General features: G+C 71.9%; 103 protein-coding genes (2 of these 103 cut by a window edge). 54 read left to right on the plus strand and 49 right to left on the minus strand.

What is annotated here, in order from left to right; all coding sequences use genetic code 11:
- Both JK364_RS31745 and JK364_RS31750 read right to left on the minus strand, forming a co-directional pair.
- Window positions 1-153 carry the 5' portion of a GAF domain-containing protein gene (locus JK364_RS31745; protein ID WP_201854791.1) on the minus strand. 1,149 nt of this gene lie to the left of the window's left edge, so only the first 153 of its 1,302 coding nucleotides appear in the window; its start codon is at window positions 151-153; its stop codon lies beyond the left edge, outside the window.
- A 137-nt stretch (window positions 154-290) separates the two neighbouring features.
- A complete protein-coding gene (locus JK364_RS31750) occupies window positions 291-2,759 on the minus strand; it encodes a SpoIIE family protein phosphatase (RefSeq protein ID WP_201854792.1) in 2,469 nt (822 codons plus the stop codon).
- A 233-nt stretch (window positions 2,760-2,992) separates the two neighbouring features.
- On the opposite strand from JK364_RS31750, the gene JK364_RS31755 reads away from it, so the two are divergent.
- Window positions 2,993-3,895 (plus strand): SCO4651 family lipoprotein, encoded by a 903-nt coding sequence (locus JK364_RS31755; RefSeq protein ID WP_201854793.1) that lies wholly within the window; start codon window positions 2,993-2,995, stop codon window positions 3,893-3,895.
- A gap of 94 nt (window positions 3,896-3,989) precedes the next feature.
- Here JK364_RS31755 and JK364_RS31760 read toward each other — a convergent pair whose 3' ends face one another.
- The 3 genes from JK364_RS31760 to JK364_RS31770 all read right to left on the minus strand — a co-directional run bounded on the left by JK364_RS31760 (window position 3,990) and on the right by JK364_RS31770 (window position 7,049).
- Window positions 3,990-4,130, minus strand: a complete 141-nt coding sequence (locus JK364_RS31760; RefSeq protein WP_201854794.1) for a hypothetical protein — start codon at window positions 4,128-4,130, stop codon at window positions 3,990-3,992.
- A gap of 36 nt (window positions 4,131-4,166) precedes the next feature.
- Entirely contained in the window at window positions 4,167-5,483 is a 1,317-nt protein-coding gene (locus tag JK364_RS31765; RefSeq protein ID WP_201854795.1) for an ANTAR domain-containing protein, read from the minus strand.
- 111 nt (window positions 5,484-5,594) lie between these two features.
- Window positions 5,595-7,049, minus strand: coding sequence for a serine hydrolase domain-containing protein (locus JK364_RS31770; RefSeq protein WP_201854796.1), 1,455 nt, complete (start codon window positions 7,047-7,049; stop codon window positions 5,595-5,597).
- A gap of 220 nt (window positions 7,050-7,269) precedes the next feature.
- Between JK364_RS31770 and JK364_RS31775 the strand changes: the two genes are divergently transcribed.
- Window positions 7,270-8,346 (plus strand): enoyl-CoA hydratase/isomerase family protein, encoded by a 1,077-nt coding sequence (locus tag JK364_RS31775; protein ID WP_201854797.1) that lies wholly within the window; start codon window positions 7,270-7,272, stop codon window positions 8,344-8,346.
- Window positions 8,347-8,448: 102 nt separating this feature from the next.
- Here the strand turns inward: JK364_RS31775 and rpsN are convergent, their stop codons facing one another.
- Both rpsN and rpmB read right to left on the minus strand, forming a co-directional pair.
- Window positions 8,449-8,754, minus strand: coding sequence for a 30S ribosomal protein S14 (rpsN, locus tag JK364_RS31780; RefSeq protein WP_201854798.1), 306 nt, complete (start codon window positions 8,752-8,754; stop codon window positions 8,449-8,451).
- Window positions 8,754-8,990, minus strand: a complete 237-nt coding sequence (gene rpmB / locus JK364_RS31785; RefSeq protein ID WP_201854799.1) for a 50S ribosomal protein L28 — start codon at window positions 8,988-8,990, stop codon at window positions 8,754-8,756. The genes rpsN and rpmB overlap by 1 nt, the downstream gene beginning before the upstream one ends.
- An 88-nt stretch (window positions 8,991-9,078) precedes the next feature.
- Between rpmB and rpmG the strand changes: the two genes are divergently transcribed.
- From rpmG to rpsR, 4 genes are read left to right on the plus strand one after another with little or no spacing between them, the layout of a single operon-like run.
- On the plus strand, window positions 9,079-9,243 hold the full coding sequence (gene rpmG, locus JK364_RS31790; RefSeq protein ID WP_201854800.1) for a 50S ribosomal protein L33: 165 nt from the start codon (window positions 9,079-9,081) through the stop codon (window positions 9,241-9,243).
- Between the two features lie 5 nt (window positions 9,244-9,248).
- Window positions 9,249-9,506, plus strand: coding sequence for a type B 50S ribosomal protein L31 (locus JK364_RS31795; protein ID WP_201854801.1), 258 nt, complete (start codon window positions 9,249-9,251; stop codon window positions 9,504-9,506).
- A complete protein-coding gene (locus tag JK364_RS31800) occupies window positions 9,503-10,675 on the plus strand; it encodes a GTP-binding protein (RefSeq protein WP_201854802.1) in 1,173 nt (390 codons plus the stop codon). The genes JK364_RS31795 and JK364_RS31800 overlap by 4 nt, the downstream gene beginning before the upstream one ends.
- Before the next feature lie 42 nt (window positions 10,676-10,717).
- Entirely contained in the window at window positions 10,718-10,963 is a 246-nt protein-coding gene (gene rpsR, locus JK364_RS31805) for a 30S ribosomal protein S18 (protein WP_201854803.1), read from the plus strand.
- On the opposite strand, the gene JK364_RS31810 is transcribed toward rpsR, so the two are convergent.
- The 5 genes from JK364_RS31810 to JK364_RS31830 form a co-directional block, all read right to left on the minus strand.
- Window positions 10,960-12,351 (minus strand): MFS transporter, encoded by a 1,392-nt coding sequence (locus JK364_RS31810; protein WP_201854804.1) that lies wholly within the window; start codon window positions 12,349-12,351, stop codon window positions 10,960-10,962. The two genes, rpsR and JK364_RS31810, sit on opposite strands and share 4 nt — an antisense overlap.
- 115 nt (window positions 12,352-12,466) lie before the next feature.
- Window positions 12,467-13,984: a mannitol dehydrogenase family protein gene (locus JK364_RS31815; protein ID WP_201854805.1), complete on the minus strand. Its 1,518-nt coding sequence runs from the start codon at window positions 13,982-13,984 to the stop codon at window positions 12,467-12,469.
- Window positions 13,985-13,989: 5 nt separating this feature from the next.
- On the minus strand, window positions 13,990-15,195 hold the full coding sequence (gene manD, locus JK364_RS31820) for a D-mannonate dehydratase ManD (RefSeq protein ID WP_201854911.1): 1,206 nt from the start codon (window positions 15,193-15,195) through the stop codon (window positions 13,990-13,992).
- Window positions 15,196-15,209: 14 nt separating this feature from the next.
- Window positions 15,210-16,211: a 2-hydroxyacid dehydrogenase gene (locus tag JK364_RS31825; RefSeq protein ID WP_201854806.1), complete on the minus strand. Its 1,002-nt coding sequence runs from the start codon at window positions 16,209-16,211 to the stop codon at window positions 15,210-15,212.
- Window positions 16,208-17,359, minus strand: a complete 1,152-nt coding sequence (locus JK364_RS31830; protein WP_230992799.1) for a LacI family DNA-binding transcriptional regulator — start codon at window positions 17,357-17,359, stop codon at window positions 16,208-16,210. The genes JK364_RS31825 and JK364_RS31830 overlap by 4 nt, the downstream gene beginning before the upstream one ends.
- Window positions 17,360-17,571: 212 nt before the next feature.
- Here JK364_RS31830 and JK364_RS31835 point away from each other — a divergent pair, with 212 nt between their 5' ends.
- Window positions 17,572-18,585, plus strand: coding sequence for a cation diffusion facilitator family transporter (locus tag JK364_RS31835; RefSeq protein ID WP_201854807.1), 1,014 nt, complete (start codon window positions 17,572-17,574; stop codon window positions 18,583-18,585).
- Window positions 18,586-18,636: 51 nt separating this feature from the next.
- Here JK364_RS31835 and JK364_RS31840 read toward each other — a convergent pair whose 3' ends face one another.
- Entirely contained in the window at window positions 18,637-18,996 is a 360-nt protein-coding gene (locus JK364_RS31840) for an ArsR/SmtB family transcription factor (RefSeq protein WP_201854808.1), read from the minus strand.
- A 229-nt stretch (window positions 18,997-19,225) separates the two neighbouring features.
- Here JK364_RS31840 and JK364_RS31845 point away from each other — a divergent pair, with 229 nt between their 5' ends.
- A complete protein-coding gene (locus tag JK364_RS31845) occupies window positions 19,226-20,491 on the plus strand; it encodes an APC family permease (protein ID WP_201854809.1) in 1,266 nt (421 codons plus the stop codon).
- A 268-nt stretch (window positions 20,492-20,759) separates the two neighbouring features.
- Here the strand turns inward: JK364_RS31845 and JK364_RS31850 are convergent, their stop codons facing one another.
- Window positions 20,760-21,683: a glycosyltransferase family 2 protein gene (locus tag JK364_RS31850; RefSeq protein WP_307841437.1), complete on the minus strand. Its 924-nt coding sequence runs from the start codon at window positions 21,681-21,683 to the stop codon at window positions 20,760-20,762.
- A 180-nt stretch (window positions 21,684-21,863) separates the two neighbouring features.
- Between JK364_RS31850 and JK364_RS31855 the strand changes: the two genes are divergently transcribed.
- A complete protein-coding gene (locus tag JK364_RS31855; RefSeq protein WP_201854810.1) occupies window positions 21,864-22,406 on the plus strand; it encodes a hypothetical protein in 543 nt (180 codons plus the stop codon).
- Window positions 22,407-22,432: 26 nt separating this feature from the next.
- Here the strand turns inward: JK364_RS31855 and JK364_RS31860 are convergent, their stop codons facing one another.
- The 5 genes from JK364_RS31860 to JK364_RS31880 all read right to left on the minus strand — a co-directional run bounded on the left by JK364_RS31860 (window position 22,433) and on the right by JK364_RS31880 (window position 26,086).
- Window positions 22,433-22,648 (minus strand): hypothetical protein, encoded by a 216-nt coding sequence (locus JK364_RS31860; RefSeq protein WP_201854811.1) that lies wholly within the window; start codon window positions 22,646-22,648, stop codon window positions 22,433-22,435.
- A 136-nt stretch (window positions 22,649-22,784) separates the two neighbouring features.
- Entirely contained in the window at window positions 22,785-23,024 is a 240-nt protein-coding gene (locus tag JK364_RS31865; protein WP_372462018.1) for a MerR family DNA-binding protein, read from the minus strand.
- A 137-nt stretch (window positions 23,025-23,161) separates the two neighbouring features.
- Window positions 23,162-23,671 carry a DinB family protein gene (locus tag JK364_RS31870; protein WP_201854812.1) on the minus strand — a complete coding sequence of 170 codons (510 nt, stop codon included), beginning with the start codon at window positions 23,669-23,671 and terminating at the stop codon, window positions 23,162-23,164.
- A 171-nt stretch (window positions 23,672-23,842) separates the two neighbouring features.
- A complete protein-coding gene (locus tag JK364_RS31875) occupies window positions 23,843-24,898 on the minus strand; it encodes a sporulation protein (RefSeq protein WP_201854814.1) in 1,056 nt (351 codons plus the stop codon).
- A 273-nt stretch (window positions 24,899-25,171) separates the two neighbouring features.
- Window positions 25,172-26,086, minus strand: a complete 915-nt coding sequence (locus JK364_RS31880; RefSeq protein WP_201854815.1) for a LysR family transcriptional regulator — start codon at window positions 26,084-26,086, stop codon at window positions 25,172-25,174.
- Window positions 26,087-26,266: 180 nt separating this feature from the next.
- On the opposite strand from JK364_RS31880, the gene JK364_RS31885 reads away from it, so the two are divergent.
- The 21 genes from JK364_RS31885 (at window position 26,267) to JK364_RS31985 (ending at window position 58,012) form a co-directional block, all read left to right on the plus strand.
- The gene (locus tag JK364_RS31885) at window positions 26,267-26,842 is read left to right on the plus strand and encodes a DUF6817 domain-containing protein (RefSeq protein ID WP_201854816.1); all 576 of its coding nucleotides are present in this window, start codon (window positions 26,267-26,269) and stop codon (window positions 26,840-26,842) included.
- Window positions 26,843-27,331: 489 nt separating this feature from the next.
- Window positions 27,332-29,179: a phage tail sheath family protein gene (locus tag JK364_RS31890; RefSeq protein ID WP_201854817.1), complete on the plus strand. Its 1,848-nt coding sequence runs from the start codon at window positions 27,332-27,334 to the stop codon at window positions 29,177-29,179.
- Between the two features lie 7 nt (window positions 29,180-29,186).
- Window positions 29,187-29,711: a phage tail protein gene (locus tag JK364_RS31895; RefSeq protein WP_059144851.1), complete on the plus strand. Its 525-nt coding sequence runs from the start codon at window positions 29,187-29,189 to the stop codon at window positions 29,709-29,711.
- Between the two features lie 179 nt (window positions 29,712-29,890).
- Window positions 29,891-30,856 (plus strand): T4 family baseplate hub assembly chaperone, encoded by a 966-nt coding sequence (locus tag JK364_RS31900; protein WP_201854818.1) that lies wholly within the window; start codon window positions 29,891-29,893, stop codon window positions 30,854-30,856.
- Complete coding sequence (locus JK364_RS31905; RefSeq protein ID WP_201854819.1) at window positions 30,849-31,592, plus strand: hypothetical protein; 744 nt, start codon at window positions 30,849-30,851, stop codon at window positions 31,590-31,592. The genes JK364_RS31900 and JK364_RS31905 overlap by 8 nt, the downstream gene beginning before the upstream one ends.
- A gap of 5 nt (window positions 31,593-31,597) precedes the next feature.
- Complete coding sequence (locus JK364_RS31910; protein ID WP_201854820.1) at window positions 31,598-32,530, plus strand: Pvc16 family protein; 933 nt, start codon at window positions 31,598-31,600, stop codon at window positions 32,528-32,530.
- Between the two features lie 35 nt (window positions 32,531-32,565).
- Window positions 32,566-34,854 (plus strand): AAA family ATPase, encoded by a 2,289-nt coding sequence (locus tag JK364_RS31915; RefSeq protein ID WP_201854821.1) that lies wholly within the window; start codon window positions 32,566-32,568, stop codon window positions 34,852-34,854.
- On the plus strand, window positions 34,845-35,174 hold the full coding sequence (locus tag JK364_RS31920; RefSeq protein ID WP_230992800.1) for a hypothetical protein: 330 nt from the start codon (window positions 34,845-34,847) through the stop codon (window positions 35,172-35,174). The genes JK364_RS31915 and JK364_RS31920 overlap by 10 nt, the downstream gene beginning before the upstream one ends.
- On the plus strand, window positions 35,171-41,812 hold the full coding sequence (locus JK364_RS31925; RefSeq protein WP_230992801.1) for an eCIS core domain-containing protein: 6,642 nt from the start codon (window positions 35,171-35,173) through the stop codon (window positions 41,810-41,812). Before JK364_RS31920 ends, JK364_RS31925 begins: the two co-directional genes overlap by 4 nt.
- A gap of 49 nt (window positions 41,813-41,861) precedes the next feature.
- Window positions 41,862-42,395: a HEAT repeat domain-containing protein gene (locus tag JK364_RS31930; RefSeq protein ID WP_201854822.1), complete on the plus strand. Its 534-nt coding sequence runs from the start codon at window positions 41,862-41,864 to the stop codon at window positions 42,393-42,395.
- Window positions 42,396-42,428: 33 nt separating this feature from the next.
- Window positions 42,429-43,115, plus strand: a complete 687-nt coding sequence (locus JK364_RS31935) for a hypothetical protein (protein ID WP_201854823.1) — start codon at window positions 42,429-42,431, stop codon at window positions 43,113-43,115.
- A 6-nt stretch (window positions 43,116-43,121) separates the two neighbouring features.
- Entirely contained in the window at window positions 43,122-43,502 is a 381-nt protein-coding gene (locus tag JK364_RS31940; protein ID WP_201854824.1) for a LysM peptidoglycan-binding domain-containing protein, read from the plus strand.
- Window positions 43,492-44,631, plus strand: a complete 1,140-nt coding sequence (locus JK364_RS31945) for a hypothetical protein (protein WP_201854825.1) — start codon at window positions 43,492-43,494, stop codon at window positions 44,629-44,631. The genes JK364_RS31940 and JK364_RS31945 overlap by 11 nt, the downstream gene beginning before the upstream one ends.
- A 54-nt stretch (window positions 44,632-44,685) precedes the next feature.
- Entirely contained in the window at window positions 44,686-45,219 is a 534-nt protein-coding gene (locus JK364_RS31950; protein WP_201854826.1) for a phage baseplate assembly protein V, read from the plus strand.
- Window positions 45,220-45,248: 29 nt separating this feature from the next.
- The gene (locus tag JK364_RS31955) at window positions 45,249-45,593 is read left to right on the plus strand and encodes a hypothetical protein (RefSeq protein WP_201854827.1); all 345 of its coding nucleotides are present in this window, start codon (window positions 45,249-45,251) and stop codon (window positions 45,591-45,593) included.
- Window positions 45,590-45,988 carry a GPW/gp25 family protein gene (locus JK364_RS31960; protein WP_201854828.1) on the plus strand — a complete coding sequence of 133 codons (399 nt, stop codon included), beginning with the start codon at window positions 45,590-45,592 and terminating at the stop codon, window positions 45,986-45,988. The genes JK364_RS31955 and JK364_RS31960 overlap by 4 nt, the downstream gene beginning before the upstream one ends.
- Window positions 45,985-49,221, plus strand: a complete 3,237-nt coding sequence (locus JK364_RS31965) for a putative baseplate assembly protein (protein WP_201854829.1) — start codon at window positions 45,985-45,987, stop codon at window positions 49,219-49,221. The genes JK364_RS31960 and JK364_RS31965 overlap by 4 nt, the downstream gene beginning before the upstream one ends.
- Window positions 49,218-53,216, plus strand: coding sequence for a putative baseplate assembly protein (locus tag JK364_RS31970; RefSeq protein WP_201854830.1), 3,999 nt, complete (start codon window positions 49,218-49,220; stop codon window positions 53,214-53,216). The genes JK364_RS31965 and JK364_RS31970 overlap by 4 nt, the downstream gene beginning before the upstream one ends.
- The gene (locus JK364_RS31975) at window positions 53,213-55,402 is read left to right on the plus strand and encodes a hypothetical protein (RefSeq protein WP_201854831.1); all 2,190 of its coding nucleotides are present in this window, start codon (window positions 53,213-53,215) and stop codon (window positions 55,400-55,402) included. Before JK364_RS31970 ends, JK364_RS31975 begins: the two co-directional genes overlap by 4 nt.
- A 122-nt stretch (window positions 55,403-55,524) precedes the next feature.
- Window positions 55,525-57,060, plus strand: a complete 1,536-nt coding sequence (locus tag JK364_RS31980; RefSeq protein ID WP_201854832.1) for a DUF6519 domain-containing protein — start codon at window positions 55,525-55,527, stop codon at window positions 57,058-57,060.
- Between the two features lie 79 nt (window positions 57,061-57,139).
- Complete coding sequence (locus JK364_RS31985) at window positions 57,140-58,012, plus strand: peptidoglycan-binding protein (RefSeq protein WP_201854833.1); 873 nt, start codon at window positions 57,140-57,142, stop codon at window positions 58,010-58,012.
- A 67-nt stretch (window positions 58,013-58,079) separates the two neighbouring features.
- On the opposite strand, the gene JK364_RS31990 is transcribed toward JK364_RS31985, so the two are convergent.
- Complete coding sequence (locus JK364_RS31990; protein ID WP_307841438.1) at window positions 58,080-58,709, minus strand: TetR/AcrR family transcriptional regulator; 630 nt, start codon at window positions 58,707-58,709, stop codon at window positions 58,080-58,082.
- Between the two features lie 263 nt (window positions 58,710-58,972).
- Between JK364_RS31990 and JK364_RS31995 the strand changes: the two genes are divergently transcribed.
- From JK364_RS31995 to JK364_RS32005, 3 genes are all read left to right on the plus strand, one after another.
- Entirely contained in the window at window positions 58,973-60,286 is a 1,314-nt protein-coding gene (locus JK364_RS31995; RefSeq protein WP_201854835.1) for a UDP-glucose dehydrogenase family protein, read from the plus strand.
- Between the two features lie 98 nt (window positions 60,287-60,384).
- Entirely contained in the window at window positions 60,385-61,611 is a 1,227-nt protein-coding gene (locus JK364_RS32000) for a glycosyltransferase (protein WP_201854836.1), read from the plus strand.
- 114 nt (window positions 61,612-61,725) lie between these two features.
- Window positions 61,726-63,342 carry an MDR family MFS transporter gene (locus JK364_RS32005; protein ID WP_201854837.1) on the plus strand — a complete coding sequence of 539 codons (1,617 nt, stop codon included), beginning with the start codon at window positions 61,726-61,728 and terminating at the stop codon, window positions 63,340-63,342.
- A 75-nt stretch (window positions 63,343-63,417) separates the two neighbouring features.
- Here JK364_RS32005 and JK364_RS32010 read toward each other — a convergent pair whose 3' ends face one another.
- Window positions 63,418-64,134: an SDR family oxidoreductase gene (locus JK364_RS32010; protein ID WP_201854838.1), complete on the minus strand. Its 717-nt coding sequence runs from the start codon at window positions 64,132-64,134 to the stop codon at window positions 63,418-63,420.
- Between the two features lie 81 nt (window positions 64,135-64,215).
- Here JK364_RS32010 and JK364_RS32015 point away from each other — a divergent pair, with 81 nt between their 5' ends.
- Window positions 64,216-65,028, plus strand: a complete 813-nt coding sequence (locus JK364_RS32015; protein ID WP_201854839.1) for a helix-turn-helix transcriptional regulator — start codon at window positions 64,216-64,218, stop codon at window positions 65,026-65,028.
- 29 nt (window positions 65,029-65,057) lie between these two features.
- On the opposite strand, the gene JK364_RS32020 is transcribed toward JK364_RS32015, so the two are convergent.
- From JK364_RS32020 to JK364_RS32045, 6 genes are all read right to left on the minus strand, one after another.
- The gene (locus tag JK364_RS32020; protein ID WP_201854840.1) at window positions 65,058-65,324 is read right to left on the minus strand and encodes a GlsB/YeaQ/YmgE family stress response membrane protein; all 267 of its coding nucleotides are present in this window, start codon (window positions 65,322-65,324) and stop codon (window positions 65,058-65,060) included.
- Between the two features lie 149 nt (window positions 65,325-65,473).
- Window positions 65,474-66,988 (minus strand): LCP family protein, encoded by a 1,515-nt coding sequence (locus JK364_RS32025; protein WP_201854841.1) that lies wholly within the window; start codon window positions 66,986-66,988, stop codon window positions 65,474-65,476.
- Window positions 66,989-67,120: 132 nt separating this feature from the next.
- Entirely contained in the window at window positions 67,121-67,771 is a 651-nt protein-coding gene (locus JK364_RS32030) for an NADPH-dependent F420 reductase (RefSeq protein WP_201854842.1), read from the minus strand.
- Between the two features lie 57 nt (window positions 67,772-67,828).
- Window positions 67,829-68,656, minus strand: coding sequence for an inositol monophosphatase family protein (locus tag JK364_RS32035; RefSeq protein ID WP_201854843.1), 828 nt, complete (start codon window positions 68,654-68,656; stop codon window positions 67,829-67,831).
- A gap of 208 nt (window positions 68,657-68,864) precedes the next feature.
- On the minus strand, window positions 68,865-70,259 hold the full coding sequence (gene dctA / locus JK364_RS32040; protein ID WP_201854844.1) for a C4-dicarboxylate transporter DctA: 1,395 nt from the start codon (window positions 70,257-70,259) through the stop codon (window positions 68,865-68,867).
- Window positions 70,256-71,374, minus strand: coding sequence for a PrpF domain-containing protein (locus JK364_RS32045; RefSeq protein ID WP_201854845.1), 1,119 nt, complete (start codon window positions 71,372-71,374; stop codon window positions 70,256-70,258). Before JK364_RS32045 ends, dctA begins: the two co-directional genes overlap by 4 nt.
- A gap of 146 nt (window positions 71,375-71,520) precedes the next feature.
- Here JK364_RS32045 and JK364_RS32050 point away from each other — a divergent pair, with 146 nt between their 5' ends.
- Complete coding sequence (locus JK364_RS32050; RefSeq protein WP_201854846.1) at window positions 71,521-72,480, plus strand: LysR family transcriptional regulator; 960 nt, start codon at window positions 71,521-71,523, stop codon at window positions 72,478-72,480.
- Window positions 72,481-72,534: 54 nt separating this feature from the next.
- Here the strand turns inward: JK364_RS32050 and JK364_RS32055 are convergent, their stop codons facing one another.
- Window positions 72,535-73,497, minus strand: coding sequence for an alpha/beta hydrolase fold domain-containing protein (locus tag JK364_RS32055; protein WP_201854847.1), 963 nt, complete (start codon window positions 73,495-73,497; stop codon window positions 72,535-72,537).
- 316 nt (window positions 73,498-73,813) lie between these two features.
- Complete coding sequence (locus JK364_RS32060) at window positions 73,814-74,749, minus strand: D-alanyl-D-alanine carboxypeptidase family protein (protein ID WP_201854848.1); 936 nt, start codon at window positions 74,747-74,749, stop codon at window positions 73,814-73,816.
- A gap of 213 nt (window positions 74,750-74,962) precedes the next feature.
- Here JK364_RS32060 and JK364_RS32065 point away from each other — a divergent pair, with 213 nt between their 5' ends.
- Window positions 74,963-75,805 carry an SDR family oxidoreductase gene (locus JK364_RS32065; protein ID WP_307841439.1) on the plus strand — a complete coding sequence of 281 codons (843 nt, stop codon included), beginning with the start codon at window positions 74,963-74,965 and terminating at the stop codon, window positions 75,803-75,805.
- Between the two features lie 102 nt (window positions 75,806-75,907).
- Here the strand turns inward: JK364_RS32065 and JK364_RS32070 are convergent, their stop codons facing one another.
- Window positions 75,908-76,297, minus strand: coding sequence for a TraR/DksA family transcriptional regulator (locus JK364_RS32070; protein WP_201854849.1), 390 nt, complete (start codon window positions 76,295-76,297; stop codon window positions 75,908-75,910).
- A 160-nt stretch (window positions 76,298-76,457) separates the two neighbouring features.
- On the opposite strand from JK364_RS32070, the gene JK364_RS32075 reads away from it, so the two are divergent.
- The gene (locus tag JK364_RS32075; protein ID WP_201854850.1) at window positions 76,458-77,801 is read left to right on the plus strand and encodes a cellulase family glycosylhydrolase; all 1,344 of its coding nucleotides are present in this window, start codon (window positions 76,458-76,460) and stop codon (window positions 77,799-77,801) included.
- Window positions 77,802-77,944: 143 nt separating this feature from the next.
- Here JK364_RS32075 and JK364_RS32080 read toward each other — a convergent pair whose 3' ends face one another.
- Window positions 77,945-79,063: an NADH:flavin oxidoreductase gene (locus JK364_RS32080; RefSeq protein ID WP_201854851.1), complete on the minus strand. Its 1,119-nt coding sequence runs from the start codon at window positions 79,061-79,063 to the stop codon at window positions 77,945-77,947.
- A 176-nt stretch (window positions 79,064-79,239) separates the two neighbouring features.
- Between JK364_RS32080 and JK364_RS32085 the strand changes: the two genes are divergently transcribed.
- Window positions 79,240-79,689, plus strand: a complete 450-nt coding sequence (locus tag JK364_RS32085; RefSeq protein ID WP_201854852.1) for an RrF2 family transcriptional regulator — start codon at window positions 79,240-79,242, stop codon at window positions 79,687-79,689.
- Window positions 79,690-79,746: 57 nt separating this feature from the next.
- Here the strand turns inward: JK364_RS32085 and JK364_RS32090 are convergent, their stop codons facing one another.
- From JK364_RS32090 to JK364_RS32100, 3 genes are all read right to left on the minus strand, one after another.
- Window positions 79,747-80,625 carry a helix-turn-helix domain-containing protein gene (locus JK364_RS32090; RefSeq protein ID WP_230992836.1) on the minus strand — a complete coding sequence of 293 codons (879 nt, stop codon included), beginning with the start codon at window positions 80,623-80,625 and terminating at the stop codon, window positions 79,747-79,749.
- A 19-nt stretch (window positions 80,626-80,644) separates the two neighbouring features.
- Window positions 80,645-81,475, minus strand: a complete 831-nt coding sequence (locus tag JK364_RS32095; protein WP_230992802.1) for an alpha/beta fold hydrolase — start codon at window positions 81,473-81,475, stop codon at window positions 80,645-80,647.
- Between the two features lie 280 nt (window positions 81,476-81,755).
- Window positions 81,756-82,679 (minus strand): LysR family transcriptional regulator, encoded by a 924-nt coding sequence (locus tag JK364_RS32100; protein WP_201854853.1) that lies wholly within the window; start codon window positions 82,677-82,679, stop codon window positions 81,756-81,758.
- 84 nt (window positions 82,680-82,763) lie between these two features.
- On the opposite strand from JK364_RS32100, the gene JK364_RS32105 reads away from it, so the two are divergent.
- Window positions 82,764-83,525, plus strand: a complete 762-nt coding sequence (locus JK364_RS32105; RefSeq protein WP_201854854.1) for a sulfite exporter TauE/SafE family protein — start codon at window positions 82,764-82,766, stop codon at window positions 83,523-83,525.
- 17 nt (window positions 83,526-83,542) lie between these two features.
- Here the strand turns inward: JK364_RS32105 and bla are convergent, their stop codons facing one another.
- Window positions 83,543-84,499, minus strand: a complete 957-nt coding sequence (bla, locus tag JK364_RS32110) for a class A beta-lactamase (RefSeq protein ID WP_201854855.1) — start codon at window positions 84,497-84,499, stop codon at window positions 83,543-83,545.
- Window positions 84,500-84,670: 171 nt separating this feature from the next.
- On the opposite strand from bla, the gene JK364_RS32115 reads away from it, so the two are divergent.
- Window positions 84,671-85,588, plus strand: a complete 918-nt coding sequence (locus JK364_RS32115) for a LysR family transcriptional regulator (RefSeq protein WP_201854856.1) — start codon at window positions 84,671-84,673, stop codon at window positions 85,586-85,588.
- Window positions 85,585-86,487, plus strand: a complete 903-nt coding sequence (locus tag JK364_RS32120) for a serine hydrolase (protein WP_201854857.1) — start codon at window positions 85,585-85,587, stop codon at window positions 86,485-86,487. Before JK364_RS32115 ends, JK364_RS32120 begins: the two co-directional genes overlap by 4 nt.
- A 65-nt stretch (window positions 86,488-86,552) precedes the next feature.
- Here JK364_RS32120 and JK364_RS32125 read toward each other — a convergent pair whose 3' ends face one another.
- Entirely contained in the window at window positions 86,553-87,308 is a 756-nt protein-coding gene (locus tag JK364_RS32125) for a dienelactone hydrolase family protein (protein WP_201854858.1), read from the minus strand.
- 293 nt (window positions 87,309-87,601) lie between these two features.
- Window positions 87,602-88,210, minus strand: a complete 609-nt coding sequence (locus JK364_RS32130; RefSeq protein WP_201854859.1) for a 3'-5' exonuclease — start codon at window positions 88,208-88,210, stop codon at window positions 87,602-87,604.
- Between the two features lie 213 nt (window positions 88,211-88,423).
- On the opposite strand from JK364_RS32130, the gene JK364_RS32135 reads away from it, so the two are divergent.
- The gene (locus tag JK364_RS32135) at window positions 88,424-89,980 is read left to right on the plus strand and encodes an alpha-L-arabinofuranosidase B (RefSeq protein WP_201854860.1); all 1,557 of its coding nucleotides are present in this window, start codon (window positions 88,424-88,426) and stop codon (window positions 89,978-89,980) included.
- A gap of 78 nt (window positions 89,981-90,058) precedes the next feature.
- Here the strand turns inward: JK364_RS32135 and JK364_RS32140 are convergent, their stop codons facing one another.
- The 3 genes from JK364_RS32140 to JK364_RS32150 form a co-directional block, all read right to left on the minus strand.
- The gene (locus tag JK364_RS32140; protein WP_201854861.1) at window positions 90,059-90,829 is read right to left on the minus strand and encodes an SDR family NAD(P)-dependent oxidoreductase; all 771 of its coding nucleotides are present in this window, start codon (window positions 90,827-90,829) and stop codon (window positions 90,059-90,061) included.
- 128 nt (window positions 90,830-90,957) lie between these two features.
- Entirely contained in the window at window positions 90,958-91,833 is an 876-nt protein-coding gene (locus tag JK364_RS32145) for an aldo/keto reductase (protein WP_201854862.1), read from the minus strand.
- 206 nt (window positions 91,834-92,039) lie between these two features.
- A complete protein-coding gene (locus JK364_RS32150) occupies window positions 92,040-92,912 on the minus strand; it encodes a helix-turn-helix transcriptional regulator (RefSeq protein WP_201854863.1) in 873 nt (290 codons plus the stop codon).
- Window positions 92,913-93,121: 209 nt separating this feature from the next.
- Between JK364_RS32150 and JK364_RS32155 the strand changes: the two genes are divergently transcribed.
- The 3 genes from JK364_RS32155 (at window position 93,122) to JK364_RS32165 (ending at window position 95,150) form a co-directional block, all read left to right on the plus strand.
- A complete protein-coding gene (locus tag JK364_RS32155; RefSeq protein WP_201854864.1) occupies window positions 93,122-93,889 on the plus strand; it encodes an SDR family oxidoreductase in 768 nt (255 codons plus the stop codon).
- 78 nt (window positions 93,890-93,967) lie between these two features.
- Window positions 93,968-94,876 (plus strand): SDR family NAD(P)-dependent oxidoreductase, encoded by a 909-nt coding sequence (locus JK364_RS32160; protein ID WP_201854865.1) that lies wholly within the window; start codon window positions 93,968-93,970, stop codon window positions 94,874-94,876.
- 58 nt (window positions 94,877-94,934) lie between these two features.
- The gene (locus JK364_RS32165; protein WP_020873857.1) at window positions 94,935-95,150 is read left to right on the plus strand and encodes a tautomerase family protein; all 216 of its coding nucleotides are present in this window, start codon (window positions 94,935-94,937) and stop codon (window positions 95,148-95,150) included.
- Between the two features lie 95 nt (window positions 95,151-95,245).
- On the opposite strand, the gene JK364_RS32170 is transcribed toward JK364_RS32165, so the two are convergent.
- Window positions 95,246-96,568: a cytochrome P450 gene (locus JK364_RS32170; protein ID WP_201854866.1), complete on the minus strand. Its 1,323-nt coding sequence runs from the start codon at window positions 96,566-96,568 to the stop codon at window positions 95,246-95,248.
- 449 nt (window positions 96,569-97,017) lie between these two features.
- On the opposite strand from JK364_RS32170, the gene JK364_RS32175 reads away from it, so the two are divergent.
- The 6 genes from JK364_RS32175 (at window position 97,018) to JK364_RS32200 (ending at window position 103,896) form a co-directional block, all read left to right on the plus strand.
- On the plus strand, window positions 97,018-97,995 hold the full coding sequence (locus JK364_RS32175; RefSeq protein WP_201854867.1) for a trypsin-like serine peptidase: 978 nt from the start codon (window positions 97,018-97,020) through the stop codon (window positions 97,993-97,995).
- A gap of 91 nt (window positions 97,996-98,086) precedes the next feature.
- Window positions 98,087-98,329, plus strand: a complete 243-nt coding sequence (locus tag JK364_RS32180) for a hypothetical protein (RefSeq protein WP_201854868.1) — start codon at window positions 98,087-98,089, stop codon at window positions 98,327-98,329.
- A gap of 18 nt (window positions 98,330-98,347) precedes the next feature.
- The gene (locus JK364_RS57660; protein ID WP_201854869.1) at window positions 98,348-99,643 is read left to right on the plus strand and encodes a sensor histidine kinase; all 1,296 of its coding nucleotides are present in this window, start codon (window positions 98,348-98,350) and stop codon (window positions 99,641-99,643) included.
- The gene (locus JK364_RS32190) at window positions 99,640-100,290 is read left to right on the plus strand and encodes a response regulator (protein ID WP_044579604.1); all 651 of its coding nucleotides are present in this window, start codon (window positions 99,640-99,642) and stop codon (window positions 100,288-100,290) included. Before JK364_RS57660 ends, JK364_RS32190 begins: the two co-directional genes overlap by 4 nt.
- Window positions 100,291-100,446: 156 nt before the next feature.
- Window positions 100,447-101,211, plus strand: a complete 765-nt coding sequence (locus JK364_RS32195) for an ABC transporter ATP-binding protein (protein WP_201854870.1) — start codon at window positions 100,447-100,449, stop codon at window positions 101,209-101,211.
- Window positions 101,212-101,364: 153 nt separating this feature from the next.
- Window positions 101,365-103,896, plus strand: a complete 2,532-nt coding sequence (locus JK364_RS32200) for an ABC transporter permease (protein WP_201854917.1) — start codon at window positions 101,365-101,367, stop codon at window positions 103,894-103,896.
- A gap of 59 nt (window positions 103,897-103,955) precedes the next feature.
- On the opposite strand, the gene JK364_RS32205 is transcribed toward JK364_RS32200, so the two are convergent.
- The 5 genes from JK364_RS32205 to JK364_RS32225 form a co-directional block, all read right to left on the minus strand.
- The gene (locus JK364_RS32205) at window positions 103,956-105,137 is read right to left on the minus strand and encodes a serine hydrolase domain-containing protein (protein ID WP_201854871.1); all 1,182 of its coding nucleotides are present in this window, start codon (window positions 105,135-105,137) and stop codon (window positions 103,956-103,958) included.
- A 96-nt stretch (window positions 105,138-105,233) separates the two neighbouring features.
- Window positions 105,234-105,953: a response regulator gene (locus tag JK364_RS32210; protein ID WP_201854872.1), complete on the minus strand. Its 720-nt coding sequence runs from the start codon at window positions 105,951-105,953 to the stop codon at window positions 105,234-105,236.
- Window positions 105,950-107,095: a sensor histidine kinase gene (locus tag JK364_RS32215; RefSeq protein WP_201854873.1), complete on the minus strand. Its 1,146-nt coding sequence runs from the start codon at window positions 107,093-107,095 to the stop codon at window positions 105,950-105,952. Before JK364_RS32215 ends, JK364_RS32210 begins: the two co-directional genes overlap by 4 nt.
- Window positions 107,096-107,133: 38 nt before the next feature.
- Window positions 107,134-107,688, minus strand: coding sequence for a TetR/AcrR family transcriptional regulator (locus tag JK364_RS32220; protein ID WP_201854874.1), 555 nt, complete (start codon window positions 107,686-107,688; stop codon window positions 107,134-107,136).
- A gap of 34 nt (window positions 107,689-107,722) precedes the next feature.
- On the minus strand, window positions 107,723-108,196 hold the full coding sequence (locus tag JK364_RS32225; protein WP_201854875.1) for a nuclear transport factor 2 family protein: 474 nt from the start codon (window positions 108,194-108,196) through the stop codon (window positions 107,723-107,725).
- A gap of 241 nt (window positions 108,197-108,437) precedes the next feature.
- Here JK364_RS32225 and JK364_RS32230 point away from each other — a divergent pair, with 241 nt between their 5' ends.
- Together JK364_RS32230 and JK364_RS32235 are read left to right on the plus strand one after the other, a co-directional pair.
- On the plus strand, window positions 108,438-109,769 hold the full coding sequence (locus JK364_RS32230; RefSeq protein WP_230992841.1) for an FAD-binding oxidoreductase: 1,332 nt from the start codon (window positions 108,438-108,440) through the stop codon (window positions 109,767-109,769).
- An 89-nt stretch (window positions 109,770-109,858) separates the two neighbouring features.
- The gene (locus JK364_RS32235) at window positions 109,859-110,665 is read left to right on the plus strand and encodes an alpha/beta fold hydrolase (protein ID WP_201854877.1); all 807 of its coding nucleotides are present in this window, start codon (window positions 109,859-109,861) and stop codon (window positions 110,663-110,665) included.
- Here the strand turns inward: JK364_RS32235 and JK364_RS32240 are convergent.
- Together JK364_RS32240 and JK364_RS32245 are read right to left on the minus strand one after the other, a co-directional pair.
- Window positions 110,605-111,990, minus strand: coding sequence for an MFS transporter (locus JK364_RS32240; protein ID WP_307841440.1), 1,386 nt, complete (start codon window positions 111,988-111,990; stop codon window positions 110,605-110,607). The genes JK364_RS32235 and JK364_RS32240 overlap by 61 nt on opposite strands.
- Before the next feature lie 240 nt (window positions 111,991-112,230).
- Complete coding sequence (locus JK364_RS32245) at window positions 112,231-113,022, minus strand: thioesterase family protein (protein WP_201854878.1); 792 nt, start codon at window positions 113,020-113,022, stop codon at window positions 112,231-112,233.
- Between the two features lie 110 nt (window positions 113,023-113,132).
- Here JK364_RS32245 and JK364_RS32250 point away from each other — a divergent pair, with 110 nt between their 5' ends.
- Complete coding sequence (locus tag JK364_RS32250; RefSeq protein WP_201854879.1) at window positions 113,133-113,789, plus strand: YceI family protein; 657 nt, start codon at window positions 113,133-113,135, stop codon at window positions 113,787-113,789.
- A gap of 89 nt (window positions 113,790-113,878) precedes the next feature.
- On the opposite strand, the gene JK364_RS32255 is transcribed toward JK364_RS32250, so the two are convergent.
- Window positions 113,879-114,162: the 3' portion of a winged helix-turn-helix transcriptional regulator gene (locus tag JK364_RS32255; protein WP_044579634.1), read on the minus strand. Its footprint extends 91 nt past the window's final position; the window shows 284 of its 375 coding nt (coding positions 92-375); its start codon lies beyond the right edge, outside the window — the gene reads right to left on this strand; its stop codon occupies window positions 113,879-113,881.

Here is a 114,162-nt window from a genome sequence, read left to right on the forward strand (position 1 = left end):
CCGGTCCCAGGAGGCGCCGATCACCGGGCGGGCGGGCAGCGGAAGCCGTCCCCGGCTCAGCGCCGCCTCGCGGATCACCGCCATGAGACGGGCCGATTCGGCGGGGCTCAGCGCGGCCAGGGGACCGGCGTCGCGTGGGTGCTGGGTACGCATGGATGGCAGCCTTCAGCCTCTGCTGAGCGGGGCTTCGTTGCTCCGCGATTGTAGTGAAGAGGCGCGGCGGGGGCTGCGGTCGTGAAGCGGGGGAGAGGCGACCACGACGATGCGAGCGGCCCTTCGGGCCATGGCTCCTACAGGGCGGGCCCGGCCAGTTCGGCCCAGATGGTCTTGCCCGTGGCGGTCTGCCGGGTGCCCCAGCTCTCGGTCAGCTGGGCCACCAGCAGCAGTCCGCGGCCGCCCTCGTCGAAGGCGCGGGCGCGGCGCGGATGCGGTGCGGTGGCGCTGCCGTCGGAGACCTCGCAGATCAGGGCCCGGTCATGGATCAGCCGCAGCCTGATGGGCGGGGCGGCGTGCCGGATGGCGTTGGTGACCAGCTCGCCGACCACGACCTCCATGGTGAAGCCGGCCTCCTCGAAGCCCCACGCGGCCAGCCGCTCGGCGGCCTCCCGGCGGGCCCGGGCCACCACGGCCGGGTCGTCCGGCAGCTCCCAGGTGGCCACGCTGTCCGCGTCCAGCCCCCGGGTGCGGGCCAGGAGCAGGGCGATGTCGTCGGTGGGGTGGCCCGGCAGCAGCTCGGCCAGCACCGCCTGGCACAGGCCGTCCAGGGAGGCGGCGGGCCGGGCGAGGGTGAGGCGCAGAGTGTCGATCGCCTTGTCGACGTCCCTTCCGCGGGACTCGATCAGCCCGTCGGTGTAGAGGGCCAGCAGGCTGCCCTCCGGCAGTTCGAGCTCGACCGTCTCGAACGGCAGGCTCCCCAGCCCCAGCGGTGGCCCGCTGGGCAGGTCGAGAAGGGTGGCGGTGCCGTCGGGCGTCACCAGCACGGGCGGCGGATGCCCGGCCCGCGCCAGTGAGCAGCGGCGGGAGACCGGGTCGTAGACCGCGTACAGACAGGTGGCGCCGACCTGGGCGTTGGTCACCCCCACCGCCTCTGCCGCGCCCGCGCCACCGCTGTCGTTCTCCGTCTCGTCCGACAGATGGTTGATCAGATCGTCCAGATGGGTGAGCAGCTCATCGGGGGCCAGATCGACGTCGGCGAGGGTGCGCACCGCCGTCCGCAGCCGCCCCATCGCCGCCGACGCCCGTACGCCATGGCCCACCACATCGCCGACGACCAGGGCGACCCGCGCGCCCGACAGCCGGATGACGTCGAACCAGTCGCCGCCCACCCCGGACCGGGAGTCGGCCGGACGATAGCCGGAGGCGACCTCCACGGCGGCGCTCGGGGGCAGGGTGCGCGGCAGCAGACTGCGCTGCAGGGCCAGCGCGGTGTGCCGCTCGTGGGTGTACCGCCGGGCGTTGTCGACGCAGACGGCGGCCCTGGCCGTCATCTCCTCGGCGAGCAGCAGATCGTCCTGCTCGAACGGCTCGGGGCGGCGGTGCCGGGAGAAGGTGGCCACGCCGAGGGTGGTGCCGCGGGCCCGCAGCGGAACGGCCATCGTCGAATGGAGCCCGAACCGGTGGATCATGGCGGCCCGCTCCGGGGCCTCGTCGGCCCACCGGGCGACGGCGGGGTCGGTGACCCGGTTCAGCATCGCCCGCTCGGCCTTCAGACACTCGGCCGCGGGGGAGAACTCGGGGTAGGCCGCCACCTGCCCCGGCTCCAGTACGGCCTCCGGGCAGCCCGTGAAGACCGACCGGCAGGCGACCCGGCGCAGCAGCACATGGCCGCCCGGCGGGCCGGGGCGCGGTTCGCCGCCGTCGTGCACCGCGGGCAGCAGATCGACCGTGACGAAGTCGGCGAGCTCCGGGACGGCCACATCGGCCAGCTCCTGTGCGGTCCGGTCGATGTCCAGGGTGCTGCCGATCCGCACGCTGGCCTCGTTGAGCAGTGTCAGCCGCTGCCGGGCGGTCAGCTGGGCGGTGGTGTCGTGAGCGGACAGCATCACGGCCGCCGCCCGGCCCTCGTCGTCCAGCAGCGGGGCGACGACGGCGGACCAGGCGAGCGGGCGGGGGTGGCCGGGCATGGGCGCGGCCAGCTCCAGCCGCTGCCCCTCGCCCGTCTCCAGCGCCCGCCGCATCGTCCGCTCGGCCGACTCGGCTTCGGGGCCGGGCAGGATCTCCGGGATCCGCAGCCCCCGCATCTCCTGCTGCGCCAGGCCCATCACCCGCTCCAGGTCGCGGTTGGCCCAGCGCAGCCGCAGCCCGGTGTCGTAGACCGCCATCGTGCAGGGGCCATCGAGGAAGGAGCGCCGCATCAACTCCTCGTCCCGGGCGGCGTCCCCGGCGCGCGGTACGGCGGAGACGATCAGCCACTCGGGGGCCCCGGCGGACGAGGTGCGGCGGTGCGCCAGCAGCCCCAGCTCCACGGTGGAGCCATCGCGGCGCAGCAGGGTGACCCGCCCGTTCAGCCGGGCGGGCGGGGAGGGGGAGCGCAGCGCGGCCGGCACGTCCGCGCGGGCGGGCGAGGAGTCGTGGAGCAGCTCGGCCGCGGGCCTGCCCACGATCTCGGCGGGGCGGTAGCCGAGCAGCCCGCGGGCCGCCTCGTTCCACCGGGTGACGATGCCGTGCTCGTCGACCGTGGCCTTGGCGGTGGCCCCCTCGCCGAGGAGATCGCCCGACCGGACGGACCACTCGTCCCGCGGGGTGTCCGGTCGCGTCATGCCGTCATCTCACCTTTGCCCCGGTCTTCCGCCGTGGGCGAGGTGCCGGCTCCACCGTGGCGCCCTTGGCGGAGAGTGAACCAATGGTCGCGTCTTCAAGTATGCCCACGGTGAGAGGGGTCGGCACATGGGGCGTGGCCCGCGCATGATGGCCGGGAGCCGGCTGTCACTCGCTGCTGGTACTGTCCCGGATCACAGCGAAACGAACAGAAGTTCTGCAAGGGGTGGGGTTTATGGACATGGCCGTACATGGGGGACATGGCAAGGGTGTCCGTGCGGCCGGTGCCGTGCTCACCGCCGTGCTGCTGTGCGGCGGCGCGGTCGGCTGCGGATCGTCCGGCGCGGACGGGAAGTCCGAGGGCAAGGCGGGGGAGAAGTCCTCGGAGCAGGTTCGGCTCGCCCCGGCGGCGGCCGTGCGCGCGGCTGCCGAGAAGAGTGAGAAGCTCACCTCGTTCCGCTACCGGATGAGTGGCCGCACCCCCGAGGACGGGCGGATCGAGGGCGAGGCGGCGATGAGCACCGAGCCGCTCGCCGTCAGCATGAAGATGCGCGCGGTCGGCCAGGGCACGGACGCGGCGGTGGAGATCCGGATGCTGGACGGGGTGATGTACCTCGACGGGGGCAAGGAGGCCGCCGCCGGGCTGGACGGCAAGAGCTGGCTCAAGCTGGACCTCGGGGCGCTGGGCGAGAAGGCGACCGGCGCGCTGGCCGGCGGTTCGCTCTCCCGCCAGGCCGACAAGAACCCGGCCGACGAGTCGGCCTTCCTCTCCGGTGCCGACGATGTGCAGCGGCTCGGCGAGGAGACCATCGACGGGGTGCGGACGACGCACTACCGGGGCACCATCGGCCTCCGCCAGATGCGCGCGAGCCTGAAGGGCGAGGACGCGGCGACCCGCGAGCGCCGCGAGAAGAACCTCAAGGCGTACGAGGGAATGGGGGTCGACCGGCTGACCATGGACATGTGGATCGACCCGGACGGCCACACCAAGCGGTTCCGCGTCCGCGGCGAGGGGAAGAAGGGCCCGCTCGACATGACCATCACCTTCTCGGCCCTCAATGAGCCGGTCACCGTGAAGGCGCCGCCGGCGAACCGGACCATGGACCTCTCCGAGCTGGCGCGGGGAGCCGAGGGCTGATCCGGCGGGGGCGCCTTCACCTGTAGTAGGCGGCGCGGCGGGCCCAGACGCCCGGTGTGCCCGCCCCGGCCGTGCGGGCCGAGCCGGCCTCGATTCATCCGCCGGGCCGGCCTCGATTCATCCCGCGGGTCGGCCCGACCGCTGCCGTGGCGGCCACCAGATGGTCGTTGGGGTAGATCCCGAGCCACGGCGGCGCGTGGATGCCGCCGGAGCGGGTCGCGGCCGGTACAGCCATGGTCGTCCTCCCCACGCCGGGCCCCGGGCGGCGCTGTCAGGACTCCGACGGGTACCCGCCGGGAGGACTCCCGAGAGACGGCCGCCGCGGAGCCGCTCCGCGGGCCGCGGCCAGGGCGCGCCGGTGCAGGTCTTCGAGCGCGTCCAGCACGACCGTGCGCTCGTGCCACTCCAGCCACAGCCCCGCCCGGGTGGCCAGGTCGAGCAGGATCGCGGTCTCCGCGTCGGTCAGGCTGTGTCTGACCTTGGGCACATGGACCGAGAACACCCCGACGACCTCGCGGGAGGCGCCGGTCATGGGGATGCTGTGCGCGGTGCGGGAGCCGGTGGCCAGGATGACCTCGCGGGCGGTGTCGGAGAAGACGCGGTCGGTGGCGATGTGCGACACCACCGGCCGGGCGCGGGCCGCCGCCAGCGCACACGCCGTCTCGCCCTCGTCGACATGGGAGAAGAAGTCGATGAACTCCCTGCCGAGGCCGTGGTGCTGCTCCATCCGCAGCCCGGCCGGGTCCGCCAGCTGCAGATCCCCCATGTCGGAGCCCACCACCTCCATGGCCCGGTTCAGCACCCGCTTCACCACGGTGGAGCGGTGGACCTCACCGGGCCGCACATCCGGCAGGAACGGCAGCGCGGGGGCCTCCCCGCGGGTGCGCTCCGGAAACCACAGCGCGCTGCCGGGGGCGGGCCGCTCCGCGCGCAGCAGCGCGGCCGCCAGGGTCCGCAGTTTCACGTTGTGCGTCTGTGAGCCGCGCTTGAGCAGGGTGAACGCGGTCTGCTCCGTGGGCAGCCGATAGCGCTCCCACAGCACGCCCTGCGCCTGCGCGATCAGCGGGTGCGAGCGCAGTCTGGCGCGCAGATCGACGGTCTCCCGGCGCAGCCGTATCACCTCCGGCACCGCCGTCCGGTCGCCGTCGCGCGCGGAGGTGTCCGCCCCCGTCGCCGTTCCGCCGCGGGCGGCGACGGCCGACTCCACGGTGGCGTACATCCGGATCGTGCCGTCCACCAGCACCGTCCGCAGCAGCCGCGCCACGTCGTCGGCGGCCCCGGCCAGGAGCAGCGGGGCACCGGCCTCGGACAGGGAGCGCGCACAGCGCAGCAGACCCCGCACACCCTCCGCCGTGATCTCCCGGACCCGAGAGAGATCCACGATCACGGCGGCGCCGGGTCTCTCCCGGCCGGCCTGCCGCGCGCCCGTGAACACGGGGTGGTCCGGCCGGTCGAGGCCCCCTTCGGGGCGCAGCAGCCATGCCGCGCCCCCGGATGCCGGACCCGGCACCGGGTGCGGTCGCTCGTCCGGCGCGTTCCTCCGCACGCCCCGGTCGTCGTTCCCGCCCGTCGCATCGATCTCGCGCATCTCCGCCTCGTTCCGCATTCCGTCCGCAGGGGGTTCGGCCCGGGGGAGCACCCCGGACCGAGCCATACCTTGGTCAGACGGGCGGAATGAGTCAACGCGGGCCCGGCGCGGTCAACGCGGCCCCGGCGCGCGCATGGCGTGCAGCGGTCCGCGGTGCAGCGGCGTAGTGCGCCACCGCGCGGTGAAGACGCGGTCCGCGAGGGAGCAGGCGACCACCAGGTGGTGCGGGGTCTCCAGGAACGCGATGTCCACGGTCAGCGTGTCCGGGTCCGTCCAGCCCCCGCTCACCGCCGTGGGAACGGGCGCCTCCGGCCCGGTGTGCACCCGCCACCCCGCGCCGTCGAATCCCAGGTCCAGCCGGGACGCCCGCTCGGCCAGCGAGACGGCCCAGCCGCCGGAGCCGTCCTCGGCCACGGTGACCCCCGTCAGGGTCGGCTGGTCCGCGCAGACGCCGCCTTCGGGGGTGAATTCCGTGCCGGACCAGGCGCCGGGGTCCGAGAGCGGCGCGGGCTTCGCCGCCAGCGGCGGCAGGGCGAGCCGGGACAGCCGCCGCTCCAGCGCGGCGTCGTCGTCCTCGCGGCCGGTGAGCGGCGCGTCGCCGAACGCGGGCAGCAGATGCTCCCAGACCGCGTCCAGGACGGCCTGCATCCGCTCGGTGTCCGCCGTTGTGGCGATCACCACATCGTGCTCGGGCAGCACCAGGCAGAACTGCCCGAACGCCCCGTCGCCCCGGTACCCGTGCCGGGACATCCAGAACTGGAGCCCGTACCCCCGCCGCCAGTCCGGCCCCGAGCCGCCCGCCATGGGCTCCTCGGTCGGGATCCACAGCCGGGTCGCGTTCTCGACCCAGGAGGCCGGAAGCAGCCGCTCGCCCTCCCACTCACCGCCCCGCAGATACAGCAGCCCCAGTCGGGCGATCGCGTCGGTGGCCGCGAACAGCCCGCTGAAGCCGAGGTCGCGCCCGGCCGGCACCTGCAGCCAGGCCGCCTCGCCGATACCCAGCGGATCGAACAGGCGCGGCCGCAGATACTCCGTCAGCGACTGTCCGGTCACCCGCTGGACGATCGCGGCGAGCGTGTACGTGGCGGGCTGGTTGTACGCGAAGACGGTGCCCGGGGCGCGATCCGGCGGCAGCCGCAGGAAGCCGCGCACGGGCTCCTCCGGGTCCAGCCCGAACGCCCGCTCCAGCGTCTCCTCGAGGTGCCCGCTGGCCATGGACGCGACATGGCGTACGAGCATGGCGCGGCTGCCCGGGTCGGTGATCTCCGCCTCGAACTCGGGGAAGTACGAGATCACGGGAGCGTCGAGGTCCAGCAGCCCCTCGGCGGCGGCCAGCCCCGCCGCCGTGGAGGTGAAGCTCTTGCTGAGGGAGTAGAGCAGATGCGGCCGCTCGGCCGTGTACGGCGCCCACCAGCCGGAGGCGATCAGCCGGCCGTGGCGCAGGATCATCAGACTGTGCGGCTCGATCTCCGGCGCGCCCTCGACGGCGTCGAGGAAGGCGTGGACGCCCCGCGCGTCCACGCCCTCGGCGGCGGGGGTGCTGGTGGGCAGCGGATGAGCACTCATCAGACGGGTCCTCGTGGGGTCAGGGGTGGGCTGCGCCAACCCTCCCCGGCGGGGCGGCGGGTGTCCAGAGGGTTTTGTGCCGCCCGGCCGGGCGGATTTTGTGCCGCCGGCCGGGCGGAGGGCGCGGCTGTGGCGGGCCGCGGGCTCGTTGAGAGGATCGGCGGTGACGGATCGCCGGTGATCCGCGAACGCACCAGACACCGGAAGGAACGAACACCTCGTGACCGACTCCGTGACCGATCGCGTGACCGACGACGACGCCGTGCTGACGCGCGTCGAGGGCCGCGCCGGACATCTCACCCTCAATCGGCCCCGCGCCCTCAACGCCCTCACCCATCCGATGGTGACCCGGATCGCCGAGGCCCTCACCGCCTGGGAGCGGGACCCGGCCGTATCGGCGGTGGTGATCGACGGGGCGGGGGAGCGCGGGCTGTGCGCGGGCGGCGACATCCGCCTGATCCACCAGGACGTGACCTCGGGCGGCGGCGCGGCCTCGCGGGCGTTCTGGCGCGACGAGTACACGCTCAACGTCCGGATCGCCCGCTACCCCAAGCCGTATGTGGCCCTGATGGACGGCATCGTGATGGGCGGCGGCGTCGGGATCTCGGCGCACGGCGGCATACGCGTCGTGACCGAGCGCTCCCGGGTGGCCATGCCCGAGACCACGATCGGCTTCGTACCGGACGTCGGCGGCACCCATCTGCTGGCCCGCGCACCGGGCGAACTCGGGACGCACCTGGCCCTCACGGGAGCTTCGGTGGGCGCCGCCGACGCCCTGCGCTGCGGCTTGGCCGACCATGTCGTCCCCTCCGGGCAACTGCCCGCGCTGACCCGGGACCTGGCCGCGGAGCCGGTGGCGGACGTCCTGCCCCGGTACGCCGTCGAGGCCCCGGCCGGGACCCTGGACGGCCGGCGGGAGTGGATCGACCAGTGTTATGCGGCGGACACCGTCGAGGAGATCGTGGACCGGCTGATGGCCGTCGGGGAACCGGCCGCCAAGGAGACCGCCGAGACCCTCCTCGCCAAGTCCCCCACGGCATTGAAGGTGACGCTGGCCGCCGTCCGCGGGGCGCGGGCGCTCGGCTCGCTGGAGCGCGTCATGGAGCAGGAGTACCGCGTCTCCTGCGCGGCCCTCTCGCGCCCTGACCTCATCGAGGGCATCCGCGCCCAGGTGATCGACAAGGACCGCCGCCCCCGCTGGACCCCGGCGGCTCTCGCCGAGGTCACGGACGCGGAGGTGGCCGGTTTCTTCGTGCCGCCCATCGACGGTGATCTTCGCCTCGGCGACGCTCCGTAGCCGGACGCTCCGTCGGCGCCGATGGGCGGACCATCGGCGCCGACGGCTGAAATAGTGTGCCAAGCGGCACGCTTCAACGGGGTGGCCCGACCCGGCGGCCGGTCACCAACTGCTCTTGGTCACCCCGGGGAGTTCACCGGCGTGTGCCATCTCGCGCAGCCGGATGCGGGACAGTCCGAAGGCGCGCAGATGGCCGCGGGGGCGGCCGTCGATGGAGTCGCGGTTGCGTACCCGGGTGGCGCTGGCGTCGCGGGGCTGGCGGCGCAGCTCCCGCTGGGCGTCGAGCCGGTCCTCCGCCGAGGTCCGGGGGTCGGCGATGACCGCCTTCAGTTCGGCGCGGCGCTTGGCGTGGCGGGCCACGACCACCCGGCGCTTCTCGTTCTTGGCGATCTTGCTCTTCTTGGCCATCAGACCTTCCCTCCCCGGGCGCGGATACGGGCCACGGCGGCCTCGATGCCGATCGCGTCGACGGTCTTGATGGCCTTGGCGCTCAGGGCGAGCCGGATATGGCGGCCCTCGCTCGGCAGCCAGTAGCGCTTGCGCTGGACGTTGGGGTCGAACCGGCGCTTGGTGCGGCGGTGGGAGTGGGAGATGTGGTGCCCGAAGCCGGGCTGCCGGCCGGTGAGTTGGCAGTGGGCGGACATGGTTCTCCGTTCGGTCGTGTGGTGTGGATGTCGCGGCAGCGTAGCAGCTAGATGAAAATGAAAACCACTTCCGTGTATGCTGGGGCTCATGGCACGCAATGAACTACGCCCGATCATCAAGCTGAGGTCCACCGCGGGCACCGGCTACACGTATGTGACCCGCAAGAGCCGGCGGAACGACCCCGACCGGCTGACCCTGCGCAAGTACGACCCGGTCGCCGGCCGCCACGTCGACTTCCGTGAGGAGCGCTGACCGCCATGAAGCCCGGTATCCACCCCGCCTACCGGCCCGTCGTCTTCCGCGACCGGGCCGCCGACTTCGCCTTCCTCACCCGCTCCACCGCCACCAGTGACAAGACGGTCGAGTGGCAGGACGGCAACACCTACCCGGTCATCGACGTCGAGATCTCCTCGGCGAGCCACCCCTTCTACACCGGCAACCAGCGCGTCGTGGACACCGCGGGCCGCGTCGAGCGGTTCCAGCGGCGCTACGGACGCGAACGGAGGGGCCGGTGAACGCGGACGAGAACCGGCTGGCCGTGGCGGTCGTGGGCGGACTGCACGCCGACGCCCGCCGCGCCGCCGTCGAGGAGATCCTGCGCACGGTGCCCGGCTCCGTGGCGCTGCACCACGATCTGTCCGCCGCCACCACCATCGACCGCGCCGTGCGCCGTACCGTGCGCGACGCCTCCGGGCCGCTCGGCGAGGGCGAGGCGCCGCTGGTGAACGACTGCGCGTGCTGTGCGCTGCGCGAGGACATGGTCCCCGAGCTGCTGCGCCTGGCCACGGGCGGCGGGCACCGGCTCGCCGTGGTCGAGCTGTGGGACTCGGTCGAGCCCCAGGCCATGGCCGCCGTCATCGCGGCCGAGGGCGCGCCGCTGGAGCTGACCGGGGTGGCCACCGCGGTCGACCCGGCGCTGATGGTGCCGTATCTCGCCAATGGCGACGACCTCGCCGAGGCCGGTCTCGCCGCCGCGCCGACCGACCAGCGCACCATCGCGGACACCTTCGCCCGGCAGCTGGAGTACCCCACGGTGATCGCCGTCGCCGGGGACGCGACGTCCGGGGAGCCCGTGGACGACGGCGATCTGGCCCTGCTGACCCAACTCACCCCGGGCGCACGGCGGATGCGGCTCGGCGAGGGGGCCCTGGGCCCCGTCGTGCTGCGGGGCTTCGACATCGCGGCGGCGGCCGCCCGTCTCCATCCGGCGTGCGCACTGCTGCCCCAGGAGGGCGATGAGCACGGCGTGGCCACGCTCGTCTGGCGGCGTGAGCGACCCTTCCACCCGGGGCGGCTGTATGCCGCGCTGGAGGATCTGACCTGTGCCGCGGCCCGCAGCCGGGGCCGCTTCTGGCTGGCGGACCGGGGCGACACCCTGCTGTCGTGGGACGCGGCGGGCGGGGCGCTGTGTGTGGAGTCGGCCGGGCCGTGGCTGGCCGCGCTGCCGGACGCGGCCTGGGAGATGGTGCCGGCCGAGCGGCGGGTGGCCGCCGCGCTGGACTGGCACCCCGACCACGGCGACCGCTGTCAGCACCTGACCTTCACCTCGCCCGGTCTCGACCGCGATGGGCTGCTGGCCCTGCTCGACTCGTGTCTGCTGACCGACGCCGAGTACGCGGCCGGGCCGGACGCCTGGAGCCGGCTGCCGCACGCCTTTGACGAACTGCTCGACCCGGTGTCCTGACCGGAGCACGGACACCGCACGCACCCCACAGACAAGGACGAGATGGTGCCCCGACGCATCGACCCCACCCGCCGGGACGCCCGGCGCGACCGCGTGAACCCGCTGGACAAGGCCGGTATCACCTACATCGACTACAAGGACACCGAGCTGCTGCGGAAGTTCGTCTCCGACCGCGGCAAGATACGCAGCCGCCGGGTGACCCGGGTGACCGCGCGGCAGCAGCGCCAACTGGCCCGTGCCATCAAGAACGCGCGGGAGATGGCGCTGCTGCCCTACGGATCGCGCTAGCGCTTCACCGGCTCGGTGCTGTCGGCCGCGGTGTTCAGATCGCGGTCGAGGGTCTCCGGGGACATCCGGGTGGCGACGAGGCTGACCGCCGTGACCAGCGACATATAGATGGCGACCGGTATCCAGGAGCCGGAGAACGCGGTGAGGAGCGCGCTGCAGAGCAGCGGGGCGACCCCGCCGCCGATCAGCGAGGAGAACTCCCGGCCCAGCGTGACGCCCGCGTAGCGGTAGCGCTTGCCGAACAGTTCGGGGAAGTAGCTCATCTGGACGCCGACCGAGCCGTGGCAGGCCAGGATGAAGCCGATGACGATGGCCACGGTGATCGCCACGTGTGAGCCGGTGTTCAGCGCGATGAAGGTCGGGGCCGGGAGCAGCACCAGCGCGGCGACGATGGTGGAGTACACCGGGCGCCGTCCGAGGCGGTCGGAGAGCGTGCCGAAGCAGATGGCCGCGAGACCGCCGCACAGGGCCCCGATCAGCAGCACCTGGGGGACGAAGTGCTTGTCGACGCCGACGCTGGACACCAGGTAGGAGGCCATGAAGACCTGGTACGTATAGGACTGGGTGCTGATGCCGAAGTTCATGAACAGCGCCAGCAGCATGGGCTTCCGGCCGTGTTGGAAGACCTCCTTCACCGGTGAGGCGGGCCGCTCCCGTTGCTCCTTGAGCTCGGTGAAGACCGGGCTCTCGTTGAGCTTGCGGCGCAGCACCAGGGCGATCACGGTCACGAGGAGGCTGCTGCCGAAGATCAGCCGCCAGCCCCAGCTCATCAGGGCGTCGTCGGACAGGCGTTGGGCGAGGATCCAGGCCACCGCGCCCAGGGCGGTGCCCAGCGCGGCGCCGGTCATGACGAGGGAGGACAGTCTGCCGCGGCGTCCGGGGGCGGCGGTCTCGGTGAGCAGGGTGGCGCCGCCGGACTGCTCGGCCCCGGCCCCGAAGCCCTGCCCCATACGGCAGATGAGCAGCAGGATCGGGGCGAGCAGCCCCACCTCGTTGTAGGTGGGCAGCAGTCCGATGGCGAGGGTGGAGCCGCCCATCAGGAGCAGGGTCGCCACCAGCACCCACTTGCGGCCGAGACGGTCGCCGTAGCGGGAGAAGAAGAGCCCGCCGAGCGGGCGGGCGGCGAAGCCCACGGCGTAGGTGCTGAAGCTGGCCAGGATGCCCACGGACGGTGAGGCGTTGGGGAAGAACAGGTCGCTGAAGATCAGCGCCGAGGCGGTGCCGTAGATGACGAAGTCGTACTGCTCGAGCGCGGTGCCGATGAGACCGGCCAGGGCGGCGCGGCGTACCGCGCGGGGGTCGGCGGGTGGTTCGGCGGGGGTGGAAGGGTCGGAGGGGGAGGTGGCCGGCGACGGGGGACGCGCCGTGGCGGGGGTGTTGCTGTCCATGATCCATGCCTCCTTGAACGGATCGACGCAGCGGAGCGGTGGAGGGGAGGGCAGACGAAAGGGGACGGGGGAAGTGGGGAGATGGATGGGGGAGGTGGGGAGGTAGGGGACGGGGTCAGCGGTGGGCGGGGGTCCGGAGAGCCCCGGCGGCGTCGGCTGCCGCGGCGGCGGGTCCGTGGCGGACGATGAGGTCGATCAACTCGGCGACCCGGGCGGCGAAGTCGGGGTGGTCTCTCAGTCCGTCGCCGAGCAGCCCGCTGTCCAGGACGGCCTCGACGAAGGACGGCCCGGAGGCGGTGGCGCTCCGCCCGGCGATGGCGGCGAGCGTCTTCCGGGCCGGGTCCGCCATCGCGGTGGCGTGGGGGCCGGGGGAGAAGCCGGGGCGCGGTGCCACGCAGCACAGATACGCGGCGATGGTGAGCGCGAGGTGGTGGGGCATGCGTCCGGCCCGCAGGTGGAACAGGGCGGGTTCGGGGACCCGTTGGCGCAGTTTGACCGAGCCGTCGGAGCCGACCTGCCGGGTGCGGTGGCCCAGGGCGGTGTTGGCCCAGCGGTCGAAGAGCTGTCCGATGTAGTGGTCGGGGTCGATGCCGGTGGGCACGGTGAGGGTCGGCAGATAGTCGTCGTGGAGCACCGCGTGGGCGGCTTCGGCGATGAACGGCCGGGCGGTGGCGTCCGGGACGGTCGCCCGTCCGTCCAGTGCGCCGAGGTAGGCGATGAGGGAGTGGGTGCCGTTGAGCAGGCGCAGCTTCAGCAGTTCGTAGGGTTCGACGTCGTCGGTGAAGAGCGCCCCGCCGGTTTCCCAGCGGGGGCGTCCGGCGGCGAAGCGGTCCTCCATCACCCACATGCTGAAGGGTTCGGCCGGTACCGGGACGGTGTCGTGTACGCCGAGGTGGGTGGCGACGGCTTCGCGGTAGGTGTCGGTGGTGGCGGGGACGATGCGGTCGACCATGGAGTTGGGGAGGGCCACGGCGGATTCCAGCCAGGGCGTGAGGTCATCGCGTTCGGCCGTCGGCAGGGCCTGGGTGAATTCGTGGACGAGCCGTCTGGTCTGGGCTCCGTTGCCGACGAGGTTGTCGCAGCTGAGCACGGTGACGGGCCGGGCGTGGGTGCGCATGCGGCGCTGGAGGCCGCGGACGATCTGGCCGATGGTGGTCCGTGGTGGGGTATCGCCGCGCAGGTCGGCCCGGACGGCGGGGGCGTCGAGGTCGAGGCCGCCGGTGCGCGGGGAGAAGGTGTAGCCGTGTTCGGTGACGGTCAGGGTGATGACGGCCGTGGCGGGGGCCGCGAGGGCGTCGAGGAGGTCGTCGGGCTGCTCGGTGGCCACCAGGGTGCCGGTGTGCACGGCGGGGACGGTGACGCGGGTGTCGTCGGGGGAGATCTCCACGACCGCGTAGGCCATCTCCTGGTCGCGCATCGCCCGTGCCACGGTGGCCGAGTGGCTGGCCACGCCGAGGATGCCCCACGGGCCGTCGGTGTGGCGCAGGGCGGCGGCGGTGTGGACGGCCTGGTGGGCGCGGTGGAAGTTGCCGAGGCCCAGGTGGACGATGCCGGTTTCGGCGGGCGGGCGGGGGAGGGTGAGGGCGGCCGCGGGGGTGGTGGCGCGGCGGAGGCGGGGGAGGGTGTGGGGCATCGGTGTCACCAGTCCGTCATCGAGCCGTCGAGCCGTCGCGCGACCGGCAGATAGGCGGGTTCGTAGGGGTGGCGGGCGGCGAGCTCCTCGTCGATCTCGACGCCGATGCCGGGTGCGTCGCCGGGGTGGAGGTGGCCGTCGGCGTAGCACCAGGCGTGCCGGAACACCTCGTGGACCAGGGGTGCGTAGCCCATGTACTCCTGGATGGCGAAGTTGGGGGTGGCCAGGCCGAGGTGGAGTGAGGCGCCGAGGGCGACGGGGGAGATGTCCGAGGGGCCGTGCGGTCCGAGCCGCACCTGCCAGAGGTCGGCGAGGGTGGCGATGCGCCGCAGATGGCTGATGCCGCCCGCGTGGCTCACACAGGTGCGGATGAAGTCGATCAGCTGCTCGGTGATCAGCGTCTGGCACTCCCAGACGGTGTTGAACACCTCGCCGATGGCCAGCGGGACGGTGGTGTGGTGGCGGATGTGCCGCAGCACCTCCTGGTTCTCGGCGGGGGTGACGTCCTCCAGCCAGAAGAGGTCCGCCGGTTCCAGGGCACGGCCGAGCCGGGCGGCCTCGCCGGGGGTGAGCCGGTGGTGGGTGTCGTGGAGCAGTTTCAGCTCGGGGCCCACGTGTTCGCGTACCCGGGTGAGGACGCGGGGGATGTGGCGGAGGTAGGCGTCGGTGTCCCAGGTCTCCTCGACGGGGGCGGCGCCCCGGCCGGCCGGTTCGTATCCGGTGCCGGTCCTGCTGACGCCGTAGACCATCTCCAGGCCGGGGACGCCGCTCTGGGCCCGTACGGCGCGGAAGCCGCGGTCCCGCCGTGCCTCGATGGACTCCAGCAGCTGGGGGAGGTCCCAGCCGGTGGCGTGGGTGTAGGCGAGGATCCGGTCGCGGACCGCGCCGCCCAGCAGCTGGTAGACGGGCTGTCCGGTGGTCTTGCCCTTGATGTCCCACAGCGCGGTGTCCACCGCGCCGATGGCGGTCATGGTCACCGGTCCGCGCCGCCAGTAGGCCCCGCGGTAGAGGTACTGCCAGGTGTCCTCGATGCGGGCCGGGTCGCGGCCGATGAGGAGGGGTGCGAGGTGGTCGCGCAGATAGGAGGCGACGGCGAGTTCGCGGCCGTTGAGGGTGGCGTCGCCCCAGCCGGTGACGCCGTCCGCGGTGGTGATCTTGAGGAGGACGAAGTTGCGGCCCGGGCTGGTGACGAGGACGTCGACGGCGGTGATGGTGTCGGTCGTCGTCACGGGGCCACCGCCACCACGTTGTGGAGCGGTTCGCCCGCGGCGAGCCGGCGGATGTTGGCGGTGATGTCGGCGCTGCGGTGGACGAAGGTCTGGCGGGTGAGGCCGGAGGAGTGAGGGGTCATCAGCACGTTGTCCAGCGTGTCGAAGGGGTGCTTGCCGGGGGCGGCGGTGTGCCCGTCGGCCGGGTAGCGGTACCAGACGTCGATCGCGGCGGCGCCGATGGTGCGGTCGCTCAGCGCCTCGTACAGCGCGTCCTCGTCCACGACGGGGCCACGGCCGACGTTGACGAGGACCGCGTCCGGGCGCATCCGGGACAGTTCGGCCGCGCCGATCAGCCCGGTGGTGTCCTCGGTGAGCGGCACGGACACCACTACGACGTCGGAGCTCTCCAGCAGGGCGTCGAGGTCCTTGACGGTCCCGGCCCACAGCAGTCCGTGGGCGGCCGCGTCCACGTCCCCGCTCCGGGTGACGGCGATGCCCCGCGCGCCGAACGCCTGGAACAGCCGCCGGCAGCGGGCCCCGATGTGCCCGAAGCCGACGAACCCCACGGTGGCGGTGGTCAGGTCCGCCGCCCACGGGGCCCGTGGGTCGTGGGCGGGGGAGTCCCAGTGCGCTTCCCGGCGCAGCGCGGTGTGCTGGCGCAGAAAGCCACGGCGCATCAGGATCGTGGCGGACACGATGTATTCGGCGATGGCGTTCTCGTGGTGGAAGGTGTTGGCCACCTGGGTGCCCGGCGCCAGCGCGGCGATGTCGATGTTGTCCGTTCCGGCTCCGGCGGCGTGGACCAGCCGGAGCCGGGTGGCGGCCGTGGCCATGGTGGCGGTGCACCGGCCCGAGACGAGGACGTCCGCGTCCGCCATGGCGGCTTCGACCGCCTCGGTGTGCCGGGGGTCGGGCCAGTGGACGACCGTGCCGTGGGGGACGGCGGCCTCGAACTCGGCGCGCAGCGGGGCGAGATTGGGGTCGGCGACCACCACGGTCAGGGGGTCGGCGGTCATGAGGCGTCCTTGGTGGCGGGGACAGCGGGGATGACGGGGACAGCGGTCGTGCCGGGCGCCGTGGCCGTGGCGGTCGTGGCGGACGCCGTGGTCGTGGCGGTCGTGGCGGACGCCGTGGTCGTGGCGGGCGTGGCGGGCCGGTGCCGTGGCGGGTGGGTGGTGGCGGGGCCGGTGGAGTCGCGCACGATGAGCTGCGTGGGCAGCCGGTGGGTGCGCGGAATCTGCCGCTCGCCCGCGAGGACCTGCCCCAGCATCTGCAGACTGAGCGCCCCGGCGCGGGCCATCGGCACGGCGACGCTGGTCAGGGACGGCTGGGACACCTCGGCGAAGGGGATGTCGTCGAACCCGATGACACTGAGGTCCCCGGGCACGCTCAGCCCCAGCGCCCGCGCGCCGGTCAGCACGCCGAACGCCATCAGGTCGTTGTGGGCGATGACGGCGGAGGCGCCCGAGGCCATGACGCTCGCGGCGGCGGCGGTGCCGCCCGCCACCGTTTCGGACTGCCAGCCCAGCAACTCCAGCTCCAGCCCGGCGCGTTCGGTCTCGGCGCGGATGAGGTCGGCGCGGTGGGCGTTGGACCAGGAGCGCCGCATGCCCTGGACGTAGGCGATCCGCCGGTGTCCGAGGGCGGCGAGGTACTCCACGGCCTGGCGCATGCCGTGGGCGGCGTCGGCGAGTACGCAGTCGGTGCCGGATGTTTCGCGGTTGACCAGCACGGCGGGGGTACGGCCGCAGATGTCGAGCACATCGTCCGCGTCCAGCCGGGGAGAGCACACGACCAGGCCGTCCGCCCGCTCCCTCAGATGTGCGAGGACCTCGCGCTCACGGTCCGGGTCGAGGTCGGTGTCGGCGAGGACGACGGTCTGCCTGCGGTGCCGGCACTCGCCCTGTGCGGCCTTCACGAAGGCCCCGAAGACGGGGTTGGCGATATCGGGGACGACGAGCGCGACGGTGGCGGTCTCGGCTCGGGCCGCGGTGGTGCTCTCGGTGGTGCGCGCCACGGGTGGTTCGTACCCCAGTTCCTGCGCCACGGTGAGCACCTTGCGCAGGGTCTGGGGGCCGAGCCGGCCGGGGTCGCTGAACGCCCGGGACGCCGTGGACAGTGCGACATTGGCGCCCTTGGCGACATCGGTCAGGGTGGGGGCCATGGCAGCCCGCTACCGGTGTGACGAGGTGGGGTGGATGAACGGCATGTGGAATGGTCTTCACCGTTGCGCAACCTTGTCAATGCTTGCCAAAACATTGGCAAGACCGGTCGGCGCCGAGGCTTTCCGCGGTCCGGAGCGGCCTTTCGCGGTCCGGCGCAGTCTTCCCCGGCCCAACGGGTGCACGCGTGCGCGTGTATGCACATAATGGTGGTATGGAGCCCCATCACCACGGACATCGGCACCACCACCGCCGGCACCAGCTCGCGCATCTGCTGAAACCGCACTCCCACGAGTCGGCGCGGAAGGTCGACTCCGCGCTGGAGTCCTCGGCCGAGGGCATGCGCGCCCTGTGGCTCTCCCTCGCCGTCCTCGGCGCCACCGCGGTCCTCCAGGCCGTGGTCGTCGTGGTGTCCGGCTCGGTGGCGCTGCTGGGCGACACCGTCCACAACGCCGCCGACGCCCTGACCGCGCTGCCGCTCGGCGTGGCGTTCGTCCTGGGCCGCCGCGCGGCGAACCGCCGGTTCACCTACGGCTACGGCCGGGCGGAGGACCTGGCCGGGATCGTCATCGTCCTGACCATCGCCGCCTCGGCGGCCCTGGCCGCGTACGAGGCCGTGGAGCGGCTGCTGAACCCGCGCGCCATGTCCCACCCGGGCATCGTCGCGGTCGCGGCGGTCGTCGGCTTCATCGGCAACGAATGGGTGGCCCGGCACCGGATCCGGGTCGGGCGGCGGATCGGCTCGGCGGCCCTGGTCGCCGACGGGCTGCACGCCCGCACCGACGGCTTCACCTCCCTGGCCGTGCTGCTGGGCGCGGGCGGTGCGGCGCTCGGCTGGCAGCCCGCGGACCCGATCGTCGGCCTGGCCATCACCGCCGCCATCCTGCTCGTCCTCAAGGACGCGGCCCGTGAGGTGTTCCGGCGGCTGATGGACTCCGTCGACCCGGCGGTGATCGACGCGGGCGAGGCCGCCCTGCGCGAGGTCCCCGGAGTGCTCGGGGTGACCGAACTCCGGATGCGCTGGATCGGCCACCGGCTGCGCGCCGAGGTCACGGTCGAGGTGGACGGCGGCCTGGAGCTGCGCGCGGCGCACGACGTGGCGGTCGGGGCCGAACACGCCCTCCGCCACGCGGTGCCCCGGCTGACCGCCGCCATGGTGCACACCGATCCGGCCCCCGGGCCGGGCGCGGAGGACCCGCATCGCCTGCTGGCCCACCATGCCGTATGACTGGGCCACCACGCCGTGTGAGGAGATCCCGCGGGCGTCCTCCGCCGGGGCTCAGTCGTGCGGCGGGGCCCCGGTGACCATGTGGTCCGCGTGGTTGACGGCCTCGGTGACCAGTCGGCGCAGATGGCCGTCGTGAAGGGAGTACACCGAGCGGCGGCCCTCCTTGCGCACCCGGACCAGCCCGGCCAGCCGGAGCTTGGCCAGATGCTGGCTCACCGCCGGGCGGGCCGCCCCGCTGGCCTCGGTGAGGGTGTTGACATCGGCCTCGCCCCGGGCGAGGGACCACACCAGATGCAGCCGGGTCGGGTCGGACAGCAGCGAGAAGACATTGGCGGCCGTGGCGAACTGCGCCGCGCCGCTGGGATGCGTATGCGACCGGGTCGCAGTTGAGGAGGGTTCGCTGACCGGCATGCACCCATCGTAGAGCGGCGGGCGAAGGGCGGACCCCGCCCGGCCCGCCCGGTGTCGAGCGGAAGACCGGCGGCATCGTGGCCGGTGGCCGAACCCCGGCACCATACTGGAGCACATGCACCACGCCGTCTCCCGCCAACTCCGGCTGCCGCGCGCCCTCGGGCCGCTCACCGGCTCACATCCGCGCCGCCGGACCGGGTACGGCCTCGGGACGGGCCGGGGCTGAGCGATGGGGGACACGGTGAACACCCCTGCCGGGCCGGGGGAGTTGCGGCGGCGCCTGGGAGTCTTCGACGCGGTCGTGGTCGGCCTGGGGTCGATGATCGGCGCGGGCATCTTCGGGGCGCTGGGGCCCGCGGCGCGGGAGGCGGGGACGGGGCTGCTGCTCGGCCTGGTGGCCGCCGGGGTGGTCGCGTACTGCAACGCCACCTCCTCCGCGCGGCTGGCCGCCCGCTATCCGCGGTCCGGTGGCACGTATGTCTACGGACGTGAGCGGCTGGGCGACTTCTGGGGGTATCTGGCCGGCTGGGCATTCGTGGTCGGCAAGACGGCCTCCTGCGCGGCCATGGCCCTGACCGTCGGTTCCTACGTCTGGCCCGCCCAGGCGCACGCGGTGGCGGTGGCGGCCGTGGTGGCGCTGACGGCCGTCAACTACGTGGGGGTGCACAAGGCCGCCTGGCTGACCCGGGCGATCGTGGCCGTCGTGCTCGCGGTCCTGGCCGCCGTGGTCGTCGCCCTCCTCACCTCCGGGGAGGCGGCCGCCGCACGGCTGGAGATCGGCGGCGACGCCACCCTCGGCGGGGTGCTGCGCGCGGGCGGCCTGCTGTTCTTCGCCTTCGCCGGATACGCCCGTATCGCCACCCTCGGCGAGGAGGTCCGCGACCCGGCGCGCACCATCCCCCGCGCCATCCCCCTCGCGCTCGGCATCACCCTGGCCGTCTACGCGGCGGTCGCGGTCGCCACGCTGACCGTGCTGGGCAGCGGCGGACTGGGAGCGGCGGGCGCCCCGCTGGCCGACGCCGTGCGCGCCGCCGGGCTCCCGGGGCTGACGCCGGTGGTGCGGGCGGGCGCCGCGGTAGCCGCGCTGGGGTCACTGCTCGCGCTGATCCTGGGCGTCTCCCGGACCACCCTGGCCATGGCCCGCGACCGGCACCTTCCGCCCGCGCTGGCCGCGGTGCACCCCCGGTTCGCGGTGCCGCACCGCGCCGAGCCGGCCGTGGGCGCCGTGGTGGCGGTCCTGGCGGCGACGGCGGATCTGCGCGGTGCGATCGGGTTCTCCTCGTTCGGGGTGCTGGCCTACTACGCCGTCGCCAACGCCTCCGCCTGGACCCTCACCCCCGCCGAGGGCCGTCCACCGCGGGTCGTGCCGGGGCTCGGGCTGGCCGGCTGCCTGCTGCTGGCCTTCGCCCTGCCCGTCTCCTCGGTGGTCTCCGGCGCGGCGGTGCTGGCCCTGGGCGCCGCGGCCTACGGGGTGCGGCGCGCGACGGCCGCGTAGGCAGCCCGCCGCGGCGGAACGCGCCGCCGACACAAGATCATCGAACTGGCCGGTTCGCGGCGCTCCGTCGAGTTCATCGGCCGCCCCACCGACGACCCCGCCGCCCGCCGCCTGGACATCACCCTCGCCCGCGGCAGACTCCCGTGGGCACCGGTCGTCCCCGCCGACGAGGGGCCGGCCCGCATCATCGACTGGTTCCGGCGCGGGGCCGCCTGACCCCCTCTCACAACCCTCCTGGTCATGGTCATGGTCATGGTCATGGCCGCGGTCATCGGTCATGGGTGACGGCCTGCCCCTCCTCCCGTCGGGGCGCGTCGTCCGTCCGCTGCCGGTCCACCCGCCGGGCGGCCTCCTCGACCCACGGCGGCAGCGGCCGCCGCTGCCACAGCGCGGTCGGCAGCCGGGCGAGCAGACCGCCCAGCGCGGCCCGCGCCACGGGGTCCCGCCCTGCCTCGGTGAGCAGCCCGGCGGTGCGCCGCGCGGCGAGCGGCAGCGGGCGGCGCAGCCAGCAGCCGATCAGCTCGTTGCGCCGCAGCACGGCGGTGCGCTCGGCGTCGCGCGATGAGGGGCCCGGATGGTGGTGGGCGACCACCTCGGGGCAGTACGAGACGCCCCAGCCCATCGCGGCGAGGTCATACGCGAGCAGGGTCTCCTCGCCGCCGAAGAAGATCAGCGGATGGAAGCCGCCCACCTCCAGGAAGGCGCCGCGGCGCACCACGGCCCCGTGGGCGAGGAAGCCGAACACCTCGCGGCCGGGAAGGTCCTCGGCCCGGCCCACGGGGGAGGCGGCGAGTGTGGCGTTGAGCGGATCGGGCCGCTCCGCCGGGCCGACCCGCACCTGGGCCGCCAGCAGCCCCAGCCGCGGATGGCCGTTCAGCAGGGTGGCCGCCCGTGCCAGGGCGCCGGGCCGCCACCAGGAGTCGGCGTCGCTGAAGGCCACGTAGGGCGTGCCGATGGCGCGTACGCCGTCGTTGCGGGCGGGCGCGCCGCGGTTGGCCCCCAGCGCCAGGACCCGCACCCGCGGAAAGCGCTCGGCGACCATGGCCCGGGTGTGGTCCGTCGAGCCGTTGTCCACGACCACGACCGGTGGCCGCTCCGGCAGGGCGGTGAGGTGTTCCAGAGCGGTGGCGAGTCCTTCGGCGCGGTCGCGGGTGGCGAGGACCACGCCGACGGAGGGGCCTGGCGCGTTCACGGCCACCAGGTACCCGGCGCCCCGGCCGCTATGCGGTACGCCGACCCGCCGGGCCCCTATGCGATGCGCGCCCGGTCGTCCATACCGGCGCACCGCCGCTGAGAGTGATCTATGTCATGTTCGACATCGTCGTCCCACGGGTACGGTGCTGACAGCTATCGCGCAAGAGGAGCGGCTCGTTTGTCCCTGGACCTGTCATCCGTCATAGCGGCGACCACGCATTGGCTGATCAGGGCCTATCCGGCGGCCGACGGCGCGATGAACGCCGCCCTCGCAGAGGCGCAGGCGCGACAGGCAGTGACGGTCGCCGCGTGGCTGCGCTACCCGACCACCACCGACGCCGCCCTGGTGACCATGGCCGGACCGGGCGGTTCCTACCGGCTGGACTGGCTCGTGGACGCGGAGCCCTACGAGATCCGCGGCCCCGACGGCGTCTGGCGCACCTGGGTGGACGAGGTCGTGGCCAGTTGGGCGGCGGCCCTGCTCACCTGCTCCACCCTGGCGTCCGAGGCCGTGGCGGCGCTCGCCGACTGTGATCACGCCGCCGGGTCCCCCGGGGAGTTCCGCCGGCTCACCGAGCCCGACGCCCACGACTGCCAGGCCGCGCCGCTGATGCGCCATCCGGACCTGATGGCGTGCGTCGTGGATCTGCACCGTCCCCAGCTGCTGGAACGTCTGCGGCGGCTGCCCAGCGACGACCAGACGCCCACCAGCGCGGCCTGACGGCGCCGCCACACTACGGGCGGCCGTCACAGCGCCCGGAGCACCCCTTGGCCCAGCGGGCTCCCCATCACCGGTGGCAGCAGCCGCTGCCACCGGCCGAGGGAAGAGTGGCGGGAGTGGAGGGAGCGGAGGGAGTCATGTTCCGGCCACGGCCATGTTCCGGCCACCGCCTCCCGCGGCTCCGTCCGGCCGGGGCCGAACATCGTGGCGGCCGCGCCCTCGTGCAGCGCCTTGCCCTCCACTCCGATCCGCGGCGACTCCAGCTCGAGGACCGTGCCGAGCCCCGAACGGCGCCGCGGCCGGCCGTTGGGCTTCAGCCGCCCGGCCTTCTCGCCCAGCCGGCCCCTCGCGCCCCGCCGCCATCACGGCAGCGCTGCCTCAGCCCTCCGGAGCCACCCGCCGCCGGTAGTGCGGGCACCGGGTGAGGTCGTCGTGCTCACAGCCGAGGGCGCATTCGACGAGCGCCAGCGAGTCCCGCGCGGCGGCGATGCGGGAGCGGAGCGTCTCCGCCTCGCGCCGCAGGATGTCCCGGCGGGCGGCCGGCTCGGTGGCGGCGGTAAGGGCGCGGATGGTGTCCAGGCCGAGCCCGGCTTCCTTGGCGCGCAGGATGACGGCCACCCTGATGAGGTCGGCATCGCCGTAGCGGCGGCGCGAACGCGCCCGCGCCGACCGGCTCTTCCTCGCCGTGCCCCTGTTCCTGGCGGCCGGTACGGCAAGGTGAACGGGCCGATGAGCACGGGCCGGGAGCCGATCGCTCAGGCCCCCACGACCCCGTCCACGCCCTCGCGCAGGAAGTCCGCGTGCCCGTTGTGGCGGCCGTACTCCAGCAGCACATGCACCAGCACCATCCGCAGCGACACCGCCTCGCCCCACCGGGGCTGATGGCCCGCCAGGTCGAGCGACTCCGCCTCCCGCTCGATCCGGCGGGAGGTCTCGACCTCCGCCTCCCAGGCCGCGAACGCCTCGGCTCCGGTCGCCTCGCTCACGTCGTACGCCGCCTGGAAGTCGATCACCGGGGACCAGACCATCGGCGCGTCGTTGTCCTCGAACACCCGCCGGAACCAGGCCCGTTCCACCTCGGCCAGGTGCCGCACCAGGCCCAGCAGCGTCAGCGTCGAGGGTGGCATCGACCGTTGCCGCAGCTCCTCGTCCGTCAGCCCCTCGCACTTCATGGCGAGCGTCGCCCGCTGGTAGTCCAGGAAGGCGCGCAGGGTTTCGCGTTCGTCGCCGAAGTGGGGCGGTTCCGGGCGGCTGTCGGCGGTCATGGTCGTTCGTCCTCCTCGACGGCTGGGCGGGTCCCTGGGGGGCGCAGTTCGGCCTCATGGGACCACGGCCGCCGGCACCCGCCCGCACCGGGGCCATGGCCGAAACGCCGAGCAGGGCTCCCCGGCCCGGGGCTCCCCGGCCCGGGGGCCGCCCCGGGCCGGGGGAGGCGGTCAGTCCTCGTCCTCCTCGTCCTCGAAGGCGTCGCCGATCTCGTCGACGACCTCCGCGGCGACCATTCCTCCGACGACGCCGACCGCGACACCCGCCGCGACGCCTCCGACGACCGCCGCGGTGCTCGGGCCGGAGCGCCGCCCGCCGTCGTGGTGCCCGTCGTGCTCACCGTGGCCGTAAGAGCCGTGCGAGCCGTGCGAGCCGTGCGAGCCGTGCGAGCCGTGTGAGCCGTGGGCGCCATGGGCGCCGTAAGAGTCGTGCGAGCCGTAAGAGCCATAGGCGGCGCGCCGCTCGACGAGCCCGCGGATCCAGGCGTCGACCTCGGTGTTCCAGTCGCGGTGCTCGACGCCCTCATGGCCGACGGTGAAGAGCGTGAGGGCGTCCTCCCCCGAGGAGAAGAGCCCGCCGCGCTTGTCGGCCTCCAGGACGACGTCCATGCCACCCGGGGTCGCCAGGAACGTCACCTCCAGCTCGTTGATGGCGTGGGCGTACTGGGGAGCCGGGGTGAGCTCGATCTCCTGGTAGAACGGCAGCCGCTGCCCGGTGCCGCCCACATGCCCCAGCTCCAGATCGGCGGACCTGAAGCCGAAGCCGAGCTGCCCCAGCGCCTCCAAAATGGCCTCCTGGGCCGGCAGCGGGGCCACGGTCAGCTGGTCGAGGTCGCCCTTGTCCTTCGCGCCCGCGACCTCCAGCCCGGTGCGGACGCCGAGGATGATGCCCAGCGGCTGCCCGTACAGTTCGGTGATCGGCGTCTCCCAGGGGAGGTGGGCCGTGAACGGGAGGCTGCGGTGCTCGCCCTCGGCGAGCCGGAAGCCGCCGCCGACGGTGAAGCGGTCGAAGAGGACGACTCCCTCCCGTTCCTCGTCGCCGTGCTCGTCCTCCACCCGGGCCACGAGCTCCAGCGTGATCTGCTCGATCTCGAAGTCCGCCGTGCCTCCCCGGAGATGGACCTGACCGGTCAGCGGCCCGCCGGGGTGTACCGGGCCGGGGTCCAGTACCGTGTCCACGGTGGGTCCGCCGACACCGAGCGAGCCGAGCAGTCGTTTGAACACCATCGGGGCGTCCACTCCTTCAATGTGCGTACTGTCGCGTGTGCGTGGGGGTTACGGGCGCGTGCGGTGGACGGCGGTGGAGGACGGCGGTCGGGCGACAGCGGGCCGTGCGCCGCGGAACGTTCGCGGCCGTTGGCACGTTCACCGTGTGTCCTCCCGCCGTGCTCTACATGCATGTAGAGCATAGGGGTGTGCGCCGCGCCGAGACGGCCCATCCCGGCGCGTTGGCGGCGGAAGTCCGAAAATGATCACTCGCGGGGCCGTGCCGAGCGCCCTTCAGCTGAGACGTCCAGGTGGGGCGTCGCCGCGCAAGGTGCCGGCCACCGTGTCCGCGAAGGCCCGGGCCAGCGGCGGGAGCGCGTCCCAGCGGCGTGCGGCCCAGCCGACGGGCAGCGGCGGCAGCGCGGGGATCGGGACGAGCCGCAGCGGTCCGTCGTCCCCGGGCACCGGCAGCCCCGGCAGGGCGGGCACCACGGCGCGCCCCAGCCCGAGTTCGGCCAGCAGCAGGGCCGTGTCCCAGTCGGCGACGCCGGTGTCGGAACCGGCCCGTACGCCCAGCTCGGCCAGGGCCGCGTGGAGCTGCCCGCCGGAGGTGGAGTTCGGCGGCAGCCGTACGAGGGGGATCTCGGCGAGGTCGGACACCTCCACCCGCGACCTGGCCGCGAGCGGATCCCCGGCCCGCAGCGCGAGCACCCACGGCAGTTCGGCCACCGGCCGTTGCTCGACACCGCGCACCGGCCCGCCGAGGGTGATCCAGGCCAGATCCAGATTGCCGGCGATGAGGGCGCCGAGACAGCCACGGCTGGAACTCTCGGTCTGGAACTCCAGGTTCACCTTCGGATAGCGGCGGCGGAACGAGACGATCGCCTCGGCCATGAAGTGCCGTACGGTGGTGCTGCCGGTGGTGATCCGCACCGAACCGCTCTCCCCGTGTACCAGGTCCCCCAGGCGGCGCAGCGCCAGATCGAGCCCGGCGATCCCGTCCGCGGCGGCCTCGCACAGAATGCGTCCCGCCGGAGTGGGTACGACGCCGCGCGCCTGGCGCTCCAGCAGACTGACGCCGGTCTCGCGTTCCAGCCGCTTCACCCGCTGGCTCACCGCCGACTGTGTGCAGGTCAGCTCCCGGGCCACGGCGCTGAGGCTGCCGGCCCGGCACACGGCCACGAACACCCGCAGATCGTCCAGAGTCATAACCTCCAAGGTAGAGCTTGGAGTTGGCGAGCAATTCCCAGGATTGACTGGGGTGGCCGGTGGTCGCGACGATCGTCGCAGGGCTCAGGCGGCAACCCGTACGGCGCCGGCACGAGGATCCGGACCGGGTGGGGGCGCGGTGCGGGTGCCGACCTGCCAAGCACCGAAAGGACACGACCTGTGCCTGTCGCTCCCCCTCCTGCCGCCGCCGACCGGGCCGTCACCCTCCTGCGCCGCCTCGGCGCCGCGCGCATCGCCCACCCCGGCGGCAGCACTCTCCTCGCCCACCTGCAGCGCGTACGCGCCCGGCTCGCCGCCTGGGGAGCCCGCCCCGAGCTACAACTCGCCGGGCTGTGCCACGCGTTCTACGGAACCGACGGCTTCCCCGTCACCCTGCTGCCCCTCGGCCGTCGGGGCGAACTCGTGGCGGTGATCGGCGCGGAGGCCGAAGCCATCGTGTACCTCTACGCGAGCTGTGACCGGAAGGCCACCTGCCCGGCGCTCGGCGACCCCGACGCGGTCTTCCACGACCGCTTCACCGGCCGTGCGCACACCCCCGAACCCCGGCTGCTCCGGGACTTCGCCGAGCTGTCGGCCGCCAATGAGCTCGACCTCGCCCGTCTCGACCCCGCCCTGCGGGAGCGGCGCGGCCCCGAACTCCTCGCCCTGTTCACCCGCTGCCGCCCGCTGCTCAGCCGCCCGGCCTGGCTGGACGGCCATGCGACCCTCGCGCCGTCCCCGCTCGCGCGCGACTGAAGTACCTCGCGGCTGAGGCGCCTCGTGACTGGTGAAGTGCCTGCTCAGCGGGCGCGCCCCGCGGGCGCGGGTGTGATATCGCCGGAAGCGCGGGACCGCAAAACGGCGCGCCGAACCGTTCACCTTTTCGGCTCGTTCTCGCCGTCGGCGCGCACCGGCCGGGATTTTGTGATCACGAATTGCCGGAAGTGTTCGCGCACGGTAATGGCTTGGTCAACTCCATGGAGAGGACGAAACGATCTAGGAATTCCCCGTGAAGGAGATGACCGGATCAATGTCTTGACCGGAATCACGCCGAGCACGGAAACTCAAATCGCACTCACGCATCAGGAGCCGCAAGCGACGTTCCGAATCCTGCGATACCGGTTTCGCGGGGGCGTGCGACCGGGGGAAGTGCCAGGAGAAATTGTGTGCGCGGTGGAAAATCCGCGCGTATGATCTTCACTTCCCCTCCTCATCTCTTGATGCGCTGAAGAGAATGGAGGGGGAATGCCGACGCCCGCGGGCTATCCCGGTGTCTACATCGAAGAGCTTCCCAGCAGCGTCCGTACCATCGCCTCGGTCACCACCTCGGTGACCGCCTTCGTGGGCCACACCCGGCGGGGCCCGCTGAACACTCCGGTCCGCATCACCAGCTTCGCCGACTTCGAGCGCCGTTTCGGGGGCCTCACCTCGCAGAGCGCGGTCGGCTACGCGGTGCACCAGTTCTTCGGCAACGGCGGCACCGTGGCGGTCGTCGTCCGCGTGACCAAGGCCGGGACCGGCAAGGCCGCTTGCGTCACCCTCGAATCCACCGAGGGCCACAGCGAATGCCCCGTGCTGGAGGTGCACGCCAAGGAGCCCGGCCACTGGGGCTCGGGCCTGCGGCTTGCCGTCGACTACGACACCCCGTGCCCGGAGGAGACCTTCAACCTCCATGTGCTCGACGCCCGGGGCGCCTCCCGCGAGTCCTTCACCAACCTGTCCATGGACCCCGCCCACGGCCGCCACGCCGAGACCGTGGTCAACGCCGGGTCGGCGCTGATCCGGGTCAAGGCGGTCGGCGAGGGCCGGCCGGACCCCTCCGGCACGGTCTCCAAGCCGTTCGCGGAGGAACTCCCCGATCTCGAGGTCGAGCTGACGGTCAAGATCGGCGAGGTGGAGCGCGCGTTCACCCTCTACGACCCGGACTGCGACGGCGAGGCTCCGTGCGACGTCACCGAGCTGGCCCTGCTCCTGGAGCGCAAGCTGCGCGCGCTGCCCGACGCCCCCGGCAAGCACGCCTTCGCGGGCACCGAGGTCACCGCGTTCGGCCGCCGCCTCCAGGTCGTCGCCGGCTCCATCGACCCCGACGACGTGGTGCGCTTCCTGGGCGAATGCGCCAATGACCTGGGCCTGGAGGCATCGGTCAACCCGCCCGTCTTCCCGCTGTCCGGCGGCGAGGACGGCGCCCCGCCCGGCCCCCGCGACCTCATCGGCAGCGAGGCCGACAAGACCGGCCTCCAGGCGCTGCGCGACATCGAGGACGTCAACCTGCTGTCACTGCCCGAGCTCGCCGGATACGAGTCCGTGGGCGACATGGTCACCGTGCTGTCGGCGGCCGACCGGCTGTGCCGGGAGCGGCGGATCTTCCTGCTGGTCGACGCGCCCTCGGCCTGGGGCAGCGTGGACGCGGCGCGCGCCGGGATCGGTGCCTTCGAGCCGGTCCGCAGCGACCACGCCGCGCTGTACTTCCCGCAGCTGCGGCTCACCGACCCGCTCACCGGGCGGCCGCGCGCCTTCCCGCCCTCCGGGGCGCTCGCGGGCGTCATGGCCCGTACGGACGGCGAGCGCGGCGTGTGGAAGGCACCGGCCGGGACCGAGGCGCGGCTGGCCGGGGTGCACTCGCTCGCCGTCCAGCTGACCGACCGCGAGAACGGGCTGCTCAACCCGCTGGGCATCAACTGCCTGCGCACGTTCCCGGTGGTGGGCCCGCTGGTCTGGGGCGCCCGCACGCTGCGCGGCGCCGACGCGCTCGACAGCGAATGGAAGTACGTCCCGGTACGGCGGCTGGCGCTGCATATCGAGGAGAGCCTGCGCCGCGGACTGCAATGGGTCGTTTTCGAACCCAATACGGAGCAGTTGTGGCAGCAGATCCGGCTGAACGCTTCCGGCTACCTCCACACGCTGTTCGAGAAGGGCGCGTTCAAGGGCGGCACTCCGCGGCAGGCGTACTTCGTCAAGTGCGACAAGGACACCACGACGGACGAGGACATCGCCAACGGCATCGTGAATGTCGTGGTCGGTATTGCGCCGGTCAAGCCCGCGGAGTTCGTGATCGTCAAGATCCAGCAGATGGCCGGACAGTTCGAGATTTAGGAATGTGATGGCTGAGTTCCAGGTCAACGCCCATCGCTTCGACCCGTACAAGAACTTCAAGTTTCTGGTCCTCTGGGACGGTCGTACGGTCGCGGGCATCAGCAAGATCAGTCCGCTCAAGCGCACCACCGAGGTCGTCAAACACCGCAACGGCGGCGACCCCAGCTCACCCCGCAAGTCCCCGGGCCGGTCCGAGTTCGAGGGGATCACCCTGGAGCGCGGCGTCACCCACGACCCCGAGTTCGACCGCTGGGCCAACAAGGTCTGGCAGGTCGGCGCGGGGCTCGGCTCCGAGGTCTCGCTCGCCGACTTCCGCAAGGACATCGTCATCCAGGTCCTCAACGAGGCGGGCCAGGTGGCCGTCTCGCACAAGCTCTACCGGACCTGGCCGAGCGAGTACCAGGTCCTGGGCGAGCTGGACGCCAACGCCAACGCGGTCGCGATCCAGAGCCTGAAGCTGGAGTGCGAGGGCTGGGAGCGGGACTACGAGGTGCCGGAGCCGGAAGAGCCCTCGTTCACGCATCCCGCGTAGGCGGGGGACGGGGACGGGGCGCGGGACGGCGGACGGGAGCGGCTACGGCTGTGGCATGTCCAGGGCTCTGGCGCGGCTACGGCTGTGGCGCGGCGGCGGCGGTCACCGCGACGGCGACGGTCACGGGTACGGGGGAACGGCACGGCACGGCACGGTACGGGGAGCGGACGGCCTGAGAGATGGGGAACACGGGGCCCGCGGAGCTGCTGGCCATCTGGGAGCTGGGGCTGGCGCACCACGGCCCCGGCCGCGCCCTGCTGCTGCACCGGGCGGCCCGCCCGGAGACCGCGGCGGACGAACTGCTGTCGCTGCCGGTGGGCGAGCGCGAGGCGGATCTGTACGCCCTGCGCCGCGCGCTCTTCGGCGAGCGGATGCAGATCCGGGCCGAGTGCGGTGGGTGCGGCGAGGCCATGGAGTTCGACCTCGACGCACGCGACCTGGGCGTGCGCCCGGGGGAGCGGGACGGCCCGCTCCGGGTGGAGGAGGGCGAGTGGACGGTCGAGTTGCGGCTGCCCACCGTCGCCGACGTGGAGGCCGCCGCGCAGGCGGCGGCCGAAGCGGGCGGGCCCTTGGGCGCGAACGGGAACGTGGGCGTGGACGCGAACGTGGGCGTGGGCGCGAACGGGAACACGAACACGAACGGGAACGGGAACGTGGGCGCGAACGGGAACGTGGACGCGGGCACGAACGCGAACCTGGACGCGGCCTCGGACTCGTACGGCGGCGAGTCGGACTCGTACGGCGGCGAGGCCGAGCGAGAGCCCACCGCCGCCACCCGCGCCCGCCGGGCCCTGCTCGCCCGCTGCATCGTCTCCGTGCACCGTTCGGGGCGGCCCGTCGCCGCCGACCGCCTCCCCGCGGCCGAACTGCCGGAGCCGGTGCAGCGGCGCCTCGCCGAGGCCGCCGAACGCGCCGACCCGGCGGCCGATGTGACGCTCAACGTCGCCTGCCCCGAATGCGGCGAGGCCACCCGGGCCGAGCTGGATATCGCCTCCTACCTCTGGGCCGAACTCGACCACTGGGCCCGGGACCTGCTCCTCGATGTCCACCTGCTCGCCACCGCATACGGCTGGAGCGAGCCTCAGATCCTGGCGCTCAGCCCGCTGCGGCGCCGTTACTACCTGGAGCTCTGCGCAGATGGCTGACTACTTCGACCGGCTGCTCGCGCGGCACGCCCCCGTCCCCGTACCCGGGCCGGCGGCGGGCGGCGGCGCCGGCGACCGCCCGGTCCGGGTACGGCCGCGGCTGCCGGGCCCGTACGAGCGGATCGAGGCGCTACGAGGGGAGTCGCCGCTTCCGGAGGAGCCCGCGCCTGCCCGGGTGTCCCCGCCAACGGCGGCCGACCGCCACCAGGAGGTGGTCCGGCACGACCGCGAGGTCAGGACCGACCGGCACACCGTCGTACGCGCCGAGCCCACACCGTACGAGGACGTGGAGCGGCCCGCCGAACCCCTCGCCCCGGCACCGCTGTTGCTCCCCAGCACACAGATCGCCGCCAGGCCGAACCCGCTCGCTCCCGACGCCCCGGCCACCCGGCGAGGCACCACGGCGTCCCCGGCGCCCGACGCCACACCGACGGCCGCCCGGCCCTCGCCCGGCTTGCCGTCCGCGGACGTGTGGTCCGCGGTGGCCGCCGCGCCACTGCGGCCCCGCGCGGCCGACCCCGCCCTCGGCCGCGAGGCCGCGCGGCTCCCCGCCGGGCGGCGCCGCGCCCGGTCCGCCCAGCGCACGGTGCACGTCCAGATCGGGCGGCTGGAGGTCACCGCCGCCGCCCCGCCCGGCGCCGACCGCGCCACGGGCGCCCGCGCCGGAACGACGGAACGGCGCGCACCCGCGCTGAGCCTGGAGGACTACCTGGCCCGCGGCGAGAGGAGGGACTGACACCCATGAGCAACGGACTCGCCTTCGCGACCGTCACCCAGGCCCTCGCGCTGCTGATCGCGAACAATCTGCGGCCCGAGATCGACATCGCGGTCACGGTGGACACCCGGAGGCCCCCGCCGGAGCCGCCCACCGAACCGACCATCAACATCTTCCTCTACCAGGTCACCCCGAACGCCTCGATGCGCGCCACCGACCTGCCCACCCGCGCCTCGGACGGCACCCTGCTCAAGCGACCGGCCGCGGCGATGGATCTGCACTACCTGATCAGCGCGTACGGCGAGGAGTCCGAACTGGTCGGGCAACGCCTGATCGGCACCGTGGTGCGCATCCTGCACGAGATCCCGATGCTGCCGAAGGACGTGATCGAGGAGGCCGCCCGGCGCTCGTACCTGACGGGCAGCGACCTGGCCGAGGCGGTGCAGCGCATGCGCTTCACCCCGACGCAGATGGACGTGGACGAGACCTCCAAGCTCTGGGGGATGCTCTACCAGACCCCGTATGTGCTGTCGGTCTGCTACCAGGGCTCGTTGGTTCTGATCGAGGGGCGCGAACGCCCGGTCCCGGCGAAGCCGGTGGAACGGCCCACGGTGCGGGTGCTGCCCTTCGGCGCGCCGGGAGCACCGGAGCCACCCACCCTGCCGGGGACGGAGCCGGAACGGTCCGGGGAACCCGCCGAGGCGGAGGCAGAGGCGGAGGCGTCGACGGAGGCCGAAACCCCGTCGCCCGCCCAGCCCACCACGAGGCGCCCCGCCGCCGCGAAGACGGCCGCCGCCAAGACCGCCAAAGCGGCCAAGACCGCGAAGGCGGCCGCCACCAAGTCGGCCGCGACCAAGACCACGAAGTCCGCCGCCGCCAAGTCCGCCGCCACGCCCGCGCGTACACGCAAGGCCACGCCCCGGCGCCGCGGTGGCCGTACCGAGGACACGGAGAGCTGAGGCACACGGTGGGGGAGAAGGGGGTGGACGACAGCATGGGTACGCGGAATGGCCGAAGCGGCCGCGCATCGGCGGCCAACGAGGCCAGTGCGAGCGCGGACGCCATCGCGGCCGAGGACGGGCAGGCGCTGGCCGCCGCCGTTCAGGCCGTGCTGGCCCGCGTCGACGCCCACGCCCGCCGCGCCACCTCCAACGGCTCCCGGCCCGACGCCCCCCGACACGCTGCCACGGGCTCTGGCTCCGCCCGTACAGACGCCGCCGGCCCCGGTGCGGTCCGCCCTGGCGCCACCAGCGCAGTCGCCTCCAACGCCGCCGCACCGGGCGCCACCACCATCGACGAGCCCACGGCCCCGGCTGACGACAGCCAAGGCCACCACCGCCAGATGCCGGACGGGAACCGTACGGACCGTCCCTCCGCGCCCTCGGACACCGTCGCCCAGCCGCCGCACGCGGAAGACCGCGAGCAGCCCGCTGCCGCCCGCGTCCGGAAGGCGATTCCCGGCCCCGCCACGCTCGACGCGCTCGTGGCCTGTTTCGGCCTCAGCGCCTTCGAGCGCCAGCTCGTTCTGCTGGTGGCGGCCGCCGAGCTGGACCCCACCGCCGCCGCGCGGTGTGCCGCCGCCAGCGGTGATCCGGCCCGTGCGTACCCCACCTTCTCACTCGCCCTCGCCGCGCTCGACGAGCCGCACTGGAGCGCGCTCACCCCCGTGTCCCCGCTCCGCCGCTGGCGGCTCATAGACCTCGACGACGAGACCCGGCTCACCACATCACGCCTCCGCATCGACGAGCGCATCCTGCACTTCCTGGCCGGATCGCCCTACCTCGACGCCCGGCTGCACGGGCTGCTGCGCCGTGCGCAGCCCCCGCGGACCCTGCCCCCCTCGTACGACCGGGCGGCGGACCGGGTGGCCGCGGGCTGGAACGAGTCGCGTCCGGAGGCCCCGCTGCGGGTGGAGCTCGTCGGGGGCGACCTGACCACCCGTACGGACATCGCCACCGCGGCCGCCCGCCGCACCGGGCTCGCGCTGTACGTCATGGCCTCGGACGACGTCCCCACCGACGCGGCCGAACGCGACCGCCTCGCCCGCCTCTGGCAGCGCGAGGCCGTTCTGCTGCCCGCGGCGCTCCTGCTGGAGGTCGGCGAGACGGACCGGGAGCAGACCGCCGCCACGGACGCGTTCATCGACGGCGCCGCCGTGCCCCTCGTCGTCTCCAGCGAGGACCCGCGCCGGACCGGCCGCCCGCGCGGCGAGCGCGTCACCGTGCCCGGGCTGGACGACAGCGAACAACTCGCCCTCTGGGCGGACGCCTTCGCCGACATCCCGCAGATCGAGGAGACCCATCTGCGGTCGCTGGTCGCCCAGTTCCAGCTGCCGCCGCACATCATCCGCTCCGCGGCCGCCGCCGTACGCCGCGACCTACCCGCCCCGGACACGGGCACGGACGCCGACACGGACGCACTGGACCCCACCGAACTCGCCTGGCGCGCCGGGCTCATCGAGGCGCGCATCGGCCTGGACGAACTGGGCCGCCGGATCGAGCCCGAGGCCGCCTGGGACGATCTGGTGCTCGCCGACCACCAGGCGCGGATCCTGCGCGAGATCGTCGCCCACGTACGGCAGCGCGCCACCGTCCACCAGGAGTGGGGCTTCGCCGCGACACTCCGGCGCGGCCTGGGCGTCACCGCCCTCTTCGCGGGCGGCTCCGGCACCGGCAAGACCCTCGCCGCCGAGGTGATGGCCAAGGAGCTGGGCCTGGACCTCTTCGTCATCGACCTCTCCCAGGTGGTCAGCAAATACATCGGCGAGACCGAGAAGAACCTGCGCAAGGTCTTCGACGCCGCCGAGCGCGGTGGCGCACTGCTGCTCTTCGACGAGGCGGACGCGCTGTTCGGCAAGCGCAGCGAGGTCAAGGACAGCCACGACCGGTACGCCAACCTGGAGGTCAGCTATCTGCTGATGCGCATGGAGGCGTACCGGGGCCTGGCCATCCTCACCACCAACATGAAGAAGGCCCTCGACCCGGCCTTCATGCGCCGGATCCGCTTCGTCGTGGACTTTCCCTTCCCCGGCGAGAGCGAGCGCGCCGAGATCTGGCGCCGGGTGCTCCCCGCGCGAGCGCCGATGAAGGACATCGACCCCGAACGCCTCGCCCGACTCACGGTGGCGGGCGGCTCGATCCGCAACATCGCGCTCTCGGGCGCCTTCCTCGCCGCCGAGGAGGGCGACCGCCTCCAGATGCGCCACATGCTGGCGGCGGCGCGCACCGAGTACCAGAAGCTGGACCGTTCGCTCACACCCTCGGAGGTCACCGGATGGGTCTGAACGACCGGATGCGCCTGAACGACCGGATGGGTCCGAACGAGCAGCCGAGCGCGGTCCAGGTGGACATCGGCGAGCTGACTCTGACCGGCTTCGGCGCCGGAATCGACCCGGACCGGGTCTCGGTGGCGTTCCAGACCGAGCTGACCCGCCTCGTACAGGAACGCGGCGTACCGCTGGCGGCGACCGGGGACGGCAAGGCGATCGAGGCCCTGTCCGACCTGCCCCCGCTCCCCGCCACCACCTCCCCGGCCCGGCTGGGCGAGGCACTGGCCCGGGCCGTGCACGCGGGCCTGTCCGGAAGGGGGCGGGAGGTGACATGAGCAACGCACCGTCCATCACCCAGGACGACCGCGCGTCCCAGTCCGCCAAGCGCCGCAAGCGCAAGGAGCGGACCGGCAAGGCCCGTGCGCCCGAGCCCAAGGACATCGTCAGCGGCGCCGGACAGCCCCTCGACCCGAGCGTCCGGCGCGACCTCGAGGAACAGCTCGGCCACGACCTCAGCCAGGTCCGCCTGCACACCGACCGTGACGCGGGCCACCTCACCGAACTGCTGGGCGCGGACGCGGTGGCGGTCGGCCAGGACATCTTCTTCCGCGAGCACACCTACCGCCCCGGCACAACGGACGGCCAACGCCTCCTCGCCCACGAACTGCTCCACACCGTCCAGAACCCCCACGGCCTCGGCACCCTGCGCGCGGGCCGCGACCTGGGAGCGGTGAGCCTGCCGCAGGACGCGATGGAGCGCGAGGCGGAGGGCACGGCGCGGGAGCTGGCACGCGGCGGGCAGCCGGACACCGAGATGGAGCCGCAGGCGTCCGCGACCCCGGGCTGGCTCCGCTACGCCACGGTTGACGCCGACCGCAACCGTATGGAGAAGCTCGACCCGGCGACCCTGGTCGACCGCCTCGCCAACAGCGTCGTCCGCTCCCTGCGCGGCGACCCCGAGGACCGCTCCAAGCGCACCCGTATGCAACTGGCGCGGATGCCGGACGAGGTGCAGGACGCCGTCCTCGACCGCCTCGAGAGCAGGCTCCTCAGCTCGGAGCACGAGCGGGTGCTCGACTTCGTGGACGAGATCGAGGCGGACGACAACCTGGAGCGGGAGTCGCTGGCCGCTCCGGAGGTCGAGCCGGACCCGGTCGAGGAGCTGCTGCTCGAGCGCGAAACGCGGCGGCGGAGGGCGGAGGAGCGCCGCGAGGAGGAGCAGCGCCCGGCGCCCGCGCCGGGCCCGGAGAAGGACGAGCCCGCGGGGGAGGACGCGCCGGGCAGCACGCCGCAGAACGGCGGGGGCGCGCCCGAGAAGGCGGGCCAGGGCGGGAGCCAGGAGCAGCGGCCGGGCGCCGACGCGGGACGCGAGGGCGGAAGCCCTGCGTCCGACGGGAAGTCCGAGGGCGGGCAGCAGGGCGGCGAGAAGAAGGCCGAGGGCTCCGAGAAGAAGGACGAGGACTCCGAGAAGGGGAAGGAAGCAAAGGGAGGCAAGGAGGGGGCGGGGAAGGAAGGACAGGAGCAGCAGGGCGTCGCGACGCCGAGCAAGGAGGAGTCGGCGGCCAAGAACCGTCCGGGCGCGGTCGATTCGCTCGTGGCGGGTCAGCAGCTGAAGCAGCAGGACAAGCGGGGCGCGGACAAAGCCACCGGTTCTCCGATGGCGTCCGGCAAGGACACCCAGCTGCCCGGTGCGTTCTCCACGCTCGACGGCATACGTGCCCAGGATCTGGACGGCCCGGAGGAGCGGGCGGAGGAGGATCCGTTCGGCTCCGGCAGTGAGTCGGAGGTCGAGGTCGGGGGCGAGGAGAAGAGCGCCTGGGACATCAAGCTCCAGCCGGAGGACTTCCTGCCCGAGCAGGACCTCGACGTGTCCGGCGTACCGACCGCGGACACGCTCGATCCCTCCTCATCTGCCACCCCTCCCGCCCCGTCGTTCCCCGCCCCGCCGGTGACCAAGGCCGACAAGGTGCAGGCCGAACGGGACGCGGAGGACGCCGAGGACGAGGCGGAGGACGCCGAACCCGAAGAGGATGCTGCCGACTCGGCCGCCGACGCCGAGCCGTCGGCGGACGCGGACGACGGCGCGGCGGCAGGCGGCGGGCTCGGCGGTCTCGCCGTGGAGCAGGCCGCCGAGAGCCGACCGGGACCGGCCGCGACACGCGACCCGAAGAGCGGCGCCGACCCCAAGGACGGGCCCGTCGTCGCGCAGACGACGGTGCAGGAGGCCGCGGGCAGGTCCGAGGACGGCGGCGAAGCCACGGAACAGGCCGCGAAGGAGGAGAAGGGCACCTCCGCAGCCGGTGACGGGCCGGGCGGTGCGCAGGAGAAGGCATCCCAGCAGGCGGTGGGCGGTCAGGCGGCGCAGGAGCCCGCGGCCAAAGCGGAACAGAAGAAGGCGGACGCGGAGCCGGCGGCCAAGAGCGAACCCACGGCGGACGCCAAGTCCCCCTCACCCGCGCGGGACACCCAGGTCACGGGCGGATCCAACGCGGATACGCCCGGCGGAGCGAGCAGCGGGGCGCAGAGCGAGCAGGGCGCGCCGACGGAGCGTATGGAGACCCCGGCGGAGGAGTCGGCGCCGCCCGCACCGGAACCGAAGAAGACCGCCGACCCTGCACCCTCGCCACCGAAGGAGACGTCGGCACCCAAGTCCGCGTCAGGAGCGAAGCCCACAGCGCCCAAGTCGGCCCCGGCCGCCAAGACACCGCGCGGCGGTGGTGGCGGCGCGGGCGGAGGCGGTGGCAAGGCGTCTGCTTCCGCCAAGGGCAAGAAGAAGAACTCCGGACCGGCCCCGAACCTCTCCCAGGTGTCCCCGGAAGCGGGCCTGTCCACCGCGTCCAGGCTCAAGCCCCATGTGGCGCTGCAGGCCATGACCGGCGTAGGCGGCTCGGTGAACCGCACCGTCGGCGACGAACACAAGGCTCTCGCCGCCGCCCCGCCCTCGATGCAGCGTCCGGCAGGCGCCCCGCAGACCCTCCAGGGCAAGCCGAAGACCGACGCCCCGGCTCAGTACTCGCAGGATCCGGCCCAGAAGTCCGAAGCCCCGGAGAAGGAGGACGCCAAGGTCGAGGGCGCCAAGGAGCCCGAGGGCCAGATCGAGGCGGAGAAGGCCGAGGAACCCAGCGGCTGGGACACCTTCAAGATGGCCCTGGGCTTCGGCGTCGGCAAGCTCCTGAGCTGGGCCGGTTTCAAGGTGGACGCACAGGAGTTGGCCGCCAAGTTCGCCGGGCTGCCGACCAAGGACGAGGCACTCAAGCAGGCCCAGGCGGGTAACGCACCGGGCGTAAAGATGCAGGGCGCCGCCGACCAGACGGCTGGCGAACAGGGCTCGGCCGTCGACACCAAGGGTCAGGAAACCGTTGCCACGGGGCGGGACGACGCCGGCCGTCGCATGGGCGAGGACCAGGTCTACCCCGACGCTCCCAAGGAGCAGATGGAGGCGAAGGTCCCTGGCCAGCAGGGCGGCGGAGGCGGCGGTGCGCCCAAGGGCGGTGCGACGACAGGCGCCGTTCCGCCCGAAGCCGCTTCGGAAGTGGCGGAGCACGAACGCGGACCGCAGTTCCAAGCCGCCTTCTCCGACGGCCAGAAGACTATGTCCGAAGGCCGAAAGGCCAAGGATGGCGACTTCCGGAATGGTCAGCAGAAGCACAAGCAGCAGGTCAACGCGGAGATCGCGACCAACACCAAGAGCCAGGCGAGCGAGCGTCAGAAGGCGATGACGGAGGTCACCGCCAAGCGTGCGGACTGGCGTACGGAGCAGGACAAGGAACTCCAGTCTCTCGGCGACAAGAAGACCGAGCGCCACGAGAAGATCCGCAAGGACGTCAAGGACAAGGAAGAGAAGACCGACAAGGACGTCGGCAAGGAGAAGGACGACAGCGACAAGAAGATCCAGGACAAGAGCGACCAAGCCGAACGGGATGCCGAGAAGAAGCGCGACGCGAGTGCCAACGAGTCGGGCAACTGGGTCAGCAAGGCTTTCGACTGGATCAAAGACAAAGTCATCGAGATCAAGAACGCCATCGTCCGCGTCATCAAGGAGGCGCGTGACGCGGTCGTCGGCTTCATCAAGAACTTCAAGGAGACGGTCGAGCGCTGGATCAACGACGCCCGTAAGGCGATCGTTGACGCGATCAAGAACTTCATCAATGACCTGATCGAGTTCGCCAAGGCGATGGTGCGGGCCGTCATCGACCTGGCCAAGCGCATCCGGAACTTCATCACGGGCCTGATCAACGCCGCGATCGCCCTCGTCAACAAGCTAGCCACGATGCTCAAGCAGGCCATCACCGACCTGCTGAACGCCCTCGGCAAGCTGCTGAGCAGCATCCTCGACGTCCTGAAGAAGATGCTGCTCGACGTGGTCAAGGCCGTCGTGGATGCGGTCAAGCAGGTCCTGGACTTCGCTTCCAAGCTGCTGGGTGCGCTCGGCGACTTCATGCTCATCGCGGTCGACTTCCTCACCGACCCCGGCGGCTGGCTGAGCGGTGCGAAGAACTCGGCGGTGGACGGCGCGAAGAACCACCTCTTCCGCGAGGTCAAGTCGGCCGTCAAGGAGTGGTTCCAGTCCAAGATCCAGGAGATTATCGGCGTCCCCAAGGCCATCCTGGACAAGCTGTTCAAGGGCGGCTTCACGCTGGAGCAGATCGTCAAGGAGACGTGGGACGCGATCGTCCCCCAACTCCCCTTCATCATCGGCGAGATCGTCATCACGAAGGTGATCGCCAAGCTGATCCCGGGAGCGGGCTGGGTGATGGCCGTCATCGACGCCATCCGCACGGCCATCGGCTCGCTCGGCGCGATTCTGCGTGCGATGGGCGCGGTCCTCGACTGGCTGAAGCTCGTCCGCATGGGCGGCGCGGGCATCCTCTTCGCGAAAGCGGTCGCGGCGGGCATCGTGGCGCTCCTGGAACTGGCCTACCAGGCGCTGCTGTCCGGCATCGGCAAGTACGTCGCGAAGGTGGGCCGGCGCTTCAAGGCCATCGCGGCGAAGCTGGGCCAGGGGAAGGGAGGCAAGGGCGGAGCGGGCGGGAAGGGCGGCGCGGACGGGGAGGGCGCGGACGGTCGGGGCGGCAAGCCGGGCGACGAGAAAACCCAACACCCGGCCGAAACGAGCGCCCCGACGACGCGCCCAACGACGACCACCAAGCCGAAGCCCGGCACCGAACCGACCCCCAAGAAACCCACAACGCAATCGCAGTCGCGGCCGAAACCCACCAGGCCCGAGACCCCCGGCAGGCCCAAGCCCACACCTGACACCAAGACCCCGGCTCCCACGACGAAGGACAAAAACGGCAAACCCAAGCCGACCGAAGACCGCCCAGACACCCGCCCAACCCCGGTCGCCAAACCGAAGCCCGAGCCGAAACCCCCAGCCAAGCCGAAGCCCGAGCCGCAGACCAAGCCCAACCCCAAGGACGACAAAACCCCGAGTAGCCCCAAGGACGACAAGGGCCCCGACGACCGGCCGAAGAACGACGACAAGCCCTCGCCCAAGGACCCCAAGGACCCGGACCCCACCAAGCCCAGGCCCGACAAGGACGACCCGAAGAAGCCCAAGCCGGACAAGGACGGCGACAAGCCAGGCCCCCGAAAGCCCAAACCCGACAAGGACGGCCCCGGCAGGCGCCCGAACAAGAAGGGCCCCAACAACCGCAAGCCCCATCCCGACAAGAGCGGCCCGGGCAGGCCCAAGTCCAAGCCGGAAAAGGATAGGCGCAAGAAGGAGGACGACTCGAAGGACTCCAAGGATGCGCGACTGCAGAAGATTTTATCGCGCATTCGTCCCCGGATCCAGGGCGCGCTGACACGTGGCACGACTGGCATTCCGTTCCGGCTTTCGCTAATGGCGATGCGCGCGTGGTATCGACTCACTTCGCTGGAAGCAGAGAAGTCAGGATCTCAGCGAGATATCCTGGCGAGGCTAAACCCCAACGGCACTGCCGGATCTGCGTACGTGCCATCTCCACAGGAAATCCGTTTAATCATCCAGCGAGCGGTGACGGAAGTCCTCCAGCAGGAGAGCATAAATAACGCGGCCCAGCGTATCAATGATGAGGAAGCCTTCCTGTCCGATGACCCGAGAGAGACGCGCGACATCCCCATCGAAGACCTTCCCCGCATCTCGCATGGAGCAGACTTCCCGGGCGCAGTCAGGCATATGTTGGACCGGGGGGCACATATTCCCCGCTCGATGATGGCTTACACAGTCGGGCGCGAGGACGAGAGTGAACAGGGTAGAAACAGAAACGTTAGGCAGAGGGTATTTGACTGGCACGCTACCCCTCATCCCACCAACTCGGAAGTGAAGGGAATAAAGTCATATCCGATCCTCTTCGGGACGTTGAGGCGTGTGTGGGACAAGATCTCGCGTCGAGTGAACAGGAAACTCAAGAGAGCTCCTGACTTGGATCCGGATGCGATCAGTGCATTGAAGTCGCTTGATCGCAAGGATGCCACTATTGCCCAATTGATGCAGAACTTCCTTGAAACTGGGAAGTGGCCCCAGGATGTGCTCAGAAATGAGCGCGAGAAACTAGGACGTGTTGTCTACTTGATGTACGTGCGCGAGTCTGTGCGCGATCCCGAGAACGTGGCGCTTGCCCCCATGACTATCGACCTCATTGCTCGAGGTGAAATGACCTTCCAGCAAGCGTTCGCCGAGTTTGAAGGTAATGACGGCAAGAAGGAATCGCGCAAGCGTACGGGTGGAAGGGGTCGCTACCCTGCGTCCATGGAAGGCGCGGCGCCCGCCGCGAGGGGCCTGGTGGCAGAGGATAACAACCAACCTCTGCGCGTGGCAGACCACGGGACGGGGGAGGATCGGCGTGAGTTGGAGTGGCGCAAGGTCGACCTGGCAACTCGATGGTTCCAGGCTCAACTACGCTCCAGGGAAGAAGTCTGGGGTTCGACTCAGGACGATGTTGTGGAGTTCATCAAGAAGTTCATCCTCGAACATCACGGCCTGATCTAGTAAGGAAAGGAAACACATGTCGGCCACACGAATTGTACTGAGGCGAGGCGTGAGCAGGGATCGCGTAGGTTATGTCGCCTACGGTCAGAAGTGGCGCATCCAGTCGGTCACGCGCGAAAGCGAGTCGCCGCAGCGTCAGGTCTGGGTGACCAAGAGCGGCGACACGGTAATCACCTTTCTTGAAGATCCGTATCTCGAGCTGCGCTATGTCGTCGTCCAGGGTGCGCAAGTGTCGGAGATTGCGCACACTCTTCGTTCTTCGCTTCCCTGCTGGACCGTCGACGAAGCGCTCGAATTTCTTCGACAATCACGCACTCCCGATGAGAGGATCCACGGAATCTACCTCATTGCGGCTTCCGCCTCTAGTGAAGAAGATTCACGAGTCGTGGCCATATTTCAAAATCTTACGCATGATGAAAATCCTGAGGTGCGCCAAGCACTCCTCGTGGGTATGGGCTATTTGGAGAGTTGGCCGATCGTGCGCCATATTGCCAGCTCCATCCTTGAGAATGACCCCAACACCAGTGTTCGCCGCAGCGCTGAGTATCTACTGGAGGGGCTGGATCAGTCGAATGCGACCTGACGTTGGCCTAGAGTGACAGGAGGAGGGCCGCTCATGACCCGCTACGCCGACATCCCCAAGCCCATCCGCTCCGGAATAGTCCTCGTGGACCCCGACCGCGGCACCCCCCAACGCATCATCATCCTCCAATTCAACCCCGACACCCTGGAACGCTCCCTCTCCCCCCAATCCGCTGGCGACCAAGCCGACAGCGGCGGAGGCGGTAGCGGAAGTGGGGACAAGAACGAGGCGCTGCGCCTCAAGGGGCCCGCCCAGGAGACGTGGAAGTTCACGGCAGAGATCGACGCGACCGATCAGTTCGAGGTGGCCGCGCCCGACGGGATACACCCGCAGCTCGCGACGCTCGAAATGCTCGTGCAGCCGACCACCGCCAAGTTACGGGAGGCCATGCGGCTCTCCAAGAAGGGGACCATCGAGATCAGCCCCATCGAGATGCCGCTGACCCTCTTCACCTGGGGGAGTAAGCGGGTCATGCCGGTCCGGATCACCGAGCTGTCCATCAATGAATCGGCGTTTGACGTCAACCTCAACCCCATCCGCGCATCCCTCAGCATCGGGCTGAAGGTGCTCACCGTCAGCGACCTCCCCGCCGGCCACCGGGGCGCCGAGCTCTATCTCGCGCATCTCGCGCAGAAGGAGCGGCTCGCGGCGGCGGCCCGCGGAGGCGCGCTCAGCGCGTTGGGGTTGAACAGTGGGGACATCGGGCTGGGGAGGGTGTAGAAGCAGATGGCCGGGTCACAGCCACAGTCGTATGAGAGTGCGCTCGACGCGATTCCGGGGGCGCACCCCTACCCCCGCTCCAGCCGCTATCACGACGCCGAGATCGGGATCCACACCCAACCCGACGGGACCCCCGTGCGGTACGCCAAGCGGCGGCTGCTGCCGCCCATCAGCGAGGCGGACGAGGACACCGCCACCCGCATCGTCAGCAGTGGCGAGCGCCCCGACCACCTCGGTCAGCGCTACTTCGGCGACCCCGCTGCCTGGTGGCGGATCGCCGATGCCAACCCCGTCCTCGATCCCCGTGAGCTGACCGCCGAGCCGGGCGAGGAGATCGCGATTCCGGACGGGTTCCCGAGCGCAGGCGGTGGGCGAAATGGCCGATGAGCCCGTCGGACAGGGGCCCATCCACCTCGAATTACGGATGGGGCCCAAGCTCACCCGCGCCGTGCCCCCCGAGGTCACCGAGGCGCTGCTGTCTGCGCAGATCACCACCACCGCGGGCGAACGCAGCGGCTTCCAGATGGCGTTCGACCTCACCAAAAAGGGCGCGATCATCGATCGGCTGCTCCCCGAGGGATTCTTCGACCCCCGCACCCGCGTGATCGTCACCGCCGCCGTCAAGGGCACGCCGATCGTCCTCCTCGACGGGCTCATCGTGCGCCACGAGGTGGGGGCCAGCAATCAGCCGGGGCAGACGACCCTCACCGTCACCGGCGAGGACCTCACCCTCCTCATGGACCTCGAAGAGCGGACCGACCGTTACCCCAACCTCTCACCCTGGCAGCGGGTCACCCGCATTCTCGCCAAGTACACCGACTACGGCATCGAAGCCGATGTCGTCAGAGAGAAGATCCTCCAGCCGCCCAACGCACAGCAGCGCGTCGACTACCAGACCGGCACCGACCTCCAATACGTCACCGATCTCGCCCAGGCCAACGGCTACGTCTTCTACCTCATCCCCGGGCCCTTCCCCGAGGTCTCCAGCGCCTACTGGGGCCCCGAAAAGCGCATCGGCACACCCCAGCACGCGCTCACCGTCAACATGGACGTCAACTCCACCGTCGACCAACTCACCTTCGCCTACGACGGCACCGCCCGCGAGGAACCCCAAGCCCGCTGGCAGGACCCCAGGACCCGGGACTCCACCCTCCTCCCGCAACAGGACATCAGCCCCCTCCGGCCGCCCCTCGGCAAGCGGCCAACGCCCGTCCTGAAGCGCAAGACGCTCCCCGGGACGGCGAAGAAGGACCGGGGGCAGGCCGAGGCCGAGGCGATGGCGCGGGCGGCGACGTCCGCCGACGCGATTTCCGGGTCCGGGTCGCTCGACGTCAACCGGCACGGGTACATCCTCCAGCCCCGCATGCTCGTCGGGGTGCGGGGCGCGGGGAGGACGTACGACGGCGAGTACTACGTCAAGTCCGTCACCCACAACATCCGGCCCGGGTCCTTCCAGCAGAACTTCACGCTTACACGTGAGGGGCTCAACGCCCGCAACAGCACCGTTCGGCCGTAAGAGACACAAAGAGACACAAAGAGACGCTCAGAGACACGGCGACCAGGAGTACCCATGGCGGCATCCCCTCACAACCGCTTCCTCGGCAAGTACCGAGGCCGGGTCCGCGACAATCAGGATCCCCTCGGCATCGGCAGGATCACCGCCGACGTGCCGGACGTGCTCGGCGACGAGCCGAGTACGTGGGCCATGCCCTGCTTCCCGTTCGCCGGGGAGCAGCGGTTCCCCGCCGGCCAGTACGTCGTGCCGTCCATCGGCGCCGGCGTGTGGATGGAGTTCGAGCAGGGGGACCCGAGCTTCCCCATCTGGACGGGGTGCTGGTTCGGGGCCAGGGAGCAGCTCCCAGAAGACGCGCGGACCGATCCGGCGACCGCGCACCCCGTGGTGATCCAGACGCCGGGGAAGCACAAGATCGTGATGTCCGACGTTCCGGCCGAAGGCATTTTGCTGCAGGCACCAGGCGGCGCGTTCGTAAAGATCGACGCGACCGGAGTGTATTTCGACAACGGCCAGGGAGCGTCCGTTTCCCTGGTCGGAGACCAAGTCGACCTGAACCAGGGTCGGTTGACAGTACCCAAAAAGCGATAGTCAGAAGTAAACGGGGAGGGACAAGCGACGTGTCCGGGAATTCCGGGAACCTCGTCAGCCATACCGCCGTGATCAGTTGCCCGCACGGCGGACGCGTACGGGCGACATCCGTTCCGTCGTCCGGTGTGCGGCTCGACGGGCAGCCCGTGCCGAGCGCCGACGACGCCTTCACGGTCGTCGGCTGCCCGCACACCGTCGACCGCGTCCCACTGCCGTGCACCACCGTCCGGTGGACTCCGGACCGCGACACGGTGCTGATCGACGGCGTGCCCGTCCTGCTCGACACCTCCTCGGCACAGTGCTTCAGCGCGGGGCTCGTGCCGCAGGGGCCACCCGTCGTCTCCGCCGCGCGGCAAGGAGTCATGTGCGGATGAGGACACGGACCGGCAGGACACACACCGTACGGACCGATATCGCCTTCCCGTTCCGGATCGACCGGCGCGGGCGCACCGCGCACGCCGACCACGACGACCACATACGCGATCTCATCGAGCAGTTGCTCTTCACCAGCCCCGGCGAACGCGTGATGCGGCCCGACTTCGGCTGCGGGCTGCTCGACCTCGTCTTCACGCCCAACAGCCCCGAACTGGCCTCCGCCGTCGAGCTGTCCGTCCAGGCGTCGCTGCAGCGCTGGCTCGGCGAGCTGATCGAGGTCGAGTCCCTGGACGTGGTCAGCGAGGAGAACGTCGTACGCGTCCATCTGCGGTATGTGGTGCGCGCCACCGCCGGCCTGCGCGATGAGGTGTTCGAGGGGAGGGGCGCCACATGAGCGCGTCCACCGCGTCACGGCGCGATCGCATCAGGGCCGCCCACCTCAACGGGGTGGACGCCGTCGAGGTCGGCGACGATGGCATCACTCTCACCGTCACCTTCCTCGGCAAGGCCCCGCACGGCCTGTGCCCGGAGAACGTACGCGTCGACGGCGGCCGCCGGATCACCGGCATCGAGGTCATGGAGATCTCCGTCGAGCGCGAGGAGGACCCCGAGCTCGACGACAAGCTGTACGTCACCGTGGACCGGGCCGGGGACACCTCGGCCTACCGGCTCTCCCTCGTGGACACCGATCCCTACGGGCGGCCCGGCACCGAGCCCTTCCCCGGCTTCGACCAGCGGTACTTCTCCGCCGAGTTCACCTTCCGGCCCGACTGCCCCACCCCCTTCGACTGCAAGGATCAGGAAGAGCGAGACCTCCCCGCCACCTTCCTCCCCGCCACCTTCCTCCCGGCTCACATGCACGCCCCCACCCCCGCCCCCGTCATCGACTACACCGCCCGCGACTACGACACCCTCCGCCAGGTCGTCCTGGACCGGCTCCGCCTCACCACCCCGGACTGGGTCGAGCGCAACGCCGCCGACCTCGGCATCACCCTGGTCGAGCTGCTCGCCTACACCGCCGACCAGATCAGCTACCAGCAGGACGCGGTGGCCACCGAGGCGTATCTCGACACCGCCCGCCGCCGGGTGTCCGTACGCCGCCACGTGCGGCTCATCGACTATCCGATGCACGACGGCTGCAACGCCCGTGCCTTCGTCACCGTGGAGACGGCCGAGCCGCTGACGCTGGACCCGGGGGAGTACCGCTTCGCCGCCGTGGACATCCGTACGCTCGGCCCGCTGGACCGGCCGGACATCGGGGCCGTGCTGGACGACCGGGAGCTGGCCGTGCTCGATGAGCGCGGATCGGTGGAGGTGTTCGAGCCCGTCGTCACCGACCAGCCCCTCCACCTGCGGCCGGAGCACCACCGCATCCGGCTGTGGACCTGGGGCGGTGAGGTGTGCTCGCTACCCGTGGGCGCCACCTCCGCGACGTTGCGCGACGCGTGGGCCGACGAGGAATGCCAGGCCCGCGCGCTCGATCTGCGCCCCGGCGATCTGCTGCTCTTCGAGGAGGTGCGGGGGCCGCGCTCCGGGACGCCCGGCGACGCCGACCCGTCGCACCGGCAGGCCGTGCGCCTCACCTCCGTCACCCCCGCCGTCGACCGGCTCGCCGAGCAGCCGGTGCTGGAGGTCACCTGGGCGCGGGAGGACGCGCTGGCCTTCCCGTTGTGCCTGGCCACCCGGGGCGGCACGGACTGCGCGCCCATCGAGGACGTCAGCGTGGCGCGCGGCAATGTGGTGCTGGTCGACCACGGCCGCTCGCTGACCTTCTGCTGCGGCACACCGGAGACCCTCACCGTCCCGCCCGTCCCCGCCGTCGCCGGGTCCTGCGACCCACCCGCCTTCGGCTGCTTCGACAAGGACGCCGGGAACGCCCCCGCACGGCTCATCGACTCCCTGCTGGACCGGGCCCGCCACGGGCGGCAACTGACCCCCGGGGACGTACGGGAGCTGTTCACCACCGTCGGCCCGGAGGCCACCGGCCGCGCCGGGATCGGCCTGGAGTCGGCCGGGCAGCGGCGCGAGAAGGTCGTGCCGGGCACCGCGTACGCCCAGGCCGAGGCCCTGCGGGCACTGCTCGCCCAGTCCGTCTACCCGGGGATCGTGCCGCGCTTCCGGCCCGTACTGCACCAGGCGCCCGTCACCCAGGCCGTGCCCTTCCCCGATCCGCGCCATATCGCCGCTGGGCAGGCCGGGCACCTGGCCGCCATACCGGGGCGGGTGCGGCAGCGGCTGACGGAGCTGTGGCGCAGCGCCCGCGACCGGGACGGGCTCTCGGACGAGGAGATCGCCGAGCTGGCCGTCCTGTTCGGGCTGCGCGTCCTGGAGCGCCTCGAACTCGCCCGCCACCCCGTCCGCGCGCTGCGCGAGCTGCTGCACCGCTGCGACCGGCTGCTCGACGCCAAGCTGGGACGCCTGGCCGCGCTGACCGCCAGGGCACGGGCGGGCACCGTCCTGGACGGGCGCATCGCCTGGGAGATCGCGCACAGTTGGGGCCGGGCGTACGCCGCCGGGCTGCGCCCGGAGGATCCGGTGCTGCACGGTCCGGCCGCCGCCCTCGTCCAGGACCCACGGGCCGCGCTCCCCGCCGTAACGATCGAGGACGGCGACGAGAGCTGGACACCGCGCCGCGATCTGCTCACCTCCCGCCCCCGGGACCGCCACTTCGTCGGTGAGCTGGAGGACGACGGCCGGATCGCGCTGCGCTTCGGCGACGGCCGGTACGGCGCCACGCCGAAACCCGGGGCGCGCCTCGCGGTCCACTACCGGACCGGTGGCGGCACGGCGGGCAACGTCGGCCCCGAGGCCATCAACCACCTGGTGCTGTGCCGGGATCCGGAATCCCGAGGAAAAGCCGCCACCGGGCGGCCCCTGCCCGTGGCCGGGGTGCGCAATCCGCTGCCCGCCGCCGGTGGCACCGAGCCCGAGCCGGTTGAGCAGGTCCGCCAGCTGGCCCCGCTCGATCTGAAGCGCACCCGGCACCGGGCCGTCACCGCCGAGGACTACGCGGCGCTCGCCTCCGAACTGCCCGGTGTGCGGCGCGCGGCGGCGGAGATCCGCTGGACCGGCAGTGTGCGGGAGGCGCATATCGCCATCGACGCGTACGGGACCGGGGCACCGCCCCCCGCTCTCCTGGACGCGGTCGCGCACGCCCTGGAGGGCTACCGCCGGATCGGACACGACCTGGTGGTCGGCCCGGCCCGCGCCGTGCCGCTGGACATCGCGGTCGAGGTGTGCGCCGCACCCGGACACCAGCACGGGCAGATCCTCGCCGAGCTGTACCGGGCGCTGGGCAGCCGCCGGTTCTCCGGCGGGCGGCTCGGCTTCTTCCACCCCGACGCGCTGGCCTTCGGCGAACCGGTGCGGCTCAGCCGGCTGGTGGCCGTCGCGGCGGCGGTGCCGGGGGTGCTGAGCGTCGAGGTCACCCGGCTGCGAAGGCTGTGGCACGAGGGGTTGGAGGGGCCGAAGGAACCCGATGACGGCACCTCGTACGAGACGTCACACGGCGAGGCGCTGGAGGAGGGCATCCTGCGCATCGGCCCCCTGGAGATCGCCCAATGCGACAACGACCCCGACCGGCCCGAGAACGGCCGTCTGGTCATCGAGCTGAAGGGGGCCCGATGAGCGACCACCTCGACCACTCCGACCACTCCGACCATCCCGGCCACCCCGGCCACCCCGGCCACGCCAACTCCGGTGGCCGCGGCTGTGGTTGCGGCGGCCACGACGAGCGCCGGGCCGCCCCCGGCACCCCGCACAACCCGCCCGGCCGCACCGCCCTGGACTATCGCGTCGGCGACTACGGCTCGTTCCTGGCCGCCATGCTCGACCGGCTCGCCTCGCCCGCCTACCCCGCGCTGCGCGGCCTGACCGTGCGCACCCCGGACGACCCGGCCCTCGGGCTGCTGGACGCCTGGGCGGTCTTGAGCGACCTGCTGACCTTCCACTCCGAGCGGATCGCCGACGAGGGCTATCTGCGCACCGCCCACGACCCCCGCTCGCTCGCCCTCCTGGGGCGGCTGGTCGGACATGTGCCACGGCCGGGCGTGGCCGCCGACACCCATCTCGCGTACACCCTGGACCGGGATCCGCGCGCCGAGGACGTCCTGGTGACGATTCCGCGCGGGGCCATCAGCCACAGCGTCCCGGCGGCCTCCGACGAGGAGTCGCAGACCTTCGAGACGAGCGAGGACCTGACGGCCCGCTGGGCGTGGAACGAACTGGCGGTGCGCCGCCGCCGGCCCGCCCTGATCGGCCCCGGCGACCTGCGGCGCCGCTCGGAGCTGCTGGTCTCCGGGACCTCCCTCGGGCTGACCGTCGGCGACAAGCTGCTCTTCGTCTTCGACGCCACGCCGGAGTCCGGGAGCGCCGGTCGGCCGCTGCTGTCGGTCGCGCGCGTGACCGTCGACCGCGACGAGGACGTGACGGCGATCGGACTGCCGCAGTCCGCCCCGCCGTCCCTCAAGGAACTGGTGGACGAGGTACGCCGGTGGATCACCGACCCGGAGGCGGATGAGGACCCGGACGACCGGGGGGACGCCGAGCCCACGCCGGACCACCCCGATCCGCGTCCCGTCAGCCGGCTGATCGAGGAGTTCGACGCGCAGGTCCTGGCGTCGCTGCGGGGCGACCTGGACGGGATCACCACACCCGGGCAGCTCGCCCGGCGGCTCGGTGAACCGCATGACCGGCTGGCGGAGGCGCAGGTGCTGGCCGCCCCGTACGAGGAGGTCGCCGCCTGGTTCGAGCGGCTGGAGGCGGTGATCGGCGAACTGCGCGAGCGGGCGGGGGAGTTGGACGCCGCCGGGTCCGGCGAGGTGCGGCTGCGGTCCCAGCTCGCCGAGGACCGGCCCGCGGCCGACAGCGCCACCGAAAGCTACGATCCCGCCGCCGAAACCCACGATCCCGCCACCGGGACCCGAGGCTCCGCCACCGGGCCCGCCCACGGCTCCGCCGCCATGCGCGCGCTCGGCGCCGTCCTGCCCGCCCTGCGCACCCGCGTCGTACGGCCCCCGTCCGGCGCCGGCGCCACGGCGGCGCACGATCCGCGGCGGCTCTTCGGGCCGGGGTCCGACCTGGCCGCCGGGCTGCTCTTCGCCCTCGACCCGAGGGTGGCGAGCGGGATGTACGCGGCGTGGCGCCGGGCCGCCCCGGCCGCCACCGCCCCGCCGGGGACCGTCCCGCTCCTGCGCGAGCTGCTGGCGATGCGGGTGACGGCCGCGCCCTTCGGGGCGATGGCGCCGCTCAAGCCGGTGCAGGACGACCGGGGCCGGGTCATCAGGCAGACCGACTGGCCGCTGACCGGCGGTGAGCTGACCGCCGTACGGATCGTGTACGACACGGCGGGCAAGGTGCCGGTGAAGGCGGAGTTCCAGCACATCGAGACGGGGACGTCGTGGCAGCGCAGCGAGAACCTGCCGCAGACCGCCGAGTTCGAGCTCGGCCCCGGGAAGGTCCAGCTGTCCACTCGCGTCGGCCAGGACCACGACCTGGGCTGGCTGCGGGGCCGTCCCACCGACTCGCAGGAGCCCGGTGTCACCGCCACCTTGCTGCCCGGACTGCCCGCGCTCACCCTGTTCGTGGCCCGGCCCGCCGAGGACGGGCGGGTGCATGTGGTCGTGGACAACGGGGAGACCAAGCAGTGGATGCTCAGCCGTGGCGAACCCCCGAAACAGATCGGTTACGGCGCCTATGAACTGACGCTGCGCTTCACCCCCGGCAGCGAGCCCCCGGCCGTCGAGATCGGCATCGCCACCGTGCCGGAGCCCGCCAACCGTTATGTGCTGCCGCTGGATTCGGTCCAGGACTCCATCACGGTCGGCAGCTGGGTGGCCATCGAGCGGCCCCGCAAGGGGTCCGGTGAGCCGGACGGCATCCCGGGCGACAAGAAGCTCGCCTTCGTCACCACCCGTGTCGTCGCCGTGCGCACCGCCGCGTACACCAACTACGGCATCACCGGCCGCGGCACCCAGCTGACCCTCGCCGACCCGTGGCTCGATGAACACGATGTGCTGCTCTCCGCGATCCGCGACACCACCGTGCACGCGGGCGGTGAACCGCTGCGCCCGGCGGACGAGCCGCTGGGCGAGGATGTGCACGGCAACGAGATCGAGCTCGCCGAGCTGTACGACGGGCTGCGGCCGGGCCGCCGGATCATCGTCTCCGGTGAGCGCACCGATATCCCGGGTCCGGCCGGGCCGGGCGCCCCGACCGGGGTCCGGGGCACGGAGTTGGCGGTGATCGCCGCCGTGGACCAGCGCGTCGACCCCGACCTGCCCGGCGACCATGTGCACACCACCCTCACGCTCACCGCCGATCTGGCCTACCGCTACCGCCGCGAGACGGTCCGCGTCCAGGGCAACGTCGTGCCCGCCACGCACGGCGAGAGCCGTGACGAGCCCATCGGCAGCGGCGACCCGGCCCTGGCCAACCAGACCTTCACGCTGTGGCAGTCGCCGCTGACCTGGCTCCCCGCGGACAACCCCCTGGGCGCCACCCCCGCCCTCGAGGTCCGCGTCGACGGGCTGCTGTGGCACCGGGTGGACAGCCTCGCCGGACGCGGACCGCGCGAGCGCGTCTACGTCACCGGGACCACCGGCGACGGGCGGACCACGGTGACCTTCGGCGACGGGGTGCACGGCGCCCGGCTGCCGGGCGGCCACGAGAACGTACGGGCCCGCTACCGCTTCGGCACCGGCGAGGCCGCCAACGTGCCCGCGGACCGCGTCACCCAGGCCCTGACCCGGCCCCTCGGCGTCACCGCCGTCACCAATCCGCAGCCCGCCACCGGCGGTGCGGACGGCGACGGTCCGGGCCTGACGCGCCGCACCATCCCGCTCGCGGTCTCCGCGCTCGACCGGCTGGTCTCCCTCCAGGACTACGAGGACTTCGCCCGGTCCCGCGCGGGCATCGGCCGGGCCGCCGCCCGCGAACTCTTCGACGGGCGGCGCAGGGTGCTCCAGGTGACCGTGGCCGGGGTGGACGACGCGCCGATCGGCGCCGACGCGGAGGTGCTGCGCGCCCTGCGCACCTCGCTGGCCGCCTATGGGGACACCCGGCTGCCGGTCCGGGTGGATGTGCGGGAGCTGGTGCTGCTGGTGCTGGTGGCACGGGTGAAGGTGGCGCCGGACCACTCCTGGGAGCTGGTCGAACCCCGGTTGCGTCAGACCCTGCTGCGCGAACTCGGCTATCCAGGGCGGGAGTTGGGGCAACCGGCCGCGCTCTCCGAGGTCCTGGCCACCGCCCAGTCGGTGCCCGGTGTGGACTACGTGGACGTGGACGCCTTCACCGGCGTCCCGGCCGCCAGCACCCCGCGGGAACTGGCCGGTCTGGCCGCCCGGCTCACCGAGCCCAGCGCCGTGGTCCCCGCCCGGCCCGCCGAGTACGCCGAGGACACCTACCGGGTCACCGCCACGGACGGCGAGACGCTCACCGACATCGCCGGACGCCACGGCAGCCCGCTCGCCGAACTGCTGCGCCTCAACCCCGACATCACCGACACCCGCCGCCTCGCCAGGGGCCGCTCGGTGTCCGTCTTCCGCGGCATCCGCCCGGCGCGGCTCGCGATGTTCTCACCCGATGTCCCGGACACGCTGATCCTCACGGAGGTCACCTCATGAGCAGGGAGCCGGACGGGCTCGCCGAACTGCTTCCGCAGTGGCATCGCCTCAGGGACGCCGAGGCGGGCGAGCCCCTGCGCGCCCTGCTCGCCGTGCTCGCCGAGCAGGTCGATCGGGTACGCGACGGGGTCGAGCACCAGTACGACGACTGGTTCGTGGAGACCGCCACCGCATGGGTGCTGCCGTACCTCGGCGATCTGGTGGGCTACCGCCCACTGCCCGGCTACGAGCGGGTGCTGGCCACCGGGCTGCGCGACGGCGGACCGCCGGACGCCTCCCTGGCGCGGCTGGCCGAGGCGCTGGCGCCACGCCGGGACGTGGCCGCCACCGTGGCCTACCGGCGGCGCAAGGGCACGCTCGCGCTGCTGGAGGAGCTCTCCGCGTCGGTGGCCGGATGGCCGGCCCGCGCCGTCGAGCTCTCCCGGCTCACCGCGCACCAGCAGCCGGTGAAGCTCTACGGCGGGACGGGCGGCGCGGCGGCGGACCTGCGCAGGTTCTCCCGGGGCCGGCTCGCCGATCTGCGGGACGGGGCCGCGCTGGAGCTGGCGGGCGGGCCGTTCGGGACGGTGGCGCGCTCGGTGGACGTACGGCGCGCCGGCTCCCGCCGCGGACAGGGCGGCCACACCCCGGCCGGGGTCGGGCTGTTCGTGTGGCGGCTGAAGCCGTACCAGGTGACCAGGGCGCCCGCGTACTGCATCGACCGGGCCCGCAACCTCTACACCTTCTCCATCCTCGGCAATGACACCCCGCTGGTGACCCGCCCCGAACCCGAGCCGTCCGCCGCGCACATCGCAACTGCCGACAACGTGCCCGCGTACATCCGCCGCCGTCGGCTCGCGGACCACCTTCTCGACTATTACGGACCCGGCAAGAGCTTCACCATCTGGCGGGACGGCCACGACGAGCCCGTGCCGCCGTCGGACATCGTGGTGGCCGATCTGACCGACTGGCGCTACCGTGCCAAACGCGGCCAGGTGGTCATCGACCCCGAGCTCGGCCGGATCGCCTTCGGCTCGCGCACCGCGCCCCGCCACGGCGTCTGGGTCACCTATCACTACGCGTACCCCGACGACATGGGCGGCGGGGAGTACGACCGGGACGACCGCGAGACCTCCCCGGCCGCGGAGGTCTACCGGGTCGGGCCGGGGTGCGCGTACCAGCGGATCATGGACGCGTACCGGCAGTGGCAGCACGACCGGCGGGGCGGGCGATGCGGCCCCGAGGGCATCATCGAGATCACCCACAGCGGCGCCTACCAGGAGCAGCTGGACTTCGACCTGGACCCGGGCGACCGGCTCGAACTGCGCGCCGCCGAGGGCACCCGGCCGGTGATCCGGCTGCTGGACTGGTACAGCAACCGCCCCGACGCGCTCAACATCCGGGCGCGGGAGGAACAGCGGGAGGAGCACGGGAACACCGGTGGCGAGGCGCCGCGCATCGTGCTGGACGGGCTGCTGATCGCGGGGCGCGGCCTCAACGTCACCGGGCCGGTCGGCGCCGTGGTGCTGCGCCACTGCACCCTCGTCCCCGGCTGGTCCCTGGAGCCGGAGTGCGAGCCGCGCTCGCCCGACGAGCCCAGCCTGGTCCTGGAGCGCACCACCGCATGCGTACAGATCGAGCGCAGCGTCCTCGGCACCATCGAGGTGATCGGCGAGGAGGTGCACACCGATCCGCTCGCCCTCCACATCCGGGACTCCATCCTGGACGCCACCGGACACGACCGCCCGGCGCTGTCCGCACCGGACTGCCGCCACGCCCACGCCGTACTGCACGCCCACCGCACCACTGTCATCGGCGAAGTGCACACCCACGCCGTGCGGATCGGCGAGAACAGCCTCTTCACCGGGCGGATGCACGTGGCCCGGCGCGGTGTCGGATGTCTGCGGTTCAGCTATGTGCCGCCGGGCTCGCGCACCCCGCGCCGCCACCGCTGCCAGCCGGATCTGGTGGGGGCCGAGGAGGCGTGGCGGGTGCGGCCGCTGTTCAGCGGCGAGCGCTACGGCACGCCGGTGTACGGGCAGTTGGCGGCCGGATGCGCGGAGGAGATCCGCCGGGGCGCCGAGGACGGCGCCGAGATGGGCGCGTTCCACGACCTGTACCAGCCGCAGCGCGAGGACAGCCTGCGGGCGCGGCTCGCGGAGTACGCGCCGGCGGGCACGGACGCGGGAGTCATCGCCGTGACGTGAGCCGATGTGACACCGACACCGACACCGACACCGACACCGACGCCGACACCGGTGCCCCAGCCCGTCCGCCCGTCCGAGCCGCGCCCGCCAGACTTCCGAACCTTCCGAGGGGGACCCCTTCCATGCACGCCGATCTCTCCCGACTCACCTTCCGGCCCGACCGGCGCTACTCCGCCGTCGTCGCCCAGCAGGGCCGCGTACAGCTCGACGCCGACGCCAACGAGCAGACCGCGATCCAGCTCCACCAGGCCCGTACGCTCGCCGCCGACCTGATCGGGCAGCACGGCGGCCCGTCCGGGGACGCCGGATTCCACATCCGGTTCAAGGGCGGCAGCCGCGATCTGGACGACCTGATCATCGAGGGCGGCCGCTACTACGTGGACGGCATCCTGTGCGACGCGACCCGGCCGCTGCCCGGTGTGGCAGTCGACGACGAGACGCCGGACGGGGCCTCCGGCCAGGAGGACGAGGCCGATCCGCCCGAGCCCGACGAGCCGCCCGCCACCTGGACCTACTGGGACCAGCCGGACGCCTACCGGGACCCGGAGCGGCCGGGCGACCGGCTCCCGGAGCAGCGCCCGTTCCTGGTCGCCCTGAAGGTGTGGGAGCGGTCGGTGACCGCCGCCGAGGACCCGGCGCTGCGCGAGGTGGCCCTCGGCTCGGCGATGCCGGACACGGCGGCGCGGGTCAAGGTGGTCTGGCAGGTGCTGCCGGTGGAGAGCGCGGCCCTGGAGCTGGAGAACCCGGGAGGGGCGAGCAAGGAGCAGGTCGGCAAGGCGTTCGAGGCGTGGGCGCGGCAGGCCACGGCGCCCGGGTCCCGGCTGGCGGCGCGCGCCGAGCGGCCGGAACACGCGGACCAGGACCCCTGCCTGGTCCGCCCGGACGCCCGCTACCGGGGGCCGGAGAACCAGCTGTACCGAGTGGAGGTCCACGAGGGTGGTTCGGCGAAGGAGGCCACCTTCAAATGGTCCCGGGAGAACGGCTCGGTGGTCTTCCCGGTCGATGAACTCGACGGCACCTGGGTCGAGTTGGCCTCGCTGGGCAGTGACGACAAGCTGGATCTGGGCGTCGGGGACCTGGTGGAGTTCGTGGACACCGCGTACACCAGCCGGGGCGAACCGCTGCCGCTGCTGCGGGTGGAGGAGGTCGACCTGCCGGGGCGGCGGGTGCGGCTGTCCGGTGAGCCCGAGCCGGGTGTCGGCCGCCGTCCCGAGCTGCGGCCGTTCCTGCGCCGCTGGGACCACCGGGAGACCACCCGGCGCCCCCGCAAGGGCGCGGCGGCGCGGCTGAGGCGCGGCGCGCTCAAGGTCGAGGAGGGCCGCTGGCTGCCCCTGGAGGACGGAGTCGAGGTGTACTTCGCCCCCGACGGCGTCTACCGCTCCGGGGACCACTGGCTGATCCCGGCCCGCACCGCGACGGGCGGCGTGGAGTGGCCGGTGAACGCGGCCCGCAAACCGCTCCTCCGGGCCCCGGCCGGGATCCAGGCGCACTACGCGCCCCTGGCGTGGGTGACCGCCGAGCAGGCGGAGCTGGATCTGCGGATGGTGTTCGGGCCGCTGGCCGTGCCCGCCCCGGCCGCGGACGCGTCGGCGCTCGCGGCGGAGGCCGAAGCGGCGGCCGAGACCAGGGCCAGGGAGGACGCGGCACCGGAAGCGTAGGCCCGGTCCGGAGCCGATTGAGTTCCGTGCCCGTGGCATCCGTACATCACCATGCCTCATCCCTAAGGAGCACATCACCATGGCCACGCCGCTCACCGCCGACCGTCTGCTCAAGGCGCTTCGCGACGAGGGACTGGAAGTCCATGAGTACCGCGAATGGCGGACTCACAACCGCAACAGCAAGGGCCCCTGGGGGCCGGTCAACGGGGTGATGATCCATCACACCGTCACCAAGGGCACGGACTCCTCGGTGGAGCTGTGCTACGAGGGGCACGCCTCGCTGCCGGGGCCGCTGTGCCACGGCGTCATCGACAAGTCCGGCGCGGTCCACCTGGTCGGCAACGGCCGCGCCAACCACGCGGGCCTGGGCGACAGCGACGTGCTCAGAGCCGTCGTCAACGAATCCGCGCTGCCACCCGACAACGAGGCCGACACCGACGGCAACCGCCACTTCTACGGCTTCGAGTGCGTCAACCTCGGCGACGGCGAGGACCCCTGGCCGGAGGCGCAGAAGCTGGCGATCGAGAAGGTGTCCGCGGCCATCTGCCGCGCCCACGGCTGGACCCAGCGCTCGGTGATCGGCCATCTGGAGTGGCAGCCGGGCAAGGTCGACCCGCGTGGCTTCACGATGGACAGCATGCGAAGCCGCGTCGCCAAGCGGCTCGGCGCCAAGCCGGATGGCCCGGCCCCCAAGCCACCGGCGTCCTACGAGCCGTTCCCGGGCGCCGACTTCTTCCGGAACGGCCGCGAAAGCAAGATCATCACGGCGATGGGCAAGCGGCTGGTGGCCGAGGGCTGCGGACGCTACGAGGAGGGCCCGAGCCCGGAGTGGACCGAGACGGACCGCAAGTCCTACGCGGCCTGGCAGCGCAAGCTGGGCTACTCCGGCGATGACGCGGACGGCACCCCCGGCAAGACCAGCTGGGACAAGCTGCGCGTGCCGAACGTCTAGTCGTCACACCAGTTCCCCTTGAGCCGCCATGGCGGCTTCCCCGTCCCGGGGACGGAGCGACGAGAGGTCAGCCGTCCTCGCTCCCGTCCCCGGGGCAGTCCGCGTCCAGCAGTGGGTCGATACCCGCCCGGAGGAACCGCAGCAAGGTGTCGTCCGGCGTGGCGGCCAGCGCGGGTGAGCGGATGGCCAGGCGCAGCAGGGTGATGCCCATCAGCCACGCCGCCAGCAACTCGGCCCGCAACTCGGCGTCCTCGCCCTCCAGACGCCGCGCGAACCCTTGCGAGAACACCTCGGTGACTTCCTCGCGGAGCCGCCCGACGGTCTCCTCCCGGCTGGAGGAGCGCAGCTTGGTCAGCAGCGGATGCGGGGCCTCTTCCTCGGTGGGCCCCATGGAGACCACATCGCAGATCCACGCCGACACCTCCTCCAGCGGCAGATGGCGCAGCGGCTCGAACAGGCCGGTGCTGGTCGACACGGCGTCGAACAGCGCCTCCTTTGAGCCGAAATAGCGGTAGACCAGGGCGGCGTCCACCCCCGCGTCCTTGGCGATGTCGCGCACGCTGCAGCCGTCGTAGCCGTACCTGGCGAACCGCAGCGCCGCGGCCCCCAGCAGGGCGCTGCGCGTGCCCGCCGCGTCGTATCTGCGGGCACGGCGGGGGTGGTCGTCGCACCCCCGTGAGTCGCTTGCCCGGTTCACTTGTCGTACCTCCGCCTGGACCGTGCCGTACATGCTGCCGGTTCAGCCTCGCATGTCCAGAAGTCATCCACTGTTGTCATCGCTTGTTGACCAAGTTGTGGGTCGGCGCGTTATGTTTTGTCAACGCGTGGTGACTTTGGTCGCCGCACAGCGCGGTCCAGGCCGGACGACGGTGTCCGGCCTGCTCGTATCCCGACCGGGCGGCCCCGCGCCGCCCTCACCACGCGCCCGCATCTGACCCCCAGCAGAAGTGGTGATCCCCTGTGCAGATACGACGCGTCGCGGTGGTGGGCACCGGCTATGTCGGACTGACCACCGGCGCCTGTCTGGCCACCCTCGGCCATCGAGTGGTGTGCGCGGACACCGACCACCAGAAGGTCGAACGGCTCCGGCGCGGACAGGTCGACATCCTCGAGCCCCGGCTGCCCGAACTCGTCCGGGAGGGACTGGACTCCGGGCGCCTCGCGTTCATCCGCGACACCCGGGCCGCCGTCGCCGGCGCCGACGTGGTGTTCCTGTGCCTGCCGACCCCGATGGGCGTCGGCGGCGCCGCCGACCTGGCCGCCGTCGAGGCCGTGGCGGACCAGATCCGCGACGCGCTGCCGCGCGGCAGCGTGGTGGTCAACAAGTCCACCGTGCCGGTGGGCACCGCCGAGCGCGTCGCCGCGCTGCTGGACCGCCCCGACGTGGCCGTGGTGTCCAACCCCGAGTTCCTCCGCGAGGGTTACGCGGTGCGCGACTTCCTCCACCCCGACCGCATCGTGGTCGGCGCCGCGGACCGGGACGCGGCGCGGCGGGTGGCGGACCTGTACGCCGGGCTGGACGCCCCGCTGGTGCTCACCGACGCCGCGGGTGCCGAACTCGCCAAGTACGCGGCCAACTTCTTCCTGGCCATGAAGCTCTCCTTCGCCAACAACCTCGCCACGCTCTGCGAACACTTCGGCGCCGAGGTGGACGATGTGCTCACGGGCATCGGCCACGACCCCCGCATCGGCTCGGCGTTCCTCAAGCCGGGCCCCGGCTGGGGCGGCTCCTGCCTGCCCAAGGACACCCACGCCCTGCTGACGATCTGCCAGGAGTCGGGCGTGGACTTCCCGCTGCTGGGCGCCACCATCGAGACCAACGTCGAACACCAGCGGCGGCTCGTCGAGCGCGTGGTGGCCGGATGCACCACGGGCGACGGCTCGCTGCGCGGCGTACGGCTGGGCGTGCTCGGCCTGGCCTTCAAGGCGGGCACCTCCGATCTGCGCGACTCACCGGCCCTGGCCATCGCCCGGCTGCTCAAGGAACGGGGCGCCGAACTCCACGCCTACGACCCCGCGCTCAGCGAGACCCGCCCCGATCTCAGCGATCTGCTCACCCTCGCGGACACCCCCGAGGAGGCCCTCCGGGGAGCGCGCGCCTGTCTCGTCCTGACCGAGTGGCCGGAGTTCCGAGCCCTCGACTGGGAGCGCGTCGCCGGACTGCTCGCGGCCCCGGTCGTCTACGACTTCCGCAACCTCCTGGACCCCGACCGGCTGCGCCGCGCCGGACTCAGCTGCGAGGGCATCGGCCGCACGCCCGCGATGGCGCGCTGACGGCCCCGCCCCTGTCTCGCCATACCTCTCGCCGTATTTCTCGCCGTATCTCTCCCGTACGAGACCCTTCCCACAGAAAGGCCCCTGCGTTGCGGGTTATGTTCACCACGCTCGCCAGCCCCTCCCACGGCCGGGCGCAGCTTCCCCTGGCCCGGTCCCTCGCGGCGGCCGGCCATGAGGTGCTGGTGGTCACCACTCCGGCCCTCGTCCCCGTCTTCGAACGGGAGGACGTCCGGGTGACGAGCGCCATCAGCGACTTCAGCCCGTCCTCCTTCCTCGGCTCCGTCCTGGCCGAGGAGACCGGACAGGCCGGTCTGCACAACATGGACGAAGCCGAGCGGCACGCGGTCATGCTGCGCGTCATGTGCAAGGTCGTATCCGGCCCGATGGCCACGATGCTCCTGGACACCGTGCTCCCCGTGGCACAGGACTTCCGCCCCGACCTCATCCTGCGCGACGGCATGGACCTCAGCGCCTGTGTCATCGCCGAAACCCTCGGCATACCCCAGCTGCCCACCCCCTCCGGGGCCGTCAACAGCTTCGACCCCGCCGAATTGCTGCCGGGCCTCAACGCCCTGCGGAAGCGGCAGGGACTGGCCACCCCCGAGGACCCGCTGTCGATCGTGCCGCACGGGCGCATCGACTACGTACCACCGGCCTTCTCCTTCGCCCGTCATCAGCCCGCCACCTGGGCCTACCGGCAGACAGTGGACGTGGACCGCGGTGCCGTGCTGCCGGGCTGGGTCGCGGAACTGCCCACCGACCGGCCCCTGGTGTTCGCCGCCATCGGCACCGCGATCCCCATGTTCCACGACAGCTCACGCGAGGCGGAGGGCTCCGCGCCGGCGCCCATGCCGATGCCGATGCCGGACCCGGTGGACACGCTGCACGCCATGGTCCAGGGGGTGTCGCGGCTGGAGGAGTGCACCGTCATCCTCGCCACCGGGGGCATCCCCGTGGACACCGACGGGGTGCCGCCGCATGTGCACATCACCGAGCGGCTGCCCCAGCCACTGCTGCTGGAATCCGTGGACCTGTTCCTCACCCACGGCGGCTTCAACAGCATCCGCGAATCGCTGCGCACGGCGACACCGATGGCGGTGCTGCCCCAGTTCGGCGACCAGCCCGGCAACGCGCAGCGGGTCGAGGAACTCGGCCTCGGCCGGCGTATCACCGACGCCACACCGGACGGCATCACCGCCGCCTGCCGTGCGGTGCTGGCCGACGACGGCTGCCGCGCCCGGGTCCGCCGGGCGCGGCTGGAGATGCTGGCGCTGCCGGAGATCGACAGCGCCGTCCCCGACCTGGAGAAGCTCGCCGGATAACATCCCGCTCCGGAGCCCGGGCCCCCGGCGCCCGGGCTCCGGGCCCGCTCCTCCCGCGGGTTTCCAGCCCCCGCTACGTCCCCCACGCGCGGCAGAGAAGGTTCGCAGGTACGTATGTCGTCATCGTCCACCAGCACCGAGCCCACCGAGCCCCAGACCCCCGCCCGGCTGACCCACCGCCAGGTCGTCACCGTGCTGTCCGGGCTGATGCTCGGCATGTTCCTCGCCGCGCTCGACCAGACCGTGGTCTCCTCGGCGCTGCGCACCATCGCCGACGATCTGCACGGACTCACCGCCCAGGCGTGGGTGACCACCGCCTATCTCGTCACCGGCACCATCGTCACCCCGCTGTATGGGAAGCTCTCCGACATCTACGGCCGCCGCCCGGTCTATCTGGCCGCGATCGTGCTGTTCACCTTCGGGTCGCTGCTGTGCGGATTCGCCACGTCCATCCATCAGCTCGCGGCCTTCCGCGCGGTGCAGGGCCTCGGCGGCGGCGGGCTGATGTCCCTCGCCATGACGATCATCGCCGACATCACCTCGCCACGGGAGCGCGGCCGCTACCAGGGCTACATCACGGCGGTGTTCGCCGGGTCCAGTGTCATCGGCCCCCTGGTGGGCGGGGTGTTCGCCGGGCGCGCCACGCTGCTCGGGATCGACGGATGGCGCTGGATCTTCCTGGTCAACGTGCCGCTGGCGGCCCTCGCCATCGTGGTGATCCTGCGCGTGCTGCACGTACCCCACCAGCCCGTACGGCACCGGCTGGACTACGGCGGGGCGCTGACGCTCGCGGTCGGGATCGTGCCGCTGCTCGTCGTGGCCGAACAGGGGCGGAGCTGGGGCTGGGCCTCGCCCAGGGCGCTGGTGATGTACGCGGTGGGAGTGGTCGGGTTGGTCGCCTTCGTCCTGCTGGAGCGGCGGATGGGGGATGCCGCGCTGCTGCCGGTCAGGCTGTTCCGCATCCGCGCGTTCCGGCTGGGCACCGTGCTGCACTTCACCGTGGGCATCACCATGTTCGGCGCCATGACGACCCTTCCGCTGTATCTGCAGCTGGCCAAGGGCATGAGCCCGATGGGGGCGGGCCTGGCCACGCTGCCCACCATGGCGGCGAATGTGACGGTGACCCTGGTGGTGGGCCGGCTGATGTCCCGGACGGGCCGGTTCAAGGTCCAGCTGGCGGCGGGCGTCGGCTCCCTCACCGTCGCCATGCTGGTGTTCGCCACGCTGCGGGACGACAGCCCGCTGTGGTACGTGGCCATCGGCATGGTGTTCATGGGGGCGGGCCTGGGCGCGGCGATGCAGACGATCACCACGCTGGCCCAGTCCGAGATACCCGGGCGGGACATGGGGGCGGCCACCGCGTCGGTGAACTTCTTCCGGTCCAACGGCGGCACGGTGGGCGCCGCCACCTTCCTGTCCATCCTCTTCTCCCTGGCCGGTACGCGGATCAGCGACCGGCTGGCGGCGGCCTCCCAGGACGCGTCGTTCCGCAGGCTGGCCGAGGAACCGGCGAACGCGGCGGCGCTGAAGGGTGTCGTACGGCCCGACGGCGGGGTGAACCTGGAGGACTCGGCCTTCCTCCACCACCTCGATCCGGCCGTGGCGCAGCCGTTCCTGGAGGGCTATGTCAGCGCCCTGCGGGTGGTCTTCCTCACCGGGGCCGCGGTGGGCCTGATCGCCTTCGTGATCGCCGCCTGGCGGGTGCCGAACACCCAGCTCTCCGCCGACTGACGCGGTCGGCGGGAGCGGGCGGGACACCGGGGCGACGGCGCGAGGACCACCGCACGGCCCGTGTGCGGCCGGGGACTACCAGGGCGCCGGAGTGCCGTCCCAGGAGAAGAACCCGCCGGTGGGCCCGGTGTCCGGGAGAAGGGCGAGCCGGACCGCGCCCGCCGCGCCCTCGGCCGGATCCCCGTCGCTCCCGGCGGCGCGGGCGTTCAGATCGGTCCTGCGCAGCCCGGGTGCCAGTGCGTTGACCTTGAAGCCCTCGGAGGCCAGGGCCTGTGCGGTGTAGAGGGTCAGGGCGTTCAGGGCCGTCTTGGAGGAGCGGTAGGCCGCGCCCGACCCGGCGGACACGGCGAACTGGTGCTCCGGGTCCGCGCTCCAGGTCAGCGAGCCGGTGCCGCTGGAGACATTGACGATCCGGGGCGCGTCCGAACGGCGCAGGGCCGGGAGGAAGGCGTTGGTGACGGCGAGGACACCGAAGACGTTGGTCTCATAGGTCCGGCGGAAGTCCTCGAGATCGGCCGCGGGCGCCGTGGAGCCCCCCACCATGATCCCCGCGTTGTTGACCAGGACGTCCAGCCGTTCCAGCCGGGCCGCGGCCGTGGCGACGCTGTCCGCGTCGGTCACGTCGAGCACCATCAGCCGGGCGTCGCCGCCGATCTCCCGGGCGGCCCGCTGCCCCCGCTCGGCGTCGCGCGAGCCCACGTACACGGTGAGCCCCTCGGCGGCGAGCTGGCGTGCGATTTCCTTGCCGATGCCCTTATTGGCACCGGTGACCAGTGCTGTGCGATTGTTCATGGCACCAAGGGTTCCCCGGCCACGTCCACCCTGCCAGGGACAACCTGTCCCAGGCAGTACCCGTCAGCCGAAGGAGGCAGCATGGCGAGGCACGAGCTGGCCCGCTTCCTGCGGGACCGCCGCGAGGGGCTGCGTCCCCAGGACATCGGCCTGCCCGCCGACCCCCACCGCCGTACGCCGGGGCTGCGGCGGGAGGAGGTGGCGGAGCTGGCCCATATGTCGGTCGACTACTACACCCGCCTGGAACAGGCCCGTGGGCCCCGGCCCTCGGCGCGCATCCTGGACGGGCTGGCCGGGGCGCTGCGGCTCGCGCCCGCCGAGCGCAGCCATCTGTTCCGGCTCGCGGGGACGAGCGCGCCCCCGGGCGCGCGGGCGGTGCGGCGGGTCCGCCCGCAGGTGGCCCAGATGCTGCGGCGGCTGCCGGACACCGCGGCGATCGTCACCGACGCCGCCTACGACGTGGTCGCCTGGAACCCGCTGGCGCAGGCCCTGCTCGGCGACGACCTCGGCGGGGGCCGCAATCTCGCCCGCCGCCGTTTCCTCGGCCGGGGCCACGCGTACGAGAGCTCCAGCGCGGAGGAGTTCGGGTACATCGTGGTCGCCCGGCTGCGCCGGGCCGCCGACCGCTACCCCCGGGACCCGGCGCTCACCGATCTGCTGGGCGAACTGCGCGCCGGCAGCGAGGAGTTCCGGCAGATCTGGGAGGAGCGGCCGGTCCACGCCCCCGGACACCGGACCAAGACCGTCGATCACCCCACGGCCGGGCCACTCCGGCTGAACTGCGATGTCCTGCTCGTCCCCGAGGACGACCAGGAGGTGGTCCTGATCACGGCCGACCCCGGATCCCCCTCCGCCCGTACGATCCGCGGGCTCGCGGGCGCGGCGGCACCGTGATGGCGTGGCCCTTCGCGCCGTCCGTGCCGTCAGTTCCGTGAATTGCCGAACAACAGGCGGTACACGACGAGGAGAACGAAGGCGCCACCGATCGCCGCGCCCCAGGTGGCGGGGTCGAAGAACTCCTTCTGGACCGGGCGGTCGAAGAACTTCGCGGAGATCCAGCCGCCCACGAACGCTCCCGCGACGCCGATGACCGTGGTGCCGACCAGCCCACCCGGGTCACGCCCGGGGAGGAGGACCTTGGCGATGACTCCGGCCAGCAGGCCGAGGATGATCCAGCTCACGATACCCACGTTGTTCGTCCCCTTCGTCGTGCTGTTGTGCTGTCGTGCCGTGTGCCGGGGCGAGTGAGCCCGGTCGATGCGAGCGGCTTGATCTTCCGCATGCCCGGGGAGCGGTGTGCCATGCCTGGCCCCGATGTGAGGGCTCTGAGGGGATCCGGTCAGCCGTAGGACAGATTGGAGCAGGGGTCGTCATCGGCGGAGCGGGCGTCGTCGGCCACCTGGGAGGACGGCGTGGACGACGCGGAGGGCGTGGAGGGGTCGGGGGAGGGCGCGGTGAGGTACGTGCGTCCCAGGGTGAGGCTGATGCCCGGGGTCGTGGCGGGGCGCAGTCCGGCGCCGGGGAAGAGCCGGGCCACCGACTGCGCCCGGTCCCGCTCGCCGGGGCCGTAGCCGACCACGGTGGTGGCGTGGTCCTGGGTGTCGGCGTTCGTGGCGCCGGTCACGGTGAAGTCATGCGTCCTGAGCGTGTCCGCGGCGCGTGCGGCCAGGCCCGGGGTGGTGGTGCCGTTGTAGACGGTGACGCTGATGCCCGCGCCCGACACGGTGGACGTGGCACTTGGCGTGGCGGGGTCCCGGGGCTCGTCCTTCTTCCCGCCGGCCGCCTTCCCGTCGATGGTGCGGTCGGCCCTGATGTCCGTCCAGAGCCTGTCGGCGTCGGGCTGGACGATGGCGACCCGTTCGCCCTGGTAGCGCCAGGGGATGGTGACGAACTTGGTGTTGTGCAGATCGATGTCCTTCATCGACATGGCGAAGGACATCAGCTTCTTCGCGGAGCCGAGCCCCGGGTCCACGGTCATGGACTTGGTGGCCGCGTCCGCCAGCGGATACAGCGTGGTCGGGTCGATTCCCCGGCTCTTCACCTTCTTGAGCAGAGCGGAGATGAACGCCTGCTGCCGCCGTATGCGCCCGATGTCGGAGCCGTCGCCGATCCCGTGGCGGATGCGCACGTAGTCCAGCGCCTTCTGCCCGGAGACCGTCTGGACCCCCTTGCTGAAGATGCGCTTGCCGCGAGTGGACCGGCTGGGGCTCAGATCGCGTTCGTAGACGTCCTGGGGCACGCACACCTGGACCCCGCCGACCGCCGAGGTCATCCGGGAGAAGCCCTCGAAGTCGATGACCACGGTGTGGTCCATGCGCAGCCCGGTCAGCTTCTCGACGGTGTTCTGGGTGCAGGCCGGGTTGCCCTGGGCGGTCTCGCCCACGGAGAAGGCCGAGTTGAACATGGCGTTCCGCTGCGTCCTCGTCCATTTGCCGTCCGGCAGCCGGCACGGCGGGATGTCGACCAGGGTGTCGCGGGGTATCGACACCCCGACCGCGTGCTTGCCATCGGCGTAGACGTGCAGCAGCAGGGCGGTGTCCGAACGGCCCACGTCTCCGGTGCCGCCGCCCAGCTTGCTGTTGTCGCCCGACCGCGTGTCCGAGCCGATGACCAGCACGTTCTGACCGGCGGCGTTCCCCTCCGGCCGGTTGTCGGAGAGGCCGTCCGACCCGAAGGTGGTGATGTTCCCGTTCAGCTTGAAGTAGAGCCAGCCCACTCCGCCGCCGAGCAGCACGAGGAACGACACCACGATCACCAGAGCGATCCGCAGCGGGCGGCGCCCCTTGCGCTGCCGCCCCGCGTCCGTCCGTTCCGTGGTGGCGCTCCCCGTTGTCTCCCCGTCTCTGCCTGTCATGCGCGTCCTTCGTCCGGCGGCTGTTCGGAAGAGAAGACGATCGATGCTGGCCTCAGGTTCTATCGATGCGCAAGGGTATGTTTCATGACGTGTGGTACGACACGTCCCCGCGGTGCCGGAGGGACGGGGCGCTCAGCGGGCCAGGGAGACGGCGAACGGCCGGAATCCATGGCGGCGCAGCACATGGGGAACCAGCAGCACGAGGGCTTCGGTGGCACGGGCGGTGGTGATGTCACCGAGGTCCTCGATCCACTCGGGCTTCCAGCCGAGGTCGGCGAGGAGGCCCGCGGTGATGGCCTTGGCGTCCGCGTCGTCGCCGGAGAGATAGACGGTGGGCGGGGTGGACAGCTCGGCGGGGGCGGTCATGACCGGGAAGAGCATGGTGTTGAGGGTCTTGACCACCCGGGTCGCGGGCAGGGCCCGCTGGAGCCGCTCGGCCAGGCTGCTGCCGGGATAGCACAGGTCCGAGGGGAGCCCGTCGGGCGTGTGCAGGGTGGCGTTGGAGATGTCGATGAGGATCTTGCCCGCCAGTTCGGTGTGCAGGGCGGAGAGGCGTTCCAGGGCGGTGTCGCCCGGTGTGGCGTTGATGACGATGTCGGTGGTGGCCGCGGTGGTGCGCTGGTCGGCGTGGCGCATCTCCGGTACGGCGCCGGTCTCGTCGGCCGCCGGGGTCTCCTGGGGCGGCTGCCGGTGGCCGAGGGTGATCTGGTGGCCGGCGGTGGCGAGTGTGCGGGCGAGGCCGCTGCCGACGCGTCCGGTGCCGAGGATGCCGATGCTGGTCATGCGGATGAACTCCTTGCGAGGGGGGTGGGTGGTCAGACGATGGGCGACAGCGGGTGGTCAGACGATGGGCGACAGGACGGAGACGGCCTCGGCGTGGATGCCGGGGGCGGTGGCCAGGAAGTCACGGCTGGCCAGGTCCCAGGGATTGCCCCGGGTGTCGGTGACGGTGCCACCGGCCTCGGCGACCAGCAGCGCGCCGGCCACCAGACCCGAGCGCACATCGGAGAACTGCCAGAACGCGTCCATGCGTCCGGCGGCCACATGGATCAGCTGGAGGGTGGCGGGCACGGAGACCCGGACGACGAGGCCGTGGATCAGCATCCGGGTGACCGACGTGCCGATCCGGTGGAAGGTGTGCTCGTCCTCGCCCGGCCGGGCCTGGCCCGTGCCGACCAGGGCCGCGCCCAGGTCCGTCTTGGCCGACACCCGCAGGGGCGCGCCGTTCAGCTGGGCTCCTTGACCGGCCACCGCGGTGTACCAGTCGCCGGTCAGCGGAAGGTGGACGACGGTGAGCACCGGGTGGTTGTCGCGGACGAGGGTGGCGGTCACGGCCCAGTCGGACATGCCGTGCACATGGTTGATGTTGCCCTCGGCCGGGTCGACGATCCACCACTCGCCCGGCGGCAGCGCGCCGCCCTCCAACTCGTCCTCGGCCCAGCGCGCGCCCGGCCTGGCGGCCATCAGCGGCCCCTTCAGGACGTCGAGCACCGCGTCGTCGTTGGCGTGGATCTCCGTGACGATCTCGTCGAACTCCACCCCGCGGGCGTGTGGGGTGTGGCGCTCCCGCAGCAGGTCGCCGGCGGTGCGTACGGCCTCGGTGACCCGGGTGAGCAAGGTGGCGTCGAGACCGGTCTCGGAGCTGGTGGTGCCGGTGGAAGTGGACATGAGTGCTCCCGTGAGGGTGAGAGAGGGGGAGGCTTGGCGCGCGCTTCGCCGTCTGTGTCTCGACCGTAGGCACCCTCATCCATGACGGCAATTGCACATATGGCACTGCTGGGTTTACCCGTGTGCAACGGAAGGCGGTGGGCCGACAAGCGACGCCCGGGCCGAAGCGTTCGCTTCGGCCCGGGCGGTTCGCCAGGTGGCGGCGTGGTCAGCCGATGGCGGGGACGGGTTCGCGGGGCGATCCCGCCGGCTCCTCGGGAACGAGGCCGCCGGTGGCCGTGTCATCGGGGTTGAAGGGCAGGTCGCCACGGAGCACCGCCCGGGTCCGGGCCTCGTCCAGCTGCCCCTCCCAGCGGGCCACGGCCAACGTGGCGACACCATTGCCCACCAGGCTGGTCAGGGCCCGCGCCTCGGACATGAACCGGTCGATGCCGAAGATCAGCGCGAGAGCCGCCACCGGAACATGGGGGACGGCGCTGAGCGTGGCGGCCAGGGCGACGAAGCCCGAACCGGTCACCCCCGCCGCGCCCTTGGAGGTGAGCAGCATGACGGCGAGCATGGTCAGCTGCTGGGAGAGGCTGAGGTCCACCCCCACGGCCTGGGCGAGGAACACCGACCCCATGGTGAGGTAGATGGCGGTTCCGTCGAGGTTGAAGGAGTACCCGGCGGGCAGCGTGATGCCCACGACCGGCTTCGAAGCGCCCGCGTGCTCCAGCTTGGCCATCATGCGCGGCAGCACCGGTTCGGTGGACGAGGTGCCGAGCACGATCAGCAGCTCCTCCTTGATGTAGCGGAGGAACGGCAGCAGGCGCAGGCCGCCCAGGCGCATCACCGAGCCGAGGACCACCAGGACGAAGAAGAGGGCGGTCAGCCAGAACGAGCCGACCAGCAGCGCCAGATGGCGCAGGGTGCCCAGGCCGTAGTTGCCGATGGTGAAGGCCATCGAGCCGAAGGCGCCGATCGGAGCCAGCCGCATGATCCAGCGGATGAGCCGGAACAGCACCGTGGAGAGCTTCTCGACGCCCGCGGCGATGCTCGCCCCGGCCTCGCCACTGGCCTGCAGGCCAAAGCCGAACAGGACCGCCACGAGCAGCACCGGCAGGATCTCCTCGCCGGTCAGCGCGGAGACGAGGGTGTGCGGGATGGTGCTGAGGACGAAGTCCGCGAAGCTCTCATGGGCCTGGGTCGCCTCGGCCGGGAGGCTGTCGGTGTCGAGGGTGGAGACATCGACGTGCAGTCCGCTGCCGGGCCGTACGACGTTGACCACGACCAGGCCGATGACCAGGGCGATGGTGGTCAGGATCTCGAAGTAGACCAGGGCCTTGAGGCTCACCCGGCCGACCGTTCTGCGGTCGCTCATGGCGGCGATGCCGTGGACGACCGTACAGAAGATGATCGGCGCGATCATCATCCGCACCAGCGCGACGAAACCGTCTCCCAGCGGTTTCAGCTCCGCCCCGAAGGAGGGCCACAGCGAACCGACGACGACCCCGGCGAGGACCGCGAGCAGGCACTGGACATAGAGGCGGGACAGCAGCAGGCGGATGCGGCCGGGCCGGTCGGGGGCGGCGACGGTGCCCGGCGCTGCGGCGTTGCGGCTCATACGGGGCGTCCTTCCGGGACGGGAACGAGAAGTTCGGCTCGGGCGATGCGCCGGGCGGCGCGGTGCAGGAACACCGTGGGGGACGCGCCGTCCGGTGCGGGGACGGCTCGGGCGGTGATGACGCCCGCGGGGGTGCCCAGCCGCAGCGTGCCGTCGGCGGTCTGCCGCGTGACGCGGTGGGCGAGGGTGCCGGGGGTCGCGGCGGCCGTCGCCAGGGCGACGGCGGAGGTGAGGCCGATCGCCGGATGCGGGGCGTGCATGGAGACCATGCGCACGGCCACGTCGTACTGGTCCTGAGTGACCCGCGGGCCGTGAGTGGTGCGATATGTTACGGGCCCGCCGACGACACCGACCTTGGGCACCGCATGGCTGACCGGGGCGTCCTCGCGGACCAGCCCCATCGCGAGCGCCGCCGTGCGGCGCAGCACGGTGAGCGCGGGCACCACGGCGGCGAACGCGGCCGGGGACTCGGAGCCGTCGAGGCCGAACGCCTTGGCGTCGAAGAGCGCGGCGGGCGCGCCCGCGTCCACGAGCGAGGCTTCGACGGGGCCGTCCGGCCCGGTCAGAGTGTCCAGGGGGCGGCCGGTGGGCAGGGCGCGGCCGGTGGTGGAACCCGCCGGGTCCTGGAACCCCAGCAGCACCGGCACCCCGAGCGCGTCGGTGCCGGGCACCACGGCGGTGCCCTCGTCGGGCGCGGTCAGGCCGGGGGTGGGGATGGTGCCGGTGAGGCGGGCCCCGGTGTTCACATTGAGCATGCGGACGGTGGTGGTGTCCGAGGTGATCGGCACCAGACCGCGGTGGACGGCGTACAGCGCGACCGCGGTGGCGCAGTTGCCGCAGTTGCTGGTCCACTCCACCCGCTCATCGCCGATGCCCACCTGCGCGAAGGCGTAGGAGACATCGACGCCCGCCACGTCCGACGTCTGGACGATCGCGGCCTTGGAGGTGGTGGAGGAGGCGCCGCCCACGCCATCGATCTGACGGGGGTCGGCCGCGTTGAAGGCGGCGAGCAGCAGGGTGTCGGCATCCACTCCGGTGGCCACCACATCGTGGTGGTCGAAGATCCAGCACTTGCTGGTACCCCCGCGGATCATCTCGCCCTGCAGACGCAACACAACGGACTCCCCACGGCCGTGGAATCGACACTCCGCCGACGGCTCCTCCGCGGGCGGTGGCATCTACGGTGTGTTACGGCAGCGTGAAGTACAATCTCGGAAATCTGCAGGGGTATTAAGCAGAACTGAACGCTGGAGGTGATGCCGTGCTGGACGTCCGGCGCATTCTGCTCTTCGCCGAGGTGGCCCGGCGCGGCTCCATGACGGCCACCGCCCGCGCCCTGAACTACACGCCATCAGCGGTGTCACAGCAGATCAGCCGACTGGAGACGGAGGCCGGCCAGCCGCTGCTGGACCGCCACGCACGGGGTGTCACCCTCACCGACGCCGGGCGCGCCCTCGCCGACCGGGGGGAGCGGATCGCCCGTGAGCTGAAGGCCGCGGAGAGTGAGCTCGCCGACTTCGCGGGACTCCGCGCGGGCACTCTGCGCATCGGCACCTTCCCCACCGTCGGCGCCTCGCTGCTGCCGCCCGCCGTCATCGCCTTCCGCGACACCCACCCGGACGTACGGCTCACCGTGCGCAGCGCCCGTATCGCGGGCCTGTGGTCGATGCTGGAGAGCCGGGAGATCGAGATGTCGCTGATGTGGGACTACGACTGGTGCCGGATCGACCGCGAGGACGTGGACATCACCCCGCTCCTCGACGATCCGCCCGCCCTCCTGGTCGGTGACCGCCACCCGCTGGCCACCCGTACCGACGCCACGCTCGCCGATCTCGCCGACGATCCGTGGATCACCCGTGCCGACCGCCATCCGGTGGCCGAGGCCCTGGTGCGCAGTTGCCGGGCGGTGGGCTTCGAACCGCAGATCGCCTATGAGGCACACGACTACCAGGAGGCGCAAGGCCTGGTGGCCGCCGGTCTGGGCGTGGCGCTGGCCCCGACCCTGGCCCTGGAGGGCATTCGCCCGGGCGTCAGTGTGCTGCCCCTGCGGCCGCCCGCACCGGTGCGCCGGATCCTGCTCGTGCGCATGGCCGACCACGCCCTCACCCCCGCCGCCGGGGCGTTCCTCGGTTCGCTGCGCGAGAGCGCCGCGGCCCGGCGGACCGACGCGATGGACATGGGCGGGCGAGCGGCGGTGCCGGATCCCCGATCCGGCTCATGACGGGCTCAGCTCATGACGGGCTCAGCTCATGGCGGCTCAGCTCATGACGGGCTCTCACAGCGAGGAGATCACCCGCCCGCGGTCCTCCATGGCCCGGCGGGCCAGTCGGGAGGCGGGCGCGAGGCGGTCGTACTCATGGATGGCCCCGCTGTGCAGATGCAGTTCGGTGGGGATGTCGGCGTCGGCGAGCCGCTGGGCGTAGGTGACGGCCTCCGCGCGGAAGATGTCGAGCTCCCCGACCTCGACATAGGCCGGTGCCAGGCCCTCGACGGTGGCGACGCGCGCGGGCGCCACCTGCGGCGGGACGTCGTCGGTGCCGAACGCAGCGCCCAGCAGGGCATGCCAGCCGGTCCAGTTGTCGTCCCAGGTCCAGGCCACATAGGGGGTCAGCCGGGGATCCGGGGTGAGCGTGCGGTCGTCCAGCATGGGATACAGCAGGGCCTGGTGGGCGAGCGGAACGCCCCGGTCACGGGCGAGGACCGCCACTCCGGCGGCGAGCCCACCCCCGGCGCTGTCGCCCATGACGGCGATCCGGCGGGGGTCGACCCTCAGCTCGGGCGCCTGGTCGCCCAGCCAGGTCAGCGCGGCGAACACATCCTCCACGGGGCCGGTGCCGGTGGCAGCGTCGGGGGCCAGACGGTAGTCCACGGACAGAAACGGTACCCCGGTGGCCTGGACATACCCGGCGACCACGGAGTCGTAGAGATCGACACTTCCGGCGATCATCCCTCCGCCATGGGCGTAGACGACCGCGGAACCCGGCGCGGACTCGGCCTTCTCGTACCAGCGGACGAGGATCTCCGCCCCGTCCGCGGACCGCACCTTGTGCGAGGACGCCTTCACCAGCGGATAGCCGGACGGGTACGCCGGGAGCAGCGAGGCCATCCACCGCATCGAGGCCATGCCCCTGGCGCGCAGCGTCCGCCAGTCATCGCGATCGGGCGGGGGAGTGGGGTCGCTCTGTTCGGCGAGGGCCTGGAGAACCGCGGCGAGCTCAGGGTCGAGGGTGAAGGCCATGGTCGACTCCGTTCGAGGACGGCGGGGCCGCTGCCCCAACTGTCCTCACAGACTGCCGAGTTGCGCTCGAGGCCCGGTACAGAGGCCGGGCGAACGGGACGAAGACGACTCAGGGGCGAGGGCACTCAGGGCGAAGACGCCTCAGGGGCGGGCGCCCGTTCGCTGCGGTGCGCCCGCCCCTGACCCTCGGCTCTCCCGACCCTCGCCTTCCCCGCCTCCGCTTCCGTACGCCTGGGAAACGCGAGCCAAGCACCGGTGCCCCGGCCGGAACGAGTCCGGCCGGGGCACCGCGCTGTCGCCTCACGGGGCTTGTGGATCAGTCCCGCTGGGCGTCCTTGGGAAGCTGGCGCCACTTCACCTCGGTGGTGGTGTCGTACGTCCAGTCGAGCATCTTCTTCGCGTCCGGGTAGCGGTCCGCGTCGTTGAGGATGACTCCCACGACCGTCTTGTCACCGCGCTTGGCGGCGAACACCAGGCAGGGACCGGCCGGGGTGGTGGTCCCGGTCTTGACGCCGATCGCGCCCTGGTACGAACCCAGCAACTGGTTGGTGTTGTCCCAGGAGTAGTACCGGGTGTTGCCGTTGGCCGCCGGTGCCTCCTGCTTGGTGGACACCGACTTGACAACCGTGTCGAACGTCGCGTTGTCCATGGCGCGCCGGGTCAGCTGCGCCAGGTCATGCGGCGTCGAGTAGTTGTCGGCGTCGGCCGAGACACCGTCGAAGGAGTCGTACTTGGTGTTGGTCAGCCCCAAGTCCTGCGCCTTGGCGTTCATCTTGGAGATGAACGACTTGGTCCGCTCGGCGGTGGTGTCGCCGGTGCCGAACGTGTCGGCCAGCGCCATCGCCGCGTCGCAGCCCGACGGCAGCATCAACCCGTACAGCAGCTGGTTGACGGTGAGTTTGTCACCGGTCTGCAGGTCCGCCGTGCTGGCACCGGACTTGGTCACATAGTCGCGGTACTCCTGCTTGATGGTGACCTGCTTGTTGAGGTCCAGGCCTCGGGTCTCGAGCACCACGAGGGCAGTCATGATCTTTGTGGTGCTCGCCATCGGACGCTTGGTGTCGGCGTCCTTGGCCATCAGCTCCTTGTTGGAACCGGTGTCGAGCAGGTACGCGCCCTTGGCGCTGACCTCCGGTGGCGGTTCGGCCGAAGCCTGGGCCATTGCCACCGGGACCGCGATCGCTACGGCCACCGTGGACGCGACCGCCGCGACTCTCCAGCGGCGGGTCACGGTTCCACGACGTTTATGCATTCGCCCTCCGTTTCGCTTGTTGAGGTGTGTTTCGGGCGAGCGCATCGTCTCACCAGGCGAAAATTGGCCATGCTTCGGGGTGGCGGACACGCGGGCCCTCTGGGGAAACAACTAGTGTCCGGACCAGCGCTGTTGACCCGATGGCGGATCCGGGGCGGCCACCTGCGGCCCGTAGCGCGCGCCCACTGATCCGCGATCTGCCACACTCAGGGTGTGAACCCGCTGGGCGAGGCCGGAGCGACCGTCATCTGCACCGGACGCAGCAGCGTGTCGGGCAGGGGCGGCTCGGACTACGACCGGCCGGAGACGATCGAGGAGACGGCCGAGCTCGTCACACGGCTCGGTGGCACCGGTATCGCCGTACGGACCGACCACCTCGACTCCGGGCAGGTCGGGCGGCTGGCCGAGCGCATCCGCCACGATCACGGTGGCATTGATGTGCTCGTCAACGACATCTGGGGCGCCGAGCGGCTCAAGGGCGGGCCCGCCGACTGGAATACCCCGATCTGGGAGCACGGCATCGAGGACGGACTGCGCATCCTCCGGCTCGGGCTGGACACCCATCTGATCACCTCGCACCACCTGCTGCCACTGCTGATCGGCAAGCCGGGTGGGCTGCTCGTGGAGATGACCGACGGCACCGCCGCGTACAATGCCGGGCGATACCGCATCTCGGTCTTCTACGACCTGGTGAAGACCGCAGTGAACCGGCTGGCCTTCTCCCAGGGCCACGAGCTGGCGCCGCACGGGGCGACGGCCGTCGCCATCACACCGGGGTGGCTGCGCTCGGAGATGATGCTGGAGGCGTACGGGGTCGGCGAGGGCAACTGGCGCGACGCGTTGCTCCCGGACCGTGGCGAGGGCCGCCCGACCGCCCCCGAAGCCTTCGCGTCCTCCGAGTCACCGCGCTACGTCGGCCGCGCCATCGCCGCCCTGGCCTCCGACCCCGGCCGGGCGAGGTGGAACCAGCGATCGGTGAGCTCCGCCGAGCTCGCCCGGGAGTACGGATTCACCGACACCGACGGCTCGCGGCCCGACAGCTGGTCCACGACCTGAAACGGCCGAGGCCGGGCCGCGGCCTCCCTGGGTTGGAGTGCGGCCTCCCCCGCCGAGGGGCGGCCGCCCCACCAACCGCCCCTCCGCTCGGTGCCGGGCCGCTCAGCGGGGGTGGGCGGTCGCGCAGCGTACGCAGGTGGTCGCCGTGGGGCGGGCCTCCAGACGTTCCGCCGGGATCGGCTCGCCGCACACATCGCACCGCCCGTAGTCGTCGCGGTCCAGCCGTTCCAGCGCCTCGTCCAGGGCGGTCAGATGATCGCGGGCCTGGGCCAGCAAGGCGGCGACATGGGCTCGCTCGAAGGCGGTGCTCGACCCCTCCGGGTCGTGCTCGTCATCCACCGCCACCAGGGCGTTCGACGCTACGATCGCGTCGAATTCACGGTTCAGGGCGGCGATCCGCGTGCCGGTTTCGGCACGCTCGGCGGCCAGCCGTTCGCGGATGGCCTCGCGCTCGGCCGGAGAGAAAGCGGCACCGCCGGATGAATCGCTCATGCCCGGCATAACCCCGGCGCGCCCGGTCCGCATTCCGGTTGCCGGTCTTCCCCTGGGGTCTTGACGTCTCCTGGGCCCGATGCAATGGATGGGAGCGCTCCCAAATCTGCCGTACGTCCACCGTACGGACGCCATCACGCGCTCACTCCTTGGAGTCATGATGAGACGGAAGAGATCCTTGGCCGCCTTACTGGCCCTCTTGGTCAGCCTCTTCGGGATCGCGGGTCTCGGCCGGACCGCCCATGCCGAGCCGGCCCGCCCGCAGGCCCCCGTGGCCGCGGGCCTGCACATCAGCGACGGCCGCCTGCTGGAGGGCAACGGCAACGACTTCGTCATGCGCGGTGTCAACCACGCCTACACCTGGTATCCGGGCGAGACGCAGTCGCTGGCCGACATCAAGGCCCTGGGCGCCAACACCGTCCGGGTCGTCCTCTCCAACGGCCACCGCTGGACCAGGAACAGCCCCGAGGACGTGGCCGCCATCATCGCCCAGTGCAAGGCCAACCGGCTCATCTGCGTACTGGAAGTGCACGACACCACCGGCTACGGCGAAGATGCCGCGGCCGCCACGCTCGACCAGGCGGCCGACTACTGGATCGGCCTCAAGAGCGTGCTCACCGGCCAGGAGAACTACGTCATCATCAACATCGGCAACGAACCGTGGGGCAACACCGACCCGGCCGGCTGGACCGCCCCCACCGTCGCCGCCGTCCAGAAGCTGCGCAACGCCGGGTTCCAGCACACCATCATGGTGGACGCCCCCAACTGGGGGCAGGACCTGCAGAACGTGATGCGCACCAACGCGCGGACCGTCTACGAAGCCGACTCCACCGGCAACCTGATCTTCTCGATCCACATGTACAGCGTCTATGACACGGCGCAGGAGATCACCGACTATCTGAACGCCTTCGTGGGCGCCGAACTGCCCATCCTCATCGGTGAGTTCGGCGGCCCCGCCGACCAGTGGGGCGATCCGGACGAGAACACCATGATGGCCACCGCCCAGCGGCTGAAGCTGGGCTATCTGGCCTGGTCCTGGAGCGGCAACACCGATCCCATCCTCGACCTGGCCACCGACTTCGACCCGGCCAGGCTCACCGACTGGGGCAAGCGCGTCTTCAACGGCCCCGACGGCATCGCCGAGACCTCCCGCGAGGCCACCATCTACGGCGGCGGCTCCGGCACCGGCTGCTCGGTCGGCTACCGGGTGGCGGGCGAATGGGGCGGTGGCTTCCAGGGGGAGATCACCATCCGTAACACCGGCACCGCCGCCCTCACCGGCTGGACGCTGGGGTTCAGCTTCGCCAACGGCCAGACCATCACCAACATGTGGGGAGGAACGCCGCGGCAGAATGGCGCCGCGGTGACCATCACCCCCGCCTCGTACACCGCCACCATCCCCGCCCGTGGCTCGGTCACCCTCGGCTTCACCGCGGGTAAGGGCGCCACCAACGCCGCGCCGACCGCCTTCACTCTCAACGGCGGCGCCTGCGCCACCGGCTAGCACCGGCCAGTACCGTGAACAGCACCGGAATGCGGGGCGATGGTGAAATGTTAAACTAACTACGCACCCCGTGCCCGGCGCCGGCCAGATCCCCCCGTGCTGGCCGGCGCCGTTCCCATCGGCGCGGGGATCGGCGCGAGGGCTCAGTGCAGGGACTCCACCGCGTCCCGGCTGAACGGGGTGAGCTCGCTCACCCGGCCGTTCAGGACCTTGTCGGCCCACTCGGGGTCGGCGAGCAGTGCGCGGCCGACCGCGACGAGGTCGAATTCGTCCCGCTCCAGGGGCTCCAGGAGCCGGTCGATGGACTCCACGGCCGCGTTGGCGCCGGAGAGGGAGCCGGGCTGGAAGACGCTGTCCAGACCGACCGAGCCGACGGTGATCACCGGCTTGCCGGTGACCTTCTTCGTCCATCCGGCGATGTTCAGATCCGACCCCGTGTCGGGGAACTCCGGCTGCCAGTAGCGCCGCCCGGAGGCGTGGAACGCGTCGACCCCGGCCTCCGCCAGGGGCGTGAGCACGGTTTCCAGCTCCTCGGGGTTCTCGGCGAGCCGGACGTCGTAGTTGTTGGACTTCCACTGGGAGAACCGGAGGACGACGGGGAAGTCGGGCGCGACCCGCTCGCGGATGGCGGCCACGAGGTCGGCGGCGAACGTGGTCCGGGAGGCCGGATCGCCACCGTAGGTGTCGGTGCGCCGGTTGGTGCGCTCCCAGAGGAACTGGTCGATGAGATAGCCGTGCGCGCCGTGCAGCTCCACACCGTCGAAGCCGATCTCCTCGGCCGCCCGCGCGGCCTTCGCGAAGGCGCCGATGACGTCGTCGATGTCGGTCAGGGTCATCGTCTCGCCCGCTCCGGGCGTGCCGTCCAGCGAGATCCCGGACGGGCCCACGGACGGGGCGTCGGGGAACGGCGGCGCTCCCGCGGTGCGCTGTATGCCCACGTGCCAGAGCTGGGGCATGATCGCGCCGCCGTGGGTGTGCACGGCGTCAACCACCTTTTGCCAACCGGCCAGTTGCTCCTCGCCGTGGAAGCGGGGAACGCCGTCGATATAACCGGCGGACCGGTGGTCGACGGTGGTGCCCTCGGTGATGATCAGGCCGGTCCCCGCCGCCGCCCGGCGCGCGTAGTACGCGGCGACGTCCGCACCGGGAATGCCATCGGGGGAGTGTCCACGGGTCATGGGGGCCATGGCGATCCGGTTCGGCAGCTTGGCCGAACCCAGTGTGAACGGGCGGGACAGTGCCGTGGTCAGGCGGGTGTTCACCGTGTCGCTCTCCAGACGTGTCGTTGCGAGGAGGCTTCCCCCGGAGCCAAAAGTGTGAGTCTGAAAGGTACAGTTTTCACGGCGTAAACTGCAACTGTATCGATTGCTTTTTAGGTGAGGGCGGAACGGCACCGTCGAGTAGGCTGTGCCCCGATCTGTGGGCGGAGGTGGAGAAGGTGCTGGACATCCGGTTCTCCCGCGCGCTCCAGGTGATGCTGTTCCTCGCCGTGGCCGCCGAGAACGGGTCCGGGCCGCTGAGCTCCGCCGACTTGGCCCACAGACTGAACGCCAACCCGAGCCTGGTCCGGAAGCTCCTCGTCCCGCTGACGGACGAGGGGCTGGTCGTCTGCGTCAAGGGCCGTACCGGCGGGGCGCGGCTGGGTCGGCCGGCCGGCCGGATCACCCTGGCCGAGATCTATCGCTGTGCCGTCGGCGACAAGCCCCTGTTCGCCCCCTCGCCGGTGGTGGAGCCCGTGTGCTCGGTGACCGCGCACGGCGGTGAGTATTTCGCCGCGCTCACCGCCGAGGCCGAGGAGGCGGTCCTCGAATCGCTGGGCGACCGCACGCTCGCGGACAGCGTGGGCGAACTGCGCCGCCTCTGCACCGGCCACGCCCGGCAGGACTGATCCGGGCCCGGCCCGGTGTTCATCCGCCGCGTGGCCAGGAGCGCCAGGCGTGCCGTCTCATGAGGTCGGCTCCGTCCCCGCGATCACCGCGGGCGGCTTCCGGACCGGCCATGAAGCCGGCCACGCGACGTCGTCGATCGCGAGCCACGGCGCGACGGCCACGGCCGTGGGCGTCAGCCCGGTGAACGCCTTGACCTCGCGGTGGAGGTGGGACTGGTCGACGTAGCCACTCTCGCCGGCCACCCCGGCGGCGGTGTGACCCGCCGCGAGAAGGTGGGCCGCGTGGTCGAACCGCACCAGTCGAGCGGCGTGTTTGGGCGCGATGCCGAGCTGGGACCGGAAGCGGGCCGACAGACGCTTGCGGCTCCAGCCGACCTCCTCCGCCAGGCGCTCGACCCGCACCCGCCCCCGGCCGGTGAGCGTCCGCCGCCAGGCGTGGGCGACCTCCGGGGCGACGGGCGGGCGAGTGCCCAGCCAACGGCCCAGGATGTCCACCGCGATCGCGAACCGCTCGTCCCACGACGCGGCGGCACGCAGCCTGTCCTCGGCTCGCCCGGCGCCGGGACCCCAGAGCTCATCGAGCGATGCCACCGTCCCGCCGAGTTCGGTCGACGGGCCGAACACCGCGGCCGCCGCGACCGGCTCCAGCCGGATCTGCAGGCACTCGCCCACCCGCCCGCCCGTCCGGACATCGCCGGGGTGGAGCCCGATGACCACACTTCCGTGCCCGTGCCGGCCGTGTGCGCGGTAGGCGAAGCCCTCTTCCTCGCTCAGGTCGACCAGCAGGGTGACGGACGGGTGCGCGACCATGGCGATGTCCACCGGCGCGGGGACGCGTTGGCGGAACCCGGCCATGCTGACCCCCGGCAGCCGATCTGACGGGCGCGGGACCGCGACGTCCACCGACGCCCAGTCGAATGGTGTCCCTCCCGGCATCACGCGACCAGTCTAGGTCTCAGGGCGTCACGGGCGGGGTGTCAACGCCCGTTGCCGCGAAGCCCAGCAGCAGGGTGCCGGTCGCCTCGGGCTCCTCGAACATGGGCACGTGTCCGACGCCGGGCAGCAGCTCGACCCGCGCGTTCGGCACCGCGTCGTACCGGTGCGCCGAAGAGGGCTCCCAACGGGGGTCGGCGGCACCGAAGATCACCAGTACGGGGACGTCGAGGGTGGCCAGACGCTCGGGCACGCTCCGCTCGGTGATGTACGCGGTGTTCCGGCGCAGCAAGGTCCTGAGCGCGGGGTAGCTGATGCTCCGCATGTCGGCCACCACGTCGTCGGGTACGTCCACCGGGCGGGCGCACGTCGCGCTGATTCCCCTCCGGATCGTCGCGTCCGAACGCCTCGGCCACAACAGCGGGCCGAGGGGCGGCGCCATCAGCGCCCGAAGGAGGACCGGCTGCGGCAGGAGGGCGTCAAGACTCGGGCCGCTGCTGATCAGCGCCAGCGATCTCACCAGGTCGGGACGGTGTTCGGCGAGCGCGGTGGCGGCGTAGCCACCGCTGGAGTGCCCGACCGCGACCACGGGAGGCAGCCCGAGACCGTCGAGCAGCGCCGCCATCTGACCCGCCTGGGCGGGCACGTCGTACGACGCCGCGGGCGGGGACTGGCCGCAGCCCGGGAGATCGACCCGGATGACGTGATGGCGGCGGGCGAGTGCCGGGACCACCGGGCCCCAGAAGCCGCCCGAGGCCCCCGATCCATGGATGAGCAACAGTGGTGGCCCCTGCCGAGGGCCGTCGTGGACCACATGCATCCCGTGCGAGAGCTCAACGGTGTGTTCACTCATGCAGGGATGGTGCAGGAGCGGCCGGCTGCCGGTCTTGTACATATGTCGTCGTGGCCGTGACAGCCGCGACCGGTATCGAGTACCGGGCTACCGCAGCCCCGGATCCGGCGGCGGAGCCACAACCGCCACTGCCGATGTCACACGCGACGAGGAGCCTGCCGACATCCTCCGGACGGAACAGGCCACCGCAGGCCTGGGCGACGGATATCAGCCCGGCGTCGGCGGTCGGCTTCGGAGCCTCGGATTCGTCGCCGCCGCTGCCACAGCCGGGGACGGCACCCTACAAGGCCGGAAGGCCATCGCCCCCGTCCGGCTCGGACATGGCCGCGCGGCGCAGATGTTCGGCGAGTGCCGCGGTGGCGGTGGATGAGGTCCGGGCCTTCGTGCCCCAGGCCAGGAGATGACGGCGGCGTGCCCACGGATCGCGGAGGTCGCACACGTCGAGCGGATGGTACGGGGCGATGGCACGGCGTGGCACGACGGCGAGTCCGACCCCGGCGGCCGCGAGGGAGACCAGGGTGTTGAGGTGGGCGACGGTGGTGCGGTAGCGCACCGCCGGAGCGTGCGGTCCGAGGTTCTTCTCGATCGAGCGGCGCAGCGAGGAACCGGAGTCGAGCCCCACGAGCGGATGCTCGGCCACCTCGCTGTAGGTCACCTCGGTGCGCCCCGCGAGGATCCCGCCGCACTGGCCGATCACCACCAGCGAGTCGTCGCCGAGGGGCTCCATGGTGAGACCGCAGTCGCGGGCCTCGCGGTCGAGGACGACGCCCAGGTCCGCCTCGCCGTCGGCGAGCATCCGCACGGTCCGTGGGGTGCGGCTCTCGGACACCTCGACGTCGACGTCCGGGTGTGCGCGGAGGAACGAGACCAGGGCCCGTGGCACCAGCCGGTGCATCGCGGAGCCACCGCCCAGCAGGGTCAGCGGGGCGGTCGGCGGCCGGGCGTAGCTCGCCACGGCGCTCTCCAGGCGCGCCGTCTGGTCGAGCACGTCCCGTGCGTGGCGGGCCAGTGCCGTTCCCGCCGGGGTGGGGCGCACGCCCCGCCGTCCGCGGATCAGCAGGTCCACGCCCGCGTGATGCTCGAGCGAGCGCACCCGCGCACTGGCCGACGGGAGGCTCAGATGCATCCGGCGAGCGCCCGCCGTGATCGAGCCCTCCGCCACGATGTGAAGGAAGAGCCGCAGGTCGTCCAGGTCATACCGCACCCTGATGAGCCTAAGGCAGAGCCTTGGGCCGGCTACGCGGATCACGCATTGTGGGCCCACGGGCCATGGGGCGATGCTCGGCGGATGTCGGAGACAGTGCTTGTTCTGCTGGCGGGTGTGGCCGCCGGGGCGTTGAACGCCATCGGGGGCGGTGGCACGTTCGTGGCGCTCCCCGCCCTGGTGGCGGCCGGCCTGTCCCCCGTGACGGCGAACGCGTCCTCGACCGTGGCGCTCGTCCCCGGGAGCGTGGCGAGCGCGTGGGTGTACCGGCGCGATCTGGCCCCGGTCGGGGACACGTCCACGCGGGCCCTGACGGCGGTCAGTGTGATCGGTGGCGGGCTCGGTGCCGGTCTGCTGCTGGCGCTGCCCGCGGTGTCGTTCGACGCCGCGGTGCCCTGGCTGCTCGCCTTCGCCACGGTGGTCCTCGCCTTCGGGCGCCGCGTCTCCCGCGCGGTGAGCGAGGCGAGGGGCCATGCGGTCGGCATGAGCCCCCGGGCCGTCCTGGCCGGCCAGTTCCTCCTCGCCGTGTACGGCGGATACTTCGGCGGTGCCGTAGGCATCATGATGCTGGCCGTGTGGAGCATCGGCCTCGGCCTCGACACCTCGACCGGCAACCCGATGCGGGTCGTCCAGATCACGGCCATCTACCTCAGCGCGACCGGGCTGTTCCTTCTCGCCTCGGACGCGCTGGGCGCACCGCGTCTGCTCGCCGCCATGCTCGTCGGGGCGGTGGCCGGTGGTGTGGCCGGAGCGCGGATCGCCCGCCGTCTGCCCGCGTGGCTGCTGCGGGGCGTCATTCTGACCACCGCCGTGACCATGACGGTCCTGTATTTCCTGCGTGGCTGAGGACTTGACCGACCGCGTTACGACATCGTGTCGGCCACCACCGACGCCGCGTCCGCGATCAGCTTGTTGTCGAACGGGGTGTCCTTGTCACCGCGGTACGACATGATCGCCATGACGAGGGGAGCGGCGTCGGGCCGCCACACCACGGCGATGTCGTTGCGGGCGCCGTAGTAGCTGCCGCTTCCGGTCTTGTCGCCGACCTGCCAGCCCTTGGGCATTCCGGCCCTGATGAGCTCGTCCCCGGTGGTGTTGGTCCGCAGCCACTTCGTGAGCTGCGCGCGCTCTCCCTCGCCGAGGACATCGCCGAGGACGAACGCGCGCAGGTCCTTGGCCATCGCCCGCGGGGTGGTGGTGTCATGTGTCTCGCCAGGTACCCATCGGCTCAACTCCGGCTCGTGACGCTCCATTTGGATGACGTCGTCACCCAGCTTCTCGAGGATGGCGTCGAGGCCCTTGGGTCCGCCGAGCTGGTCGAAGAGCAGATTGGCCGCGGTGTTGTCGCTGTAGCGGACGGCGGCGTCGCACAGCGCGCTCAGGCTCATCCCGGTGTCCACGTGCTTCTCGGTCACGGGGGAGTTGTCGACCAGGTCGTCCTTGGAGTACCGGATCACCCGGTCCAGCCCGCTCAGCTTGTACTTCCGCAGCACGGCACCGGCCTCCAGCGCCTTGAACGTGGAGGCGAACGCGAACCGTTCGCCATCGCGGTACGCCACCTCGTGTCCGGTGCCGGTGTCGATCGCGTAGACCCCCAGGTGCGCGTCGTAGGAGCGCTCCAGCTTCTTGAACGCGCCGGTGACCGCCTTCGTGTCCGCGCCCGTGCTCGCCGTACTCGCCCTCTCGGCGGAGATGGACGAGGAACTCGACGGCTCCGACGCGTCGGAGGAATCCCCTTCGCTACAGGCCGTCAGCGGGACGAGCAGCGCGAGCGTGGCGAGCGCGCTGACAGCGGTGTGCCGGGCACGGGTGAATCGCATGGTCCGAACCTCCGGTTGGGTCCCCGTCGCGCGGGGCGCACACGGGATGGAATGACCGGGCCCCGCCTCCGGGGCGTGGTCATGGCGTTGGGATCACCCTCGCCGTCGGGCGGCTATGCGGTCCAATACGCTCATGCGCTTCTTCATGCCGATCTGGCATAGAGTGCGGCTGTGGATCTGGTGGGAGTGTGCCGGGCGTTCGTCAGCGTGAGCGAGCGGGGAAGTTTCACCGTCGGGGCGGCCGCCGCCCGGATGTCGCAGTCGGTGGCCAGCCGTCGCGTGGCCGCCCTGGAGGAGCGCTTCGGGGAGCAGCTCTTCGAGCGCACCTCGCGGCGGGCCGTCCTCACCCCGTTCGGGCGGGAGATGCTGCCGGTGGCCAGACAGCTCGTACAGGCGGCCGATGTGCTGCTGCACGAGGCGGAGGCGGCCAAGCGCAAGCCGTGGCGGCTCGCGGTGCCCGGCATCTGCTCCACGGCCGGACTCGCCCACCTCGTCGCCGAGGCGCGAGGGCACGGCGTCACCCTCGATCTCCGCGTGGCGGCGCCCGCGCGGCGCCTGGAGCTCATCCACGCACAGCAGGTGCGGGCCGCCCTGCTCGCGGTGCCCGCGGACGAGGCCACGTGGTCGGTGCCGCTCGGGCTCGCCGGAGTGCGGGATCCCGGTGTGCGGCGGGTCTATCTGGAGACGTTGCGCGTCGGCCGGTCCGCTCGGGGCCCGGCCCGCCGGATATGGATCCAGCCGGAGGACGATGTGCCGCACATCCGCGACCCGCTCACCCGGCTGCGCGACGCGGTCGGTCTGCGGCCCGCGCAGCTCGTGGCCGCCGCCGATCTGACGACCGCCGCCGCCGAAGTCCTCTGCACCAGCGACCTGTTGCTGTGCTCTCCCGCCCAGGCGGAAGAACTCGCCCTGAAGTGGCGGCCGATTGGTGAGATCGCGCTCAGCCGGGGGTTCGCCCTCGCCGCCGCCGCGGACGGCAATCCCCAGCACCTCGAAGGGCGCCTGGGTGGCGCCATCGCCCGCTGCCTCGGCGCGGGGGCCGAGGAATCTCGCACACTGGCGGGCACCGTGGAAGGAGCCGGGGCATGAGCACCGAGGCACTGCTGAGCGATCTGCGCGGACAGTTGCGCGACGGCGGTCTGCACGGCTGTCTGCTCGTACGGGACCTCCACACGGGGGACGAGGTGGGGATCGACCCGGACACCCAGCTGCCCTCCGCCTCCCTGGTCAAGGTCCCGCTCGCACTGGCCACGCTGGAGCGCGTCCGGCGTGGCGAACTCGACGGAGCCACGATGCTCGATGTGCCACCAGGGCGGATCACCACGCCCGGTCCCACCGGGCTGAGCCGGTTCCGCCACCCCGTCCGGATCGCGGTCGACGATCTGCTCTATCTGAGCACCTGTGTGAGCGACGGAACGGCGGCCGACGCGCTGTTCGACCTCACCCCGCCCGCCCAGGTGGCCGAGATCCTCCATGAGCTCGGGCTGCGTGGCATCACCGTCCGGCACGGTATGCGCGAACTGAGCGAAACCCCCGTGGAGCGCTTCGATGCCGCACAGGTGCATCTCGCCCACGCCCTCGCCATCGACGCCGGCACCAGCGGCCGCGGCCATCGGGTGCCGCAACTCGACACCACCCGAGCCAACACCGGCAGCGCACGCGCCTGGGTGGAACTGCTCCAGGCCCTGTGGACACCGTCGAAAATCCACCCCGAAGTGGCGCTGCGCGTACGCGACCTCATGGCCCACAACGTGCTGCGGCACCGACTCGCCCCGGACTTCAGCTCCGACGCCACCACCTGGTCCTCCAAGACCGGCACCCTCCTCAACCTCCGCCATGAGATCGGGATCGTCGAGCACTCCGACGGCCAGGTGTTCGCCGTCGCCGCGCTCACCGAGTCGCTGGTGCCCGCCAATGTCCAGCCCGGCGCCGAGGCCCTGATGGCGCAGGTGGCCCGCACTCTGCGGGACCACCTCCGGCAGCTCTAGGGCCCTTCTGACGGAGGGCGGCGACCGGCCCGGGGCGGCCGGTCACCGGCCATGGCCCACCACGGTCAGAGAGTGCGGCCGAAGAGGTCGAGCAGGGCCGCCCAGTGGCGTTCGGCGGCCTCGGCGTCGTAGGCGGAGGTGTCGGCCTGGGTGTAGCCGTGCTGAGCGCCCGGGTAGACCTCGGTGCGGTGGCGGACACCGGCCTCGTTGAGGGCCTTGTCCAGGCGCTCGATCTGCTCGGGGGGAAGGGCGTGGTCCTGGTCCGCGTGTCCGAAGTACAGCTCGGCGGTGACCTGTCCGGCCACCGTGTGCGGGCTGTCCGGCGCCTCCGTGGCCAGGAAGGCACCGTGGAAACCGGCCGCCGCGGCGACACGACCGGGGTGTGTTCCGGCGGTCCGCAGGGCAAGACCGGCGCCCAGGCAGTAGCCGGTGATGCCCACGGGCCCGTCGGTGGCCTGCGCGCAGGAGGCCAGCCAGTCGAGATAGGTGCCGGCGTCGCGCATGGCACGCTCGGGGGTGAGCTCCTGCGCCATCGGGGCGATGTGCTCGAAGACCGCCGAACGCGCCGTCGGGTCGAGGAACTCGGGCAAGTCCACCACGGGAGCGCGCCCGTGGCGGTAGAACACGTTGGGCACCAGCACGGTGTAACCGGCCGCGGCCAGCCGGTCGGCCATCCCGCGCAGATGGGGCCGGAGGCCGAACGCGTCCATGTACAGCAGAACGGCCGGGTGGCGGTCGGTGTCGTCGGGGTGGACCAAGTAGGCATCGGCGATGCCGTCCTGGGTGGGGATGTCCACGGCTGTTCCGCGCACTGCGGCCATGTGGGGGGTTCCTTTCCTCGATGCGTACCGGACGGCGCGCGAGCACCGCCGAGCAAGATCTCCGGCCTCTCCGGCGGATTGTGCCACTCGCCGCCGGCGCGTCGGACGCCACGCTCGCCGATGGCCGATTCGCTCCCTCCCCGGAAGCGCCACTCGGGCAGAGCGGGTCCGCTGCCGGGGCTTCGCCCCCGGACCCCGGGGTCCGGGGGCGAAGCCCCGCTGTCCAGCCCCTCAGGGGGCACCTCCCAGCGGTGAACAGCCCGCCGCAGGCGTCAAGATCCGCCGGTCGGCCCCTAGAGGCACCCCTCGGGCAGGGCGGCCCCACCGGCGCAGACGTGTCCGATCGCCGCGGCGATCGAATAGCAGTCGAAGAGCGCCGAATGCTCCTTGCCGGCCGCGGGTTTGGGCAGGCCGAGCGCTTCCCACAGCCGACCGGAATTGGCCGGGGCCGTTGTCGGCGCGATGGTGTTCAGCCATGGCCGGATGTTCAGGAAGGGGGTGGTGAGAAAGCCGTTCTTGACCTCCTCGCCGCGGGCCCGGGCCCATCCCACGTTCTCCCCGAGGACGACCATGTCATTGCCGTAGGAGAGGGCGGACTGCCCCCGGCAGAAGGCCAGGAAGTCGCCGATCGCCTCGGCGGGGGCGACTCCCTCGCGGTCCACGGTCCGCTGGTCGATGCCTGTGAGGCCGGTGAAGAACGGCGACAGCCGAGGATTGACCACCGGTCTGACCAGCGCTTCGTATTCCTCGACAACGGAGTGGGCGGCGGGGGAGGAGCCGGTGCTGATGCGCAGCGCGCCGATCTGGACGATTTCGCGAAGCTGCCCCGGTTCCGACCAGTCCTGCTCGAGCGCTCCCGGCCATGTGGTGAACTCAAGGTCGAACACGACAAACGTCGACAAACGGTCTCTCCTCGAAATGCAATGGGGGCGAATGAACCGTACGAGTCGCCGCACAGGAGGCTACTCCTCCGTGCGCGGCCATTGACGCCGACGGTCGCCAGTCCTACCGTCAGGTTCGATTTCACGGTCAACGTACGAAATATCGAACAAGCAATGACATGGCCCTGACATTCACACTCTGGCATTCACACAGACACGAGGAAGGGCACCACCATGAAGGTTCCTTCGGGTCTCACGAGGGTGAGAAGAGCGCTGCTGTCGGTGGGTGCGACAGCCACCCTCGTCCTCGGACTCCTGGCCGGCGGCACGGGCACGTCCCAGGCCGCGGCCTCCCTGCCGTGCGACATCTACGCCGCGGCCGGTACGCCCTGTGTGGCCGCGCACAGCACCACCCGGGCCCTCTACGCCTCCTTCAACGGCCCGCTCTACCAGCTGAAACGCGCCTCCGACAGCGCCGTGACCGACGTGGGAACGCTGGCGGCGGGCGGCTACGCCGACGCCGCCCGGCAGGATTCCTTCTGCGCCGGAACCACATGCGTCATCAACGTCATCTACGACCAGTCACCGCGCCACAACCACATGCCCATCGAACCGGCCGGCACCGCGGGCCCCGCCAACTCCGGTGTGCCCGCCGACGCGTTACCCGTGACCGCGGGCGGCCACCAGGTCTACGGCGCGTCCTTCTCCGGGCGCATGGGCTACCGCCACACCGCGGCCTCCGGTGTCGCCGTCAACGGCCAGCCCGAGGGGATGTACATGGTCACCTCCGGCACCCACGTCAATGGCCTGTGCTGCTTCGACTACGGCAACGCCGAGGTGCGGATCGCCGACACGGGCAACGGCCACATGGACGCCATCAACTTCGGTACGGAGTGCTGGTTCCCGCCGTGCAGCGGATCCGGACCCTGGGTGCAGGCGGACCTGGAGAACGGCCTGTTCCAGTCGGACAGCGGCTACAGCGAGAACCCCTCGAACACCGGCAACTCCGCGCCCTTCGTCACCGCCCTGCTGAAGAACAACGGACAGAACCACTTCGCCCTCAAGGACGGCAACGCCCAGTCCGGCAGGCTCACCACCCAGTACGCGGGTCCCGAGCCGTCCAGGCCGGGCTACTCGCCGATGCACCAGGAGGGCTCCATCGTCCTCGGCACCGGCGGCGACAACAGCAACGGGTCGATCGGCTCGTTCTTCGAGGGCGTGATGACCAGCGGCCTGCCGACCGACGCGGCCGACGACGCGGTGCAGGCCAACGTCGTCTCCGTGGGCTACGGCGCGCCCAGCCCCGTGGCGGGCGGCACCCTCAACGCGGGCTCGACGATGTCCCTGCGCGCCACCACCCCCGGCTACACCGACCGCTATGTCCGCCACCAGGCCAACAGCGCCGTCACCTCCGTGGTGTCCTCCGGCAGCTCCGCACTCGACAGGGGCGACGCGTCCTGGATCGTGCGCCGCGGCCTCGCCAACGCCTCCTGCGTGTCGTTCGAGTCGCGCAACTACCCCGGCGACTTCCTGCGCCACTACAACTACCAGCTGCTCCGGCAGCCGATGGACGGCACCGCCGTCTTCCGGGCCGACGCCACCTTCTGCCCCCAGACCGGCAAGAACGGCCAGGGCACCTCGTTCGCGTCCTACAACTACCCCGACCGGTTCATCCGCCACTACGAGAACAAGGTCTACATCGCCTCCGACGGAGGGTCCAACCCGTTCGACAGCGCCACGTCGTGGGCCGATGACGTGAGTTGGCGGGTGTCCACGCCCTGGACGCCGTAGGACGCCGTAGGACGCCGTAGGACGCCGCAGGAGGCCGCAGGACGACCTGGCCCGCCGCAGGACGGTCCCGGGGAGCCCTCAGTCGCGCAGGCTCATGCCGCCACAGACCGACCACACCTGGCCGTTGACCCACTCGGCGTCGTCCGAGAGGAGAAACGCCACGGTGCCCGCCACGTCCGCGGGCTCGCCCAGCCGCGGACTGCGGGCGATCTTCAGCGCCATGGTCTGCAGCCGCTGATCGTCCCGCTGCTTCTGGGTGTCGCCCATGACCAGCCCGGGTGCCACGGCGTTGCAGCGGATGCCCTCCTTGCCCCAGCGGGAGGCGATATGGCGGGTCAGCGCGTTGATTCCGGCCTTGGAGGCGGCATACGCGGGACGCCGGGGCTCCCCTCCCCAGGCCGCGCCGGAGGAGGTGTTCACGATCACGCCGCCACCCTGGGCCAGCAGCCGCGGGATGACCGCCCGGCAGGTGAGGGCGTAGCCCAGCAGATTCACCTCATGGGTGCGCCGCCACACGGCCGGGTCCATCTCCAGCAGATCGGTGTCCCGCCCCAGATGCTCGTCCGAGAGGTCGGCGCCGACGTTGTACAGCCCGTCGACCCCGCCGAGTTCGGCGGCGGCCCGGTCGATCAGCGCGCCGATCGACTCCTCGTCGGCGAGGTCGAACGGGACGGCGACCGCCGTGCCGCCGGCCTCTGCGACGCGCTGGGCGGTAGCCTTCGCGCCCGTGAGGTCGATGTCGCCGACGACGACCGAGGCACCTTCCCCGGCGAGCCGCTCGGCCGTGGCGGCACCGATACCGGTGGCGCCACCCGCGATGACGATCCTCTTGCCCTGAAGTCCCCGCATGCCTCTCTCCCAACGGCAGAGGTCTGGAACCGACAAAAGCAGGCGTCATCATTCCACGATGAGGCTCGGTAGTCTCGTGCCCGGACGACCGTTTGCGGGGCGGCCGGTGGCCGCCCCGCACCGGTGTCTCAGGAGAATGTGCCGAGCTCGACCCGGTCGGGGTCGGGGCCGCCGCGCGCCCCGGTGTCGAGCGCGTCGATGGCGGCCACCTCGTGGGGGGTCAGGGAGAAGTCGAAGATCCCGATGTTCTCCGCGATGCGGTGGGGTTTGACGGACTTGGGGATCGCGCACAGTTCGTGCTCGACCTGCCAGCGCAGGATGATCTGGGCCGGGCTCTTGCCGTACTTCTCGGCGAGGCCGGTGATGGTGGGTTCCTGGAGCGGATCCCTGCCCTTGTCCGCGCCCGCGTAGCGGTTCACCCCGCCGATGGGCGACCAGGACTGGGTGATGATGCCGTGGCGGACGTCGAACGCGCGCAGTTCGGGCTGGCTGAAGTTCGGGTGCAGCTCGACCTGGTTCACGGCGGGCACGACCTCGGTGCGCGCCATGAGGTCGGTCAGGTGTTCGGGGGTGTGGTTGCACACGCCGATGGCCCGCACCCGGCCGTCGGCCAGCAGCTTCTCGGCCGCCTTGTACGAGGCCGCCGTGGTGTCGTACGCGGACGGGACCGGCCAGTGCAGCAGATACAGGTCGAGGTGGTCCAGACCCAGTTTGGTGAGGCTGGTGTCGAAGGCCCGGAGGGTGGAGTCGTAGCCGTAGTCGGTCAGCCACAGCTTGGTGATGACGAAGATGTCCTCGCGGCCGATGCCCGAGCGGGCGATGCCCTCACCGACCTCCTTCTCGTTGCCGTAGGCGGCCGCGGTGTCGATCAGGCGGTAGCCGGCCTCGATCGCGGTGGTCACCGCGGGGACGGTCTCGTCGGGCGGGCTCTGGTAGACACCGAGCCCGAGGGCGGGCATCCGCACGCCGTTGTTCAGGGTCAGAAGCGGGGCTGGTCCATTCATACGGGGTCCTTGGGTGAGTCGGAGACTGGCGGGCCCACCGCCGGTGCCGTGCCCCGGCACCGGGCAGAGCCCGCTCGTACTGCGACAGGGGTTCCCGATGACGGGCCGCTCGCTCGCTCCGCGCCCCGAACGTCACCACGTTGGCGCGATCGGGGAGCCGTGCCCGGCCTCCGAGGCCGCCACTCCATCGCCCGTAGGGCGGGGGATCACGGTGACGAGCTGTGCTCGCCGGCCGTCATGTCCTGCGTGCCGATCACCGAGAGAAGCTCCAGCTGGGCGGCGCCCTCGGTGCCCGGCGGGGCGCTGAACCACAGCAGCCGCTGGTGGCCGTCCTCGCTGAACAGGGAGTGGCAGTCCAGCTCGATGACGCCCAGCGAGGGGTGGACGATGCGCTTGTGGTCGGTCCGCCGGAGGGCCACGTCATGGGTGTCCCAGAGAGCGGCGAACTCCTCGCTGCGGCGGCGGAGCGCGGCCACCATCCGCCGTACCTCGGAGTCGCCGCCGCGCCGGGCGGCGACGGCCTGGAGATCGGCCACGAAGACCCGGGAGTGGTGGGGGTGGTCCTCGGGCGGGTAGACCCCACGGGTGTCCGGATCCGTGAACCAGCGGTAGACGAAGCTCGCCGCGGGGCCGCGCACCGCCGGGGGACGGCCGACCAGCGCCGCGGCCAGCTCGTTCTGCACGAGCGTCTGGTGCAGATCGGTGATGACCTGGGCGGGGGTGGTGGTGAGCCGGTCCAGCAGGCCGAGCAGGGCCGGCTGGACCTGCGCGGCCGGGCCGTGCGTCGCCGGGGGAACGGGACGGTCGGCGAGGTGGAACAGATGGTCGCGCTCGTCGCCGTTCAGCCGCAGCGCACGGGCGAGCGCGGTCAGCACCTGGGCGGAGGGCTGGGCGCCCCGACCGCGCTCCAGCTCGGTGTAGTAGTCCGCGGACAGCCCGGCCAGCTGGGCGACCTCCTCGCGCCGCAGGCCGGGCACCCGGCGCCGCGGACCGGCGGGCAGACCGACGTCGGCCGGGCGGATGCGGTCGCGCCGGGACTTCAGGAACGCGGCGAATTCGGAGTGGTTCACGCTCTCCATGGTCGCTTGTGCCGGTGAGCTGAGCCAGGGGCTGACAACCCCAGGGTGGAGAGAGCCGTGGCTGGCCCGGCGATCCCGGCCCAAGCTGGAAACACCGAAGGGGCACGGCGGCGAACGACGCCGGCGCCCCGGGGCCACGGCCCGTACGCCGTGGCATCCGCCCATCAGCACATGCCAGCACATGCCAGCACATGACCTCAGGAGTCTCCATGTCGCCCCAGGAAAGCGCGTCCCAGCACCCCACCGACCGGCCCCGCGTCGCCATCGTCACCGGAGGTTCCCGCGGCATCGGCCACGAGGCGGTGAAGCGGCTGGCCGCCGACGGATACGCCGTCGTGATCGGCTACGCGGGCCACCGCGAACCGGCCGAGGCCGCCGCCAAGGACATCACCGCCGCCGGTGGCCGGGCCGTCGCCGTCCAGGCCGACGTCGCCGAGGAACAGCAGGTGGCCGCGGTCTTCGACACCGCGGAGTCCGAGTTCGGCGGTGTCGACGTCGTCGTCCACGCGGCCGGCCGGATGTATCTGGCCCCCATCGCCGAGCTGGACCTGGCCGAGCTGGACACGCTGCACCGCACCAACATCCGCGGCACCTTCGTCGTCGCCCAGCAGGCCGCCCGCAGGATCCGCGGCGGCGGGGCGCTCATCACCTTCTCCACGTCCATCGTGGGCCTGGCCCTCCCCGCCTACGGCGCCTACAGCGCCAGCAAGGGCGCGGTCGAGGCGCTCACCATGATCCTGGCGCGCGAGCTGCGCGGCCGGGACATCACCGTCAACACCGTGGCCCCCGGCCCCACCGCCACCGACCTGTTCCTCGACGGCAAGGACGAGGAGACCATCGCCCGGATGGCGGCCCAGCCCCCGCTGGAGCGCCTGGGCACCCCCGCCGACATCGCCGAGGTGGTGGCCTTCCTCGCCTCCCCGGCCGGCCACTGGGTCAATGGTCAGCGCGTCCGCGCCAACGGCGGCATCGTCTGACCGCCGCCGCACCACCGCTTCCCCCTTCTCTCGCCCTCCTCTCGCTTCTCTCGCCCTCCTCTCGCCCGTAAGGACCCCATGCCCTCCGACACACCCACGACCATCCTGGTCACCGGCGCCTCCAGCGGCTTCGGGGCGCTGACCGCACGCGCCCTGGCCCGCGCCGGCCACACGGTCTACGCCGGGATCCGGCAGCCGGACACCCGCAACGCCGCCGCGGTGGCCGAGCTGACCCGCTACGCCACCGACCATGACGCCGACCTGCGCGCCGTGGAGCTCGACGTCACCTCGCAGGACTCCGCCGACGCCGCCATCGCCCGCATTCTGGCCGACCGGAACCGGCTGGATGTGATCGTCCACAACGCCGGACACATGGCCACCGGCCCGGCGGAGGCCTTCACCCCCGAGCAACTGGCCCAGCTGTACGACGTCAACGTCCTGGGCACCCAGCGCGTCAACCGCGCCGCGCTGCCGCATCTGCGGGCCCAGGGGGAGGGGCTGCTGGTGTGGATCGGCAGCTCCAGCACCCGCGGCGGCTGCCCGCCCTTCATCGGGCCCTACTTCGCCGCGAAGGCCGCCATGGACGCCCTGGCCGTCAGCTACGCCGCCGAGGTGGTCCGCTTCGGCATCGACACCGCGATCGTCGTCCCCGGCGCCTTCACCTCGGGCACCAACCACTTCCGCCACGCGGGCGCGCCCGCCGACCCCGACCGCGCCGCCGCCTACGACGAGCGCTACGGCACCCTGCTGGCCGGACTCGACCAGCGGCTGGCCGCGCTGATTCCGCCGGACGCGGACGCCGCGCACGTCGCCGACGCCGTCGTACACCTGGTGGCCCTCCCGGCCGGTGCCCGGCCGCTGCGCACCCACATAGACCCCAGCCGCGACGGCAGCGAAGTCGTCTCCGCGGTCGCCGACCGCGTCCGCGCCGAGTTCTTCCGCCGGGCCGGGCTGGACGACCTGCTCACCACGGGCAGCTCACTGTAATCACACCCGAACCGCACCCTCGAACACACCGAAATCCCACGTAGGAAAGAGAACGACCATGCCCTTCGCGAACTTCAAGGTCCCTGCCGGATCCCTCGACGAGAAGCAGAAGGAGGAGATCGTCACCCGTGCCACCGAGCTGTACGTCGAGATCTACGGTGAACGCGCCCGCGCCACCACCCTGGTCCTGGTCGAGGAGGTCACCGACGGCGGCTGGGGCATCGGCGGCAATGTCCTGACCCTCGCCATGCTCCAGCAGCCCCCCGGCAACTGACACCGCCGGACCCCCAGGGCCCCGGCGTCCTCTTCTCCCCCGGGGCACGCCGGATTTCTCCCCGGGGGCCTACTCGGACCGGACCCGGACGCCCCCTAGCCCGCGGTCACCGGGGCGGGACTGAACGTGACGGGCAGCGACTCCAGGCAGCGGTACCAGAACGAGTCCACCCATCTCAGCTCGTCGGGCGCGACCGCCAGCGTCAGGTCCGGAACCCGGTCCAGCAGCACCTCGATCGCCGTCTCCGCGATGATCCTGGCCGTCTCCGGACCGCCCGCCGGACAGCCGTAGTCGCCGCCGCTGAACGCGACATGGGAGTGGTTCCCGGCGTGGCCGACGGGGGTGTCGGGCCACAGCAGCGGATCGGCGTTGGCGGCGGCCAGCCCGAGGACGACGAGGTCACCGGCGTGGATGCGCCGGCCGCCGAGGTCGGTGTCGCGGGTGGCGTACCGCCCGATGAGGTTCTGCAACGGGGAATCCGCCCACAGCACCTCGTTCATGGCCTCGCCGATGCTGCGGCGGTTGCCCGAGAGGGTCATCGCGAAGCGCTCGTCGGTGAGCATCAGCCGCAGGGTGTTGCCGATCCAGTACGAGGTCAGCGGCAGCGCCGCCGCCATCAGCACCATGACGTCCGCGGTGTGCTGCTCCTCGGTGAGGTCCGGGGTGTTCAGGATGAACTGCGAGGTGAGGTCGGGGCCCGGCGCCTCGCGCTTCGCCCGCACCAGCTCCGTCACATACGTGGCGACCCGCCGCTGACCGGCGATGGCCTCCTCGTTGGAGAGGAACGACATGGTCAGCCCCGCCGCCAGGGCCTCCAGCCCGGACTCGTCCTCGGACAGGCCGAACAGCTCGGCCGTGGCGAGGGTGGGCACCGAGTAGATGTAGTCGTACACCAGATCCGCCCTGCCGCTCGCGGCGAACTTGTCGATCAGCTGATCGGCGAACCGCTCGCAGTGGCCGCGCAGCACGAAGGGGTCGATCGTGGCGAGGGCCTCGCCGGCCGCCGTCGCGCGCCGCTGGTGCTCCTCGCCCTCCGTGAAGGTCATCATCGGGCTGTACGCCACCCACGGCATCAGCGGCCAGTCCGGCGGCACATCGTCCCAGCCGTTCCAGCGGCGCGGGTCCCGGCCGAACGTCTCGGTGTCGGACAGCACCTGACGGGTCTCGCGGTAGCCGAGGACGAACCAGGCGTCGATGTCGCCTTCGAGGAGGACCGGGGCGACCGGCCCGCTGTCCTGCCGTATCCGCTGGTAGGTCTCGTCCGGCCGGCGCCGGAAGTCCGGCCCGTACAGCCGCGCGGAGTGGGCGGGGCAGCCCGGGGGCGGCGTGTCGGGCGCGTCCGGCGTGTCAGGCGCGTGCTGCGGGGCCGGTGTGTCCTGGCTGTCCTGGGCGTCCTGGTCGTCCTGAAGGTGCGTCACCAATGGTCTTCCTCGGAGCGGCGGGCCTACGGGGATGCCGGGAGGCTAACAGCATCCGCTGCGGCGGACGGGCCCATCGCGTAGTACGGGGCTGCCGTGAATGCGTGAATACTTCCGTGAATTCGACCGGAGAAATGCTATTGCGGGTTCCGGACACTGTCGGGGATCGGGCGGCCGTCGCCACGCGGGAGAGGACGGCCGTTGACGCGCGTTGACGCGTCGGAATTCCTCATTCAATGCGGCACACGATCCATTCCGCTTTTACCGAAAGGGGCAGTCCAGTAGCGCGAGGCGATTTTCCGTACCGGGCCGGGGGCGTCATACCTGGCCGGATACCGTTCTGACCACCTGCGGGATCTTGGCGTGCGCACTTCATCACGCGATACGGTGCGCCCGGGATTTCACCGGGGGCGTCCGCTCCCTGTCCCGATCAAAAATTGGGGGGACTGGTGCAGATACGCAAGGTCGTTTTAGCGGCGAGCGGAGTGGTTTTCGCGTTCGCCCTGACGATTCCGGCGGCCGCGTCCGCTGATTCGCACAGCACCGTCACACGCAGCGCGGACACCGCGGTGTCCACGCACAAGAGTGCCGCGTCCCGCTCATCCGTGGAGTCCGCCGAGAAATACTGGACCCCGCAGCGTATGCGCAGAGCCGTCGAGGCCGACACGCCCGCCGACGCCAAGTCGTCGCGGAAGGCGGCCATCGACGCGGCGGCCGAACCCGCTCAGCTCGCGAAACCGCGGAAGGCCACATCGAAGAAGGCCCGCGGGGTGCGGATCGCCACCTCGATCGTGCAGGGCAAGGTCTTCTTCCACAACCCGACCAACGGCGGCGACTACGCCTGCTCCGCCGCGGCGGTCAACAATCCCACGAAGAACATGGTGTTCACCGCGGGGCACTGCGTCCACGGTGGCGCCGGTGGCACCTGGGCCACCAACTGGGTGTTCGTGCCCGCGTACTACAACGGCTCGCGGCCGTACGGAACCTGGTCCGCCAAGACGCTGACCACGTTCAACGGCTGGATCAACAACAGCGACCTGAACTACGACATCGGCGTGGTCAACGTCTGGGACAACGGCGCCGGCAAGCTGGTCAACACCGTCGGCGGCATGGGACTCGGCTACAACTACGGGTACTCCAACACCGTGACCGTCTGGGGCTATCCGGCCGCCTTCGGCTACGACGGCGAGCTGCCCTATGTGTGCCAGAACATCCCCACGTGGCAGGACGGCTCCCGGGTGCAGAACGGGTGCACCATGGTCGAGGGCGCGAGCGGCGGCCCCTGGCTGCGGGACTACAACGAGACCACGGGCCTGGGGACCGAGATCGGCGTCACCAGCACCCGGACCGATCCGCCCGCCTACATCGACAGCCCCTACTTCGACAACAAGATCCAGACGATCTACGACAACACCGCCAACGGCTGAGCACCACCCACCGCGCACTCGGCCGGGGCCCCGCACTCAGGGGGTCCCGGCCTCCGGCATCCGTAGCGCCCCACCATCGGGAGAAAACGTCATGCGCCCGCTCACCGCAGTCCTCATCACCGCGGCGGTCGTGGGAACCGGCATCGTCGCGGTCCTGGCCGTCACCGCCCGGGGTGACGACACCGGCGATCCCCCCGCCCCGGACACTCCACGGACCCATCGCGCGGATCCGCCGGACCCCTCGTACTGGACACCGGAGCGGCTGCGCGATGCACGGCCGGCGCCCATGCCCACCGACCCCGGCGCGGGAGAGGGGCGGCAATCGCCGCCGTAGGTGCGTAGGGTGGCGCGGGTGCGAATAGCTGTGTCCTCCGGCCGGCGCGCCGGTTATCGACGTTGGCCGGTGTGGGCCGCGCGCTCCGCGCTTGCGCTGTTGTTCCTCATCTCCGTCTATCAAGACATCGAGGAACGGATCGTCTTCGACCCGACCCTCGACACCGAGGCGTTCACCGGGGACTGGGCGCCGGTCTGTTCCGGGGTCCTGGCCGGGGCGATGGCCGTGCTGGCCGTCGTACGCGATCCCCGATGGGTTCCGCGGGCCGCGCTGGTGACCTGTGCCGGCACCTTCGCGGCCACGGTGGCCTACCACCTGCTGCCGGTGAACATGGTGACCAGCGAGACCAGCAGCGGCGAATTCATGGGCCAGCTGGTCCTCCTCGCCGTGGCGGTGCGCCGCTGCACGCCCCGGCTGACCTTGGTGGCCGTATCGCTGCTCAGCGTCAGCGTGTGCTCCGTACCGGTGTTGAGGGATTCGGATGTCGGCGAATCCGCCGAGAATATGCTGCTCATGCTGGCGCTGGCCTTCGTCTGCGGTCTGGTGCTGCGGCTCCACGACGCCCAGCAGGAGCGCACCGGACAGCTGGTGCGGCAGGAGGAACGGCTCGCGCTGGCCCGGGACCTGCATGACACCGTGGCCCACCAGGTGACCGCGATCGTGGTGCAGCTGCAGGCCGTGCGCCATGTCACCGGGCGGAGCACCCCCGACCCGCGGGCGCTGAACGAGATGCTCGAGGCCGTCGAGCACGCGGGCGGCGAGGCCCTGACATCGATGCGGCGCCTGGTGGGCTCGATGCGCGGTGACGAGACCCCGCGGCATCCGGAGAACCTGGGGGAGGTCCTGACCCGCATCGTGGACGAGGCGCGGGGGACGGGGCTGCCGGTCCGGCTGGACCTCGGGCGGGATCTGCCGGAGGACGTACCGGCCGAGGTCATCGGTGGGCTGAGCCGCGTCCTCCAGGAGGCCCTGACCAACGCCCAGCGCTATGCGCGCGGAGCGCGGTCGGTGGATGTGTCCGCCCGGGTGGCGGCACACCACGCCGAACTGGTCGTGGAGGACGACGGACAGGGCTCCCCGTCCGGACACCGCGGCAGCCTCGGCCGGTTTGGCGGCGGCTTCGGCATCATGGGCATGCGGGAGCGGATCGAGCTGCTCGGCGGCGCCTTCGAGGCGGGCCACCGCGTTGAAGGCGGATGGCGGGTCCGCGCCTCCGTACCGCTGCGCCCCGACGAGGCCGCGCGCACCCCGCGGACCCGCGGGCGGCACGCCGGACGAACCGGGTTGCGGCTACGGGAGGGCAGGACCGCATGACCATACGCATCCTGGTCGCGGACGATCAGCATCTGGTGCGGGCCGGATTCCGCATGGTGCTGTCGGCCGAGCCCGACATGGAGGTGGTGGCCGAGGCCGCCGACGGGGCCTCGGCCCTGTCCCTGGCCCGCGAGACCCAGCCGGACGTGTGCCTGGTGGACATCCGGATGCCCCCGCCCGACGGTCTGGAGGTCACCCGCCGGCTGGCCGGCGGCGGTCGGCCCGGAGCCCCGAAGGTGGTCGTGGTCACCACCTTCGACCTCGATGAATATGTGTACACGGCGCTGTCGAACGGAGCGTCCGGTTTCCTTCTGAAGGACGCCGGTCCGGCGCTGCTGACCGAGGCCGTCCGGGCGGCCGTCCGCGGGGACGCGATGGTCGCCCCGCAGATCACCCTCCGGCTGCTCCAGCACTTCACCAAGAGCCGGCGGCGCGCCGCACATGAGCCGGCCGAGCCGCTGACCGACCGTGAGGAGGAGGTCATCCAGGGCATCGCCCGCGGACTGACCAACCCGGAGATCGCCGCCGAGCTGTACATCGCGCCCAGCACGGTCAAGACGCATCTGGGCTCGGTCCAGGCGAAGCTGGGCCTGCGCAACAGGGTCGAGATCGCGACTTGGGCCTTCCGCACGGGGCGCGCGGAATAGCGGTCCCGCGGCGATCTCCCCCGATCGGGGGATGCGGTTCCGGATGGTCGGGGGATCCGCCCGGGGGTGGCCGGGCGGGAGGCTCATGGGCGTCGCCATCAGCGGCGACGCCCTCCGCCACGAGGGCCGTCCACCGAGCGCTCACCGAGGATCGGCATGCACGCACACCAGCACCCTTCCACCCCGGAGTCCTACGCCGCCCACGCCACCGATCTGACGAAGGTGTACGGCACGGGGGACACCCGTGTGGTGGCCCTCGACGCGGTCACGGTCGGCTTCGGCAAGGGGCGGTTCACCGCGATCATGGGTCCGTCCGGGTCGGGGAAGTCCACCCTGATGCACTGCATGGCCGGTCTCGACTCGCCGTCCTTCGGCTCGGTCCGCCTCGGCGACACGGAGATCGCCTCCCTGAACAACCGTCAGCTCACCCGGCTGCGCCGCGACCGCATCGGCTTCGTCTTCCAGGCGTTCAACCTGCTGCCCACCCTGAGCGCCCTGGAGAACATCACCCTCCCCATGGACATCGCGGGCCGCAAACCGGAGCGGGCCTGGCTGGAGAGCATCATCCAGACCGTCGGCCTGGCCGACCGGCTCGGCCACCGGCCCGCCCAGCTCTCCGGCGGCCAGCAGCAGCGTGTCGCCGTCGCCCGCGCGCTGGCCGGGCGGCCCGACATCGTCTTCGCCGACGAGCCCACGGGCAACCTCGACTCCCGCAGCGGCGCCGAGATCCTCGAGTTCCTGCGCGGCTCCGCGAGTGCGCTGGGCCAGACCGTCGTCATGGTCACCCATGACCCCGTCGCCGCCTCCTACGCGGACCGCGTGGTCTTCCTCGCCGACGGCCGCATCGTGGACGAACTCCACGCGCCGACGGCCGAGGCCGTCCTGGAGCGGATGGGCCGCCTGACCCCGGCACACGCCTGACGACCGCGTACGCCTGACGCCCGCGTACGCCTACGACCGCGTGCGCCTGACGCGTGCGCCTGCCCGTACGGCTGACGCCCGCGCCACGTACGCCCGATGCCCGCCCCGCTCCCCGAGCACCTCACACCCGGCACCCTCCCGGAAGGCCGCCCCGTGTTCCGTACCGCCCTGCGCAACGTCCTCGCGCACAAAGCCCGCCTGCTGATGACCATGCTCGCCGTTCTGCTCGGCGTGGCCTTCGTCGTGGGCACCCTCGTCTTCACCGACACCGTCGGCAACGCCTACAAGGAGCGCTTCCTCACCACCCTGAACAATGTCTCGGTCCAGGCCACACCGCCCTACGACGAGAAGACTGGCGAGCCCGGGACGGTGGAGGAGGACACACTGCGGCGGCTGCGACAGCTGCCCGGCGTGGCGTCCGTCACCGGCTCCGTCGAGGGGTCCGTCGCCGTGGCCGCGAAGGACGGCCACCCCCTCGGCGGGGACCATGTGACCGCGGGGGGCAACTACTTCCCCCAGGCCGACGGCAAGGACACCCGCCATCCGCTGACCGCCGGGCGCGCCCCCACCGGGCCCGACGAGGTGCTGCTGGACACCGCCACCGCCGACCAGGGCGGCTACCGGGTCGGCGACACCGTCCGGCTGGCCGTCGACGGACCGGTGCTGCACAAGAAGCTCGTCGGCATCGTCCGCACCGACGACACCCACGGCTCCGGCGGCACCCTGGCGCTCTTCGACGACGCCACCGCGCAGCAGCTGCTCCTGAAGCCCGGCGGGTACGACGGGATCACCCTCGAGGCCGACCGCGGCACCTCCGAGGCGAAGCTCGCGGCCGAAGCGCGTCATCTGCTGCCCGGGGACTCCGACATCAGCACCGGGGCGCAGTTGCGCGAGCGGCAGCGGGCCGAGGCCGCCGAGGGGACGAGGGGGCTCAGCCAGGTGCTGCTCGTCTTCGCGGCCATCGCCCTGTTCGTCGGCATCTTCGTCATCGGCAACACCTTCACCATGCTCGTCACCCAGCGTTCACGGGAGATGGCCCTGATGCGGGCCGTCGGCGCCGAGCGCCGCCAGGTGACCCGCTCCGTCCTCATCGAGGCCGGTCTGCTGGGGCTGTCCGCGGGTGCCGCGGGGTTCCTCCTCGGCATCGGCGTGGCCATGGGCATCCGGCAGCTGTTCGCGTCCAGCGGATCCGGTTTCCCGGACGGGCCGTTGACCGTCTCGCCCAGCACCGTACTGATCTCGTTCCTGGTGGGCGTCGTCGTCACCATGCTGGCCGCCTATGTGCCCGCCCGCCGAGCCGCCGCCGTGCCTCCCGTGGCCGCCATGTCCGCGATCCACATACCCCCGTCGGCCCGCAGCCTCCGCAGGCGCAACGCGATCGGCGTCGCCCTGATCGCGATCGGTGTGCTCGGCGTGGTGTTCGCGGCCTCCAGCGGCGAGCAGGGCGGGACCATCGTGCTCCTTCCGGCCGCCCTGCTGCTCATCGGCATCATCGTGGTGACACCGGCGCTCTCCGGCCCGGCCGTCGACCTGGCCGGACCCCTGCTGCGCCGCTTCGGCGTCCCGGGGAAGCTGGCCCCGCGCAACGCCCGGCGCAACCCCCGGCGCACCGCCTCCACGGCCTCGGCCCTGATGATCGGGCTGTCCCTGGTCACCGGCCTCACGGTGGTCGCGGTGTCCGCCACGACATCGCTGCACGAGCGGGCCGAGAGCTCCGTCATGGCCGACTTCGAGATCTCGTCGAAGAACAGCGGCCACCTGCCCGCGTCGGTCCACGACACCCTGGCGAAGTCCTCGGCCGTGACCTCCTCCAGCCCGCGGCGCGAGGGCGCCGTGCGGACCGGCGGCGACGAGGTGACCCTGACCGGTGTGGACCCCCGGACCATCGGTGACCTCCTCGACCCGAACTTTGTCTCGGGCTCGTTCGCGGCGCTGGGCTCGGGCGGAGGCAAGAGCCTGCTGATCGACACCTCCATCGCCGACATCTACGGATGGACGACGGGACAGCGGATTCCGGTGGTCTACGACGACGGCAGCCGGGGCTCACTGGAGATCGGCGGCGTCTACCACGAGGACGAATACCTTCCGTCCACCATGATGCCGCTGGCCACGCTGCAGCCCCATCTGAAGGAGATCGAGGACGCCTCGGTCCTGGTGCGCACCAAGGCCGGTGACGGCGACGCGGCACGGCGTTCCCTCCAGCGCACGCTCGACCAGAACCCCGTCATCCAGGTGCGGAACACCGACGACCTGGCCGAGGCGGCCGGTGGCGAGGCCATCACACTGCTCCTCAACGTCCTCTACGGGCTGCTGGCCATGGCGGTGGTGATCGCGGTGCTGGGAGTCGTCAACACCCTCGCGATGTCCGTGTTCGAGCGCACCCGTGAGATCGGGATGTTGCGCGCGGTGGGGCTCCAGCCCGAGCAGACGAAGCGGATGATCCATCTGGAGTCCGTCCTCATCTCGCTGTTCGGGGCCCTTCTGGGCATCGGCGCGGGGATCTTCCTCGGTTGGGCCGCGGGCAAGCTGGCCTCCGACAGCATCCAGGGGTACGAGATGGTCATCCCCTGGGGCCGTATCGCCGTGGCGCTCGCGGGCGCCGCGCTCGTCGGAGTGGTCGCCGGACTCTGGCCCGCCCGCCGGGCGGCCCGGCTGAACGTCCTCACGGCCCTCAAGGCGGACTGAGGCGCGTCGCGGGCGGACCGGCCGGGGCGCGGGGCGGCCGGTCCGCCGTGAGGCGCCGCTCAGGGGCTGCCGTAGGCCGCCACCATGATGTCCCGCACCACCGTGTTCATCTCCTGGCCCTTGGCGTCCGTGGAGTTGACGCTGTAGACGAGGGTGCGCGAGCCGTCGCGGGTGGACGCGATACCGGTGTTGTAGCCCCAGCGGCTGCCCGACTTCCCCCACACCTCACGGCCGCCCAGCTTCTTCATCGAGAGGCCGACCGAGTACGCGGCCGGGTCGCCGGTGGTGAAGTCCGCCACCTTCGGCAGTGTGAACATCTCCCGCAGCAGCGGGCCGCGCACCACCCGCCCCTGGAACAGGGCCTTGGTGAACCGCTCCAGGTCCGCCGTGGTCGAGATGATGTCCCCGGCCGCCCAGCCGTCCGTCGGCCCCCACACCGACACATCGCGCGGACCGGTCGTGCCGTCGTCCAGCCGCATCGTCTGGTAGCCGTGGTTGTGCGGGCCGGCGATGCGCGGATCCTTCCCCGGGAGATAGGTGTCGCGCAGGCCCAGGGGGATCAGGATCCGGCGGGTCACCTGGTGTTCGTACGAGTCGCCCGTGACCCGCTCGACGACCAGAGCGGCGATGGTGTAGCCGATGTTCAGATAGTGCTGCTTCTCGCCGGGCGGGAACTCGCGCTCCTTCGACGTGGCCGAGCGGACCATGTCCTCGGGGTCATGGATCCGGAAGCGGTCGGCGTACCGCTCCTCGACCGTGTTCCCGGGGAGGTCGGCGGCCGGGATGCCGTGGGTGTGATTGAGCAACTGCCGTACGGTGACCTTCCCGTACGACGCCGGGATCAGCTCCGGCAGATACGAGCGAGCGGTGCGGTCCAGGTCGAGTGTGCCCTCGGCGGCCAGTTGCAGGGCGACCGCGGCCGTGAACACCTTGGTCACCGAACCGGCGCGGAAGCGGCCCGCCGGATCGGCCGGCCGGTTGGTCGTCAGGTCGTGCACGCCCGAACTGCCTCTCCAGACGCCCTCGGTGCCCCCGACCCGTACCAGCGCGGCCGTGGCATCGCTCGTCGGCAGATCCGCGATGGCGGCCTCCAGCTCGGGAATCCCGGACGGTGTGGCGGCCGTGGCGGACGAGGTGTCCGCGGGCGACGAGGCGGCCGCGAGGGCCGGCGGAACCGCCGGGCCCGCCACGACGCCCAGGACGAGCGCCGCGGCCAGCAGGGTGCGGCTGGTGCTCTTCATGGTCAACTCCAGTGAAATGAGCCGTTGTTCTCGGTGGCTCCATCCTGGTGACCGGTGGTCTGGCGCGGATCGCCCGCGCGAGCGGTGTTCCGGGGGTCAGTTCCTCGCCGACGCGGGGGAGGAGCCGGGCCGGGACGCTCCCCCGGGCGGGGGATCCCCGGCCGTCCCGGCCGTGATCAGGCCCGTCTCGTAGGCGCAGATCACCGCCTGGATCCGGTCCCGCAGCCCCAGCTTGGCGAGCACATTGCCGACATGCGTCTTGACCGTGTGATCGCTGACGACCAGCTCCGCGGCGATCTCGGCGTTCGACAGGCCCCGCGCGAGCAGCAGCAGCGTCTCCCGCTCCCGTCCGGTCAGCGCGTCCAGCCGGGGATCGGGCCGCCGTGGCCGGGCGGTGGCCCGGGTGTACTGCTCCACCAGACGCCGGGCCACCGACGGCGCGAGCAGCGAGTCGCCCCGCGCCACCACCCGTACCGCGTGCACCAGATCGTCCCTGCGCACATCCTTCAGCAGGAAGCCGCTCGCGCCCGCGTGCAGCGCCTCGTAGACGTACTCGTCGGAGTCGAAGGTCGTCAACATCACCGTCCGGCAGGCGCCGGACGCGGCGATCCCGCGGCACGCCTCGATACCGTCCACACGTGGCATCCGGATATCCAGCAGGGCCACATCGGGCGTATGCCGCCGCACCGCCTCGACGGCCTCGGCCCCGTCGCCCGCCTCCGCGACCACTTCGATGTCCGGCTGGGCGTCAAGGATCATGGCGAAGCCGCTGCGCACCAGCTCCTGGTCGTCGGCCACCACCACCCGGATCGTCAACGCGCCACCTCCGCCGCGGAGGGTACGGGGAGCTGGACCCGCACCTCGAAGCCCCGGCCGTCCGGGCCCGGCCCGGTGACCGCCGTACCGCCGTGGGCCGCGGCCCGCTCGCGGATCCCGATCAGACCGTGGCCGCCACCGGAACCGGACCGCGGTCCGCGTCCGTCGTCCAGCACCCGGATGTCCACCGTGCCTTCGCCATAGGTGAGTTGGACGGAAACACCGCGGGCCGCCGCGTGCTTGACCACGTTGGTCAGGGCCTCCTGGACGATCCGGAAGACGCTCGCCCCGGTGGCCTCCGGCAGCGGCCGCACGGCCCCCGCCGACTCGTACGCCACCTCGAGGCCACTCGCCCGTATCCGGTCGAGCAGCTCGGGCAGACCGGCCGGGCCCGGCTGTGGCTCACGCGGGGCGCGGCCCGGCTCATCGCCCTCGCGCAGCACACCCAGCATCCGGCGCAGCTGGGCCATGGCGTCCCGGCCCGTGGCGGAGATGGCGTCGAAGGCGGCCTCGGCCCGCTCCGGGGCCGTCCGCACCGCCACCGGGCCGGCCTCCGCCTGCACGATCATCAGGCTCACCGCATGGGAGAGGATGTCGTGCATCTCCCGTGCGATCCGGGCCCGTTCGCGCGCGGCGGCCCGCTCCGCCTCGATCCGGTGCTCCCGCTGCCGGGCATCGGTCAGCCGCCCGAAGACATAGGCCGCCGCGAACACGAAGAGGGAGAAGGTCAGCTCACGTGCCGTGCGGGTGTTGAGCCACACCGACACCGGCACGGCGACCGTCAGCAGACCCCCGGCGACCAGCCGCTGCCACGGCGGTGAAACGGCGGCGATCGTGTAGATGATGACGAGCCCGGTGTACGGCAGCGGCTGCCCGGGCCCCGCCACCGCCAGCTTGTACAGCGCGCTGGTCGCGATGATCGCGGTCAGCACGGCGAGGGGAGCGCGCCGACGCCAGACCAGGGGGACGACGGTGAGTGTGGTCAGCCCGTAGGCGGGCCAGGTCGCCGGCTCCAGATCGGGTGGGCGCGGCACCACGAACGGCATCGTCATGGCCGCCTGGACCAGGAGCGCGATCCCGATGTCCACGGCCTGGGGGTGGGCTGCTCCCAGCGCCCGGCCCCGCTCCCACCACCCCCGCATGAGACTGGATGGTAACGGCTTGCCCTCGAGGGTGACGGCTATACCGCCTCCAGCAGGACGCGCGCGGCGGCTTTCGCCTGATGCGCGGGGTCCGCGCTGCCGGTGATCGCCGCGGTGGTGATGGCGCCTTCGGCCAGCAGGGCCAGGTGGTCGCCCAGCGAGGCCGGTTTGCCCGCGGCCGCCGTCAGTTCGGTGAGGTAGCGGAAGAACGCCTCCTTGTGGGCGCGGGCCGTCTCGGCGACGGCCGAGGAGGTGGCGCCGAGTTCCCCGAAGGAGTTGCTGAAGGCGCAGCCGCGGAAGTCCGGCTCGCCGAACCACTCGTGGAGCCAGTCGAAGACCGCCAGGACGCTCTCCTCGGGAGTGGCCTGGGAATCGGCGTACGCGGCCAGCTTCTGGCGCCAGCGGACGTCGCGCCGCCGCAGATACGCCTGTACGAGCTCGCCCTTGGACGGGAAGAGCTGGTAGAGCCGTTTGAGGGAGACGCCTGACGCGGAGCGGATCTCGTCCATGCCCACCGCCTGGATGCCCCGTCCGTAGAACAGGGTCTCGGCCGCGTCGAGGATCCGGAGCTCCGCGGTCTCGGGACTGATCATGTCATCGCTCTCCTGGTGCCTTGTGCCCTGCCGGTCAGAGGCCGAGGTCGGTCAGCCCGGGGTGGTCGTCGGGGCGGCGCCCGAGCGGCCAGTGGTACAGGCGCTCCGACTCCTCGATGGGGAGGTCGTTGATGCAGGCGTAGCGCAGGCGCATCAGACCGTTGTCGTCGAACTCCCAGTTCTCGTTGCCGTAGGAGCGGACCCAGTTGCCGGAGTCGTCGTGGGATTCGTAGGCGAAGCGTACGGCGATGCGGTTGCCGTCGAAGGCCCACAGCTCCTTGATGAGCCGGTAGTCCAGCTCCTTCGCCCACTTGCGGGTGAGGAGGGCGACGATCTCCGCGCGCCCGGTGGCGAACTCCGCGCGGTTCCGCCAGCGCGAGTCGACGGTGTAGGCGAGGGCGACCTTCTCCGGGTCGCGGGAGTTCCAGCCGTCTTCCGCCAGCCGGACCTTCTCGATGGCGGTCTCGCGGGTGAACGGGGGGAACGGAGGACGTGCGGCGTCGGTCATGTCGACTCCTCGAGTCGTGGCGGGGGAGGAGAGAACGAGCATTCTCTCCGTCGGGTACGACACTAGGAGAACGATGGTTCTCACGCAAGTGCCGACCCGCCGCCGTCCCGGTGACAGGGGGTGGTGATCACGCTTTCCGATGGCGGTGGGTACCGTGCGAGCGGAAGGACCGTGCTCGACGACAAGGCAGGGGACCGGCGTGTTGATCGACGATCTGCGGCAGGAGCTGCCGGACGGCCGGATGGTCGAGGACCCCGGTGTCGCCGCCGGATTCGTCCACGACGAGGCGGAATGGGCGCCGTACGGCACGCCCCGCGTGGTGGTACGGCCACGTACGGCGCCGGAGGTGCGCACCGTGGTGCGGGCCTGCGTACGGCACGGCGTTCCGCTGGTCACCCGGGGCGCCGGCACCGGTCTCTCCGGCGGTGCCAACGCCGTCGAGGGCTGTGTGGTGCTCTCCACCGAGGCCATGGACACCATCCACGAGATCGACCCCGTGGAGCGCCTCGCGGTCGTCGGACCCGGGGTGGTCAACGACGATCTGCGGGCCGCCTGCGCCGAGCGGGGGCTGTGGTACCCGCCGGACCCGGCGAGCGCCCCCTGGTCCACCATCGGCGGCAATGTGGCGACCAACGCGGGCGGGCTGTGCTGTGTGAAGTACGGCGTCACCCGCGACTATGTGCTCGGCCTGGAAGTGGTGACCGGCACCGGTGAGCTGGTGCGGCTCGGCCGCAGGACCGCCAAGGGCGTGGCCGGGTACGACCTGGCGGGGCTGATGGTCGGCTCCGAGGGCACTCTGGGAGTGATCACCGAGGTCACGGTGCGGCTGCGGCCGCGGCGCGAGGCGGAGCGCACGGTCGCCGGATACTTCTCCTCCGTCGTGGCCGCGGGACGCGCGGTCGCCGCGATCGGGGCCGCCGGGCTCACCCCGTCCGCGCTGGAGCTCATCGACCGGCACTGCCTGGCGGCGGTCGACAAGTGGAAGAACATGGGCCTGTCCGTGGACGCGGACGTGGTGCTCCTCGGGCGTACGGACGCCCCGGGCCCGGCCGGAGAGCAGGAGGCCGAGCGCATGCTCGCCTGTTTCGAGGAGGCGGGGGCGACCTGGGCCGCGCGGTCCACGGACCAGGAGGAGGCCGACGCGCTGTTCGCGGCCAGGCGGCTCGCCTACCCCGCGCTGGAGCGGCTGGGCCCGGTGCTCACCGAGGACGTGTGCGTGCCCAAGGCGGCCGTACCGGAGATGCTGGCGCGGATCGAGCGCGCCGCCACCCGCCATGACACGCTCATCGCCAACATCGCCCACGCCGGTGACGGCAACCTCCATCCGCTGCTGATCACCCAGCCCGGCGACACCGCGGCCCGGGAGCGGGCCCAGGCCGCGTTCCACGAGATCATCGCGGACGCCATCGACCTCGGCGGCACGGTCACCGGTGAACACGGTGTGGGCCTGCTGAAGCGGGACGGTCTGGAGCGGGAGCTCACCCCGGCCGTTCTGGACCTGCACCGCGCGGTCAAGACGGCCCTCGACCCGCATGGCATCCTCAACCCGGGCAAGGTCATCGCCCGCGGCTGAGCGGGGCAGAATCGGTGGCCCTCCGCCCAGTCGCACAAGCGCACCGCCCGCGCCGACGACACCCGAAGCTGGAAAGGCAAGAGACACCCATGGCACGCACCGACGTCCCCCAGCAGGTCACCGGCCATGCCCGCGCACTGGACGGCACCCTCCTCGCCTACCAGCGCCAGGGCACCGGAGCGCCGCTGGTGCTCCTGGCGGGCCAGGCCAACAACCACCACTGGTGGGACGGCATACGGGCGGACTTCCACACCACCCACTCCACCCTCACCATGGACTGGCGCGGCACCGGGGAGAGCGGAAAGCCCGACCACCCCTACGCGACACGGGACTTCGCGGACGATGTGATCGCCGTCCTCGACCATCTGGGCATCGAGTCCGCGGATCTGTACGGGACCTCCATGGGAGGACGGGTCGCCCAGTGGACCGCCGCCCGCCACCCGGACCGGATCCGGCGGCTCGTCCTCGGCTGCACCTCACCCGGCGGGCCACGGGCGACGGAGCGCGACATGGCGGTACGGCGCTCCCTGGCCCAGGCCGACGCGGCAGCGGCGCGGGAGGCGCTGACCGACCTCATGTACACCCCGGCCTGGCGGTCCGGACACCCCGGGCCGTATACGACCCTCGGCGACCCCGGCATGCCCCCGCACGCCCGGCGGCGCCATCTGGTGGCCAGCAATGAACACGACGCCTGGGACGTCCTCCCGCTGATCGGCGCGCCCACGCTGATCCTGCACGGAGCGGACGACCGGCTCACCCCGGCGGTCAACGCACCGCTGCTCGCCTCCCGCGTCCCCCGGTCGCGGACGCACATTTTCGAGGGCGCCCGGCACGGCTACTTCGAGGAGTGCCGCCCGGAAGCCGGGGCGATCGTGTCGTCGTTCCTCACCGACTGACATGCCCTCGCGGCAACTGGTACGGCCATGCGCTGGTCCTGGCGTATCGCCGTGGTGGTGCCGCGCGGTGCGAGGTGGGCGCGCAGCGACACCACCGTCAGCAGGGCCAGCGCCGTGCCCACGAGCGGCACCGTGAAGGCGGCGCTCGCGCCGAAGCCGTCCGCCACCTGTCCGCCCGCCGTCACAGCGGCGGCCTGCCCCAGCGCGACCGCGCCGGTCAGCCAGGTGAACGCCTCCGTCCGGGAGGCGGCCGGGACCAGCGCCTCCACCAGGGTGTACCCGGTGATGAGTGCCGGTGCGACGCACAGGCCCGCCAGCAGTCCCAGCCCGCCCAGCGGCAGGGGCGCGGACACCGCCCACAGCGTCGAGTAGATCAGCGTCAGCGCGGCGTAGGCGGTCAGCAGCCGCCGTCGCGGGGAGGTGCGCCAGGCGATGGCGCCGCAGGCGACGCCCGCGAGCATGTTGCCCGCCGCGAAGACGCCGTACAGCACACCGTTCAGGCCCGGTCGACCCTGCTCCTGGGTGAAGGCGGTCAGGGCGACCTGCATCCCGCCGAAGACCGAGCCGATGCCCAGGAAGGCCACGGCCAGGACCCGCACACCCGGCAGGGACAGGGCCGAGGCGTGCCGCTCCCGCGGGTCGGCCCGCGCCGGGCTCGGCGGGGGCGCGGTACGGCGCCGGGCCGCGAAGAGCAGCCCGCCCACCAGCGTCAGCGCGGCCTCCGCGATCAGGCCGGAGGCCGGGTGCACGGCGGTGCTCAAGGCGGTGGCGAGCACGGGGCCGATGACGAACGTGAGCTCGTCCGTCACGGACTCGAACGCGGCCGCGGTCGCCAGCAGCGGATGGCGTCCCGGGCGGGGCCCGGGACCGCCCGCCACGCCGTCCCCGAGTGCGGTCGCCCAGCGGGCCCGCACCATGGGCCCGACCTGCGGGACGGAGGCGCCCGTGGGCACCGCGGCGGCGATCAGCGCCCACAGTGGCGCGTGGGCCAGCGCGAGCGCCGTCAGCAGGGCCGCGGCCGCCGTGTGGAGCAGCACACCCGGCACCAGGACCGCGCGCTGCCCATGGCGGTCGGCCAGCTTGCCGCTCTGGGGCGCGAACAGCGCCATGGAGACGCCGGTGACGGCCGCGACCGCACCGGCGAGACCGTACGACCCGGTGGTGTGGCGCAGCAGGAGCACGATGCTGATCGTCAGCATCGCGAACGGCTGCCGGGCGGCGAACCCGGGCAGCAGGAAGGTCCAAGCGCCCGGGGTGCGCAGCAGTTGCCGGTAGCCGGCGCGCTGCACGGGGGGAGGGGTGTCGCTGGAGACCGCGGATGCCACGGCCGACGCCTTTCCGCCGCCTGGTAGCGCACCCGGGCCGGCGTGGCGGAGTGCGCCGAGAGCTGTCCTCTCGCGCTGGACCGGGGTAGATACCGGGTCCGCGCCGATCAGGGGGCTTGAGGGACCGCGGCCGCCGAGCGGTCGCGCCAGCTCTGCGTCAGGCAGAGTGGTTCGTTGCTTGCGGGCTCATCGTACAGGGGGAGCCGCCACCTCGCCGGTGGCGGCCTGTCCCGTGCGCGGTCAGGTGCCGGGCAGGGGCCGGACGGTGAGGATCTGCTGGGCGTGGCCGACCGGACCGCGCAGGTCGTGCAGCACGGTGCTGGTGATGCCCTGGCCGGTGGCGCCGAAGGTGACCGTGGTGTCCAGCCCGGTCCAGCGGCCCTCGGGCTGCCGGTGGAGGTGGATGGTCAGGTCGACGTTGGGGAACATCCAGGTGGTCGGCGACTGCCGTACGGCGATGCCGTTGGCGGTGTCCACGAGCGCGATGTACGAGGCCAGTGGGGTGCTGGTCTGCCCGGCCACGAGGTCGAGCGGGGTGGAGACCCAGAGGGTCGCGCGGCCCGGCTCGCGCGGCGCGAGCGGACGGGAGTCCAGGGAGGCGATGTACCCGCCGGGCCACAGTGAGGCCATCGACCAGGGGGCGAGCTTCTCGGGAGCGGTGAGCCGGTCCCCGGGGCCACCGGCCACGGACGCGGTGTCCACGGTGGCGAGGAGCCAGGCACGCGCCCGGACCACGGGACGGTCGGCGATGAGCACCACGGCCTCGAGGAGTTCGATGGTGCGGCCGGGCCGGATGGTCTCCACCCGGATCTCGCACTCGTCGAGGGCGAGGCGCCCGAGGATGTCGAAGCTGATCCGGCTGAGCAGCAGTCCGGTGTGCGGACGGGTGGCGAGATGGCGGTCGATGGCGTGGACGATGAGACCGCCGAGCGGGCTGAAGTGCTGTTCGTCGGTGCTCCAGGCGCCACTGACGTGGGAGGTGGGCTTGTAGCGGTGCTCGTCGATCGGCTCGTAGTAACTGTCGGTCGTCAACGGGGGCTTCTCCTCGGGGGGTACATCGCAGACACTTACTCAAGATCCTTGAGTATCTGCTCTTGATCAAGGGTTGCGTCATCCCGTAAGTTGAAATAACAACAGGTGGCATGAACCTGTTCAGCCGCAGTACCTCCCGCCGCGCGATCGCCAGTGCCGCACCGGAGGCCCCCACTACTCGGGCGACGTCCAGAGCCGTCGCTCTGCCGGACCCCGGCGTCGCGGCTCTCACCGGAGAGTGGATCGTCGACCCGGCGCACAGCCGGATCGGTTTCTCCGTCCGGCACGCCATGGTGAGCACGGTGCGTGGCGCCTTCACGGAGTTCGAGAGCCGACTCTACTTCGACGGCCGCGACCCGCGCCGCTCCCGGGCCGAGGTCCTGCTGTCCACCGCCAGTGTCCAGACCGGGGTCGAGCAGCGCGACGACCACTTGATGGGCCGGGATTTCCTGGACGCCAGAAGTTTCCCGCACATCCGGTTCATCAGCACCGCCGTGGGGGTCGCGGGCCCGGACGTCTACCGTATGGCCGGGGACCTCACGATCAGGGACATCACCCGCCCCGTCGTCCTGGAGCTCACCTACATCGGACATGTCACGGACCCCTTCGGCTACCAGCGGGCGGGCTTCGACGGCACGACCACCATCAACCGCTCCGAATGGGGGCTGACCTACAACGCCAGGCTGGCCGAGGGCGGCGCCCTGGTGAGTGAGAAGGTCCGCCTCCAGTTCGACATCGCCGCCATCCGCACCGCCCCCACCGCCTGACAGGGCCCGGGCCAGGGCGCCCTCTCGATGTGCGAGAAGGGTGCCGAGGGGGGGTCGGGCGGCGACCGGCAGGGGAACCGGCGCCGTCGTCACATCGGCTTCGCGGCCGTGGTGGTGAGATCCAGATTGTCCTCCACCCACAGACGCAGATTCCTGAGCGGAACGGACGCGCTGTGGCCCAGGGAGGAGAGTTCGTACTCCACATGGAGCGGAACGGCCGGGTAGACGGTCCGCTCCACCAGCCCGGCGTCTTCGAGGCGCCGCAGTGTCTGGGTGAGCACTTTGGGGCTGACCCCCTGAAGCCGGCGCTGCAGCGCGCCGAATCGGAGGGGGCCGTCCTCCAGGGCGCCGATGGCCAGCGCCGACCATTTGT

It is taken from the genome of Streptomyces endocoffeicus (genome assembly GCF_016741935.1).
Lineage (GTDB): Bacteria > Actinomycetota > Actinomycetes > Streptomycetales > Streptomycetaceae > Streptomyces > Streptomyces endocoffeicus.

What these genes read in the sequence shown, in the direction of transcription:
- JK364_RS31750 (WP_201854792.1), bottom strand. Translation starts at nt 2,759, where the DNA reads ATGACGCGACCGGACACCCCGCGGGACGAGTGGTCCGTCCGGTCGGGC.
- JK364_RS31755 (WP_201854793.1), top strand. Translation starts at nt 2,993, where the DNA reads ATGGACATGGCCGTACATGGGGGACATGGCAAGGGTGTCCGTGCGGCC.
- JK364_RS31760 (WP_201854794.1), bottom strand. Translation starts at nt 4,130, where the DNA reads ATGGCTGTACCGGCCGCGACCCGCTCCGGCGGCATCCACGCGCCGCCG.
- JK364_RS31765 (WP_201854795.1), bottom strand. Translation starts at nt 5,483, where the DNA reads ATGCGCGAGATCGATGCGACGGGCGGGAACGACGACCGGGGCGTGCGG.
- JK364_RS31770 (WP_201854796.1), bottom strand. Translation starts at nt 7,049, where the DNA reads ATGAGTGCTCATCCGCTGCCCACCAGCACCCCCGCCGCCGAGGGCGTG.
- rpsN (WP_201854798.1), bottom strand. Translation starts at nt 8,754, where the DNA reads ATGGCCAAGAAGAGCAAGATCGCCAAGAACGAGAAGCGCCGGGTGGTC.
- rpmB (WP_201854799.1), bottom strand. Translation starts at nt 8,990, where the DNA reads ATGTCCGCCCACTGCCAACTCACCGGCCGGCAGCCCGGCTTCGGGCAC.
- rpmG (WP_201854800.1), top strand. Translation starts at nt 9,079, where the DNA reads ATGGCACGCAATGAACTACGCCCGATCATCAAGCTGAGGTCCACCGCG.
- JK364_RS31795 (WP_201854801.1), top strand. Translation starts at nt 9,249, where the DNA reads ATGAAGCCCGGTATCCACCCCGCCTACCGGCCCGTCGTCTTCCGCGAC.
- rpsR (WP_201854803.1), top strand. Translation starts at nt 10,718, where the DNA reads ATGGTGCCCCGACGCATCGACCCCACCCGCCGGGACGCCCGGCGCGAC.
- JK364_RS31810 (WP_201854804.1), bottom strand. Translation starts at nt 12,351, where the DNA reads ATGGACAGCAACACCCCCGCCACGGCGCGTCCCCCGTCGCCGGCCACC.
- JK364_RS31815 (WP_201854805.1), bottom strand. Translation starts at nt 13,984, where the DNA reads ATGCCCCACACCCTCCCCCGCCTCCGCCGCGCCACCACCCCCGCGGCC.
- JK364_RS31825 (WP_201854806.1), bottom strand. Translation starts at nt 16,211, where the DNA reads ATGACCGCCGACCCCCTGACCGTGGTGGTCGCCGACCCCAATCTCGCC.
- JK364_RS31830 (WP_230992799.1), bottom strand. Translation starts at nt 17,359, where the DNA reads ATGGCCCCCACCCTGACCGATGTCGCCAAGGGCGCCAATGTCGCACTG.
- JK364_RS31835 (WP_201854807.1), top strand. Translation starts at nt 17,572, where the DNA reads ATGGAGCCCCATCACCACGGACATCGGCACCACCACCGCCGGCACCAG.
- JK364_RS31840 (WP_201854808.1), bottom strand. Translation starts at nt 18,996, where the DNA reads ATGCCGGTCAGCGAACCCTCCTCAACTGCGACCCGGTCGCATACGCAT.
- JK364_RS31845 (WP_201854809.1), top strand. Translation starts at nt 19,226, where the DNA reads ATGGGGGACACGGTGAACACCCCTGCCGGGCCGGGGGAGTTGCGGCGG.
- JK364_RS31870 (WP_201854812.1), bottom strand. Translation starts at nt 23,671, where the DNA reads ATGACCGCCGACAGCCGCCCGGAACCGCCCCACTTCGGCGACGAACGC.
- JK364_RS31875 (WP_201854814.1), bottom strand. Translation starts at nt 24,898, where the DNA reads ATGGTGTTCAAACGACTGCTCGGCTCGCTCGGTGTCGGCGGACCCACC.
- JK364_RS31880 (WP_201854815.1), bottom strand. Translation starts at nt 26,086, where the DNA reads ATGACTCTGGACGATCTGCGGGTGTTCGTGGCCGTGTGCCGGGCCGGC.
- JK364_RS31890 (WP_201854817.1), top strand. Translation starts at nt 27,332, where the DNA reads ATGCCGACGCCCGCGGGCTATCCCGGTGTCTACATCGAAGAGCTTCCC.
- JK364_RS31895 (WP_059144851.1), top strand. Translation starts at nt 29,187, where the DNA reads ATGGCTGAGTTCCAGGTCAACGCCCATCGCTTCGACCCGTACAAGAAC.
- JK364_RS31900 (WP_201854818.1), top strand. Translation starts at nt 29,891, where the DNA reads ATGGGGAACACGGGGCCCGCGGAGCTGCTGGCCATCTGGGAGCTGGGG.
- JK364_RS31905 (WP_201854819.1), top strand. Translation starts at nt 30,849, where the DNA reads ATGGCTGACTACTTCGACCGGCTGCTCGCGCGGCACGCCCCCGTCCCC.
- JK364_RS31910 (WP_201854820.1), top strand. Translation starts at nt 31,598, where the DNA reads ATGAGCAACGGACTCGCCTTCGCGACCGTCACCCAGGCCCTCGCGCTG.
- JK364_RS31915 (WP_201854821.1), top strand. Translation starts at nt 32,566, where the DNA reads ATGGGTACGCGGAATGGCCGAAGCGGCCGCGCATCGGCGGCCAACGAG.
- JK364_RS31920 (WP_230992800.1), top strand. Translation starts at nt 34,845, where the DNA reads ATGGGTCTGAACGACCGGATGCGCCTGAACGACCGGATGGGTCCGAAC.
- JK364_RS31925 (WP_230992801.1), top strand. Translation starts at nt 35,171, where the DNA reads ATGAGCAACGCACCGTCCATCACCCAGGACGACCGCGCGTCCCAGTCC.
- JK364_RS31935 (WP_201854823.1), top strand. Translation starts at nt 42,429, where the DNA reads ATGACCCGCTACGCCGACATCCCCAAGCCCATCCGCTCCGGAATAGTC.
- JK364_RS31940 (WP_201854824.1), top strand. Translation starts at nt 43,122, where the DNA reads ATGGCCGGGTCACAGCCACAGTCGTATGAGAGTGCGCTCGACGCGATT.
- JK364_RS31945 (WP_201854825.1), top strand. Translation starts at nt 43,492, where the DNA reads ATGGCCGATGAGCCCGTCGGACAGGGGCCCATCCACCTCGAATTACGG.
- JK364_RS31950 (WP_201854826.1), top strand. Translation starts at nt 44,686, where the DNA reads ATGGCGGCATCCCCTCACAACCGCTTCCTCGGCAAGTACCGAGGCCGG.
- JK364_RS31960 (WP_201854828.1), top strand. Translation starts at nt 45,590, where the DNA reads ATGAGGACACGGACCGGCAGGACACACACCGTACGGACCGATATCGCC.
- JK364_RS31965 (WP_201854829.1), top strand. Translation starts at nt 45,985, where the DNA reads ATGAGCGCGTCCACCGCGTCACGGCGCGATCGCATCAGGGCCGCCCAC.
- JK364_RS31970 (WP_201854830.1), top strand. Translation starts at nt 49,218, where the DNA reads ATGAGCGACCACCTCGACCACTCCGACCACTCCGACCATCCCGGCCAC.
- JK364_RS31975 (WP_201854831.1), top strand. Translation starts at nt 53,213, where the DNA reads ATGAGCAGGGAGCCGGACGGGCTCGCCGAACTGCTTCCGCAGTGGCAT.
- JK364_RS31980 (WP_201854832.1), top strand. Translation starts at nt 55,525, where the DNA reads ATGCACGCCGATCTCTCCCGACTCACCTTCCGGCCCGACCGGCGCTAC.
- JK364_RS31985 (WP_201854833.1), top strand. Translation starts at nt 57,140, where the DNA reads ATGGCCACGCCGCTCACCGCCGACCGTCTGCTCAAGGCGCTTCGCGAC.
- JK364_RS32000 (WP_201854836.1), top strand. Translation starts at nt 60,385, where the DNA reads ATGTTCACCACGCTCGCCAGCCCCTCCCACGGCCGGGCGCAGCTTCCC.
- JK364_RS32005 (WP_201854837.1), top strand. Translation starts at nt 61,726, where the DNA reads ATGTCGTCATCGTCCACCAGCACCGAGCCCACCGAGCCCCAGACCCCC.
- JK364_RS32010 (WP_201854838.1), bottom strand. Translation starts at nt 64,134, where the DNA reads ATGAACAATCGCACAGCACTGGTCACCGGTGCCAATAAGGGCATCGGC.
- JK364_RS32015 (WP_201854839.1), top strand. Translation starts at nt 64,216, where the DNA reads ATGGCGAGGCACGAGCTGGCCCGCTTCCTGCGGGACCGCCGCGAGGGG.
- JK364_RS32025 (WP_201854841.1), bottom strand. Translation starts at nt 66,988, where the DNA reads ATGACAGGCAGAGACGGGGAGACAACGGGGAGCGCCACCACGGAACGG.
- JK364_RS32030 (WP_201854842.1), bottom strand. Translation starts at nt 67,771, where the DNA reads ATGACCAGCATCGGCATCCTCGGCACCGGACGCGTCGGCAGCGGCCTC.
- JK364_RS32035 (WP_201854843.1), bottom strand. Translation starts at nt 68,656, where the DNA reads ATGTCCACTTCCACCGGCACCACCAGCTCCGAGACCGGTCTCGACGCC.
- dctA (WP_201854844.1), bottom strand. Translation starts at nt 70,259, where the DNA reads ATGAGCCGCAACGCCGCAGCGCCGGGCACCGTCGCCGCCCCCGACCGG.
- JK364_RS32055 (WP_201854847.1), bottom strand. Translation starts at nt 73,497, where the DNA reads ATGGCCTTCACCCTCGACCCTGAGCTCGCCGCGGTTCTCCAGGCCCTC.
- JK364_RS32060 (WP_201854848.1), bottom strand. Translation starts at nt 74,749, where the DNA reads ATGCATAAACGTCGTGGAACCGTGACCCGCCGCTGGAGAGTCGCGGCG.
- JK364_RS32070 (WP_201854849.1), bottom strand. Translation starts at nt 76,297, where the DNA reads ATGAGCGATTCATCCGGCGGTGCCGCTTTCTCTCCGGCCGAGCGCGAG.
- JK364_RS32075 (WP_201854850.1), top strand. Translation starts at nt 76,458, where the DNA reads ATGAGACGGAAGAGATCCTTGGCCGCCTTACTGGCCCTCTTGGTCAGC.
- JK364_RS32090 (WP_230992836.1), bottom strand. Translation starts at nt 80,625, where the DNA reads ATGCCGGGAGGGACACCATTCGACTGGGCGTCGGTGGACGTCGCGGTC.
- JK364_RS32095 (WP_230992802.1), bottom strand. Translation starts at nt 81,475, where the DNA reads ATGAGTGAACACACCGTTGAGCTCTCGCACGGGATGCATGTGGTCCAC.
- JK364_RS32105 (WP_201854854.1), top strand. Translation starts at nt 82,764, where the DNA reads ATGTCGGAGACAGTGCTTGTTCTGCTGGCGGGTGTGGCCGCCGGGGCG.
- bla (WP_201854855.1), bottom strand. Translation starts at nt 84,499, where the DNA reads ATGCGATTCACCCGTGCCCGGCACACCGCTGTCAGCGCGCTCGCCACG.
- JK364_RS32120 (WP_201854857.1), top strand. Translation starts at nt 85,585, where the DNA reads ATGAGCACCGAGGCACTGCTGAGCGATCTGCGCGGACAGTTGCGCGAC.
- JK364_RS32125 (WP_201854858.1), bottom strand. Translation starts at nt 87,308, where the DNA reads ATGGCCGCAGTGCGCGGAACAGCCGTGGACATCCCCACCCAGGACGGC.
- JK364_RS32135 (WP_201854860.1), top strand. Translation starts at nt 88,424, where the DNA reads ATGAAGGTTCCTTCGGGTCTCACGAGGGTGAGAAGAGCGCTGCTGTCG.
- JK364_RS32140 (WP_201854861.1), bottom strand. Translation starts at nt 90,829, where the DNA reads ATGCGGGGACTTCAGGGCAAGAGGATCGTCATCGCGGGTGGCGCCACC.
- JK364_RS32145 (WP_201854862.1), bottom strand. Translation starts at nt 91,833, where the DNA reads ATGAATGGACCAGCCCCGCTTCTGACCCTGAACAACGGCGTGCGGATG.
- JK364_RS32150 (WP_201854863.1), bottom strand. Translation starts at nt 92,912, where the DNA reads ATGGAGAGCGTGAACCACTCCGAATTCGCCGCGTTCCTGAAGTCCCGG.
- JK364_RS32155 (WP_201854864.1), top strand. Translation starts at nt 93,122, where the DNA reads ATGTCGCCCCAGGAAAGCGCGTCCCAGCACCCCACCGACCGGCCCCGC.
- JK364_RS32160 (WP_201854865.1), top strand. Translation starts at nt 93,968, where the DNA reads ATGCCCTCCGACACACCCACGACCATCCTGGTCACCGGCGCCTCCAGC.
- JK364_RS32165 (WP_020873857.1), top strand. Translation starts at nt 94,935, where the DNA reads ATGCCCTTCGCGAACTTCAAGGTCCCTGCCGGATCCCTCGACGAGAAG.
- JK364_RS32180 (WP_201854868.1), top strand. Translation starts at nt 98,087, where the DNA reads ATGCGCCCGCTCACCGCAGTCCTCATCACCGCGGCGGTCGTGGGAACC.
- JK364_RS32190 (WP_044579604.1), top strand. Translation starts at nt 99,640, where the DNA reads ATGACCATACGCATCCTGGTCGCGGACGATCAGCATCTGGTGCGGGCC.
- JK364_RS32195 (WP_201854870.1), top strand. Translation starts at nt 100,447, where the DNA reads ATGCACGCACACCAGCACCCTTCCACCCCGGAGTCCTACGCCGCCCAC.
- JK364_RS32205 (WP_201854871.1), bottom strand. Translation starts at nt 105,137, where the DNA reads ATGAAGAGCACCAGCCGCACCCTGCTGGCCGCGGCGCTCGTCCTGGGC.
- JK364_RS32215 (WP_201854873.1), bottom strand. Translation starts at nt 107,095, where the DNA reads ATGCGGGGGTGGTGGGAGCGGGGCCGGGCGCTGGGAGCAGCCCACCCC.
- JK364_RS32220 (WP_201854874.1), bottom strand. Translation starts at nt 107,688, where the DNA reads ATGATCAGTCCCGAGACCGCGGAGCTCCGGATCCTCGACGCGGCCGAG.
- JK364_RS32225 (WP_201854875.1), bottom strand. Translation starts at nt 108,196, where the DNA reads ATGACCGACGCCGCACGTCCTCCGTTCCCCCCGTTCACCCGCGAGACC.
- JK364_RS32230 (WP_230992841.1), top strand. Translation starts at nt 108,438, where the DNA reads ATGGTCGAGGACCCCGGTGTCGCCGCCGGATTCGTCCACGACGAGGCG.
- JK364_RS32235 (WP_201854877.1), top strand. Translation starts at nt 109,859, where the DNA reads ATGGCACGCACCGACGTCCCCCAGCAGGTCACCGGCCATGCCCGCGCA.
- JK364_RS32250 (WP_201854879.1), top strand. Translation starts at nt 113,133, where the DNA reads ATGAACCTGTTCAGCCGCAGTACCTCCCGCCGCGCGATCGCCAGTGCC.